The following is a 111,620-nucleotide window of genomic DNA, read 5'->3' on the forward strand; positions in this document are numbered from 1 at the left end:
GTGGTGAGACGCTCGACGGCGCGGGGGCTGAGGATCAGGACGCCGTGCGCGCCCTCGCCGCCCAGCACCTTCTGCCAGGAGAAGGTGACCACATCGAGCTTGTCGTAGGGCAGGTCCTGCGCGAAGGCCGCCGAGGTGGCGTCGCAGATCGTCAGGCCCTCGCGATCGGCGGGGATCGCATCGCCGTTCGGCACGCGTACGCCCGAGGTCGTGCCGTTCCAGGTGAACACCACGTCGTGGTCGAAATCGATCTCGGCGAAATCCACGATCTCGCCATAAGGAGCTTCGAGGACGCGCGCGTCGGCGAGCTTCAGCTGCTTGACCGCATCCGTCACCCAGCCGGAGCCGAAGCTCTCCCAGGCGACCATGTCGACCGGGCGCGCGCCGAGCAGCGACCACATGGCCATCTCGACCGCGCCGGTATCGGACGCCGGCACGATGCCGATTCGGTAGTCGGCGGGAACGCCGAGTACGGCGCGGGTGTCGTCGATCGCCTGCGCGAGCTTGGTCTTGCCGATCTTGGCGCGGTGCGAGCGGCCGAGCGGCGCATCGCCGAGCGCATCCAGCGTCCAGCCGGGACGCTTGGCACAAGGACCAGAGGAAAAACGGGGATTGGCCGGACGAGCGGCCGGCGGTGCGATAGTCGCCATCAAAAGCTATCCTTACAGATAGAAGCGCCTCGTTGGGGAGGCGTGTCCCAAGTCTGCGGATATGCCCGTCCTGGCCGACGGTCAAGTGACAATCGGGCGACGTTCATGCGACGCTCACGCGTAATCTATGAAACGCAGGTCCTTCCCGAGCGATTTCTTCCCCATCGACAAACGGAACGGAGGATCACCATGGCGGCTGGAAGAAGCCTGGAGCGTCAGGTTCTGGACAAGGACGAACTCGATCTCGTCGCGAAGACGCATCACCCGGCCATCCGCGAACTGGAACAGGCCGATCTCGACGCCCTCACCCGGCGGCTGCGCGAGAGACGCGACCGAGCCCAGGCGATCGCCCATCGCCGACGGGGCGCCGCGCGTCGGGGCCAGGGACCGGGGGAGCCGGAGAATTCCGGCGTGCGGCAGAAGGCCGGCGTGCTGGCCGAGGCCCTGTCGCGCGTGAACAAGGAGCGCACGCGCCGCGAGCACGAGGGTGCGGCGGAGGCCCTGCAGGCGAACGCCCGCCGGGCCCTCAAGCTGAAGCGCGCCAACGCCTGGCGCAGCGCACGCCGGCCCGGCGCCGGTCGCACCGCGCGTGACGGCATGACGCCGGTGGAAAGCGGGAAGGCCCGGCGCATCGGCAGTCCGATGGAAGCGGGACGCGTCTCGCAGTTCGTGCGCGACGCCCAGGCCGCGCGCGACAACCGCGGCTGATCGCGCCGCGCTCTACCAGAGCTTGAAGCGAAGGCCGGCGCGGATCGTGTGCCGGTCGAAGCCGTCGTCCTCGGCCACAAGCCGGGCGCCGGACGCGGCATCGAAGCGGTAGGCGTCGCCGTCCTGAACGTTGAGGTAGCGATAGCCGGTGTCGATCGAGAGGTTGTCTGTGACGTCGTAGGAGACGCCGGCCGACACCGCGTAGGCGAAGCGCCAGGAGGCATCGCCATCGTAGGCGGCCGACGATCCGGCGACGGAACATGCCGCCGCGCCGGTGCAGATCACGGTGCCCGCGACGTCGCCGTAGTCGACATGGACCGCGCCGAGGCCGGCACCGACGTAAGGGGTGAAGCCCGCCACCGTGCCAAGATCGACATAGGCGTTGCCCATCACCTCGAGCGCCCGGATCGACCCGCCCTCGCGCGAAGCGCAGGAGCGGTCGAAGCCGCAGAACCAGCCGGCGCCGTTTCCGCCCGAGACATCCTGCTTCCAGGAGTCCACCGTCGCGTCGAAGCGCAGCCAGTCGCTCGCCTTGTAGCCGATGCCGCCGCCGACGCCGAAGCCGTCGTCGAGGCGCCAGTCGCCCATACGGTTCGTCGCGGTGCCGCCCGTGCCGACGAGGGACTGCGTGCCGCCGAAGGTCGTGTCGAATCCGTAGGTCGCATCGGCGCGTAGATAGAGGCCGGTTTCGGCGACGGGAATGGCGATCTCGGGCGCGGCGAGAATGTCGATATCGGCCGCAACCGCGGGTGTCGCGAGCGTCAGGAGGCTTGCGGCAAGGAGATGACGGGCGACGGACATGGCGAGGCTTCCTGCTGGGCGGACCGGCAAGCCCATCGGCGGCACGTGCCCCGGAGCTTCCGTCCGCACCATCGCCGCCAAAGCGTTAATCCGCGGTTAACCATGTCGCTTAACCTTTGCCGAACCTTTCGCCCTCCCCGCCGGCCCGGCCGAACGCAAGAAGGGCCGCCCCGGAGGGCGGCCCTTCTCGTCGTGTTGATGGCGGGTCGGATCAGAAGAAGCTGTAGCGCAGACCGGCGCGGATCGTGTGGATGTCGAAGCCGTCGTCGCGCGTCTGGACGCCCTTCGCACCATACTGCTTGTCGGCGCTGTCGAACGACCAGGCGTCGCCTTCCCAGACCTTGGTGAAGCGGTAGCCGATGTCGAGCGCGAGCTGGCTCGTCAGGTCGACGCTGGCGCCGGCCATCAGCGCGGTCGCCAGGCGCCAGTCGTCGAGGCCCTCGTGGGTGCCGGAATAGGGCGTGTAGCTCGGGCTGCAGGGCGGGCAGACCTCGTTCGACTTCACGTCGTCGTACTTGACGTAGGCCGTGCCGACGCCGGCGCCGAGGTAGGGCGTGACGACGCCGAAGCTCGGCAGGTCGACATAGGCGTTCGCCATGATCGTCCAGACGTCGGCCTTCGAGCGGTCGTTGTAGTTGCACTCCTCGAAGGGCCCGAGGCCGTGCGCCGGATCGGTGATGATCATCAGCGGGCACTTGGTCTTGCCGTTCACGTCGGAGCGGAAGTAGTCGACCGTCGCGTCCATGCGGAACGTGTCGGTGAAGCGGTAGCCGGCACCGACGCCGAAGGTCGCCGCGTCCGACAGGCGCAGGTCGTCGTAGCGGTAATGGTCGTCGATGCCCTCGACGCCCGGGAAGATGTTGTAGAAGGCCCACTTGCCTTCGGTGTCGGACTTGAAGTTGTAGCCGACGTCGCCGCGAATGTACCAACCGCTGAACGGGATCTCCTCGACGACCGGGATCGGCTCGATGATATCGGCCGCCTGGGCGAGGGTGGGAAGAAGAGCGGCAGAGGCCAGAAGGCCAAGCGCGAGCCGTAGCATATCATTGTCTCCAGATTGAACGACAGTCGCGGCTTGGGTTCCGCAATGATCGCAAATCTAAAGATTAATGATTAATAGAGCGTTTACCGTGCCGGAACCTGTCCGGCACGGGTGCTTAGGTGCCGAACGACCGCGTTCAGGCGGCTTCCCGCTTCAGCGCGCCGATGATGTCGTCAACCACTTCGTTGACGAGCGTCGGGTCGTCGCCTTCCGCCATGACGCGGATCAGGGGCTCGGTCCCGGACGGGCGGATGACGAGGCGCCCGCCCTCGCCGAGACGGTCGCGGCCGGCGTTGATCGCCGTCTGGACGCGCTCCTTCTCGAGCGGCGCGCCGCCGGCAAAGCGCACGTTCTTCAGGACCTGCGGAACCGGCGTGAACTTGCGGCAGACCTCGGACACCGTGCCGCCGGCCGCGCGAACCACCGCCAGCACCTGCAGCGCCGACACGAGCCCGTCGCCGGTCGTGCCGAAGTCCGAGAGGACGATGTGGCCGGACTGCTCGCCGCCGACATTGTAGCCGTGCTCGCGCATGTGCTCGACCACATAGCGGTCGCCGACCTTGGTGCGCGCGAGCTGGATCTGGCGATCGTTGAGATAGCGTTCGAGGCCGAGGTTCGACATGATCGTCGCGACGATACCGCCGGCGGCGAGCCGGCCGTCCTGCGCCCACGCCTCGCCGATGACGGCCATAATCTGGTCGCCGTCCACCACCTCGCCGTGCTCGTCGACGATCAGCACCCGGTCCGCGTCGCCGTCGAGCGCGATGCCGATGTCGGCGCGCACCTCGCGTACCTTCGCCTTGAGGGCGGCCGGGCTCGTCGATCCGCAGTTCAGGTTGATGTTGGTGCCGTTCGGATCGACGCCGATCTTCACGACCTCGGCGCCGAGTTCCCAGAGGACGTCGGGCGCCACGCGATAGGCCGCGCCGTTGGCGCAGTCGATGGCCACGCGTACGCCGTCGAGCGACAGGTCGCGCGGGAGCGTGCGCTTGGCGAACTCGACATAACGGTCGCGGCCGCCGTCGTCGTAGCGCTTGGCACGGCCGAGATGGGCGCCGACCGAAAGGCGCGGGGTGAGGTCCTCGTCGATCAGCCGGTTGATCTCGGCTTCCAGCTCGTCCGACAGCTTGTAGCCGTCGGGGCCGAAGAGCTTGATGCCGTTGTCCTCGAACGGATTGTGCGAGGCGGAGATCATCACGCCGATGTCGGCACGCATCGAGCGCGTCAGCATCGCGACGGCCGGCGTCGGCATCGGGCCGAGCATCAGGACGTCGACGCCGACGGCAGTGAAGCCGGCGCAAAGGGCAGGCTCCAGCATGTAGCCGGACAGGCGCGTGTCCTTGCCGATCACGACGCGGTGGCGGTAGTTGCCGCGCTTGAAGGCGAGACCCGCCGCCATGCCGACCTTCATCGCGATCTCGGGCGTCATCGGATGCCGGTTGGCGAGGCCGCGGATTCCGTCCGTCCCGAAATAGGATTTCGTCATGGCGTCTCGTCTCCGCTGGCAATCGGCTTGGGGGCTGTAAGCCCGCAAGCATGACGCCAAAAGTAAAAAAGAATGTCAGCAGGCAGATGAGAGCGGCCGGATCGTTATGCCAACCCCCACCTCGAAACGAAAAAGGCGGGCTTGAAAGCCCGCCTCTACTTGATCCGAAGGGGTAGTCCTCAGGCCGTCGGCTGAGGTTCCAGCCCGCCTTCCTTGTCGTCGCGCGGGCCGGACGGCTTGATCGAGCCGGCCTTGGGCACCGCCGAGCCGCGCGAGGGCGGCGTGTCGTCGCCCATGTCGCGGGCGAGCGTCTTGCCGGCGAGGAGATCGCGGACCTCGTCGCCCGACAGCGTCTCGAACTCGAGCAGGCCGTTGGCGATCGTGTGCAGGTCGTCGATGTGATCGCGCAGGACCTGACGCGCCCGGTTCTCGGCGACCTCGACGATGCCGCGGACCTCGGAATCGATAAGCTTGGCCGTCTCTTCCGACATGTTCTGCTGCTGCGAGACCGAGTGGCCGAGGAACACCTCTTCCTGGTTCTGGCGGTAGCGCAGTCGGCCGAGCTTGTCGCTCATGCCATATTCCATGACCATCGCGCGGGACATGTTGGTGGCCTGCTGGATGTCGTTGGAGGCACCGGTCGTGACATTGTCCAGACCGTAGATCAGCTCCTCGGCGGCCCGACCGCCGAAGATCATCGCAAGGCGGGCTTCCATCTCGATCTTGCGCATGCCGTAGCGGTCCCGCTCCGGCAGATTCATGGTGACGCCGAGCGCACGGCCGCGCGGGATGATCGTCACCTTGTGCAGGGGATCGTTGTGCGGAACGTAAAGGCCGACGAGCGCGTGGCCGGCCTCGTGGTAGGCGGTCAGCTTCTTCTCGTCCTCGGTCATGGCCATCGAGCGGCGCTCGGCGCCCATCATGACCTTGTCCTTGGCGTCCTCGAACTCGAGCATCGTGACGAGGCGCTTGGAGCGACGCGCCGCCATCAGAGCCGCCTCGTTCACGAGGTTCGCGAGATCGGCGCCCGAAAAGCCGGGCGTGCCGCGCGAGATCGTGCGCAGGTCGACATTGGGCGCAAGCGGCACGTTGCGCACATGCACCTTGAGGATCTTCTCGCGACCGCCGACGTCCGGATTGGGCACCATGACCTGACGGTCGAAGCGGCCGGGGCGCAGGAGGGCGGGGTCCAGGACGTCGGGACGGTTGGTCGCGGCGATGAGGATGATCCCCTCGTTCGCCTCGAAGCCGTCCATCTCGACGAGGAGCTGGTTCAACGTCTGCTCGCGCTCGTCGTTGCCCCCCCCGAGCCCCGCGCCGCGATGACGACCCACCGCGTCGATCTCGTCGATGAAGATGATGCAGGGCGCGTTCTTCTTGGCCTGCTCGAACATGTCGCGCACGCGGGATGCGCCGACGCCGACGAACATCTCGACGAAGTCCGAACCCGAGATGGTGAAGAAGGGCACGTTGGCCTCGCCCGCGACGGCGCGCGCCGTAAGCGTCTTGCCGGTGCCCGGAGGGCCGACGAGCAGCACGCCGCGCGGGATCTTGCCGCCGAGGCGCTGGAACTTCTGCGGCTCGCGCAGGAACTCGACGATCTCCTCGAGGTCCTGCTTGGCCTCGTCGACGCCGGCGACGTCCGCGAAAGTGACACGGCCGTGCGCTTCGGTGAGGAGCTTGGCCTTGGACTTGCCGAAGCCCATGGCCTTGCCGCCCGCCCCGCCCTGCATCTGGCGCATCAGGAAGATCCAGACGCCGAGGATGAGCAGGATCGGTCCGAACGACAGCAGCATCGACCAGATCGGATTGGTGTTGTCCGACGGCGGGCTGGCGTTGATCGTGACGTTCTTGCCCTCGAGACGGGACACGAGCTGGGGGTCGCCGGGCGAATAGGTCTGGAACGGGCTCGACCCGTCCGTATAGCTGCCGGAAATCCGCTGCCCCTGGATGGTCACCGAGCGCACGCGGCCCGAGTCGACGTCCGACAGGAACTGGGAATAGGGAACCTCCCGCGTGTTCGCGTTCTGCGAGCCGTTCGAAAACAGCTGGAACAGCGCGATGAGCAGAAGCGCGATGATCGCCCAGAGGGCGAAATTCCGGAAGTTCTGGTTCATTATCCGTCCTGGGATGAGGCCCCGATCCCCGATCCCCGAAGGGTGCGCGAACCTTGACACGTCATCGAAGATAGGTGGCCGCCAAATCCTTGCCAACAGCCTTCGCAGGATTTGCGGCATTTTGGGGTTCGGCGGTTAATCGATCCCCCGTCCCGCCCGGCAGATCGGCAGTGATGCGCCATGCGACACATGGTCTTGGCTCGAGGAGCGGCACGTGGGGAAACCGCTGGGCGAGCCGGGGATGGACTGCGCAAACGCGCCCCTCGCGGTCGAGGCCGACCGGGAGCGTGCGGATCGCGGGGCCGCCGAGGCCGAGGCGGCCGAGCGGCTCCAGGCGCACCGCGCCGGCTTCCCATGAACCCGAAATCGTGAACCGCCGATCGAACAGGATCCGCCCGTCGTTCGCGACTTCGACGCTCGGCGGGCCGATTCTGCCGTACTCGCGACGAACCGTCAGCCGCCCGCCCGCCGGCTCCACCCGGCTGCCACTGAGCGTCGCCGCGCGTCCGCCCCGAACCAAGGCTTCGCGCAGCCGCTCCACCGCGGCGCGCTCCGGGGGATGCAGCGCGCCGCCCGCCGCGGTCAGGATGCGAGGCCAGAGCGCCTCGTCGCCGGGCGCCGGCTCGAAGACGACGACGCCCACGTCGTCCACGCGAAGCCTTCCCTCCCCTCCAGCCCGCCGGATCGCCGCCGTGGTCACGGCATCCTCCGCGGTACGCAGTCCCGCTGCGCGAGCGATGGCAGCTCGAAGCTCGGCGGCTTGATGCCGGTCGCCGGCCAGTTCGGCACGCACACGGGCGCGCCGATAGTGCATGTCGGCGTTCGTCGGGTCCTCGACCGGCGACAGTCCGGCCCGCGCCACGGCCTCCACAAGCGCGCGCTTCGAGAGGTCGAGAAACGGACGGATGAGGACAAGTCCCGGCTCGAGGTCGCGCCAGGCGCGCATGCCGGCCAGCGCCGCACCGAGGGCGCCGCGCTCGCGCGCCAGGAGATGGGTCTCGATCTGGTCGTCGGCGTGGTGCGCCACGAGGATCGCATCGGCGCCCGTCCGGATCGCTTCCGTTCCCAAGAGGCCGTATCGCGCCTCGCGCGCGGCGGCCATCAGGTTGCCCCACGGCGTCTCGCTCGGTCGCCACACAAGGGTCCGGTGCGGCAGACCGAGATCACGGCAGACCGCTGCCACGAACCGCGCCTCGCCCGCCGCCTCCGCCCGCAGCCCGTGATCGACCGTCGCGACGGAGACGTCCAGCGGCAGCGCGGCGGCGGCGAGGAGCAGCGCGAGCGAATCCGGCCCGCCGGAGACGCCGAGGAGCAGCCGCCTCGCTGCAGGCCGTTCCAACGCAAAACGGCCGAGCGCGGTCTCGACCGCCTCGACCGTCTCGTCCGTCACCGCCGACGCGCCCGGATCAGGCGCAGCTGGCGGACTTCGTCTCGGTCTGCAGCTTGCGCTTCACGTTGGCGCTCATGTCGGGATAGCGCTTGCCGACCTCGGCATAGGTGACGCAGGCCGTCTCGCGATTGTTGAGGCGGGCGRGCGACATACCGAGCTTCAGCATCATCTCCGGCGCCTTGGCGCTCTTCGGAAACGCCTTCTGGGCGTTCAGGAACACCTCGGCGGCGTCGCGATACTTGTTCTGCGCATAGAGCGCCTCGCCGAGCCAGTACTGCGCGTCGGCCGCGTCCTGCGAACTCGGATAGGCCTGCGTATACTGGCGGAACGTGTTCTCGGCGAGCTGGTAGTCGCCCGCGAGCATGTAGTTGTAGYCGAGCGAATACATCTCGACAGGGCCGTTGGTCGCGATCGAGGCGACCTTGTTGGAGCCTGCGCTCGGCGGCGGCGTCGGCTCGTTGAGGCTGGTGTCGCCGCTACCGAGCAGCGCGCCGATCTCGTCGGCCTGCGGTGCGGCGGCGGGGGGCGCGACGCGGCTCGCATCGTTGACGCTCGGCGGCGCGGCGGAGGCCATGCGCTCGTTGCCGACGGGGGCGGGCGCCGCTTCGGTGCGGCGCTCGGCCGGCTTGGCGGCGGCGCCGGACCCCTTGCCCTCGAGATCCTGGAAGCGGAACTCGTTGTCCTCCTGCGTCTTGCGCAGCTGCTCCTGCAGCTGGAGCACGAGGAAGGACAGCTCCTCGACCTTGCCGGTCAGGCGCCGCATCTCCTCTTCCATCTGGGAGATGCGCACGCCGCCGTCGCCGACCTGCGCCATGAGGACGGGCGCCGGTGCGCGCGCCACGACCGGCGCGCGGTCGCCGCCGCCGCCGAGGCCGAACGGCAGGTCGAGCGCGGATGCGGGCCCCGCCAGCGCGGCGAGAACGAGAACGGAAACGGTTGCGAGCTTCATCATGGCCATGCGGGACATCCCCTCGGGATCGCTGGAGGCCCCTCGCCCGCAAGCTGTTCGAAGCCATTCGGGCGACGACCTGTCGACCCGTCAGCTTGGACCGGCGGAAGGCGTCCAAAGTTTGGCCGGTGCTAGCACAGACAAGGACGCCCTCACGCAAAACGGCCCCGAAGGGCCGTTTCGAAACGCTCGATGTTGCAGAAATGCCGCAGATCAGCTGCCGGCGCCGTTGAGCACCGTGACGGCGCGACGGTTCTGCGACCAGCAGGAGATGTCGTCGCAGACGGCCACTGGGCGCTCCTTGCCGTAGGAGATGGTGCGCATGCGATTCGGCGACACGCCCTGGCTGGCGAGGTAGTCGCGCGTGGCGGCGGCGCGGCGGGCGCCGAGCGCGAGGTTGTACTCGCGCGTGCCGCGCTCGTCGGCGTGGCCTTCAACCGTGATCGAGTAGTTGCGGTACTGGTTCAGCCACTGCGCCTGGCGGGCCAGCGTCTGCTGCGCGTCGGCGCGGATCGAGGTCGAGTCGGTGTCGAAGAAGATGCGGTCGCCGACGTTGACGGTGAAGTCCTGGCTGGTGCCCGGAGCGGCCGAGCCCGCGCCGCCGGCACCGCCGGCTCCACCGAGGCCGCCCGCGCCGCCGAGGCCGAGCCCGGCCGCGTTGTCCGGCAGTCCGTTGTTCTTCTTGGCGCAAGCCGAGAGCGCCAGCGCCGCGACCAGCGCGAGGGCGATACGACCATGGACCCCAGTAGCGATGCGGCGCATGGCCGTCTCCTTAACTCTGTGATTTCCGTATGGGCCCGTTTACCATGATCGCGGTTAACGAGTGGTCAACAGGCGATTGAAAGCGCTGGAGAATCCTACTCCAGCGCCGGCGACCAGGCGGGGTCCGACGCGTAGTTCGGCGTCGCAACCTTCTGCTCGTTCCGGCCAGTCAGGTCGATCGAGTAGAGCTGCGGACCGCCGCCCTGGTCGCGAAAGAACATGATCACGCGCCCGTTCGGGGCCCAGGTCGGACCCTCGGCATGGAACGACGAGGTGAGGATGCGCTCGCCCGACCCGTCCGGCTTCATCACGCCGATCTGGAACTGGCCGCCGGTCTGCTTGGTGAAGGCGATGAGGTCGCCGCGCGGGCTCCAGACCGGGGTGTTGTAGGTGCCCTGCCCGAAGGAGATGCGAGTCTGGCCCGAGCCGTCCGCGCCCATCACGTAGATCTGCGAACGTCCGCCGCGGTCGCTCTCGAACACGACCTTCGATCCGTCCGGCGAATAGGAGGGCGAGGTGTCGATCGCGTTGGTCGAGGTCAGGCGCGTCGTGGCGCGCGAGCGCAGGTCCATCGCGTAGATGTTGGAATTGCCGTCCTGCTGGAGGCTCATGATGACCTTCTGCCCGTCCGGCGAGAAGCGCGGCGAGAAGGTCATGCCGGGGAAGTTGCCGACGACCTCGCGCTGCCCGGTCTCGAGTTGCAGGAGATAGACGCGCGGATCACCTTGCCCAAAGGACATGTAGGTGATTTCCTGGCGGCTCGGCGAGAAGCGCGGGGTCAGCACGAGGTCGCCGCCCTGGCTGAGATAGCGCACGTTGGCGCCGTCCTGATCCATGATCGCGAGGCGCTTCTTGCGGTCGGTCTTGGCTCCGCTCTCGTCGACGAACACGACGCGCGTGTCGAAGTAGCCCTTCTCGCCGGTCAGGCGCTCGTAGATCGCGTCGGCGATGATGTGGGCGATGCGGCGCCAGTTGTCGGGGCTGGCGTAGAACTGCTGGCCGTCCAACTGCTGGCCGGCATAGGTGTCCCACAGGCGGAACTCGACGCGCAGGCGCCCGTCGGCCTCGGGCGTGACGCGTCCGGTCACGAGGGCCTGTGCGTTGATCACGGTCCAGTCCTGGAAGCGCGGCGTCGCGTCCGGCGTCACGTCCTTCTGGATGAAGGCGGCCGGGTTGATCGGGGCGAAGAGGCCGGACCGCTTGAGGTCGGCGGCGACCACCTCGATCAGCTTGGCGCCCAGCGCGTCGCGCGACTGGAAGTTGGGCAGGGCGATCGGCAGAGGCTGGACGTTGCCTTGCGTCACGTCGATCTCGACCGCCGCGTGCGCACCGGATGCCAGGGCGAGACCGGCGGTGGCCGTGGCGAGGGCAAGAGCCAAGGAGCGGATGAAGCGCGTCATGTGCGGGACCTTCCCGTTTGGGCATCGGGTTCGAAGCCGTCGATCGGGACGGCGACCCGGGCTTCGCATGAGAAAAGGACGAGGCGGCGGCAGCGCGCCGCCGCGAGAGGCGAAAGGGTCAGAACATCTGGCTCGGGTCGAAATTGACGGTGACCTGAGCCCAGGTGTCGTACTTCTCGGCCGGCAGGTTGTACGGCGCGCAGCGGCGCACGGCGCGCACCGCGGCCTCGCTCGCCACCCGCTCGGCCATCGACGAGCCGCCGCCGGAGAGGATCTCGGGCAAGCCCTCCAGCTCGCCCGTGGGCCCGAGCTGCATGGAGATCTTCACCCGGAAGTTGCCGGCTTCGACGCTCCCGGCCGGCGGGTTCCAGCAGCGCATGATCTGGCCGCGCAGCGCGTCCATCTCGCTCTGCGACAGCGAACCGCCGGTCTGGCGCGTGGCGCCGAGCGCCGCTTGTTGCGTCGAGCGCTTGGCGCCGCCGCCGGACGAATCCTGCTTGTTCAGGAGTGCGGCGATCTGGTCGGCGTCGAACTGCTTCTCGGTCGAGGTCTGGGTCGCCGGCTTCTTGGTGTCCTTCGGCTTTTCCTTCGACTTCGACGTGTCCTTCGCCGGTTCCTTGGCAGGCTCCTTCACCGGCTCGGCCTTCTTCGCCTCCGCGACCTTCACGGGCTCGGCGGGCTTGGGCTCGGGCGGCTTCGGCTTCACCTGCGGCAGGGGCACGTTGCGCGGGGGCGCGGGCGTCTGCGCCTCCGCCTTGGCGATCTCGGCGGCGAGTGGGTCGATCTCGGGCGCGACCTCGGCCGGCGTCGGCTCGGGCTTCTGTTCCGCGACCTCGGCCGGCGGCTCGGGCGGAGGCGTCGGCTCGGGCGGCGCGGGCTGCGGCGGCTCGGGGCGCGTCTGCGGGGTCACCGCCGGCGGCGGCGGCGGCGGGGGCGCTTCGGCGGTCGAGACGTTCTCGTGCGACGAGGGCTTGGGCGCCGGCGGCGTCTTGAGGTCGACTTCGTTGTCGCCGACGTTCTCGGCCGGCATCGGCAGCTTCTCGGGCGTCTTCGTCGGCGTCGGCGCGGACTTCTCGGCCTCGGGCGCGTCCTGTTCCCCGAGCGTCGCCTGGCTGACGTCGGTCACCAGCGTCACGGGCAGCGCTTCGCCGCCCATGTCGAGCTTTTCCGGTGTCCCGAAATGCCAAAGCCCCCAGGTGAGGATGGCCGTGTGCAGGATCGTGGAGGTGGCAAGGGGTTTCATCGGCCGCGCGTCAGCTTCCCGCGGTTTCCTGCGTGGTCACGAGACCGATGTTCTTGAAGCCCGCCGCCGAGATGCGCGACATGACCTTCATGACCGTGCCGTAGTCGGCGGAGCCGTCGGCGCGCAGGAAGATGCGCTCCTCGTAGCCCGCCTCGGCGATCGCCTTCAGCTGCTCGACGATGGCGTCGGGCGCGACCGGCGTTTCCTGCAGGAAAATCTCGCCGCCCTTCTGGACCGAGATGGTGATCGGCTGCTTGTCGGCCGACAGCGCCTTGGCGTTGGTCTTGGGCAGTTCGAGCGGCACGCCGACCGTCATCAGGGGCGCCGCCACCATGAAGATGATGAGGAGCACGAGCATGACGTCGACCATCGGCGTCATGTTGATCTCGGCCATGGGCGCCTTGCGCGCGCGACGCCCGCGGCGCGATCCGCCCCCAGACGAAGCTCCCGTCGACATGCCCATGGAAACGACCCCTCAAGTGGAATGGAACGAGCCGGCCGGCGCTCAGCGCGCGGCCGAACGCTCGTCGATCTGGCGCGACAGGATGGAGGAGAACTCGTCGGCGAAGGCCTCGAGGCGCGAGCCGAGCTTGCCGGCGTCGGCCGACAGCTTGTTGTAGGCGACGACCGCCGGGATGGCCGCGACGAGGCCGATCGCGGTGGCGAGCAGCGCCTCGGCGATGCCCGGCGCCACGACCGCAAGGCTCGTCTGCTCGGAGGCGGCAATCGACTGGAACGCCGTCATGATGCCGACCACGGTGCCGAAGAGGCCGACGAACGGCGCGGCCGAGCCGACCGTGGCGAGGAAGCCGAGGCGGGACTCGAGGCCCTCCATCTCGCGCGCCATCGTCACGTCCATCGCCTTCTCGATGCGGGTCTGGAGGCCGATCGGCGAACGCGCGCCCTTCTCGAAGCTCTTCTTCCACTCGCGCATGGCGGCCACGAACAGCGCGCCCATGCCGCTGGTCTTGCGGTCGGACAGCGTGTGATACAGCTCTTCCAGCGACTGGCCTGACCAGAAGTTGTTCTCGAACTGGTTGAGCTGCCGGCGGAAGCTGGCGTAGCGCGTCCACTTGTCGAAGATGATCGCCCAGGTCCAGACGGACGCGGCGAGCAGGCCGATCATGACGAACTTGACGATGAAGCCCGCCTGCCAGAAAAGACCCAGGAGCGACATGTCATGGGCCGGCGCGGCCAGCGCAGTCTGAGCGACCTCGTTCATTCCTTTTGCGTCCCTCGAATCCGTCGGATCGTCCCGGTGGCTTTGGAAGCGTCTCGCTTCCGGCGGACCGACCGCCCCTGCCACGACCAGAACCACGCCCATGCCGGAACGCCGGCGTGGAACGTCGTCCATGGCGCCCTTTGACCGGTTGATTCCGGTGAAAGAATGGCATGGCGGGGGGTGAGCCCTCCGAGCCCATCAAGCATCGTTAGGGTTAACAAATCGTTTGCGAACGGCAATTTACCGCGGTGCGGCATGCGGTCGGAGGCGGATGGATCGGGTCTAGCCCTCCCCGCCCCCCAGCCTCTCGGCCACCGCGGCCGGCATGCGGCGCGGCCGCCCGTCCGGCGAGATCACGGCGACCTTCACCTTGGCCTCGATCAGCACCTCGTCGCCCCGCAGGATGCGCTGGTCGAGAACGACGCGCGCACCGCCAAGGAGCGCGGTGCGCGTCTCGACCGACAGGATGTCGTCGATCCGGGCGGGGCGCAGGAACTCGATCTCCATGCGCCGCACGGCGAACGCCATCGGCTCGCCGAAGGCGCCGTCCATCAGCTCGCGGTGTCCGATCCCGTGCAGGCGCAGGTAGTCCGTACGGCCCCTCTCCAGAAAGTGAAGGTACCGTGCGTGGTAGACGACGCCGGAAAAGTCGGTGTCCTCGAAATAGACGCGCACGTCGAGGCGGTGTCCGCCATCCACGAGGCGGCCTGCAAGCTGATCGGTCATGCGCCCTCTTAGCGCCCGTCGCGCCCGCGTTCCAGCGCCGCCCACGACCCGAACCGTCATCGATCCGTCATCGGATCGTCATCGCGTGGTGACGTCGGGCTGGTTGGAGGGCGCGTCCGCTCATCTTCCGGAAGGTCCGCCATGCGTTCGATCCGCCTCCCCGCCGCACTTGCGCTGCTTGCGTCCACCGCCCTGCCCGCCGCGGCCGAACCGGTCTTCAACCGGATCGCCTCCTTCCCGGTCGCGCTGAACCTTCCCGCGGGGACCGACGCCAAGGCGCCGACCTCGGCCGAGATCGTCACGGCGTCCGGCGACGGCAACACGCTGGTCTACTCGGACAGCCCGCACGGCGGCATCGGCTTCATCGACATCACCGACGCCCGCGCGCCCAGGAGCGCCGGCTATGTCGCCTTCGAGGGTGGCGAGCCGACGTCGGTGGCAGCCAGCGGCGCCCATGTCCTGGCGGCGGTCAATACGTCGAAGAGCTTCACCGAACCGTCGGGCTTCCTCGCCACCGTCTCGATGTCGGATCGCACGGTCACCGCGCGCTGCGATCTTGGCGGCCAGCCGGACTCCGTCGCCGTGTCGCCGGACGGCACGCTCGCTGCCGTCGCGATCGAGAACGAGCGCGACGAGGACGTGCAGGACGGTGCCCTGCCGCAGATGCCGGCGGGCTACGTCGTGCTCGTGCCCCTGAAGGACGGCGCGCCGGACTGCGCGGGCCTGCGCCGCGTCGAGCTGACGGGCATTCCAGCCATCGCGGCTGAGGACCCCGAGCCCGAGTTCGTGTCCTTCAACGCGAACAACGAATTGGCGGTCACGCTTCAGGAGAACAATCACATCGTCCTGATCGACGGGAAGACGGCCGAGGTGACCGGCCACTTCACCGCCGGAACCGTCGCGCTCGAAGGCGTGGATGCGAAGGACGACGGCCAGATCGCCTTCACCGACACGATCGAGGCGCGCCCGCGCGAGCCGGACGCCGTGAAGTGGCTCGGGACCGACCGTCTCGTCGTCGCCAACGAGGGCGACTGGAAGGGCGGCACGCGCGGCTTCACGATCTTCAACCGCGACGGGTCGGTGGCCTTCGAGTCAGGCCCCGCGTTCGAGCGCGAGGTCGCCAAGGCCGGCCACTATCCCGACAAGCGGTCCGACGCCAAGGGCGTCGAGCCGGAAGGCCTCGAGGTCGCCGAGTTCGGCGGCGAGCGCTTCATCTTCGTCCTGTCCGAGCGGGGCTCCGTGGTCGGCGTCTACCGCGACACGGGCGCCGAGCCGGAGTTCGTGCAGCTCCTGCCGTCCGGCATCTCGCCGGAGGGCGCCGTCGCCATTCCCGGCCGCAACCTTCTCGCCACCGCCAACGAGGCCGATCTCGTCGAAGACGGCGCGGCGCGCAGCCACGTGATGCTCTACGAGCGCGCCGAGGGCACGCCCGCCTATCCGCAGATGGTGTCGGTCGAGCGGGACGGCGTGCCGATCGGCTGGGGCGCGCTCGGCGCGCTGGCCGCCGACGCGAACGAGCCGAAGCGCCTGTTCGCCGCGAGCGACAGCGTCTACGGCAAGGCCCCGACGATCTACACGATCAATGTCACCACCAAGCCCGCCCGCATCACCGACGCGATGGTGGTCACCGAGAAGGGCGAAGCCGCCAAGAAGCTCGACATCGAAGGCCTCGCGCTCGACGGCGCCGGCGGCTTCTGGCTGGCGAGCGAGGGCAACCCGGAGAAGGAGGTGCCGCACCAGCTTCTCCATGTCGACGGCAAGGGCGCGGTGGTCGAGACGGTGGCCTTCCCGGCCGAGCTTCTGGCGCACCAGACCCGCTTCGGCGCGGAGGGCATCGCCAAGGTCGGCAACACGCTCTGGGTCGCGGTGCAGCGCCCCTGGAAGGACGACCCGAAGAACACGACCAAGCTGCTCGCCTACGATCTCGACGCCAAGACCTGGGGCGCGGTGCGCTATCCGCTGGAGGCACCGCCGGCCGAGGGCGCCTGGGTTGGCCTGTCCGAGATCGCGGTCTCGGGCGACGCCGCCTATCTCATCGAGCGCGACAACCTGATCGGCGACGCCGCGCGGCTGAAGCAGATCACCCGCGTCGCGCTCGACCAGTTGAAGCCGGCCCCGCTCGGCGGCGACCTGCCGACGGTCGAGAAGAGCGTGGTGCGCGACCTCCTGCCGGACCTGAAAGCGCAGACCGCAGGTTACGTCGTCGATAAGGTCGAGGGCCTGGCGGTCGACAAGGACGGCACCGCCTTCGTCGTGAGCGACAATGACGGCGTCGACGACTCGTCCGGCGAAACGCTGTTCTTCGAGATCGGCAAGCTGAAAGAACAGTCGGCGGCCGTGCGCAACTGAGGCTTACGCATCGGATGAACGAAGGGGCGGAGCCGCAAGGCCCCGCCCCTTTTCGTGAGCTCTACTCCTCGTCGCCCTCGAACAGGCTCGACTGGATGCCTTGGTAGGTCGAGGGCACGGCGAGGCCGAGGTGCTTGAACGCGTGCTGGGTCAGGAGGCGGCCGCGCGGCGTGCGCTGGATAAACCCCTGCTGGAGCAGGTAGGGCTCGACGATGTCCTCGATCGCGTCGCGCGGCTCCGACAGGGCGGCGGCGATGGTCTCGATGCCGACCGGGCCGCCGCCGAAGTTGAGGGCGATGAGGTCGAGATAGCGCCGGTCGAGCTGGTCGAGGCCGAGGCTGTCGACGTCGAGCCGCGTCAGCGCCTCGTCGGCGATGCGCCGGTCGACCGTCTCGGAACCGGCCATGGTCGCGAAGTCGCGCACGCGGCGCAGGAGGCGGCCGGCAATGCGCGGCGTGCCGCGGGCGCGTCGGGCGATCTCGCGCGCGCCGTCGTCGCCCATCGGCAGGCTCATCAGCCGCGCCCCGCGCTTCACGATGTGTTCGAGTTCGGGGATCGTGTAGAAATTCAGGCGGACCGGGATGCCGAAGCGGTCGCGCAGCGGCGTCGTCAGAAGGCCGATGCGGGTCGTCGCGGCGACCAGCGTGAACTTCGCCAGATCGATCTTCACCGAACGCGCCGCCGGTCCCTCGCCGATGATGAGGTCGAGCTGGAAATCCTCCATCGCGGGATAGAGGATTTCCTCGACCGCCGGCGAGAGGCGATGGATCTCGTCGATGAAGAGGACATCCCGCTCCTCGAGATTGGTGAGGAGCGCGGCGAGATCGCCGGCCTTGGCGATCACCGGGCCGGAGGTCGAGCGGAAGTTGACGCCGAGTTCCTTCGCCATGATCTGCGCCAGCGTCGTCTTGCCGAGACCCGGCGGGCCGACGAAGAGAACGTGGTCAAGGGCTTCGCCGCGCGTCTTGGCAGCCTCGATGAAGATCTTGAGATTGGCGCGCGCCGCCGCCTGGCCGACGAAATCATCGAGCCGCTGCGGCCGCAACGACGCGTCGACGTCCTCGCCGCGCTTCTCGGGGGTGATGAGGCGTGTGTTGCTCATGGGTCCGTTCGCTTCAGCGGCTCAGCGCCTTGAGGCCGAGGCGGATCAGGGTCGTGGACGGCGCCTCCTCGCCCGCCTCCTTCACCGCGACGGCCACCGCGCCGGCCGCCTGCTCTCGCGAATAGCCGAGATTGACCAACGCCGACACGGCGTCGGCGATCGGCGCCGGCGCCACGCCCTCACCGAGGTCGCGCTTGAGGCCGAAACTTTCGACCGCGGCCGCGCCGGAGAAGGCCGGCGCCTTGTCCTTCAACTCGGCGACGATGCGCGCGGCGACCTTCGGCCCGACACCCGGCGCGCGGGCGACCATGGTGCGGTCCTGCAGCGCGATCGCATTGGCGAGGTCCCCGGTCGACAGCGTGCCGACGACGGCGAGCGCCACCTTGGCACCCACGCCCTGCACGCTCTGGAGGAGGCGGAACCAGTCGCGCTCGACGGCGGACGCGAAGCCGTAGAGGCGGATCATGTCCTCGCGCACATAGGTCTCGATGAAGAGCGAGGCCGCCTCGCCCGCGCCCGGCAGACCCGCCAGCGTGCGCGCGCCGCAAAAGGCGACGTAGCCGACGCCGTGAACGTCGAGCGTCACGCAGTCCTCCTCGACCGTATCAACGGTGCCTTTCAGCTTGCCGATCAAGGATGCTTCTCCGGGCACAGGATGTCGAGGTCGGGGAAGTAGTCGCGATAGCGCGAGGCGTCGCGGGTGAGAAGGCGGTGGCCGGCGACCATGGCATGGGCGCCGATCAGGAAGTCGGGAAGCGTCCGGTCGCGCCGCCCGCCGCGCGTCCGGTAGCGGCGATGGGCCTGACCGGCGGGGTAGGCGGCCTCAAATGGAAACGCCTCTCGTCTCGGGGAAAGCCAAGAGATCGACCGATAGAGAAGCGACTCCGTCATGGGCGAGAAGGCGAGTTCCGCCCAGACGATCGGGGAAAGTACGATAACGCCTTCGTCGGCCGCCCCTGTCAAAGCGTCCAGCGCACTCTCCCTCAGGGGGCCCGTCCCAAGGACGTCGATGAAGATATTCGAGTCAACGAGGGTCGAGGTCGTCACGCGGTCCCCTCAGCCAGTCAATGAACTCCTTGCCGTCCATGCCATGCGTGTCGATCGTCCCACGCAGCGCATCGAGACGACGCCGGATCTCCTCACGCCGAAGCTTTGGATCGCTCGGCAGCTCCTCCCGCACGAGTTCGACGTGATCGCCCCGATCCACGAACTCGACCTCGCTTCCCGGCCCGATCCCGAGCTTGTCGCGGATCGGCTTCGGGATCGTCACCTGCCCCTTCTCGGTCACCCGCATGGTTCGGCCTCACCTAGTAATACCTGCCCGGTATTACCTATCGAGCGAACGGGAACAAGTCAAGAACATCAGAGGTTGGCGTAGGCCGCGCGTGCCTGCGCCGACTGTCGGTGATGGGTATGGCAGATGGCGATGGCGAGGGCATCGGCCGCGTCGTCGGTGTCGAAGGTGGCTTTGGGCATCAGCACCTTCACCATCATATGGATCTGCGCCTTCTCGCCGTGCCCGACCCCGATCACCGCCTTCTTCACCGCGTTCGGCGCATACTCGGCGACCGGCAGCCCGGCCAGCGAGGGCACCAGCATGGCGATGCCGCGCGCCTGACCGAGCTTCAGGGTCGCGACCGCGTCCTTGTTGACGAAGGTCTGCTCCACCGCCGCCTCGTCCGGTTCGAAGCCGCGCAGGACGTCGGTCAGCCCGTCGTGGAGCTGGCGCAAACGCGTCGCGAGGTCGAGCTTGTTGTCGGACGTGACGGTGCCGCTCGCCACGAAGCGCAGCGAATTGCCGACCGTCTCCACCACGCCCCAGCCCGTGCGCCGAAGGCCCGGGTCGATGCCGATGATGCGAATGGTGCGCTCCTGAAGCATGCTCGTTCCACTTCCGTTCTTCTAACGCATCGCTACGCCGGAGTGGTGAACAAAATCGAAACGAGACCGCGCGGGCGATCGGCCATATCGAACCGCGTCACCACCCCACGCAAATTGATATGGCAAAATCGTTTATCGTCGTATATAACTTGGGCGATCAAAGGGAGGGATGGAAATGGACGAGATGAAGCCGATGACCGGCCTGATGAACGGCCTGCTTTTCAGCGCGGTCGTCTGGCTTGCGGCCATCGACATGGTTCTCTGGCGGACGATCTGACGAAGTCCATCTGCGGCGCGATCGGGGTTTCGTCCTTGCACCCGGCGGTGAAGTCTCGCGGATTCGGGTCGTCTCCGGGCGTCTGAACTTCGGCCGCACGTTTCGGTGAATCGTCTGGAGCCGGTGCGTCCCCGCCCCCATTTCCCGGCGCATGACCTCCCGCCACGTCCTTCCGCGCCTCGTCGTCGCAGCAACCCTCTCGCCTCTCCTGATGCCCGCTGGCCCGGCATGGGCACAGCAGGGTGCTCCCGCAGTTCCCGGTGACGCCCGAACACCGACGGCCGAGGCTCCCATCGCGCTGAACGGTTTCGGCGCGGCGATCGAGCGGGCACGTTCCTTTGCGCCGATCGAGACGCTGCAGATCGCGCAAGACGGCGAGACGCTGGTGGACGAAGGCTTTCGCGGCAATCGAACCGACCGGGCCGCAAACATCAAGTCGGCCTCGAAATCTGTGGTCTCGGCGCTCGTCGGCATCGCGATCGACAAGGGACTGATCCGGGGTCCCGGCCAGCCGATCGCGGACTTCCTTCGCGCGGACTTTCCCGAGAACCCCGATCCGCGCCTGACCCAAGTGACGATCGGTCATCTCCTGTCGATGCAGGCGGGGCTGGATCGCACGTCGGGGGGCAACTACGGCGCGTGGATTTCCTCGCGCAACTGGGTGCGCGATGCGCTCCGCCGCCCGTTCGTGACCGATCCCGGCGGATCGATGCTCTACTCCACGGGCTCGACGCACCTCCTCTCGGCGATCCTGACGAAGGCGAGCGGCCGGTCGACGCTGGCACTTGCGCGCGAGTGGCTGGGTCCGGCCGGGGTGCGCGTTACCGACTGGGAGCGCGACCCGCAGGGCATCTATCTCGGCGGCAACCAGATGGCGATGACGCCGCGTTCGCTGCTCGCGTTCGGCGAGCTCTACCGTCGCGGCGGCTTGGGCCCCGACGGCACGCGCATCCTCTCCGAAGACTGGATCGCCCAGTCCTGGACGCCGCGCACCACCTCGCGCTTCCACGACGGGCGCTACGGCTACGGCTGGTTCATCGACACCTTCGCCGGCCACGAGGGGCGCTATGGCTGGGGCTATGGCGGGCAGATGATCTACATCATCCCCGATCTCGCCCTCACCGTCGCCATCACCTCGGCCGAGGACCAGCCCTCCGCCCGCTCCGGCTACGTGCAGGACCTGCACCGGCTGGTGTCGGAGACGATCATCCCGGCGGCCGAGGCGCGACGGGCGGGCGCGCAGAAGAGCTGACGCGGCCCGTCCGAGCCGGCATCTCGCGGTCGGCCGGCAGGCGCCCTGAGAAACGAAAGGGGCGCACGGATTGCCTCCGTGCGCCCATCCCAATCCTGCGTTGCCTGACGCCGGTCAGGCGGCCGAGAGCTTGGCCATCGTCTCCTCGTCGACCTCGAAGTTGGCGTAGACGTTCTGCACGTCGTCGTCGTCCTCGAGGTTGGCGATGAGGCGGAGCACGCTCTGGGCCTTTTCCTCGTCGACCGGGGTCGTGGTCTGCGGGCGCCAGATGATCTTGACGCTCTCGGCCTCGCCGAGGCTCTTCTCCAGCGCGGCGGCGACATCGTTCATGTCGCCGAAGGCGGTGATGATGCGATGGCCGTCGTCATCAGACTGGACGTCGTCGGCCCCGGCCTCGATCGCGGCCTCCATCACCTTGTCGGCGTCGCCCACTTTCGCGGAATAGACGATCTCGCCGACGCGATCCCAGAGGAACGACACCGAGTTGGTTTCGCCGAGCGCCCCGCCGGATTTCGTGAAGTAGGAGCGCACGTTGGACGCCGTGCGGTTGCGGTTGTCGGTGAGCGCCTCGACGATCACGGCGACGCCGCCGGGCCCGTAGCCCTCGTAGCGCACCTCGTCGTAGTTCTCGGTGTCGGCGCCCGAGCCCTTCGAGATCGCGCGGCTGATGTTGTCCTTGGGCATGGACTGCGCCTTGGCGTTGTTGATCGCCAAGCGCAGGCGCGGGTTCATGTCCGGGTCGGGCGTGCCGCTTTTCGCCGCGACCGTGATCTCGCGCGCGAGCTTGGAGAACATCTTGGAGCGCACGGCGTCCTGCCGGCCCTTGCGGTGCATGATGTTCTTGAATTGGGAATGACCGGCCATCGCGGCACCTGTTCTCTTGTCTGACGGGATCGCTTTGCGGGATCGTATAAATTCCATGCGGGCCCGCGTCCAGACGACGCGCCGCCCGGCAGATGACGCGAGTGTGACTTGGGCACCGGCCGCAACGGGCGCAGGCTCGCCATCCGATCCCGCACGAACCCACGAGGTCCACGCGATGCGACGGATGACCCTGACCCTTCTCATCGCCCTCGGTGGCGCGGCTCCCGTGCTGGCACAGGATGCGCCGGTCAGCACCTGCCTCGCGATCGCTGACCGCCTGCCGGGCGTCCGCTACGCCTCGCTCGACGCGCCCGAAGGCCCGGTGCGGCTGGCGCAGAACGGGCGGGACGAGGTGACGATCACCTACGTCCACCATGCCACCTACCTGATCGAGAGCGCCGACGGCGTGCGCATCGCCACCGACTATTCCGGCTATCACGGCGGCGGCGAGCCGCCCGATGTGGTAACCATGAACAAGGCGCACTCCACCCACTACACCGACGTTCCCGATCCCGGCATCTCGACGGTGCTGCGTGGCTGGAACCCCGAGGGCGGGCCCGCGAAGCACGCGGTGACGGTCGGCGACGTCCTGATCCGCAACGTGCCGACCGACATCAACCGCTACGGCACGTTCGAGGCGGACGGGAACTCGATCTTCATCGTCGAAGCGTCGGGCCTCTGCATCGGCCATCTCGGCCATCTCCACCACCAACTGACCGAGGACGACTACGCGGCGATCGGGCGGCTCGACGTCCTCATGGTGCCGGTGGACGGGTCCTGGACGATGAGCCAGGCGGGCATGGGCGAGATCGCCCAGCGGCTCCATTCCTCGGTGGTGCTGCCGATGCATCGCTTCCGCACGCCGATCGAGCGCTTCCTCGCGCAGATCCCGGACTTCGCGGTAGAGCGCCGCGGGGAGGCGTCGATCACGCTCTCGGCCCGCAACCTGCCGCGCCAGCCGACGGTCGTGCTGCTCAGCGGGGTCTGAAGCTCAGGTCCGGCGGCGGCGGTCGCCCGACGTCATGGTGCCCCCTCCCGCATTCTCCTCCTCAAGGATCGCGGCCTCGTCGTCGCGGTCGTCATCGTCGTCGTCGAGTTGCACCTGCGCGGGGTTGCGCAGCGCATGCCCGTGATGGCGCGCCGGCGGCTGCGGCATCGACGTGACGACGCCGATCAACGCCATGAGGACGCCGAGGAGATGAAGTCGGATGGTCCGCACACGTTCAGGCCCCCTGCCGCACGCTTTGGATGCCGGGACTTGATCGGTCGATTGCGGCGGTTCTCCGGTCTCACCAGAAATTCGGGACGGAGCCTTCCAGCCGGGGGCCGATGCGCACCGTGCCGACCTTCTCGGCCAGCCCCGTGCGGTCGGAAATCTCCACCGCCAGCCCGCAGATCGTCGCCGGACCCGATGCCGCTTCGAAACGGCCGCGCGGTACCTTGGTGACGAAGCGGTTGATCGGCTCCTCCTTGTCCATGCCGAGCGAGGAGTCGTAGTCGCCGCACATGCCGGCGTCCGACTGGTAGGCGGTGCCGTGCGGCAGGATCTGATGATCGGCGGTCGGCACATGCGTGTGGGTGCCGACGACGACCGAAGCGCGCCCGTCGAGGAAGTGTCCGAAGCACTGCTTCTCGCTCGTCGCCTCGGCGTGGAAATCGAAGATCACGGCGTCGGCCTGCTCGCCGAGCGGGCACGCGGCGAGAATGTCCTCGGCGGCGCGGAACGGATCGTCGAGTTCGGGATGCATGAAGACGCGGCCCATGACGTTGGCGACGAGCACCCGCGCGCCGTTCCGCGCCTCGACGAGGCAGGAGCCGCGGCCGGGCGTGCCCTTCGGGTAGTTGGCCGGGCGTAGGAACCGGTCGTGGCGCGAGGCGAAGGTGAGCGCCTCGCGCTGGTCGAAGACGTGATTGCCGGTCGTCACGACATCGGCGCCCGCCGCCACCGTCTCCTCGAAAATGTCCTCGGTGATGCCGAAGCCGCCGGCCGCGTTCTCGCCGTTGACGACGACGAAATCGAGCCGCCAGTCCGCGACGAGGCCCGGCAGCCGATCGCGCACCGCCACACGCCCGCTTCGCCCCACCATGTCGCCGAGGAACAGGAACCTCATGACGCCAGTGCTTCCTTGGCGGCCTTCAGCTTAGCGAGCGCCCTTGCCACCGCCGGTCGCTCGTCGACGCGGCGAACCCAGGCGGCGAGCGATGGAAACTTTTCATGCGCGTCGAGGTCCTTGAGGCCGCTTCGGGCCCACGAGACGTTCATCACGTCGGCCACCGAGAACTCGCCCGCGAGGTATTCGACCTCGCCGAGCCGCTTGTCGAGAACGCCGAGCAGCCGGTCGGACTCCTTCTCGAAGCGGCGGATGGCGAAGTCGCTGCGCTCGTCCGCATTCTTGAAATAGTGGATCTGGCCGATCATCGGCCCGGTACCTCCGGCTTGGAAGAACATCCAGCCGAGCGCCTCAGCCCGCGCCGCGCCGGCGGGCGCGAGCAGTCGCCCGGTCTTCTCGGCGAGATGGAGGAGGATCGCGCCGGACTCGAAGACGCGCACGCCGTCGTCGGTCAGCGCGGGGATGCGACCGTTCGGGTTGATCGCAAGAAAGTCCGATTCCTTCTGTTTGCCGGTCGAGATGTCGATCAGGCGCAACGCGTAGTCGAGCCCGAGTTCCTCCAGCATGATCACCGGCTTCTCGCCGTTCGGTGTGGTCCAAGTATAGAGCTCGATCATGGGGCGAATCTCCGACAGGCAAGTTTGAAACCACGTAGCGCGGGCAGGCTCGCGTTGCGAGGGTGAACGGCAGGCAGGACGACCGGACGAATGAAGACGAGCATGAACACGGCGACCGCGCTCCTTGCGGTTTCGCTGCTGGCGGGATGCGCCTCGACGGGGACGACCTCGTCGTCCGTCGCCGATCTGTCGATCGATCGGGGCCGCGGCCTTGCGGCGGTCAACGCGTTCCGCGCCGAGAATGGCCTGAAGCCGCTGACGGTGGACGAGCGGCTGATGGCGGCGGCCGCCGCACAGAGCGAAGCGATGGCGCGGCGCGACAAGATGGACCATGCGGTCGACGGCGCCCTGCCCGGCCGGGTCGAGCGGGTGGGCTACCGCTGGGGCACGACGGCCGAGAACATCGCCCGCGGCTACAAGGACTACGACGAGGCCATGGTGGGCTGGATCCATTCGCCCGACCACCGGAAGAACCTCCTCAACCCCAATGTTACGCAAATCGGCTTCGCGGGCGCGCAGATGCCGGGAAACCCCCGCCCCTATTGGGCGCAGGTCCTCGCCAGCCCGTCGAAGTATCCGGCCAAGCCTAGCGCGGAGAAGCCGTTGCGCTGGGGACCCGAACTCCGCTTTCCGTGAGGATGCGGTCGAGGAAGCGGTCGTGCGGCTCGACTGGCACCTCGGCCACCTCCTGCGCGTCGAAGGCGAGGCCGATGGTGACGAGCCCCGGCTTGACTGCGAGAAGACGGGCGATCGCGCGGTCGTAGAAACCGCGCCCGTAGCCGATGCGCGCGCCGCGCCGGTCGAAGGCGAGAAGCGGCACCAGAAGAACGTCGGGGTCGAGCACCCGCGCGGCCGCGCCCGGCGCGACGGTGCCGTGCCCCTGCGCGACCAGTTCGCCGTCGCGCAGCAGTTCGCGGAACTCGAGGTCGCCGTTCACGATCGCGGGCGCGGCCAGCCGCAGCCGGCGGTCGGCGAGCGCCATCATCGCCGGGCGCGGGTCGATCTCGGAACCGATGGGAAGATAGGCGCCGACGGCGTCGACCGTCTCGAACAGGGTGTCGCGGGCGACGTGCTCGGCCAGCGCGAAGGCCGCCTCGATCCGTGCGGCCGGCGCCAGCGCCTCGCGCCGGGCGCGGGCCATGCGGCGAAGGTCGGCCTTGTCGGCTGCGATGTCGGACATGGCTTCCTCGGTGCGAAACGCGGGAAGCCTCGAATAGCGAATGACGGAGGGAGTGGCGAGCCACCTCGGCCGATGAGAAGATCGATCCCGGGAACCTACAGAGTAGGTGGGCGCCGTATGCCCCAGCCCACGGGCCGAGGCAGGAACAGCTCCCTTAGGGATGCGTAAGGCCCCGGGGAATAAGTTATCCCTGTCGAACCGCGCAGCCCGCCGACACGGGATATAGCACGCCCGCCCCGGCCTTTCCATGGCCGCGGCGCGAGCATTTTCGTCAGCGGCGGCCGTTTTCGAGTTTGGCGGCGATGCGCTCGACGATCTCGGACACGCCGAGGAGATGCTCGGTGAGACGCGCGTCGCCCGCCCGCGCGCCGCCGGCGGCCTGTGCCTCGCGCTCCTGCAGCGCGGTGATCTCGCCATTCGCCGCGGCCAGCTTCCCCTTCGCCTCGTCGAGTTCGTCCGCCACCATCAGGGCGGCCATGACCATCAGCCGCAGGTCGCCGATCTCGCCGAAGCTGCCGCGCAACTGCGAGACGCGGGCGTCGAGCCCGGCGCCGAGCCCCAGGAGATGCGCCTCCTCGCCTTCGGCGCAGGCCATGCGGTAGGTCTTGCCGTCGATGGTGACTGCGATCTGGGGCATGGGGATCGGTTTCCTGGAGGGGCGCGGGTCAGGCGCGTCGTTCGGCGAGGACGTCGCGGATGGATTCCATCGCGGTGACGAGGCGGCGCGAGACCTCGCGGTTGGCGGCCTCCAAGCGCTGGGCCCGCGTCAGCGCGGTGTCGAGCTCGCTCGCCAGCCGGGAGCGGTCGGCCGTCATGCGCTGCACCTCCTCCTCGACCGACAGAACCACGTGGTCGCGCGACATGCGCGCGTCCACCGCATCCTCGAGCCGTTCGAGGGCCTTCTGCAGGCGAAGCGTCGCCTGGCCGAGCGGACTGGCCGCATCCATCATCCTGCCTCCTTCGAAGGAATCGCACCCGCGCCCCGATCCGCCGGGCACTTCGTTCAAGGCTGCCCTGCTTTATCGCGCCCCCGACCGATTTGAAAAGCGAAAGGCGCGCACGGATCGGCCGCGATTGACAGGCGCTCGGGACCTATGATGTGTGCGTGCCGAACGATGTAGCCTCTTCCCGCGGCCCGAATCCCGGAGGAAAGCGGTCCAGATACCGTGCCGGCATGCCCTTTGTGCCCCGCGCGCCCGACGCGCACGTCCTGCCGCCCGTCGTCTCCCGTTTCCCGCGCTGCGGCTGACAATGTCCTGCGCCGGCCCTATGTCGGGCCGGGCGAGAAGCATTCGCCGTCCCGATCTCGCGGACGGCATCCGACGGGCCATCCCGGCCTCGCCGCCTGAGGAGAAGTATGACCATGGCAGTCCGCGTCGCCATCAACGGTTTCGGTCGCATCGGGCGCAACGTCCTGCGCGCCATCATCGAGTCCGGCCGTACCGACATCGAGGTGGTCGGCATCAACGATCTCGGCCCGGTGGAGACCAACGCCCACCTGATCCGCTACGACTCGGTCCATGGCCGCTTCCCCGGCGTGGTGAAGGTCGCGGGCGATACGATCGACGTCGGCCGCGGCCCGATCAAGGTCAGCGCCGAGCGTGACCCGAAGAACCTTCCGTGGAAGGAACTGAACGTCGACATCGCGTTCGAGTGCACCGGCATCTTCACCGATCCGGCCAAGGCCTCGGCGCATCTGGAAGCCGGCGCCAAGAAGGTGCTGATCTCCGGCCCCCTGACCAACGCGGCCGACGAGAAGACCGTCGTCTTCGGCGTGAACCACGACACCCTGAAGGCGAGCGACAGGATCGTGTCAAACGCCTCCTGCACCACCAACTGCCTCGCGCCCGTCGCCAAGGTGCTCGACGAAGCCATCGGCATCGAGACCGGCTTCATGACCACGATCCACTCCTACACGGGTGATCAGCCGACTCTCGACACGATGCACAAGGATCTCTACCGGGCGCGCGCCGCCGCCCTGTCGATGATCCCGACCTCGACGGGCGCCGCCAAGGCCCTCGGTCTCGTGCTGCCGCAGCTCAAGGGCAAGCTCGACGGCTCGTCGATCCGCGTGCCGACGCCGAACGTCTCGGTGGTGGACTTCAAGTTCACCGCCAAGCGCGCCACGTCGGTGGAGGAAGTGCAGAACGCCATCCGCGCCGCCGCCGAAGGCCCGCTGAAGGGCATCCTCGGCTACACGCTCGACCCGAACGTGTCGGTGGACTTCAACCACGACCCGCACTCCTCGATCTTCGCGATGGATCAGGTGAAGGTCCTCGGCGGCACCTTCGTGCGCATCCTGTCCTGGTACGACAACGAGTGGGGTTTCTCCAACCGCATGTCGGACACCGCGATCGCCATGCACAACGCCGGCTGATCCCAGCCGATGCCGTTCCGGCCCCTGTCCTCACGCGATGTCCGTTGGGCTCACGCCGAGGGCGAGGGGCTGGAGCACCTCCATCTTGCGGCGACGCCCACCGGCGTCGTCGCCCGCTCCGCCCTGATCGGTGGCCAGGGCGATCGCCCCTACGGCGTCTTCTACGAGATCGAACTCGACACCGCGTGGCGCGTGACGCGCTTTGGCATAGAGACCGCGCTTGGGCAGCGCCTCGCTCTCAAGCAGGAGGCCTCCGGCCGGTGGACGGGCGAGGACGGCACGCACCGTGCCGATCTCGACGGCTGCATCGACATCGACCTCGCCGGCACGCCCTTCACCAACACCCTGCCCATCCGGCGGCTCGACGGCCGGCTTGACGAGCCGACCGAACTGCGCATGCTCTACGTGCCGTTCGACACGTTCGAGCCGCTGGTGGACGAACAGCGCTACACAGAGCTTGCGCCCGGCCTCTACCGCTACGAGGCCGTCGACGGCGGCTTCTCGGCCGATCTCCCCGTCGATCGGGACGGGCTGGTGATCGACTACCCCACCCTTTTCCGACGCGTCTGAGCGCGACATCCTCACCCTTTTCCTGACGGAGCCCCAGCGATGACCCTGTTCAAGACGCTCGACGATGCCGCCCTCCAGGGCAAGCGCGTCCTGGTGCGCGTCGATCTCAACGTGCCGATGAAGGACGGCGTCGTGACCGACACGACGCGCATCGAGCGTATCCTGCCGACGATCCGCGAGATCACCGAGAAGGGCGGCCGCGCGATCCTGCTCGCCCATTTCGGGCGTCCGAAGGGCAAGGTGGACCCGTCGCAGTCGCTCGGCCCCATCGCGCCGGTTCTCGCCGAGAAGCTCGGCCAGCCCGTCGGCTTCGCCGAGGATTGCGTCGGCCCGGTCGCCGACGGCATCGTCGCCAACATGAAGGACGGCGACGTTCTCCTTCTCGAGAACACCCGCTTCCACGACGGCGAGGAGAAGAACGACGAGTCCTTCGTCTCCGGTCTGGCCGCGCTCGGCGACGTCTACGTCAACGACGCCTTCTCGGCGGCACACCGCGCCCACGCCTCCACGGAGGGCCTCGCCCACCACCTGCCGTCCTATGCCGGCCGCACCATGCAGGCCGAGCTCGAGGCGCTGGAGAAGGGTCTCGGCCAGCCCGAGAAGCCGGTGATCGCGATCGTCGGCGGCGCGAAGGTCTCGACCAAGATCGACCTCCTGCAGAACATCGTCACCAAGGTCGACTGCCTCGTGATCGGCGGCGGCATGGCGAACACGTTCCTCGCCGCACAGGGCAAGGACGTCGGCAAGTCGCTCTGTGAGCACGATCTCGCCGACACCGCCAAGGCGATCCTCGCCGCGGCCGAGACGAGCGGCTGCACCATCCTCCTGCCGGTCGACGCCGTGGTCGCGCGCGAGTTCAAGGCGAATGCCGAGAACGAGACCGTGCCGGTGGACCGCGTGCCGTCCGACGCCATGATCCTCGACGTCGGCCCCGCCTCGGTCGGCGCGATCACCGAGTGGATCGACAAGTCGAAGACGCTGGTCTGGAACGGGCCGCTCGGCGCGTTCGAGCTGCAGCCCTTCGACAAGGCGACGATGGCCGCCGCGCGCCATGCCGCCAGCCGCACCGAGGCCGGCCAGCTCGTCTCGGTCGCCGGCGGCGGCGATACGGTGGCGGCGCTCAATCAGGCCGGTGTGTCGGAGCGCTTCTCCTACGTGTCGACGGCGGGCGGCGCCTTCCTCGAATGGATGGAAGGCAAGCCGCTGCCGGGCGTCGACGCACTGAAGGCCTGACGCGTCCACGGATCGGATCCATGCGCCCCGCCCTCCTCTCCTGGCTGATGTTCCCGGTCTACATCTGGCAGGGCATCGGTATCCGGCGCTCGATCGAGCGCATGCTGCCGCCGGCCGGGCCGTTCCACGGGATGGCCGGAGGGCCGGGTGACGAGGCGCCGATCCGCCTTCTGGTGCTTGGCGATTCGTCGGCCGCCGGTGTCGGTGTCGACCGGGCGGAGGACGGGCTGGCCGCCCGCCTCGCCGAACGACTGCATGCGCTGACCGGCGAGGCCGTGCGCTGGCGCGCGATCGGCTCCAATTCCGCCGTCTCGGCCGATGTGCGCGACTACATCGTGCCGAACGTCGCGCCGGAGGGTTTCACCCACATCCTCCTGTCGATCGGCACCAACGACGTGAAGAACTTCCACACCGCGCGCCGGTTCAAGCGCGGCTTCGGCGGTCTTCTCTATGCCCTGCGCGCCCGTTGGCCGGACGCGCGCATCGTCTGGTCGCCGCCGGTGGACATGCTGCGCGTGCCCGCGCTGCCGCGCGGTCTCGCCAAAGTGCTGTCCTTGCGCGAGCGCGTCCTCGCCCGCCTCGGCGCGCGCCTCTGCCTCGAGCGCGGCGTCGTGCCGGCGACCACCCTGCCCCGCGTCGAGCCGGCCGGATTCTCACGCGACGGCTTCCACGCCTCGGCCGACGGCGCGGTCTACACCGCGGGCCACCTGGCACCGTATCTTCTGGGCGATCGCACGAAGGCGGCCTGACGGCGCGTCCATTTCGCCGCAAGGCTTGCGTGAAAGTCTCGCGTAGCGCAGCAAATCCACGCTTCAAGGGGCACTTGCCCCAATTCGGACGGAAAAGCGAAGGAAAGGCGCGCGCCGACTTCATCGCATGCGATCCGACGGCCGGGTCGCGCTCTTGGATGCCCCGCCCATGCCCGCCGCTTCCCAATCCTTCCAAGCTTATGCGCGGGCGATCGCGCTCCTGCGCCCGGAGGCCGGCCGTGTCGCCGGCATCGTCCTCGCCGGCATGGCCGTCGCCGGCATCCAGGTGGCCGAGCCGGTGCTGTTCGGCCATGCCGTGAACGCGCTTCTGTCGGGCGGAAACGCGCTCTCGCTCGTGCTTCTCTGGGGTGCCGCGAGCTTCGTCTCGTTCCTGTCGGCGATGACGATCTCGCTTCTTGCCGACCGGCTGATGCACCGCCGGCGCCTCGCCGCGATGGCCACCTTCCTGGAGCACGTTCTCGCGCTGCCGGCCTCGTTCCACTCGCGTTCGCAATCGGGCGGGCTGATGCGGGTGATGATCTCGGGCGTCGACACCCTGTTCTCGTTCTGGCTGCCGCTGTTTCGCGAGCAGATCGGCAACGTCGTGGCGCTCGCCGTGCTGCTGCCCGTCGCATTCTGGATGAACTGGCGCCTCGCCTCGCTGCTCGGCGTCCTCATCGTCGTCTACACGCTGGTGAACCTCGCCGTCGTGCGCCGCACGTCCGGCGGCCAGGCCCAGATCGAAGGCCACTTCACCCGCGTCTCGGGCACCGTCGGCGAGCTGTTTGGCAACGTGCCGATGCTCCAGAGCTTCCTCGCCGTCCCTCGCGAGATCGGCTCCGTCCGCTCGGCGCTCGACCGCATCCTCGCCGCGCAGTACCCGGTCCTCAACTGGTGGGCGGTGATGGCGGTGCTGACGCGAGGTGCCTCGTCCATCTCGATCGTTTCGATCTTCGCCTACGGCGCGTTCCTTGCTTCGCGCGGGCAGACCAGCGTCGGCGAGATCGTGTCGTTCGTCGGCTTCGCGACGCTGCTGATCGGCCGCCTCGACCAGCTGACCGGCTTCCTGATGGGCCTCTTCTCGCGCGCGCCGATGCTGGTGCAGTTCTTCGCCATCCTTGGCGAGCGCACCGACGTGGTGGAGCGCGCGGACGCGCAGCCGCTGAACGTGACCGAAGGGCGCGTACGCTTCGAGAACGTCACCTTCCGCTACCCTCAGGGGTCCGGCGCGGTTCGCAGCCTCGACTTCGAGGCCCAGCCGGGCGAGACGATCGCGATCGTCGGGCCGACGGGTTCGGGCAAGTCCACCGCCCTGTCGCTTCTCCAGCGCGCCTACGATCCCGAATGCGGGCGCATCACCATCGACGGGCAGGACATCCGCGACGTGACGCTGACCTCGCTGCGCGGGTCGATCGGTGTCGTCTTCCAAGAAGCGGGTCTCTTTAGCCGCACCATCCGCGAGAACATCGCGATCGGCCGGCCGGAGGCCACGATGGCCGAAATCGAGGAGGCCGCGCGGCTTGCCGGTGCCGCCGACTTCATCGGCCGCAAGGCGGACGGCTTCGAGGCGATGGTGGGCGAGCGCGGGCTGGGCCTGTCCGGCGGCGAGCGCCAGCGCCTCGCGATCGCCCGCGCGCTCCTGAAGGACGCGCCGATCCTGATCCTCGACGAGGCGACCTCGGCGCTCGACACGGCGACCGAGACACGCCTCCAGGGCGCGCTTGAGCGACTGCGCAAGGGCCGCACGACCTTCGTCATCGCGCACCGGCTGTCGACCATCCGCTCGGCGGACCGCATCATCGTGCTGGACGGAGGCCATATCGCGGAGACCGGCACCTTCGACGAGCTCGTGGCGCAGGGCGGCATCTTCGCCGGGCTGGCGCGCGACGCCGGCGTCTCGTCGCTGCGCAGGCTTCCCGAGCCGCTGGCGCCGACGGCGTTTCTGGAAGCGGCCGAATAGCTCTCAGCCGGCCGGCAGGGGCGCCTTTTCCGGCAACGGGAAAAAGGTCGTGAAACGGCGGGCGGTCTCGCGATCGCCTTCCACCGCCAGCACGCCGGCCGCTTCCAGCGTCTCGAGGCTCTGGCCGCCGTAGATCGTGGCGGCGACCGCGCGGGGCTCGCCGATCAACACGGCATCCGCGCCCTCCACCGACCCTGCGGCGACCTCGATCCCACCCTCGGCGACGACGGCGAGCAGCGCCTCGCGCCCGAGGCGAAAGCCGATCCGCCCTGCAAAGCCGTCCGCCCGCTCGGGCTCGAACATCGTCCGTAGCGACAGCATCAGCGATGCCGTCGAGAAGCTGGCCGTCGGATCATGGAAGGGCGAGCGCGAACCCCAGCGGCCGACCACGCGAAAGATCGGCTCGGCCTCCCGACCCCATTCCGTCAGCTCGTAGACTCGCGCGCCGGATGGCGGCGCCAGTTCGCGGCGGACGATCACGCCCGCCTCCTCCAGCCAGTCCAGCCGCTGCGTCAGGACATTGGCGCTGATGCCCGGCAGGCCGGCGCGCAGGTCGCTGAAGCGGCGCGGTCCCGGCATCAGCTCGCGCATCACGAGCAGCGTCCATCGCTCGCCGAGAAGCTCCAGCGCATGGGCGGCCGCGCATGCGTCGCGATAGGGCCAGCGCCGCTCCGTGCTGGTCGGATCCGCACCATTGGTTATTTTTTCTGACTTCATGGTTGCAATTGATAACCGATACGGTCAGTCTTGTCCAATCGAGGGCGCGCTGTCGGGTGCGCCGATGCTGGAGGGGTCCATGTCCAGGCTGATCTTCGTCAATCTTCCCGTTCGCGATCTCGAACGCTCGGTCGCCTTCTACGAAGCGCTCGGCCACGCGAAGAACCCGCAGTTCTCCGACGACACGGCCGCCTGCATCGTCGTGTCGGAGACGATCCACGTGATGCTGCTGACGCACGAGAAGTTCATGCAGTTCTCGCCGCGACCGATCGCCGACGCCAAGGCCGGGGCGCAGGTTCTCCTGTGCCTGTCCGCGACGAGCCGCGAGGCGGTGGACGCCGAGGTCGGCAAGGCGGTCGGCGCGGGCGGGATCGCCGATCCGACGCCCACGCAGGACTACGGCTTCATGTACGGGCGCTCCTACGAGGACCCGGACGGGCATATCTGGGAGGTGATGTGGATGGATCTCGCCGCGATGCCAAAGGCGCCCGCCGCAAACTGCTGAGGCGAGCCGACAAAGGGAGGATCACATGGCCTATGTCGAGGGCTTTCTCGTGCCGGTGCCCGTGGCCAACCGGGACGCCTATCTGGAACTCGCGGCCCGCGCCGCGCCGCTGTTTCGCGAATACGGCGCGCTCGAGGTCGTCGAATGCTGGGGCTCCGACCTGCCCGATGGCAAGGTGACGGACTTCCGCATGGCGGTGAAGGCGGAAGCCGGCGAGACCGTCGTGTTCTCCTGGATCGTCTACCCGTCCAAGGCGGTGCGGGACGAGGCCGTCCAGAAGGTCTTCGCCGATCCACGGATGGAGATGGAGGGGATGGAGATGCCGTTCTCCGGCCAGCGCATGGTCTTCGGCGGCTTCGACATGATCCTGAAGGACGCGGGCTGACGGTCAGTCGCCCTCGTCCTCGTAGCCGACAAGGTGGAGCGGGCGGGCGCGCACACCCTTGAGCGCGCACCAGCGCACCAGCGCCTCCTCGCGGCCGTGCGTGACCCAGACCTCCTGCGGCGCGATCTCGGCGATGGTCTCGACGAGTTCGTCCCAGTCGCAATGGTCCGACAGGATCAGCGGCAGCTCGACGCCGCGCTGGCGCGCTCGGCCCCGTACGCGCATCCAGCCGGACGCGAAGCACGAGACCGGATCGGGAAAGCGCCGCGCCCACTTGTCGGCGAAGGCCGACGGCGGGCCGACGATGATCGCGCCAGCGAACTCGGCCTTCGCCGCGCCCTCGGCGTCCTTGCCGCGCGCGATCGTCGCAGGGCGCAACTCGCTGAGGTCGATCCCCTCGTCCTGATAGAACTCGCACAGCCGCTTCAGCGCCCCGTGGATGTAGATCGGCTCGTCGTAGCCTTCCTCGCGCAGCATGCGAATGACCCGCTGCGCCTTGCCCAGCGCATAGGCGCCGACGAGATGGGCGCGCTCGGGAAACTGCAGCGTCGAGGCGATCAGCTTGCGCATCTCGCCCCGCGATTCCGGGTGGCGGAAGACCGGCAGCGCGAAGGTCGCTTCGGTGATGAAGACGTCGCAGGGCACCGGCTCGAAGGGTTCGGCGGTGGGATCCTCGCGGCGCTTGTAGTCGCCCGACGCGACGATCCGCATCCCGCCCCACTCGACGAGGATCTGCGCCGAGCCGAGCACGTGTCCCGCGGGGTGGAACGAGACGGTGACGCCGTTGATCTCGATCGGCCGGCCCCAGTCGGCCACCTGCCGCGTCGCGCAGAACTCCTCGCCGTAGCGCAGCGCCATGATCGCGAGCGTCCGGCGCGTCGCCAGAACCTTCTCGTTGCCGGGGCGCGCGTGGTCGGCATGCCCGTGGGTGACGAGCGCCCGTTCGACCGGCTTCACCGGGTCGATGTAGAAATCGCCGGGCGGGCAGTAGAGGCCCTTGGGGGTCGGTCGGAGGAGGTCTTCGAAGCGCGCCATCGCCCTGGGAGATAGGGCCGGCCAGCACCAGCGAAAGCCCTTGCGCCGCAGGGGCCCGCCGCCGCATATGCCGACGATCCCTCTCGGAACCCACAGCCCTTGCGCCCCAGCCTTCACCGATCCGGCGACGACCTCGCCGACCGCCGCGCCGAATATGCCGAAGCCTACGCCAAGGCGGGGGACAATGCGGCCGCCGCCGACCTGATGGCACAGGCCGTGGAGCGCGCGCCGGACTGGCTCCTTGGGCGGGTGCGCTGGGGCGAGTTCCTGGCGGAAGCCGGCGAGGCCGAGGCGGCCAGCGCGGTGTTCCGGCAGGCGCTCGCGCAGGACGAGGCCGATCCCTACGGCATCAGCCTGAAGCTCGCGCGGCTCGGGGCCGAGCCCGTGCCCGACGCGCCCTCGCCCTCCTTCGTCGCCGGGCTGTTCGACCAGTATGCGGACGGGTTCGAGGACGCGCTGGTGCGCCGGCTGGAATATCGCGTGCCCGACCTCCTCGCCGCTCTTATCGCCCGCAGTGCGCCCGGCGCCCGCTTCGCCGCAGCGCTGGATCTTGGCTGCGGCACCGGGCTGATGGGCGAGCGGTTGAGGCCGCTCTGCGCGCGGCTCGACGGCATCGACCTGTCCGCCGGCATGCTGGAGAAGGCGCGCCGCAAGCGGCTCTACGACACGCTGCTCGAAGGCGACATCCTCGCCGCGCCGCGCTTGGATAACAGCGCTTACGACCTCGTCACCGCCGCCGACGTCCTCACCTATCTCGGCGACCTCCGGCCGGTCTTCGCCCACACGGCCGATCTTCAGGACGCCGGCGGCTGGCTGGCCTTTTCGACCGAGCGCGCCGAGGACGGGGCGGGCTTCGTGCTGCGGCCTTCGCTGCGCTACGCGCACTCGGTCGACGATCTCCGCGCCGCGCTGGACGATGCCGGCTACGCCGTCGTGAGCGAAAGCGCCGAGACGCTGCGGCGCGACCGGGGCGAGGCGATCGCGGGCACGCTCACGCTCGCCCGCAAGCGCTGACATGGCACCCATGCGCAGTCAGCGCTGGTCGGCGCGCGGGGGCCGACTACTCTCCCGGCTTCGACGCGAACGGGGCGGGTCCATGAGCGCTGCAGAACTTTCCGACGATCGCCTCGAGCGCGAGACCACGCGCCGCGCCCATCGCTTCGGCTCCTGGGCCTCGACGGCCACGCGCCACAGCCCGTGGGAGGACGCGCTCGGCGTCATCGCCGGCGTGACGCTGACGGCCGTCGGCATCTCGATCCTCGGCTCGCTCGGCTTTCTCACCGGCGGCATGGCGGGCCTCGCCTTCGTGGTCCACTACCTCACGGGTTGGAACTTCGGCCTCGTCTTCTTCGTCGCCAACCTGCCCTTCTATGCGCTGGCGATCGGCCGGATGGGGCGCGCCTTCACCATCAAGACAGCCTTCGCCGTCGCGCTCCTGTCGCTGATGACGGCCTTCAGCCCTGATGTCCTGCGTTTTGCCTATGTGGACCCGCTGCTCGGCGCCTGCCTCGGCGGGCTGATGCTCGGCTTCGGCCTCCTGGCCCTCTTCCGCCACCGCTCCTCGGCGGGCGGCATCGGCATTCTGGCCGTCTATCTGCAGGATCGGTTCGGCTGGCGCGCGGGGCTGACGCAGCTCTGCGTCGATCTCGTGGTGCTGGTCACGGCGTTTGCGGCCGTCTCGCCCGCCGCCGTCGCCTATTCGGTCCTTGGCGCGCTGGTGCTGAACCTCTTCCTTGCCATCAACCACCGCACGGACCGCTATCTCGCGGTCTGACGCCTTGGCGAAAGCCGGTGGGGGCCTTACCTCCCAAAGGTGACAGCGCCGCTCTCCACACCGCCCCGCGACTTGCCCGGCTTCGACCTGCCGGAGGCGTTCCTGCGTTGGTTCGCGCAAAAGGGCTGGTCGCCGCGCCCGCACCAGCTCGACCTCCTCCAGCGCGCCGAGAACGGCGCCTCGGTCCTCCTGATCGCGCCGACGGGTGCCGGCAAGACGCTGGCGGGCTTCCTGCCGGCGCTGGTCGATCTCTCGCGGCGGCGCAAGCGCCGACCGGGCACGCGGCCGCCAGGCATCCACACGCTCTACATCTCGCCGCTGAAGGCGCTCGCCACCGACATCCGGCGCAACCTCGAAAAGCCGGTCGACGAGATCGGCCTCTCGATTTCACTCGAGGCGCGCACCGGCGACACCTCGCAGGCCAAGCGCCAGCGCCAGAAGCTGAAGCCGCCCGACATCATGCTGACGACGCCCGAGCAGCTGGCGCTGCTGATCTCGGCGCCGGACGCGGACAGCTTCTTCTCCGATCTTCGCTACGTGATCTTCGACGAGCTGCATTCGCTCGTCGCCTCCAAGCGCGGCCATCTTCTGGCGCTCGGCCTTGCGCGTCTCCGACGCCTGCGCCCCGCGATCCAGACGATCGGCCTGTCCGCGACCGTCACCGATCCGGACGAGCTGCGCGAATGGCTGGTGGCGCAAGGGCCGGCGGCCGCGCCGATGGCCGATCTCATCGTCGTCGACGGCGGCGCCAAGCCTGAGATCACCATCCTGAAATCGCGCGAGCGCGTGCCCTGGCAGGGGCACATGGCGCGCTACGCGATGCCGGAGATCTACGAGGCGATCAGGCAGCACAAGACGACGTTGCTCTTCGTCAACACGCGCTCGCAGGCAGAGCTCCTGTTCCAGGAGCTCTGGCGCATCAACGAGGAGACGCTGCCGATCGCGCTTCACCACGGCTCGCTCGATGTCGCACAGCGCCGCCGCGTCGAGGCGGCGATGGCGGCCAACGAGCTGCGCGCCGTGGTCGCGACCTCGACGCTCGATCTCGGCATCGACTGGGGCGACGTCGATCTCGTCGTCCATGTCGGCGCGCCGAAGGGCGCCTCGCGCCTCGCCCAGCGGATCGGCCGCGCCAACCACCGGATGGACGAACCGTCGCGCGCCATTCTTGTGCCGGCCAACCGCTTCGAGGTGATGGAGTGCCAGGCGGCGCTCGATGCCAACTATCTCGGGAGCCAGGACTCGCCGCCGATGCGCGAGGGCTGCCTCGACGTCCTCGCCCAGCACGTCCTCGGCATGGCCTGCGCTGCCCCTTTCCGCTCCGAGGACCTCTACGCCGAGGTCGTCACCGCCTCGCCCTATCGCGATCTCGACCGCGACACGTTCGACCGCGTCGTCGATTTCGTCGCGACCGGCGGCTATTCGCTCCGCGTCTACGACCGCTACGCCAAGATCCGCCTGACCGAGGACGGCACGTGGCGCGTGACCCACCCGTCCGTGGTGCAGGGCTACCGGATGAACGCCGGCACGATCATCGAGTCGGAGTCGCTCCTCGTGCGCCTCATTCGCGCCAAGACGAAGAGCGGCATGGCACGCGGCGGGCCGGTGCTCGGCAAGATCGAGGAGAACTTCCTCGAGACGCTTAGCCTCGGGGACACGTTCCTGTTCTCCGGCCAGGTGCTGAAGTTCGAGGGCATCCACGAGATGGAATGCCTCGTCACCAAGACGCGGGACGACGAGGCGAAGGTCCCCTATTACGGCGGCCAGAAGTTTCCACTGACCACCTTCCTCGCGGCCAAGGTGCGCGAGATGCTGGCCGACCCGACGCAGTGGGGCGCCCTGCCCTCCCAGGTCGGCGAGTGGCTGGCGATCCAGAAGCGCAAGTCCGCGATCCCCGGACCGAACGATCTCCTGATCGAGACCTTTCCGAACGGCAACCGCTTCTTCATGGTCGCCTATCCGTTCGAGGGCCGCCTCGCGCACCAGACGCTCGGCATGCTCCTGACGCGCCGGCTCGAGCGCGCACGCGCGAAGCCCTTGGGGTTCGTCGCCACCGACTACGCCCTCTCGATCTGGGGCCGCGCCGACATGGGCGAGATGATCGGCTCGGGCAAGCTGTCGCTGGAAGACCTCTTCGACGAGGACATGCTCGGCGACGACCTCGAAGCCTGGATGGCCGACAGCTGGCTCCTGAAGCGCACCTTTCGCCAGTGCGCCGTGATCGCGGGCCTCGTGATGAAGCGCCAGCCGGGACGCGAGAAGACCGGGCGGCAGATGACGGTCTCGTCGGACCTCGTCTACGACGTCCTGCGGGCGCACGAGCCCGACCACATCCTCCTGCGGGCAACCTGGGCGGACGCGGCGACCGGCCTTCTCGACGTCAAGCGCGTGTCGGACCTCCTCGCCCGCATCAAGCGCCACATCCTGCACAAGGACCTCGAGGAGATCTCGCCCCTCGCCGTGCCGATCATGCTGGAGGCCGGGCGCGAGCGCATCGAGGGCGAGGCCCGCGACGACCTCCTCGCCGAGGCGATGGAGGAAGAGCTGATCATCAAGGCGCTCGGCGAGGTGAAGGATTTCCGGTCGAACTATCTGCGGTAAGTTGTTAGGAAACGGGTGGTCACCTTCTGGTCCGGTTTTGGGTCCGAAAGCCCGGAACCGAACGGCGGCGGTCACCGCACAAGCTTCATTCACCATCACTCCCCATGTTTGCGTTAGGAGCAGCGCAGGAGGGCGTGTGAATGACCGATCGCTTCAGAGTCCTCCCGTCGCCGGCAATTACGTCTCTTGTCCGCTAGACGATGCGCTGCTCCCCACAATTGCCGCCCACTGCGGTGACAGATATTCATAGCCCATGGAGCATGTTTCCGGCGACAAGCTGCAAGAGTTACCGGACGCTGCGGGGGACCGCCCGCGTTCAACACGCAATCTCCAGTTCAACCTAGAGCAGAGCGCCATCTACGGCGGCGTATCCGGGGCGCGCTTAGGGGTCGAGCAGTTCGAGGTGGCAGACGGACTGACCATCCGTCAGACGTTCGCGCACGTGATGTGCCCTTACATTATGGCCTTTGCCCCACCAGATTCCCCATCGAAGCCGCACCCAGGCCCGTGGCGTCCGGTATCGGGTGGTGTTGGCTTCGACGTCTGTATCGAGGTGGCGCTGGGCGAAGGTGCGTCACCTGCAGGTTTTGACAGGGTAAATACTATCTGGTGGACCCTGTCCCTAATGCGCTTGGTAACCGACCTGCCGTTAGTTCTCCCGGTGCTTTCCGATACTCGGTTCGCCGAGGCTGCGCATAGCGTGCATGAACCGCGACTCTGGCCTGTTGAGGTATCCAGACCACGGCTGGGGCTAAGGGTGTCCGATGACACGATTGGCGGTGAGCACTTGGCGATCGTGGCGGCACTACTCGCGCCTGGCTCTGCGCTCATGGACATCGACCATTTCAACAGAGCCTACCAGACTTGGGATCAGGCTCCGTTCGCCCACTCCACCGGCGCGGCAATGGTGATGATATGGGCGGCTTTGGAGACAATGTTCCGACCGGGTCCGAACAACCTAACAAAGCGATTGTCCAAAGCGATAGCTACTCACCTAGAGAAACCTGGCACTACGCGTGAGGCACTCCAGCAGAAGGTTGCTGCCCTCTATGAGCTTAGAGGCAGCAGCGTGCACGACTCCCAAGAGGCAACGGGAGTAGCGCTCGCTGATAGCGCCAGCCTAGCTCGACGAGCGTTCATGGTCTGTATGAGCGAGGGAGCTGTCCCTGACTGCGAAGCTTTGCTTCAGCGATGGTCCGCCGAGCACACCCAAAACCGATGAACCACGCTAACCCCGAGCGGTAGCGGGGCAATGACCGCTTTGGAGCAAAAGCTGCCGTTAGCGGCATGCACAGCGAACGACCGCAATGGGTCGAAAGCGGCCGGCGCCCCTCAGACGGCGCGCCGGCTTCATTCGCTCAATGCCCCGCCGGCAGCTCCAAAGCGTCGGCGCGATTCTGAACCGTCAGCTTGTCGACGATCGTCTGCGAGGCCGCGTTGAGGCCGACGACCTCGACGGCAACGCCGGCCTTGCGGAACTTCAGGACCGCCTTGTCCAGGGCACCGACGCCGGTGAGGTCCCAGATGTGGGCGCGGCTGACGTCGATCGTGACATGCGACAACGGCTCGCGGAAGTCGAAGCTCTCGAGGAAGCGGCCGGCCGAGGCGAAGAAGACCTGGCCCTCGACGACGTAGGTGCGCGCCTGGCCGTCCGCCGAGACGGTGCTCGACACCGCGAAGATCTGGGCGATCTTGGAGGCGAAGAAGAGGCCCGACAGGAGCACGCCTGCGAAGACGCCGAGCGCGAGATTGTGGCTCCAGACCACGATCACGACGACGGTCAGCATGACGACGGAAGAGCGACGCGGATGCGTGACGAGGCTTTTCAGGGACGCCCAGTCGAACGTGCCGATCGAGACCATGATCATGATGGCGACGAGCGCCGGCATCGGGATCACGGCGACCCAGTCGCCGAGTACGACGATCAGGAACAGAAGCGCGACGCCGGCGAAGGCGCAGGACAGACGCCCGCGCCCGCCCGAGCGGATGTTGATGCCGGACTGTCCGATCATCGCGCAGCCCGCCATGCCGCCGAAGAAGCCGGTCACGAAGTTGGCGATGCCCTGCCCGAAGCACTCGCGGTTCTTGTCCGAGCCGGTATCGGTGAGATCGTCGACGACCTGGGCGGTCATCAGCGATTCCAGAAGCCCGACCAGCGCGATCGCCACCGAATAGGGCAGGATGATCGTCAGCGTCTCGAGATTGAAGGGAACGTCGGGCAGGAAGAAGCTCGGGAAACTCGACGGGAGCTGGCCCATGTCGCCGACCGTGCGCACGTCGATGCCGAAGGCGAGGACGACGGCCGTGATCGCGACGATCGCCACCAGCGGCGACGGGATCGCCTTCGTCACGCGGGGGAAGAGGTAGATGATGGCGAGCGCTGCGGCAACCAGCACGTAGGTCATATTGGGAACGCCGATCAGTTCCGGCATCTGCGCCAGAAAGATCAGGATCGCCAAGGCGTTGACGAAGCCGGTCATCACCGAGCGCGAGACGAAGCGCATGAGGTCGCCGAGTCGGAGAAAGCCGGCTGCCATCTGCACGACGCCCGCCAGCACCGTCGCGGCGAAGAGGTATTGCAGCCCGTGGTCGCGCACCAGCGTGACCATGAGGACGGCGGTCGCGGCGGTGGCCGCCGAGATCATGCCGGGCCGCCCGCCGAAGATGGCGGTCAGGACGGCGATGGAGAACGAGGCGTAGAGCCCCACCTGCGGGTCGACGCCCGCGATGATGGAAAAGGCGATCGCCTCGGGGATCAGCGCAAGCGCCACCACGAGGCCGGACAACAGATCGCCACGGACATTGCCGAGCCATTCGGCCCGGAGGTTATCGGTCGAAAACATGAGTGGAAACAACGAGGATCTCGGCGACGTCGGAGGCCCTGAAGGCTCGATCGCAAGGAGTCTGGACGTCGCTGGATTGGCCGAGGGATAGGCGCCCGGCATAGCCACCCGGCGCGCCGGGTCCATTGTGCGGTTTCTTAATGTCTTGCACCGGCGCGGGAATCAAGTGCCGATCGTCGCACCGCCTTGCCTTCGCCGCCATTTATCGATTCCAAGAACGCTTCGGGAACATGGACGATCCGGACACAGAACGCATGAACATGATCCACCGCCGGATGCGGCAGGGCGAAGCGCCGGGATTCGAAACGGTGCTGAACGGCGGCGACGTCGTGTGCGACCCCTCCGGCGTCCTCTTCGCGCCGGCCGAGCGGCTGATGGTCGTCTCCGACCTGCATCTTGAGAAGGGCGCGGCCTTCGCCCGGCGCGGCATGTTCCTGCCGCCCTACGACACTGAGGCGACGCTCCTGCTGCTCGAGGCCGCGCTCGACCGCTACCAGCCGCACGTGGTCGTGGCCCTCGGCGACAGCTTCCACGACCGGCACGGCGCGGGCCTGATGCCGGACGCGCCGCGCACCCGGCTGCAGGCGGCGATGGCCGGCCGCGACTGGATCTGGATCGAGGGCAACCACGATCCGGAACCGCCCGCCGGGCTCGGTGGGGTCTGCGCCGAGGAGGTCTCGATCGGCCCCTGGCATTTCCGCCACGAGCCGACGCCGGGGGCACGCGTTGGCGAGGTCGCCGGCCATCTTCATCCGTCCGCGCGCGTCAGCGGCAACGGGCGCAGCGTGCGAGGGCCCTGCTTCGCCAGCGACGGCGCGCGCATGGTGATGCCGTCCTTCGGCGTGACGACGGGCGGGCTGAACGTCCTCAGTGCGCCGTTCGCCGGCCTGTTCCGCCCGGAGACGGCGCGCGCCTACGTGATCGGCGCCGCGCGGATCTATCCGATCCCCTTCGCCTCGCTCAGCCGGGGCTGAGCCTCAGTAGGCCAGCGGCTGCGCCGAGGCATAGGCGGTGATCGCCAGTGCGACGACCGCACCGACGGTGAGCACGATGCGCAGCGGTGCGAACCATGGGGCGGTGATGCGCCCGGCGCGGATCGCCGCGACATCCCACACGCCCTGCGCCGCGAAGGCGACCGCCAGCCCGACGAACGACCATGGCGAGGGAAGCAGCGTGCAGACCCAGGCGAAGATCGCCGGCACGACGGACTGCGCGAGCGTCGTCGGGCTCTGGCGGCCCGGCTCGTTCAGCGCCGCGCCCCAGCGGATGCCGCCGAGGAAGGACAGGATCACCGCCCCGTAGGACAGGACCACGAAGGGCAGATCGGGAAGCGGGATGACCTCGGACCCCGTCACGATCATCCAGGCGCCGACGAAGAAGGGCACTAGGCCGCCGAGGCCGAGAATCCAGGCCGCGCGGACCATCTGCTCGGCCCGGCTGCGCGGCAGGGCGGAGGAAGCGTCGTCGTGCATTTTTCGATCAGTCCCGTTTGAAGACAAGCCGGCCGAACCAGCCGGTGAATACCGCCACGCCCACGGCGAGCAGCCCGTAGAAGAAGCCGTTCGTCGCGGCGAAGCGGGATATCTGGCTCTCGATGCCCGTCTTGACCACCCAGAGATCCTCCGATCTCTCTCGCACGAAAACCCCTTCGCGAAACAGGATCGCGCGCGCTACGTGGCGACCGACCGGCAGATCGGCCGGCAGCTGGAGATTGGCGCGAAACAGGGTCGCGCTGACGAACTCGATCCCGCCCGAGGTCTGGCCGTAGAGGGCCGACTGCTCGCCGAGCCGCTTCACCGCGTCGGAAAATTCCGCCTTGCGCTCGGGGCGCACGGTGCGAAGGCTCGGCGCATCGAACTCTAGGTTCTCGACGCCGATATCGAGCTGGCGCAGCGTCACCGCAGGCGCGATGTCGCGCAGCGGCCGCGTCGAGACGAGCGAGTAGGAACTTGGCACGCCGTTGAAGCGCTCGGCCGCGCGATTGATCCAGAGGCCGAGCGTGCGCTCCTTCTCGCGCACCACGATGTCGCGGCGCGGACCTTCCAGGATCACCACGATGTCGTAGCGCCCCTGGCGCACGAGGCGCTGGTCGGCATTGTCCAGCGCGCCGAAGACGACGAGGCGCGAGCCACCGAAATTGGTGCCGACCGAGATCGTCTCGGTGGAGAGGCCGATCTCGAACGTCTCGGCGAGCGGCGCCGGGCTGTCCTGACCGAGCGCCGCAGCCGGCAGGAGAATGACGAGCGCTGCGGCCAGGAGGCTCCGCCGCGCCCTCACCCGCTCTCTCCGCTCGGCAGCGTGATGGAATAGGGCTCGGACGGCGGCACGACGAGCTCGATCAGGAGACGCCCGGCCACCGCGAGGACGAGGAGCGCCAGCAGCGCGCGAAGCTGCTCGCCGCGCAGCTTGCGCCCCGCCTCCGCCCCGAACTGCGCCCCGACGACGCCGCCGAGCATCAGGAGGAAGGCGAGCACCACGTCCACCGTCTCGTTGGTGGCGGCCTGCAGGACCGTGGTGGCCGCCGCCGTCACCATGATCTGCACGAGCGAGGTGCCGATCACGACGCTCGTCGGCACGCGCAGGAGATAGATCATCGCCGGCACCATGATGAAGCCGCCGCCGACGCCCATCACCGACCCGAGAAGGCCGATGATGAAGCCAAGGCCGAGCACCGGCACCAGCGAAACGTAGAGCTTGGATCGCTTGAAGCGGGTCTTGAACGGCAGGCGGTGGACCCAGCTGTGATGGCCGGAGCGCCGCAGCACCTCGCCCGAACCGCCGCTGCGCACCCGGCGCATGGCGCGCAGGCTCTCGTTCATCATCAGAACGCCGACCGTGCCGAGCATCACGACGTAGAGCATGGAGACCGCGAGATCGAGCTGGCCGATCCGGCGCAGGAGCGTGTAGACGCCGACGCCCACCACCGATCCGACGACGCCCCCGCCGATCAGCATGGCGGCGAGCTTCAGGTCGACCGTGCCGCGCTTGTAGTGGGCGAGCGCGCCGGAGAACGATGCCGCGATCACCTGGTTGGCGCCGGTCGCGACCGCGACCGCGGGCGGAATGTTGTAGAAGATGAGGAGCGGCGTGATCAGGAAGCCGCCGCCCACCCCGAACATGCCGGACAGGAAGCCGACGGCCGCGCCCATCCCGACGATGACGAAGACGTTGACGGTGATCTCGGCGATCGGGAGATAGAATGTCACGCGCGCGGTTCCGCCAAGCCGATCCACCGGAACGGAAAAGGGGTCCGGACCTCTTGGCCCGAACCCCTCCCCCAAGTCAAACGCGAAGCGTCGTGTTTCAGGCGTCCTTGCGCTCCAGGAGCGCGCGGATCAGCGGCTCGTCGACCTTGCCGGTCGCCTCGAGGCCCGCCTTGCCCTGGAACTGGCGGATCGCCGCCTCGGTCCGCGCGCCGACCTTGCCGTCTGGCTGGCCGGGGTCGTAGCCGAGCTTGATCAGGATCGCCTGCACGTTGCGGATGGCGCGGCTCATGTCGACCGAGGCGGTGCGGCCGGCCGTCTGCGACCAGTCGTCGGGAATGTCGACCGTGTTGGCGGTCTCGACCCGCGGCTCGGCGCTCCAGCCGGCGATCTCGGCGTCGAGCGCTTGGCGCTGGCCGGCCGACATCGTCTTGCCGACCTCCTGCATCTTGGCGGCGGCGTCCTTGTCGCCGGCCGAGGCCACGATGCCGAACCAGCGATAGGACTTCGCCAGATCCTGCTCGACGCCGGCACCGCGGGCATAAAGGATGCCGAGGTTGTACTGGCTGTCGCGCATACCGTGGTCAGCGGCCTGGATGAACCACTTGGCGGCATCCTCCGGCTCCGACTTGCCGTCGATCCCGGTGGCATAGAGCACGGCGAGGTTGTGCATGGCGCGCACGTTGCCCTGGTCGGCGGCCAGAAGGTACCAGTCACGCGCCGTCGCCGCGTTGCGCTCGACGCCGTTGCCCTTCTCGTAGAGCGTGCCGAGGCTGTACTGCGCGGGCGCGAAGCCGCGGGTCGCGGACTGGGCGAACCAGGTCAGCGCCGCCGCGGGATCGCTCGGGCCGTTGCGCCCTTCCATGACGCGCAGGCCGATCTCGAAGAGCGCCTTCGGGTCCTCCGCGGCGACCGCCTTGGCGAGCGCTTCGGACGCGATCCCCTCGGGCAGCGCGGGGATCGCACCGCGTGCCGCTTCCGGCAGCTGCTCACGGACGGAGGCGAGCATCGCGCCGGGCTCGATCGCGGCAGGCGCGGCCGCCGCGGTCTCGGTCACCGGCGCAGGGGCCGGATCGGCGACCGACGTCTGCGACGGGGCGTCGACCATCGCCGGACGAACCGGGGCGGTTTCCGCAAAGCCCAGCGGGATCGGAGCCGCCGCAGGTTCGGCAACCGGCGCTTCCGGCGCGGCGACGGGGGCTTCGGCGACCACCGGCAGCACCGACGACATCACCGGCATGTCGGCCGGGACCGGCTGGCGGGCGAGCGCCGCGACATCGACAGGCTCGGCCGCGACGGCCGGAGCGTCCGGCGCCGGAGCAGGTGTTGCGACTGCCACGGCAGCGGGCTCGTCGACGCTGGCGGCGACCTCCGGCTTCGGCATCAGGCGGTCAATGCCGAACGGCACGGCCATCAGCGCGAGCAGCACCGCGCCGACACCCATGAGGATCGGCTTGCGGCGGTTGGCGGCGGGCTTGCCGGCCAGATCCTCGCCGCGCTCCTCCCGCTCGCGCAGGGCCTCGGCCTCGGCGGCGGCGGCCATGGCGGCCTTGCGGGCGGCGGCGATGAAGTCGGCCTTGGCCATCGGCTCGGCCGCCGGCTCCTCGCCGCGCTGCTGCTGGCGAACGCGCTCGATGAGGGCCGCGATGTCGGGCGCGCCGGAGCCCGGCTCCAGCGGGCGGTTGGCTTCGCGCGAGATCAGGCTGTCGGCCGGGTCGAGCTCGGGCGCCTCGAGAACCGCGGCCTTCGGCTCCTCGGCCTCGGACGACGGGACGTCGACCAGCGACGGCTCCTCGACGATCGGGGTCGGGCGGATGCGCTCGGCAAGGCTCGGCACGGCGCTGGCCTCGGCCTTCGTGCGCGCGGTCCGGCGGCCGATATGGCGCTGGAGCGCGGCGCGCAGGCCCTTGGGCTCATCCTCCGCCGCCGCGTCGGCCGCACCTGCGCGCTCGGCGAACATCGGAGCCTCGGGCGACGAGGCGATCTCGGCGGCCGGCGGCGTCACCGCCACCGGAGCCTCGGCGCTCGCCACGGGCTCGATGGTGGCAGGACGCAGCATCGGGGCCGCCGCGCGCTCGACCGGGTGGCCGCGCATTTCCTGCTCGATCAGGGTCAGGCGCTCGACGATCTTCAGAAGCGTCGCATGGACCGCATCGAACACACCGAAGGTGCGCTCGTCGCTCTCGCGGCACAGGGCCTCGAGGTTGCGCATGTCCTGCGCGAGCTCCTGGACGAAGCCGCTTTCGCGGCGCGTGTCCTCGACCTTCATGCGCCGCACGGCCTCTTCGGCCGCCGCTCGGGCCGCGGCCACGACGTTGTCGCGGTTCTCGTCGAGCTGGCGCTCGATCGCATCGAGGCGCTGGCTGACCGCGCCGGCATCCTCGACCGATGCGCCCGGCACGCCGGCGAGGATCTGCGTCATGCGGGTTATCTGCGTTTCCAGCGCGACGATGACCTCGGGATCGACGACGCGCGCCGAGGCGGAGTCCTCGAGCCGCTGCGCGATCGCCGTCAGGCGCTCCTCGAAAGCCGCCGTGTCGGCACCGCCGGTGCGGCGGAACAGGGTCTCGACGCGCTCGGCCAGCGTGTCGATGCGCTCGCCGAGATCGGACGTCGGCGCGGCCGCGCCGATGTCCTCGACGCGCTCGGCCAGCGCCGCGATCTGCGACGACAGGGCCTCGACGCCGCGATGGTCGGCCAGCTTGTCGATGCGGCCGGTGAGGTCGGCGACGCGCGCCTCGATGCGCTCCACCGGCGCCATGTCGATCTGCGCGAGCGCCGGGGCGGGCTGGCTTGCGAGCGCCGCGGCAATCTCGTCGAGGCGCTCCTCGAGAAGGGCGAAATGCGACAGGTCGGGCTCGCGCACCTCCTGCGTCAGGGTCTCGATGCTCTGAGCAAGCGCGGCGACGCGCGCCTCGAGCTGGTCGATCTGCAGGATCTCGGGCATGCGCATCAGCGCGTGCTCGATCTCGCGCATGCGCTCGCCGAGACGACCGACGCCGGCCTCCAGTTCACCGATGTCGAGGCGCTCGGCGAGCGCCTCGAAGCGGGCGTCCATCGCCTCCCGGCCGTTCTCGGCGACGATCGCGTCGAGCTTCTCGCGCAGGCCGTCGAGCTCGGTGCGCAGGACGTTGGCGACGGACTCCTCGGCCTGCACGCGGGCGGTGTCGAGATAGCGGGCCTCGAACTCCTCCCAGCGCTGCTGGACCGCAAGCACCTGATCTTCCGTGGCGAGCGAGCGCAGCGAAGTGCGCAGGCGCTCCAGCTCGACCTTGAGGTTGCGCTTGGCTTCGGCGTCGAGCGACATGTGCTCGGAGATGCGCGTCTCGAACGCATCCCAGCGGCGCTTGACGGCTTCGAGCGACTCTTCGCGGGCCATTTGGCCGACCATGAGCGCGACCGCATCGAGATCGCCGCGCAGCGCTTCCAGCGACGCCTGATCGGCGGTGCCGGCGGTCAGCTCGGTCAGCTGCTCCATGATCTCGAAGATCTCGGCGCCGATGCTCTCGGGCGCGTCGCGCTCGGAGATCATGCGCTTCAGCTCGGCGAACGACGTCTGAAGGTCGCGGATGCGCTCGTCCGTGTCGGTGCCGACGCGGCTCTGGATGTCGCCGCGCAAGAGCGTCAGCTCGGCTGCGAGATCCTTGATCAGCGCGATCGAGGCGTTCTGCATCTGCAGTTGCTCGACCTCGGCGGCGATGGTGCCGATGCGACGGCCGGCGGCGGCCCGGCGGTGCGGCTCGTCGACCTCGGAAGCCAGCACGCTCTCGACGGCGACGTTGGACACGGCGGCGGTCAGCGAGGGACGGCGGGCGCGGCGGGCCTCGGCCGCGATGCGCAGCTTTTCACCGGCCGAGCGGGTGGCCACGGTCTCGACGGCATCCTCGGCCGGCACGGCCGCGGCCGTCTTGGTGGACGACAGGCGGCTGAGCCGCTGCTCCAGATCCTGCAGCGTCTTGCTCAGCGACGAGAACGACCCATCCGACGCCGCGGGCGCATCCTCGGGATGCTGCCTCACCTTCGCTTCGTTCTGCCCCATGTCCCGCTCCTTCCGCCGCCCGCCGCCGCCTGCCTGCGGGCACGACCGCTCTGCCTGAGTTCACGACCGCGCGGCTTAACGAAGGGTTAAGCAGTGGTCCTCTGCTTAAGGATTTAAAAACCTAAGCGGGAGCGAGGCTGGATTCGAACCGCTCGCGCCTTGTCGAGCCGGCACTTGCACCGATAAATATTTTTCATGCGGCGAGCTTACGAAATCGCTGTCGCGATGAAGTACACTCGTATGTTATGGGCGGGTGATGAGTGAGACATCATGAAACATCCGAAGTCGGACGATCCGAACGACGAAACAGAAGCCGGTCTGGGCATTGAAGCCCTTCTGGGCTGCGGCTCCGAGGGATCGGGCGAGGTCGAGGACAGCTTCCGCATCGGCGACCTCGCCCGCGAGTTCGGCGTGTCGCTGCGTACCCTGAGGTTCTACGAGGACCGGGGCCTCCTCCAGCCCGAGCGACAGGGCACCACGCGAATCTATTCCCGCCGCGACCGCATGCGCCTGCGGCTCGTTCTGACGGCCAAGCTTCTCGGCTTCTCGCTGACCGAGGCCAAGCAGATCATCGACGTCTACCACCAGCCGAACGGGGCGCGGAAGCAGCTCGAGGTCGCGCTCCAGCGCATGGCCGAGCAGAAGGTCGTGCTCCAGGACCAGAAGCGCGAGATCGACGAGTCGCTGCAGGCGATGGAGGTCGCCTTGGACTTCGTCAGCGAGCGGCTCCAGAAGCAGCTGGACGAGAAGTAGACAGGCTTCGCGAAACCGAAGGTCCGGGCGTTCGTGAAGGAATGATGAAGATTTTGCACGAATTGCCGTGCAACTTCGATGGGGGACCTATGCGTCGGGAGGGGTAGCTGCTCATATCGCGATGCAGCATATACGTCTCAGGGAGCCCGAGAAAGCAGTCCCGAGAGGTTAGCATGTTGAACGTCCGCACCGAACGTACCGGGTCCTTCCCGACGCAGATCGGCGCCACCGCCCGCCGCCCGGGAGCCGATCGCGCCCGTCCGTCCAGCCGCTTCGCCCATGGCACCGCCCGTCCGATGTATCTGGAGTCCGAGCCGACGATCCACATGATCTCGCGCCGCGGCTCGATGTTCGAGGCGAGCGCACCGCAGCGCCCCTGATCGGTGACGCGAGGCCTGCCTCGCTTTGCCATGCGAATTTGGAAGGGCTCGGCGGATCGCCGGGCCCTTCGTCGTTCGGGGGCCCGCCGCGATCCCTGCCCGGTTCGATCAGAGCGCCCCGGCGCGATTGCGGCACAGGTGCAGCGTGACCCATTCGCCGCGGCGCAGCGTCTGGCGGTGGAACAGGCCCTGGATGCGATAGGCGGACAGGACCGCGTCGCGCTGCCGGTCGAGGATCCCGGACAGGACGACGTCGCCGTCGTCGGAAAGATGGCGCGCCACCTGCGGGGCCAGCTGCGTCAGCGGCCCGGCGAGGATGTTGGCGATCACGAGGTCGAAAGGCGCCGAACGCCGGAAGGCCGGCGAGCCGAAGCCGGTCGCCGTCGCCGTCTCCACGTAGCGCGCGACGCCGTTGGCCCGCACGTTCTCGCGCGCGACCGCGATCGCGACCGGATCGATGTCGGTCGCCAGCACCGGACGGCGCGCGAGCTTGGCGAAGGCGATCGCCAGCACCGCGCTGCCCGTTCCAAGGTCCAGCGCGTTGCGCGGCCGGCGGCGCCGCACCACGGTCTCGATCATCGTCAGGCAGCCGGCCGTGGTGCCGTGATGGCCGGTGCCGAAGGCCTGTCCCGCCTCGATCTCGATCGCGAGGTCGTTGGGCAGCACCCTGTTGCGATCATGCGCCCCATGTACCAGGAAGCGCCCGGCGCGCACCGGCTTGAGCCCGGCCAGCACCTCGGCCATCCAGTCGATGTCCGGCAGGTCCTCGCGCTCCGGCTCGAGGTCGGCGAACGCCTCCCGCACGGCGTCGAGATCGACGGCGTCGGCGTCCTCGAAATAGACGGACACTTCGAAGATCTGGGCGGCCTCGTCGATCTCGGTCAGCGCGACGGGCGAGCCCTCTTCGCCGAACCGCTGGTCGAGCCGGTCGTAGAGCGCCACGGCGGGCGCGCGCTCTGAGCGCGCATGAAAACGGACCTGACCCAAGACGACCTCACCTCTCGAACATCAACCAACCGGCGGCGGGGCCGCCCCGCCCGTCACAGCGTGACGAGCCGCTCCAGCTTGCCCCGTGCGGTGTCGGGGTTCTCGCCATAGGCGATGGTGCCGACGAAGCGCCCCGCCTTGTCGAGAAGGATCACCGATGCGGTGTGATCCATCGTGTAGTCGTCGCCTTGCGGCACCTTCCTGGAATAGGCGCCGTAGCCCTTCAGCATCGCCGCGACGTCGTCCGGCTTGCCGGTGACGGCGGTGATGTCCGGCGACAAGGCGCCGACATAGGTCTTCAGGATCTCCGGCGTGTCGCGCTCGGGGTCGACCGTCACGAACACGATGCCGAGATCCTCGCCCTTCTCCTTCAGCGCCTTCTGGTAGCCCGCCAGCTCGTAGAGCGTCGTCGGGCAGACGTCGGGACAGTGGGTGAAGCCGAAGAACAGCGCGGTCGGACGACTGCGCAGCGCCGCCTCGGTGACCGGCGCGCCGTTCTGGTCGACCAGCGAGAAGCTCGTGCCGAAGGGCGCGGCGTCCGAGACCTCCTGCATCTCGGCCCGGCCGAAGGCCCAGACCAGAACGAGGAGCGCCAGCACCGCCGCCACGAGAAACCACAGCGCGTAGCGCAGCACCGGCAGTCGGCGTCGGCTGGGGCCGGGGGTCGGATCGGTCATCGCATTGCTCCTTCGATGCGGTCTCGGATACAGGAATGATCCGCCGCCTCCAAGACCGCGGCAGAACATGGGTCGAGGGCGGCATGAAGGACGGCGAGCCGGCAAGCGACGATCTGCGGTTTCGGCCGGACGAGCCGCGCATCCATCCGAGCGCGGAGCTGAAGCAGACCCGCCTCGGCCGCCACTGCGACATCGGCCCGCGCGTCGTGCTGCGCGACGTCGTGGTCGGCGACTACACCTATTTCGAGCGCGGCGGCGAAGCGACGCACGCCACGCTCGGCAAGTTCTGCTCGGTGGCGGCGCATGTGCGCGTCAACGCGCTGGAACACCCGGTCGAGCGCGTCACCACCCACAAGATCAGCTACCGGCCGAACGAGTATTTCCGCTGGCAGGGCGTCGACGAGGCGTTCCGCGAGCGTCGCCTCGCGCGCCGCGTGGAGATCGGCCACGACGTCTGGATCGGCCACGGGGCGGTGATCCTGCCCGGCGTCTCGATCGGCACCGGCGCGGTGATCGGCGCTTCGGCGGTGGTCAGCCGCGACGTCGCCCCTTACACGATCGTCGCGGGCGTTCCCGCCCGGGTCCTGCGTCCGCGCTTCGCACCCGCCATCGCGGCCGGTTTCCTGGCGCTCGCCTGGTGGGACTGGCCGAAGGAGAAGCTGTTCGAGGCCGTGGCGGACATGCAGGCGCTCTCGCCCGAGGCTTTCCTCGAACGGTGGAACTCGACCCAAAGTTGAGTTCCAACCCCTCCTCCCCCTTGCCATTCGCCCCCTTGCGATGACAAGGACACGGCATACTGCAACTTTAGGTTGGTATGGCGCGTGCCGAAGGACAGCAACGAGATCGATCTGGAGACCTGGGCAGAGCCGGACCTATCGTCGGCGCCCCTCGTGTCGCTCGTGGTCCCCTGCTTCAACGAGGCGGAGGTGCTGCCGATCTTCCTTGCGAGGATGAGGCCGATCCTGCGGGACCTGTCCGGGCTCCGCCACGAGATCGTGTTCGTCAACGACGGCAGCACCGACGGGACACTGCCCTTCCTGATCGCCGAAACAGTCCTCGATCCGGCGATCCGGGTCGTCGACCTGTCCCGTAATTTCGGCAAGGAGGCGGCGCTCTCCGCCGGGCTCGCGGAAGCCCGCGGCGACGCCGTCATTCCGTTCGACGCCGACCTGCAGGACCCGCCGGACCTCATCCCGCGCCTCGTCGAGCGGTGGCGCGAAGGGTTCGAGGTGGTGATCGCGCGGCGCGTCGACCGGTCCTGCGACGGCTTCCTGAAGCGCGAGACCGCGAACGCCTTCTATCGCCTTCACGGCCGGATGACCGACATCGACCTGCCGGAAAACGCCGGCGACTTCCGCCTGATGGACCGCCGCGTCGTCGATGCGCTGAACGCGATGCCGGAAAGCTGCCGCTTCATGAAGGGCCTCTTCGCCTGGGCCGGCTTCCGCACGGCCTCGGTCGACTATGTCCGCCAGCCGCGCGCGGCGGGGCGCAGCAAGTTCTCCGGCTGGAAGCTCTGGAATTTCGCGCTCGAGGGCATCACCAGTTTCTCGACGCTGCCTTTGCGGATCTGGACCTACGCCGGCTTCCTCGTCGCGGCCGGTGCGCTCGTCTACGCGCTCGCCGTCGCCGTGCGCACGCTGGCCTTCGGGGTCGACGTGCCGGGCTACGCGTCGCTCGCCGTCCTGATCCTCCTCTTCGGCGGCCTGCAGATGATCGGCATGGGCATGATCGGCGAGTATGTCGGCCGCATCTACATGGAATCGAAGCGACGCCCACTCTACTTCGTGCGCGCGCGCTTCGGCGGCGAGCCGACGGGCGAGCGCTCGTGACGACGATCGACCGATCGCTCCGGCGCTTTTTCGCATATGCGCTCGTCGGGGGTGCGGGCACGGCCGCGCATTACGGCCTCTTCCTCGGCCTCCTGTCGCTCCGCGCGCCCGTCCTCTTCGCCTCCTGCGCCGGCTACGTCGTCGGAGCGCTCGTGAACTACTGGCTGAACCACGCCGTCACCTTCGCATCCGAGCGTCCGCACCGCGAGGCGGCGCCCCGCTTCTTCGCCGTGGCGGCGCTCGGCCTCCTCCTCAACCTTTCGATCGTCGCGATCGCCGTCGGCTGGGCGAACTGGCCGCCTCTGCTGGCCCAGATCGCCGCCACCGCCCTCTGCCTCCTCGCCACCTACGCCCTCAACGCCCGCTGGTCGTTCGCGACGGCGATCGGCCAACCCAAGACCTGAAGGCTCATCTTGTCCGCCCTCTCCGATCCCGTCGCAAACGATCAGCGACCAGCAGAGAGCCATCCGCGCAGCGCGATCGTTCTGATGCTGGCAATGGCGCTTCCCATCGCCCTCGTTCTGGCGATGCTCGCGCTCACGCCGCTCGGCCATTGGCAGATGGATGAGCTTCTCATGATGAGGGCTTTCCGCAATCAGGGATTGCCCGCGCTCTTCAGTCGGATCACGAGTTGGAGCCCCCGCCCGCTCTCGGAGACGCTGCTCTACGCTTATTCCTCCGTCGTCCACGCGACCGGGCGGCAGTTGACGGGCACCTTTCTCCTCGGCCTTTGGAGCCTGCTGATCCTCGCCTGTCTCGCGCCGGCCGCAGTCGTCAAGACGGATGATCCCGGCGTGCGCCGCGCAGCGCTGCTGGTCGCCTTGACGGTTCTCGCCCTTTTCGTGTCCGGGCACCCGGTCGCGGAGGTCTTCTACTGGTCGCAGGCGGCTGCGGCATACATCCCTTCCATCGCGCTGATCACGGCCCCCCTGCTCTTCCTGTTGCTTGGCGGGCGTCGAAGCGATCGCATCGATGCGCTGGTCGGAGGCTGCGTCTCGCTGGCGGCGATGGCCTCGGAGGTCGGTGCTTTCTTCGCGGTCGCCTTCGGCGGGGCAGGCCTCCTGCTCTCTGTCGCCGGTCGCTGGCGCGACACAGGCGCGCCGGCGGTGCGACGCCGGGATATGATGTATCTCGTCCCGCTGCTCGCGGGCGTGTCCATCCTTTTCATGCTGGCGAACGCAAGACTCGGAAGCCAAGCCGAGATTTTCGACGCGACCATCGCGCGCCACCTCCTCCCCAGCATCGGACGGTCGCTGTCGACTTTCCCCGCCGACGCGCTGTCGATCGACCTCGGACCGTCCACCCTGCAGGGGTTCGCGCTCGGTCTCGTGTCCAGAACAGCGCTTCTCGTGCTATGCGCCCTCGCCTTTTCACGCATGTCGTCCACGAAGCAACCTGGCCAGCGCCTGGTCGTCGGCTGTTTCGCGCTCGCGGCTCTGGCGAGTGCCTTGTTCTCGCTCTTCGCTGCCTATTTCCAGTTCGGCTTGAACTGCTGCGAGCGCCATCAGACCATCCGCTCGCAACTCGTCGTCGTGGCGCTGGTCGCCATCGGTTGGTTGCTTGCACAGTCTCCATGGGTCGCGCGGCTTCGGCGTCAAGGCGTTGCCTGGATGGCAGTCGCATCAGTCGTCGCGGTGGTGGCCAGTGCCGCCCACATGCCGGCCGCGATCGCGCATGACGTTGCTCGGTATGGCGAAATCCTGCAGGCTCGCGCAGCCAACTGGCAGGACGCGGTTTCGCCCGATCCCGAAATGAAACTGCGCCTCTCGCATCGCGGCGAAATCATCGGGAGTATTTACGCCCCCGCAGGCGACTTTCGTAACGAAGACGCTACGCCTCGGCCCCTGCGTGCGATGATGCAGTATTTCGGCAAGACCCGGATCATCGCGGAATAACCTGAACAGCTCTGGAGCTTTCGAAGTTGTGATCGCCCTGCGCCCACATCGCGGGGGCGAATCCTTTCCAGCCCACAACCCGGCCTCCTATATGAGACGGCAGGATAGACGGCAGACCGGAAGGAAACGACCCGATGGGCACTTCGGCCAAGACGCGCGGCCTCGCTCTCATGAGCGTGCTGGCGCTGACCTTTTCGCTCGCGGCAGTCGACTACGCCGAGGCGCGGCGCGGCGGCAGCTTCGGCAGCCGGGGCGCACGCACCTACCAGTCCGCGCCGGCCACCAACACGGCGCCGGCCGCGGCGCCGGTCCAGCGCTCGATGACCTCGCCCAGCACGGCCGCTCCGGCGGCCGGCGCAGCCGCCGCGGCGCGTCCCGGCGCGCGCTCGGGCCTCTTCGGCGGCGGCTTCGGCGGCGCGTTGATGCGCGGTCTCGTCATCGGCGGCCTGTTCGGGCTCCTGATGGGCACGGGCTTCGGCGGTCTCGCCGGCATGCTCGGCCTTCTGGTGCAGGCACTCCTCATCGGTCTCGCCGTGTGGTTCGTGATCCGCCTGTTCCGTCGCCGCTCGGCAGGGCAGACGGCGATGGCCGGCGGGCGTCCGAACGAGGCCGGCAACCGCTCGATGTACGAGGGCCTCGGCCAACGTTCCCCGCAGGGCGGGCAGGCCGCCGGCGCGCGCGGCTATGCCGGGGCGCAGAGCGCCGCTGCAGCCACGGGCGCGGCCGGCGTCGACCAGCTGCGCATCACGGCGGCCGATCTCGACATCTTCGAGAACCGCCTCCAGACGCTGCAGGACGCGTTCAGCCGCGAGGATTACGCCGCGCTGCGCGAGATCACGACGCCGGAAGTCGCCTCCTACCTCTCCGAGGAGCTGGCGACCAACGCCTCCAAGGGCATTCGCGTTGAGGCGCGCGACGTGACGCTGCTGCAGGGCGACGTCGCGGAAAGCTGGAAGGAAGGCTCGCGCGAATACGCGACCGTCGCGATGCGCTACTCGATGGTCGAGACGGTGCGCGACCGCGAAACGGGTGCGATCCGCGAAGGCGGCGGTGCACCGGTCGAGGCTACCGAAGTCTGGACCTTCCTGCGCGACTTCAAGGACGAGTGGAAGCTCTCGGCCATCCAGGAAGCCTGATCCGCTTCAACGCCGCATGAAAAAGGCCCGCCGGTTCCCAGGAGCCGGCGGGCCTTTTTGTTCCGGTCGGCCGTCGCTCAGGCGGCGCCGCGCATCCGCGGGGTGAGAAAGGCGGCCAGCACGCGCTCGATATCCGGCGTCAGCCCGACGACGGCGGAGAGGTCGCCGAGCCGCAATGCCGCGCGGTGCTTGCAGTCGGCGCGAAAGCGCGAGGCCGGGCAGGTGCAGGCGAGGCGCACCTGTCCTCGCGCGTTCGGTATCGCCTCGATCTCGTAGGGGGTGCCGCGGCTTCCGGCGACGCGGAAGCGAAGCTGCCCGGGCGTGGTCACGCCACGCGCCGCCATGGCCCGCGCGGCGACCCCGCCCGTGCGCGGCGCGGCATCCGCCGTCACCGGGCGCGCGAGCCCCATCGTGGCGGCGAGGTCCCTGACGTCCGACGCGCCGGCCTCGCGCACGCCTTCGAGCGCGATCGCCGCGCAGGCGTAAGCGTCCTCCCCCGCGTCGTGGTGGCGGAACCCGATGCCGAATTTCGTCGCCAGCGCCGAGAGCTTGCGGCTCGGCTCGTCCGGCCAGAGCCTGCGCGCCATGGAGACCGTGCAGAACGAGCGGAACGCCGGCAGGCCGAGCTCGAACCGCGCGGCGGACCGCTTCAGGACGTTCATGTCGAACGAGGCGTTGTGCGCCAGCACCAGCGCGCCGTCGAAGACGTCGGAGATTTCGTCCCACACGTCAGGGAAGCTCGGCGCATCCATCACGTCCTCCGGCCGGATGCCGTGGACGCGGATGTTGCCCCAGTCGAAGCGCATCTCCGGCGGCCGGATCAGCGTGTGGAAGCGCCGCGTGATCCGGTCACCCTCCACGAAGGCGAGGCCGATCGCACAGGCGCTGTCGGGGCTCTGGTTGGCGGTCTCGAAATCGAGGGCGACGACGGTCATGGCATTCCGGGCGGCAAGGGATGCCCGGTTGAATCAGGCTTCCCCGATCAGCGCAAGCCAGTCGTCCTCGGAGATCACCTTGACGCCGTGCTTCTGGGCGTCGGTCAATTTGGAGCCGGCACCGGGTCCGGCGACCACGAGGTCGGTCTTCTTCGACACCGAACCGGACACCTTCGCCCCCAGCATCTCCGCCCGCTCCTTGGCCTCGGCGCGTGTCATCTTCTCCAAGGTGCCGGTGAAAACCACCGTCTTGCCGTTGACGGGCGAGGACGCCGGCGGCGGCGCCGCCCGCTCGTTGGTGGTCGAGACGCCGGCCTTCAGAAGCGCCTCGACCGCCTCTCGGTTGTGCGGCTCGGAGAAGAAATGGATCAGCGACAGGGTCGCAACCGTTCCGATGTCGCTGTCGCGCGTCAGCCGGAGGAACGCCTCGCCCGGACCGCCCGCCTTGGCACGGCGGAGCGCCTGTGCGAACCCGTTGCCGTCCTCGCCGTAGCGCTCGCGCAAGACGACGCGCTGGTTCGCCTTGAGGCCGAGATCCGCGTCGCGCAGTGGCTTCCAGTCGGGATCGGCGAGCCTGGCGTCGTCGACAGCCATCAATCGTTCGAACGTCGTGCCGCCGATGGTGCGCAGCGCGCTGAGTTCGGCCCAGTCCTCGCCCGGCTGCCCGTCGCGCGCGGCGTCGATGCCCGCGATCAGCGCGGGCACATCGTCGAAATGCCGAGCCAGCGCCTTGGCGGAGCTTTCTCCGATCTCCGGGATGCCGAGCGCGAAGATGAAGCGGTCGAGCGACACGGTCTTCCGGGCCTCGATCGCGGCGAGGAGATTGTCGATCGCCTTGGAGGTTTCGGCTTTCTTCGCGGGTTTGGCCGGTTCGGCCTTTCCCTCCGCCTGCCGGCGGGCCTCGGAGAGCGCCCGTCGCCGCGCCTCGATCGCCTCGCGCAACGGCTCGAACTCGAGCCGGAAGATGTCCGCCGGCTGGCGCAGGAGGCCGGCGTCGAACAGCTCCTCGACGAAGGTCTCGCCTAGCCCCTCGATATCGAAGGCGTTGCGCGAGACGAAATGCTTCAGCCCCTCCTTGGCTTGGGCGGGACACGTCATCGCCGCCGTGCAACGACGCACGGAGTCCAGCCGCCCCGTGCGCGGGTTGATCTCGCGCTCGGCCTTCGAGCCGCAGATCGGGCAATGGTCGGGATAGCGGAAGGGCTCCGCACTCGCCGGCCGCTTCTCGATCACGACGTCGACCACCTGCGGGATCACGTCGCCCGCGCGCTGGATCACCACCGTGTCGCCGATGCGCACATCGCGCCCGCCGCGGATCGGCTGGCCGTCGGCATCGCGCCCGGCGACGTAATCCTCGTTGTGCAGCGTCACGTTGGAGACGACGACGCCGCCGACCGTCACCGGCGTCAGCTTGGCGAGCGGGGCGAGCTTGCCGGTGCGCCCGACATTGATGACGATCTCCTCGACCGTCGTCGTCGCCTGCTCGGCCGAGAACTTGTGCGCGATGGCCCAGCGCGGCGCGCGCGAGACGAAGCCGAGCTCGCGCTGCTGGTCGAGGTCGTCCACCTTGTAGACCACGCCGTCGATGTCGTAGCCGAGCCCCGCGCGCGCCGCCTCGATGCGCCGGTAATGCTCGATGAGGCCGTCAACCGTGTCGAGCCGCCGCATTAGCGGTTCGCCCTGCCCGAACTGCGGCACGGTGTTGGTCTGGAAGCCCATCTCCTGAAGTGCCGCGACGACGGCGCTCTGCGTCTCGCCCGGCAGCTCGCTCGTCTCGCCCCACGCATAGGCGAAGAAGCGCAGCGGCCGCGATTTCGTGACCTTGGGGTCCTTCTGGCGCAGCGACCCGGCCGCGGCGTTGCGCGGGTTGGCGAACTGGCGCGCGGCCTTCGCCCCTTCCCCCTCGCCCGCCTCGGCGACGAGCCGGGCATTGAGGGCGGCGAAGTCGGCATGGGTCATGTAGACCTCGCCGCGCACCTCGAAGACGTCGGGCGCAAAGCCCTTCAGCCGATCCGGGATGTCGTCCAGCGTGCGCGCGTTGGCGGTCACGTCCTCGCCCACCTGCCCATCGCCGCGCGTCGCGGCCGAGACGAGCCGGCCCTTCTCGTAGCGCAGCGACAGCGACAGTCCGTCGATCTTGGGCTCGGCGGTGATGGCGAGCCGGGCGTCGTCGCCGAGCCCCAGAAACCGCCGCACGCGCCGCGCGAAGTCGGCGACGTCCTCGTCGGAGAAGGCGTTGTCGAGCGAGAGCATCGGCACGGCGTGCCGGATCTTGGCGAACTTTGCCGAGGGCGCGGCGCCGACTTTTCGCGCGGGCGAGTCGCTACGCACGAGATCGGGGAAACGCGCCTCGAGTGCGGCATTGCGCTTGCGCAGGGCGTCGTACTCGGCGTCGGTGACGGTCGGCGCGTCGTCCTCGTAGTATCGCCGGTCATGCTCGGCCATTTCCCGCGCCAGCTGCTCGAGCTCGGCCGCGGCCTCATCGGGGGTCATCGCATCGAGGGCGGGACGGTCGGACATGGGCGGGCTCGACTGGAACGGGGACGCTGAGGCGGGTACACCGATTCTGGGGCGGTCCGCGCGAAAATCCCGTATCCGCAGCCGGCTGTCAGCCGGGATGCCCGATCAACCGAGCCGCCGCCGCGCGGGCCTCGTCGGTCACGATATCGCCGGCCAGCATCCGCGCGATCTCCTCGCGCCGCGCCGAGACGTCGATCGTCGCGACCCGCGTCGAGAGGCGCTCGTCGCCCGGCACGGTCTCCGCCTTCGAGATCAGGAGATGCGTCGTCGCCCGCGCCGCGACCTGCGGCGCATGGGTCACCGACAGGACCTGCACGCGCGAGGCGAGGCGCGCGAGGCGCCGACCGATCGCATCCGCCACCGCGCCGCCGACACCCGTGTCGATCTCGTCGAACACCAGCGTCGGCGCCGAGCCGCGATCGGCGAGCACGACCTTCAGGGCCAGGAGAAAGCGCGACAGCTCGCCGCCGGAGGCGACCTTCATCATCGGGCCGGCGCGCGTGCCGGGATTGGTGCGCACCCAGAACTCGGCCGTGTCGATGCCGGCGCCGGTGCGGGCCGAGGGGTCGGTCGCGATCTCGACGATGAAGGCGGCGCGTTCGAGCTTCATGTCGGGCAACTCGCCCATCACGGCCTCTTCCAGATGCCGCTTGGTCTCGTGGCGCTTGACCGAAAGATCGGCCGCGAGTCGGTCGAAGGTGTCGCGACGCGCGACGACGTCCGCCTCCAGATGGCCGAGCCGCTCCTCGCCGGCATCGAGCTCGGCGAGATCGCCCACCATCTTCGCCGTCAGGTCGGCGAGATCGTCCACCGGCACGTTGTACTTGCGGCCCGCCGCGCGCAGCGCGAAGAGGCGCTCCTCGCATTTCTCCAGCGCGCGCGGGTCGAACTCCAGCGTGCGCAGCGCGCCCTGCAGGCTCATCTGCGCATCCGACAGAGCGTCGAGCCCGGCCTCCAGCCGCTCGATCGCCTCGTCGAGCAGGCCCGGTAGCTCGTCCTTCTTGCGATCCAGCCGCCGCAGGAGGCTGCCGAGGCCCGGGATCGGCGACGCCGGACCCGACAGTTCCTCGTGCGCGTCGTTGACGTCGGTCGCGATCTTCTCGGAGCGCATCATCCGTTGGCGCTCTTCGGCGAGTTGCTCCTCCTCGCCGGCGATCGGCGACAGTTCGGACAGTTCCTCCACCGAGGCGCGGAGATAGTCGGCCTCGCGGGCGGCGGCCTCGACGCGGGCGCGGTGCCGGTTGAGTTCGCCTTCGGCCTTGCGCCAGTCGTCGAAGGCGCGCGCGACGGCCATCGCCTCCAGCGTCAGGCCGCCATACTCGTCGAGAAGCAGCCGGTGCGCTTCCGGGTCGACCAGCGCGCGGTCGTCGTGCTGGCCATGGATCTCGACCAGCGTCGCGCCCACCTCCTTCATCAGCCCGACGCTCGACGGCCGATCGTTGATGAAGACGCGCGTGCGCCCGTCGGCGCTCTGGACACGGCGCAGGATCAGGTCGCCGTCGTCGTCGAAGCCGTTGTCGGTGAGGAGGCGCCGGGCCGGATGGGCGGCCGGCAGGTCGAAGACGGCCGAGACCTCGCCCTGTTTCGAGCCGTGCCGCACCAGCCCGCCGTCGCCGCGCCCGCCGAGCGCGAGCGACAGGGCGTCGAGCAGGATCGACTTGCCGGCGCCGGTCTCGCCGGTGAGCACGGACAGACCGTCGTTCAACGCGAGGTCGAGCCGGTCGATGAGGACGATATCGCGGATCGAAAGGTGAACAAGCATGCGCGAGAAGGGCTAGACCGGCTGGGGAAGAATGGCAATCGGCAGCGCCGAAGATATGAAGGCACGCCGCTGAAGAGAAGGGCGGACGGCCCGCACGGCGCACGCCGGAAACGAAAAAAGGCCGGGCGAAGCCGGCCTTTCCTCGCATCATGCATCGGCGATCAGCTGCGCGCGGGCGGCGGCAGCACGGTCGCGTCGGCCTGCGCCCGCGTCGTCGAGGGCGTGCGGTCCGCACCGGTGATAAGACGCGTCGCGTTGGAGAACCACGAGGTCGCGCCGCCGCTGCGCGGCTCCAAACCCTTGCTCTGAAGCAGAGCGTAGGAGTCGCGATACCACTCGGATTCGGGGAAGTTCTGCCCGAGCACGGAGGCCGACGCCTGCGCTTCCTGGGTCAGGCCCATCGCGTAGTAGGTTTCGGTCAGGCGCGCGAGCGCCTCCTCGACGTGGCGGGTGCCCGGATAGGTGTCGACGACGTTCTTGAAGCGGTTGATTGCGGCGATGTATTCGCGGCGCTCCTGATAGTAGCGCCCGACCTGCATCTCCTTGCCGGCGAGCTGGTCGCGGGCGATGCGCAGCTTGGTGCGGGCGTCCTCGGCATATTCCGAGTCGGGATAGCGGTCGACGACCTCCTGCATCGCCTGTACGGCGCGCGCGGTGTCGGTCTGGTCGCGCGTCACGTCCGGCATTTGGCGGTAGTAGGACAGGCCGATGATGTACTGCGCGTAGGCCGCGTCCTGCGATCCCGGATAGAGCGACAGGTAACGGCGCGACGAGGCGATCGCCTCGTCGTAGTCGCCGGTGCGGTAGCTCGCGAAGGCGCGCATCACCAGCGCCTTGCGGGCGAATTCCGAATAGGGATGCTGGCGGTCGATCGCCTCGAACTTGGCGGCGGCTTCCTTCAGCCGGCCGTTCTCGAGATTGGCGAGGCCTTGATTGTAGAGCGCATCGGCTGGCTCGGTCTGCGACGCGAGCGCCAGTGCGTCTATATCGTTGTCCTTCGAGGACATGCACCCCGAGAGAAGAAGGCCCGACGCGGCGACGGCCAGTGCCATCGGCACGACCGGAAAGCGGCCGGACAGCGGCATCTTGATTCCCATCGAACTGGTTCCCCCTGGCTTCCCCGGACCGGCATGAACGGACCGGGCGGGACATCTTCCTAGCCAACGTCCCGCATCGCGACAACGCTTCACGACAGGCCAAGGCGCCTTTTTTAAGACTTTCGGGACGTTTCGGACGTTTCCGCCCTCCCCCTCGGCGCGAGGCGTGCCGGCCGTGGCCACGGCGCCGCACTCACGCGGGGAAGGCTCCCCTTGCCCGCGGCCGTCCCCAGCGCCGACAGGCACCCTCGCCTCGATCAGAGGATCTGGGGCCCCAGCGCCGGCACGGCGATCGCAGCCATACCCGCCTGGCGCAGCGGCTCGACGCGGCGGCCGCTGCCCTCGACGAAGGCATGCGCGGTCGGATCGGCCAGCAGCGCCTGGAGCGCCATGGCGTTGAGGCGGTGGCCGCCCTTGTAGGAGCGGTAGCAGCCGAGGACGCGCGCCCCGGCCAGCGCCTGGTCGCCCACGGCGTCGAGCGTCTTGTGACGGACGAACTCGTCGGGATAGCGCAGGCCGGCCGGGTTGATCACACGGTCGTCGTCGCCGATCACGACGGAGTTCTCGAGCGAGGAGCCGAGCGCGTGGCCCGACGCCCAGAGTCGCTCGACGTCCTTCATGAAGCCGAAGGTGCGGGCGCGGGCGAGCTCGTCGCGGAAGAGGCTCGGGCTGAGATCGGCGCCGAAGCGCTGGCGGCCGATCGCGGCGGTCGAAAAGTCGATCTCGACCTCGAAGCGCGTGCCCTCGTGCGGGTGATACTCGGCAAATCCGCCGTTCAGCTCGACGCGGACGGACTTCAAGACCTTGATGAAGCGGCGCGGCGCACGCTGGGCCACGAGACCCGCCGCCTCGATGGCGCGCACGAACATGTCGGAGCCGCCGTCCATGATCGGGATCTCGTTGCCGTCGATCTGGACCACGACATTGTCGACGTCCATGGCATAGAGCGCGGCCATGATGTGTTCGATCGTCGCCACATGCGCGCCACGACGATCGCCCACGATCGTCGACAGGTCGGTGGACGTTACGTTGCCGGAGACGGCGCGGATTTCGTGAACGAGGCCGGACGCCTCGAAGACGTGGAACACGATGCCGGTGTCGGGCTCGGCCGGGTGCAGGGACAGTTCGACCAGCGTACCGCTGTGAACGCCCACGCCCTCGAAACCGATGCGCGCTCCGATCGTGTGCTGACTGACCACGTGTTACTCTTCCTTATACCGGCCTGCCGCGCGCCAGATGATCGCGTCGGCGGCAGGAGAACTCTTCCCGGCTTCCGGAAGATCCGAGGTCGGAATCCGTCGGCGAACGCGAAGTGTCTGAAACTGTCACAAAATTTAGGTCTCGGACGAATTGAGGCCAAATCACGCTTTCTTACCCAGTGTTACCGGAAAGCGCCTTAAGGTTTCATTTAGGATAACGAAATCAGTAGTTTAAACGACACGACCCGCCCTCTTGCGAAGGCGGGTCGTGCCAAAAGGCGGAGAGTTTGTGACCGTCAGTTGGACTGACGGCGCAGGAACGCCGGGATTTCCAGCTGATCTTCCTCGCTCGGCTGGCGAACCTGGCTCTGCGGACGCGCCGCGGAGTCGGCCGCCTGGCGGCGCGGCGCATAGGGGCTGGCCTCGGCCGGACGGCGCGGAGCGACCGGGCGGACCGGGTCGGCAAGCACCGCCTCGTCTTCCTCGCGGCGCGACAGGCCGGTCGTCAGGCGACGCAGGAGACCCATCGGGCCCCGCTCGTCACCCGTGGCGTCGACGGCACCGGCGCGGCGCTCGATCTCGGCCTGAACCACCGGCGGGAAGTCCTCGACCCGGGGCATGCGGGCCTGCGCGGGCTGCTGGACCGGCTGGCGCGGCGCCGGGGCGCGCGGGGCGACCTGGGCGATCTCGGCCTCGAGGGCGGCGGTGAAGTCGTCCTCGATGTCGGCCATCGCGGGTGCCGGCTGGTAGGCGGCGGGCGCCGCGACCGGCGCCTGGGCGACCGGCGCGGGCGCCTGCATCACCGGGGCGGCGTGAGCGACCTGCACCGGGGCCGGCGCCGGCTGGAAGGCCGGGCGGGCGGCGAGAGCGGCGGCGGCGCGCGCCTCGGCGGCGTGGCCGTAGACCTCCATCGCGGCCTTGTCGATGCCGGTGGCGACGACCGACACGCGGATCACGCCTTCCAGGCTCTCGTCGAAGGTCGCGCCGAGGATGATGTTGGCATCCTGGTCGACTTCCTCGCGGATGCGGGTCGCCGCCTCGTCCACCTCGAAGAGCGTGAGGTCACGCCCGCCGGTGATGGAGATGAGAAGGCCCTTGGCGCCCTTCATCGAGGTCTCGTCGAGAAGCGGGTTGGCGATCGCAGCCTCGGCGGCGGCCATCGCGCGGCCCTCGCCGGACGCCTCGCCCGTGCCCATCATGGCCTTGCCCATCTCGCGCATCACCGAACGCACGTCGGCGAAGTCGAGGTTGATCAGACCTTCCTTGACCATCAGGTCGGTGATGCAGGCGACGCCCGAGTAGAGCACCTGGTCGGCCATGCCGAAGGCATCGGCGAAGGTGGTCTTGTCGTTGGCGATGCGGAAGAGGTTCTGGTTCGGAATGACGATCAGCGTATCGACGTTCTTCTGCAGCTCCTCGATACCCTGCTCGGCGATGCGCAGGCGGCGCTGGCCCTCGAAGTGGAACGGCTTGGTGACGACGCCGACCGTCAGGATGCCCTTCTCGCGCGCCGCACGGGCGACGACCGGGGCCGCGCCGGTGCCGGTGCCGCCGCCCATGCCGGCGGTGACGAAGCACATGTGCGAGCCGAGGAGGTGATCGCAGATCTCGTCGAGCGACTCTTCGGCGGCCGCGCGGCCGACCTCGGGCTGCGAGCCGGCGCCCAGACCCTCGGTCACGGCGACGCCCATCTGGATCACGCGCTCGGCGCGCGAGGAGCGGAGCGCCTGCGCATCGGTGTTGGCGATCACGAACTCGACGCCTTCGAGGCCGGCGTTGATCATGTTGTTGACGGCGTTGCAGCCGCCGCCGCCCACACCGAACACGGTGATCCGCGGCTTCAGCTCGGTGATGTCCGGCTTCTGAAGGGTGATGCTCATCGTGGTTTCCCTTTGTGTCTGGGCCGGTTCGCCGCGCGGCCTGGGGTCTCAAGAACCAGTGCGCGGCGCGCACCGATGGGGTATTCGGATGGACGAGCTTCGCACGCGAAGCTTGTCAGAAACTCTGCCGGAGCCACGAACCGAAACGGCCGACGCGCGTGCGCGGGTCGAGCGCGAAGTCGATCATCGACTGCTCGGGCACGTGCTCCAGGGCCGCGACCTGCGGGTAGATCAGCAATCCGACCGCCGTCGCGAAGGCCGGGCTCTTGTTCGAGGCCGAAAGCCCTGCGACGCCGACCGGGCGACCGAGGCGCACGTTTCGGTTCAGGAGCGAGCGACCGGCTTCCGAGAGACCGGCGAGCTGGCTGGCGCCGCCGGTCAACACCACGCGCTTGCCGATCACATGACCGAGGTTCGAGGCGGACAGCCGGTCGCGGATCAGTTCCAGCGTCTCCTCGACGCGCGGACGGATGATCCGGGCGATCAGGGAACGCGAGACCTGCACCGGCTGCTCGTGCGCCTCGTCGCCGAGCGGGGCGACCGACACGGTCTCGCCGTCGGCCATCATGCTCGGCAGGGCGTTGCCGTGCATCACCTTCAGCCGCTCGGCCTGCTCGGGGCGGATCGACAGGCCGCGCGCGAGATCCATGGTGATGTGATGGCCGCCGAGCGCCACGGCGTCGGCGTAGGCGAAGTGGCCGTTCTGGAAGATCGAGATCGTGGTCGAGCCGGCCCCCATGTCGATGCAGGCCGAACCCATCAGCGCCTCGTCGTCGACCAGCGTCGACAGGCCGCTCGCGTAGGGCGTCGCCACGAAGGCCTCGACCACGAGATGCGCGCGGTTGATCGCGGCTTCGAGGTTGCGCAGCGGGGTTTCCTCCGCCGAAAGGATGTGGAGATCGGCGCCGAGCTCCGAGCCCGTCATGCCGACCGGGTTCTCGAGGCTCCCTTCGCCGTCCAGCGACAGGTCGAACGGCACGCGATGCAGCGCGACGCGGCCGTCGCGAAGCGGCAGACGCGCGGCCTGGTTGAGGACACGCTTGAGATCGAGGTCGCCGACCTCGGCGCCCTCGACATCGACCCGCGCCATGCCGCGCAGGCTCTTCAGCCGGCCGGCGCAGACCGACACGATCAGCGACTCGATGGTCAGTCCGGCCATGCGCTCGGCGGCGTCGACGCAGAAGCGGATCGACTTCTCCGCCGCCTCGAGATCCACCACCACGCCGGATTTCACGCCGCGCGAGCGCTGGTGGCCGATGCCGATAACCTCGACCACGTGCGTGCGGCCCGGCAGGACCTCGCTTTCCGGGCGCGGCTTCAGCTTGGCGATCAGGCAGGTGACCTTCGAGGAGCCGACGTCGAGCACCGAGATGGTGCGAACGCGCTTGTCCGAGGGCTTCTTGATCCGGGGCAGTTCGTCGGTCGTTTTGGTGAAGAAGCTCATACCGGCTTTTCCTTCTGAGCCTGCTTCCAGAGCTTGTCGCGCTCTTTGAGAACCTTGTCCCAGCGCTCCTTGGCGGCGGGGGTGAGCTTGACGACCATCCGGTCGGCGAGGCGCATGTCGACCGAGACGATGTCCCGGGCGAGGAGCCCCTCGTTGCGATCGACGCGCATCACGGTCGCGGCCGCCTCGATCGGGTCGAGTTCCGGCAGGCGGATCACGACGCCGTTGTCGAGGCGCAGGTCCCAGCGCCGGTCACCGACGCGCACATAGGCCTTGATCCGCTGGTCGAGCTCGGGGACGAGCGCCATCTTGTCGAGGATGTCGACCGCCTCGCGCGCCGCGCCGGGGCCCACCACGAAGGGCAGGTCGGTGAAGCGGGTCGTCGCGTAGGGCACGATCTCCCGGCCGTCGTGGTCGACGATCCAGAGATCCTTGTCCCGCTGCCAGAGTGCGAAGGGCTTCTTCTCCACCAGCGCGATCTTCACGCGGTTCGGATATTCCTTCTCGACCGTCGCGCTCTCAATCCAGGGCATCGCCTCGATCGCCTCGCGCGCGGCCGTCACGTCCAGCGCCGGCAGCGTCTGCGCGCCGGCCATCCAGAGCGTCTGGAGAACGTCGATCTCGCTCGTCTCGGCGTATCCGGTGACGTCCACGGTCTCGATCGACAGGCCGAGCGGCTCGGCCACCGCGTCGATCACGGCCGTCGTGTGGCTGCCCAGGACCATGCCGTAGATCGCGGTCGAGCCGAGCAGGCCGGCGGCGATCGTGCGGAAACGCGGCAGCGGCAGGTCGCGCGCGTTCTTGATCCAGACCACGGTCTTGCGACCCAGGCGCTGCAGGCGCAGCACGATCGGGTTGACGCGCTGGAACATCGGAGCGTCGTTCAGCGACCGCATGAGGCGTCCCTCACCATCCACGAGAGCAGCTCGCCGAAGGAGTGGCCGGCGACCTTCGCGATGTCGGGCACCAGCGAGGTCGGCGTCATGCCCGGCTGGGTATTGACCTCGAGCCAGACCAGTTCGCCCTTCTCGCCGAAGCGGTCGTCGTAGCGAAAGTCGGAGCGCGACACGCCGCGGCAGCCGACGGCGCGATGGGCGGCCAGCGCCGCCTCCTGCACGCGCTTGGCGATGGCGGGCGGAATCTGCGCCGGAATCACGTGCTGCGAGCCGCCCGGCAGGTACTTCGAATCGTAGTCGTAGAAGGCGTGGCCTTCGGTCGTGATCTCGCAGACCGGCAGGGCCACGTCGCCCATCACGGCGCAGGTGAGTTCACGGCCGGGCACGAAACGCTCGACCATGACCTCTTCGCCGAAGGTCCACTCGGCGCCGTGCAGCTGCTGGGGCGGATGCTCCTGGTCGGCGCGCACGATGAGCACGCCGAAGGACGACCCTTCCGCGATCGGCTTGACCACGTAGGGCGGCGCCATGACGTGGGATTTGGCGACCGCACGACGGTCGAGGATCTTGTGGTCGGCCACGGGGACGCCCGCGGCCTTGGCGATGGTCTTCGCCTTCACCTTGTTCATCGCCAGCGCCGAGGCGAGGACGCCCGAATGCGTATAGGGGATCTGCAGGAACTCGAGGACGCCCTGGATCGTCCCGTCCTCGCCGAAGGGCCCGTGCAGCGCGTTGAAGGCGACGTCGGGCGCGAGGTCTTTCAGCACCGCCGCGACGTCGCGGCCGACATCGACGCGCGTGACGCGGAAGCCTTCCGCTTCGAGCGCGTCGGCACAGGCCTTGCCCGACGACAGGCTCACCGGCCTTTCGGACGAGAAGCCACCGAACAGCACTGCGACATGCGAGGTCATCGACCGGGATTCCATGCATTGAAGGTCAGGAACCATTCATCGCCCGCAGATGGTTAAGCAGGGGTTAACCGAGTGCGGTGATTGCAAGAAAATCGTAAGGCCGTTTGGTGAGGCGCCGTTAAGGGTTGGCCGACCGACGGGCGCGCGGCAGCGCCCGCAGATCCCGCGAAGTCTTGATGGATGTTGCGGCGCGATAACTCCTGTCGAAAACTCACGTCTTCTTCAGGACCTCGCGTTACCGTCCGGTCATCCCCCAAGGGAAAGGCCGAATCGTGAACCGCAGAACTCTTCTGATGGGAATGGGCGCGCTCGCGTTGTCGGGATGGATCGTCCCCGCCTCTGCGGGGGAGCCGATCCTGACGCTGCGCGGCGAATTCGCGCGTGCGGGAGCCGACGGGTCGGCCATGCTCACCCTTGCAGACCTCGACGCCCTGCCGCAAACGCGCTTCCGCACCGCGACGCCTTGGCACAGCGGTCCGGTCGAATTCTCCGGCGTCTCCGTCTCCGACTTCCTGGCGGCGATGGGCGTGCCCTCGACCGAAGGCTCGATGCAGCTGGTGGCCCTGAACGACTACGTGGTCGACACGAAGGCCGGCGATCTCGTCTCCGGCGATGCACTTCTCGCCACGCGCATGAACGGCGAGCCCATGACGGTGCAGGACAAGGGCCCGGTCTTCGTCGTCTTCCCGTTCGACAGCCGGACGGAACTCCAGCACCAGTCCTACTACAGCCGCGCCGTGTGGCAGCTCGCCGAGATCGACCTCGCTCCATGATCGCAGGCGTCGGCACGCGGCCCTTCCCCTTGAGCGTCCGCAAGGTCAGCTATGGTCTGACCTGCGTCACCGCGGTCCTCGCGCTGCTCGTCGTCGTGTCGTCGATCCTCGTGGTGCGCTACCAGCGCCAGATCAGCGAGGCGTCGCAATACAACGTCACGTTCGACTACTCGCAGACCGCCGCCGAGATCCTGCGCCTCCAGGTCGCCCTCAAGGACGTGATCGCAGGCGCCGACCCCGCGCAGATCAAGCTTCGGCACGACATTCTGGTGAACCGGCTCGGGATCATCCGCGACAACGCCTTCGCGACGCGCCACCAGCTGACCGAGACGGGCGACCGCCTCGCCGACGTGCTCAGACGGCTCGAACCCCTCCTCGCCGATCCGGCCGATACCGCCAATCTCGAGGCGGCCTACGAGCTTCTCGGGCCCCTCACCACGCCCATTCTGCGGCTGGCCTCGCGCGCCCATGGCGAGGCCGGCGACATCGTCCTCGGCAACCAGACGACGCTGCGCCAGATCATGGCGATCGTCACGGCCGTCACGATCGTCCTCGTTCTCGTCGGCATGGTGCTGGTCGGCTTCGTCCTCCACCAGAACCGGCGGCTCGACAGCATCTCGCGCACCGACGGGCTGACGGGCCTCGCCAACCGCCTCGGCTTCGACGCGGACCTGCGCAAGGTCGACGGCAAGCCGGCCGCCGTCGTCCTCGTCGACGTCGATCATTTCAAGACCATCAACGACACGCTCGGCCACAGCGTCGGCGACGGCGTGATCGTCGAGCTCGCGACGCGACTGCGCACCGCCGGGGCCGACGCGGACACGATCGCCCGGATCGGCGGCGACGAGTTCGCCATCGTCTTCTCGGGCGAGGCGGCCGAAGCGCGAAGCCTGTCATGCGCCGACGCGGTGCTCGCCAGCATGGACGAGCCCTGCCGCGTCGCGGGCACCGAGGTGCAGGCCAACGTGACGATCGGCATCGGCGCGCAGGAGGCGAGCCAAGGCGCGATGCTCCTCAACGATGCCGACATCGCCCTCTACGCCGCCAAGGGCGAGGGCCGCGGCCGCTATCGCCGCTTCCGGCCCGAGATGAAGCAGGCGTTCCTGCGCGAGCAGGCGATCGAGGACGCGCTGCGCCGCGCGGCCGCAGCCGGCGACTTCTCGCTCGTCTACCAGCCGATCGTCGATCTCTCCGACGATCGCACGGTCGGTTTCGAGGCGCTCCTGCGCTGGCAGCACCCCGAACTCGGATCGATCTCGCCCACCGAATTCATTCCGATCGCCGAGCGCAGCGGCCAGATCGAGGCGATCGGGCGCTGGGTGATCGAGGAGGCCTGCCGCGAGGCGAGCCGCTGGCCGTCCGACGTCTATGTCGCCGTCAACGTGTCGGCGCGGCAGCTTCTCGACCAGAGCTTCATCGCCCAGTCGCGCGCGGCGCTCGAGGAGAACGGTCTGGAGCCCTGCCGCCTCGAGATCGAGATCACGGAAAGCACGCTGATCGTCGACGACGCGACCGTCCTGGAACTCGTGCACCAGTTGCGCGCGCTCGGCTGCCGCGTCTCGCTCGACGACTTCGGAACCGGCTACGCCTCCTTGAGCTACCTCCAGCGCTTCCCCTTCGACAAGATCAAGATCGACCAGTGCTTCCTGCGCGGCGAAGGGGTCGGCGTCGGCGGGCACGCGATCATCGCCACCGTCTGCTCGCTCGCCGAAGTGCTCGACCTTCGCATCGTCACCGAAGGAGTCGAGACTCCGGACGAGCTGGCGACCGTGCGCCGGGCGGGCAGCCACTACGGGCAGGGCTACCACTTCGACCGGCCGCTCCGCCCGGACGACGTCCTGAAGCGCATCGCACGCGAAAGCCTCGACCGGGTCCCCCTCGTCGTCGCCAACGTCTCGGCCGCCTGAACGCCCGGCGTCAGTCCACCCATTTCGGGTCGGCGGTGAAGGCCACCGTCAGCCAGCGATCGCGCGGATCGCCGCCGATCGCTTCGGCGACCTCCTCGCGCACGCGGTCGAAGTCGGCGAGCGACTGGCGCGGGTGGTCGTGCGGCACGACGAAATGGAATTCCAGCGTGCGCGAGCGCCCGACCTTGGCGACATAGGTGCGCACCTCGCGAAAGCCGTGACGCGTCACGATATCGGCGGCGACAGCGCGGGCCTTGGCATCGAGCTCCGGCGGCGCGACGAGGAAGATGTCCTTCAAGGCGTCGAAGACGGTGCGCAGCGGCACCGGGATGAGGCAGAGCGTCAGGATCGCCAGCACCGCCGGGTCGACATAGGGCGTCCAGCGTTCGTAGGCGCTGCCCTGCAGAAGCGCCGCGATCACGAAGGCGACGAGAAGCGCCGCGGTGATCGACCCCGCCATCGCCCAGCCCTTCACGTCGAGCGCGAGGAGCTCGGACCGGATCTCGCGGTTCTGACGGCGCCCGATCACGAACATCGCGAGGCAGATCGCCACGATCACGGCGGCATAGGCGATCGCCCATCCGAACTCCAGCGGACGCCCGCCCGACAGCAGCGTCCCCGCCGCGTTGACGAACGCATAGAGCGACAGAAGCGACAGAAGCCCGCCGTTGAACAGGAGCACGATCGGCTCGAGGTGCCAGAAGCCGAGCTGGAACCGGCCGCTCGTCTGCCGGGCGATGAGTCGCGAGACGAGGAGCGCCATGCCCGTCATCGACGCGTCCACCACCGAGAACATGCCGTCGAAGGCGATCGACAGCGATCCCGACAGGACGCCGAACACGACGCCCGACGCCCCGACCACGAGGGTCGCGGCGATCGATCGCTTCAAGGCGGCTTGTTCTCGCGTCGCGGCAGTCATCGTCACACTCGCATATCGGGTCGGCGGATCGTCGATCCCCTATCGCCTTCGCGTCCCTGAAAACAGGCCGCGAAGGCGTTGCTCCGGAACCTAACGTAGCGTCAGCGGTTCGGCAGCCGGACGCGATCACGCGTTGGTGAAAACGGGGATCGGCGATGATCACTTGGCTGCAGTTCGGCGACCTGCATGTCTGCGAGCAGGACGGCTGGGCAAGCCTCGACGTCTTCCGGCAGCTCGTGTCGTCCGCTCGCGAGAACCTTGTCGGGCAGGTCGATCTGGCGGTGCTGCCCGGCGACAACGCCAACCATGCGACCGAGGAGCAGTTCCAGCGGATCGCAGAAGCCGTGGCACCGCTCGGCATTCCGCTGCATGCGATCCCCGGCGACCATGATTTCGAGGCCGGCGACCTCGACGGTTTCTACCGCCACCTCGCGCGCCAACCCCTCCCCTACGCGATCACGGCCGGCGAGACGCGCGTCCTCTTTCTCGACATCGTCTCGGCAGGAAGCGGCGGCCCGGACTTCCGCCTCGGCCCGAAGCAGACCCTCTGGCTGCGCCGCGAACTCGACGCCGCCGACGCGGCCGGGCACGCCGTCGTCGTCTTCATGCACGCCTATCCCGGCGACCTGCGCGCCGGCACCGAGGAGGTCGCCTCGCTCCTCGCATCGGGGAACGTGCGCTTCGTCGGCACCGGCCACACGCACTACAACGAACTCCTCAACGACGGGCGCGTCGTCTACGCGGCGACGCGGTCCACCGGCGAGATCGAGGAGGCCGGCGGTCCCGGCTTCTCGATCGGCGCGGTGGATGGCGATGCTGTCAGCTGGCGCTTCAAGCCGCTCGACGCGCCCTGGCCCTTCGTGCTGGTCACCTCGCCCTCCGATCTCCGGCTGATGACCGATCCGCAGTCCCGCGATCAGGTGCCGGAGGGCGAGTTCACGATCCGCGCCCGCGTGTTCGGCTCCGACGTCGCGTCCGTGTCGGCGCGCCTCGGCGAGCGCGAGATCGCGCTGTCGCACGAAGGCGCCGCCTGGGTCGCGCCGTCCGGCGCGGTCGAGCCGGGGCTGCATCGCCTGAGCGTCACCGCGCGATCCTCGAGCGGCACCGAGGACACCGACCATGTCGACATCCTCGTCCGCCCGCCGCGCGAGCGTCCGCGCCGGAGCGATGCCTTCGCGCTCGGCCGCGACATCCATTCGGTCGGGCCGTGGCCGGGCCGCGGGATCCCCGGCGGCCAGCTCGGACCCAACAAGAACGGCCTGAAATGGTAGGCCCGGCCTCTACGGGCTGAAGGGCCGGACCTCGGCGCCCTCAGCAAAACGGCCGAGGCGCTTGATCTCCCATTCGAGGAGAATGCCGCTCGTTTGAAAGACCCGCTCGCGCACCGTCTCGCCGAGAAGCTCGAGATCGTGCCCCGTCGCGTCGCCGACGTTCAGCATGAAGTTGCAGTGGAGCGCCGACATCTCGGCGCCGCCGATCCGAAGGCCGCGGCAGCCCGCACGATCGACCTCCTTCCAGGCCGAGATGCTCGGCGGGTTCTTGAAGGTCGAGCCGCCCGTCTTCTCGCGCACCGGCTGCACGGTCTCGCGGTGATGCTGCACCTCGTCCATCGCGCGGCGGATCTCGTCCTTGGGGCTCTCCGGCCCCTCGAAGACCGCCGAGACGAAGATCAGGTCCTCGGGCGCGTCGGCGTGGCGATAGGAGAAGCCCATCTCGGATCTGGTGAGGATGTGCATTCGGCCTTGCCGGTCGAGCGCGCGCGCCTCCACGAGGCGATCGGCCGTCTCGACCCCGTTGGCGCCGCCGTTCATGCGGATCGCGCCGCCGATCGAGCCGGGAATGCCGTGCAGGAAGTGGAAGCCGCCGATCCCCGCGTCGAGCGCCACCGCCGCCACGCGCTTGTCGCTCGCCGCCGCGCCCGCCCGGATGCGCCCCTCGCCGATCGCCTCGACCTCGCCGAAGCCCTTGGCCGGCAGCCGCAGCACGACGCCGCCGATGCCGCCGTCGCGGATCAGGAGATTGGAGCCGATGCCGACGACGGTCAGCGGCACCTCGGCCGGCAGCGCCGCCAGGAAGCGTGCGAGGTCCGCCTCGTCGGCCGGCTGGAACATCAGGTCCGCCGGGCCGCCGGTGCGAAACCAGGTGATCTTGGAGAGGTCCGCCCCGGCCTGCAGCTTGCCGCGCAGGCCGAGGGCGGGATCGGAGAGCGCGGCGAAGAGCTCGCTCAAGCCCCCCGCCCCAGCGCCTCGAGTTCCTTCGGCAGCGCGTAGGCCCAGGCCGTAATGTTGCCGGCGCCGAGGCACACGACCATGTCGCCGGCCTCCGCCACGCGATGGACGAGCGGCGCGAGCTCTGCAGGGCCGTCGATCAGCCGCGCGTCGCGATGGCCGCCGAGGCGCAGGCGCTCGGCCAGCATCACGGAATCGACGCCGTCGATCGGTTCCTCGCCGGCCGAGTAGACCGGCGCGAGGATCACCGTGTCGGCGTCGTTGAAGCAGGCGGCGAAATCAGCGAACAGCGACTGGAGGCGCGTGTAGCGGTGCGGCTGCACCACGGCGACGACGCGGCCCGAGGCGGCCGAGCGCGCGGCCGACAGCACGGCGCGGATCTCGACCGGATGGTGACCGTAGTCGTCGTAGATGTCGATGCCGAGCGCCGTTCCGGTGTGGGTGAAGCGGCGCTTGACGCCGCCGAAGCCGCCGAGCCCCTTGCGGATCGCCTCCTCGGTGATCCCGATGCGGTGGGCGACGGCGACGGCGGCCGTCGCGTTCGACACGTTGTGCCGGCCGGGCATCGGCAGGACGAGGTCCTTCATCGCCGTGGTCGCGCCGGTGATGCGGTCGCGGATCGTCACGTCGAAGGTCGAGCGCGGCCCTTCGGCGCGCACGTTCTGGAAGCGGGCGTCGGCCTGCAGGTTCTCGCCATAGGTGATGATGCGCCGGTCCTCGATCTCCGAGACCAGCGTCTGCACCTCCGGGTGGTCGAGGCACATAACGGCGAAGCCGTAGAAGGGCACGTTCTCGACGAAGGCGCGGAAGGCCGCGCGCACCTTGTCGAAGGTGCCGTAGTGGTCGAGGTGCTCGGGATCGATGTTGGTGACGACCGCGACGTCGGCGGGCAGCTTCAGGAAGGTGCCGTCGCTCTCGTCGGCCTCGACCACCATCCACTCGCCCTCGCCCATGCGGGCGTTGGTGCCGTAGGCGTTGATGATGCCGCCGTTGACGACGGTCGGGTCCATGCCACCGGCGTCGAGCAGCGTCGCCACCATCGAGGTCGTCGTGGTCTTGCCGTGCGTGCCGCCGATGGCGATCGCCTGCCGGAAGCGCATGAGCTCGGCCAGCATCTCGGCGCGGCGCACGATCGGCAGCAGCCGCTCGCGCGCGGCCGACAGCTCGGGGTTGGAACGCTTGATCGCCGTGGAGACGACGACGACCTCGGCCAACCCCAGGTTCTCGGCGGCGTGGCCGATATGGACGGTCACGCCCTTCTCGCGCAGGCGCTGCACGTTGGCGTTCTCCGAGGCGTCGGAGCCCTGCACGGTGTAGCCGAGGTTGACCAGCACCTCGGCGATGCCGCTCATGCCGATGCCGCCGATGCCGATGAAATGCACCGGGCCGATATTGGGCGGCATCTTCATGGCCGGCTCCTCTGGTCTTTTCGTTGAACGATCAGCGCCTTGCGGCGGCGTCCGGCATAGACGCGACGAGATCGGCAAGCAACCGCGCGGCTTCCGGAATGCCCTCGCCCCTGGCGGCTTGCGCCATGACCTCGGCCTTGTCGGCATCGTTGGCGATCATGGTGGTGAGGCCGGCAAGGCGCTCGGGCGTGAGGTCCGTCTGCTTCGAGACGATGGTCCCGTGCGCCGACTGGAGACGCGCCGCATTGGCCGCCTGGTCGTGGTCGAGCGCATACGGGTATGGCACGAGGATCGAGGGACGCCCGATCACCGACAGTTCGGAAACCGTCGACGCGCCGGCGCGGCTGACCACGAGATGCGCCTTGGCAATGCGGGCCGCCATATCCTTGAAGAAGGGCGAGACGTCGGCGGGGATGCCGATCTCGCGATAGGCGGCGACGACCTTCGCCTCGTCCTCGGCGCGGGCCTGCTGCGTCACGCGCAGCCGGGCGCGGAGGCCGGCCGGCATCAGCTTCACGGCCGCCGGCACCGCATCGGAGAAATAGCTCGCGCCCTGGCTGCCGCCGAAGACGACGAGCTCGAACGGCTCGCCCTCGCGGCTCGGCCGATAGGGCGTGGCGGCGGCATCGAGCACAGCGGGGCGCACCGGATTGCCGGTGACGGTGATCTTGGCCGCGACCGCGCCCTCGGCCTCGGACTGTGGGATGCCGGCCGCGATCCGGCGCACCCGTGTCGACAGGAACCTGTTGGCGCGCCCCATCACGGCGTTCTGCTCGTGGATCGCGGTCGGAAGCCCGAGCTGCACCGCCGCCATCATCGGCGGGATGGTCGGATAGCCGCCGAAGCCGACGACGGCCGCCGGCCGCAGCCGCTTCATCAGCGCGATCGCGCCGCGATAGCCGCTCCAGAGCTTCAACCCCGAGCGCAGGACGGCGGCCGGGTTCTTCGAGCCGAAGGTGGCGGAGGGCACGACATGCGTCTCGTCGGCCGGGAAGCTGCCGGCATAGCGCCCGGCCCGCTCGTCGGTCACGAGGTGCACGGTGTGGCCGCGCGCGTGCAGCTCGTGCGCCAGCGCCTCGGCGGGAAACAGGTGGCCGCCGGTCCCGCCGGCGCACAGGAAGATGGGTTGGGTCATGTCGACGTTCTAGCGCGCGGGATAAGGCGCCTGGAAGGCAAGCGTGCGCTCCAACAGCCGATCGGTCTGCGATACGTTCTCGGCGCGCTTGCGCGTCAGCGCCAGCACGAAGCCGGCCGAGATCGCGACCGCCATCATCGACGAACCGCCGTAGGAGATGAACGGCAGCGTCATGCCCTTGGCGGGCATGAGGTGGAGGTTGACCGCCATGTTGATGATCGACTGCAGGCCGAAGAGCATCACGAGGCCCGAGATGGCGAGGCGGTTGAAGGTGTCGCGCTGGTTGAAGGCGATCGACAGGCCGCGGATGACGACGAAGCAGAACACCGCCGAGAGCGCCATGCAGGAGACGATGCCAAACTCCTCGGCGATCACCGAATAGGCGAAATCGGTGTGGCTGTCGGGCAGCATGCGCTTGATCGTGCCCTCGCCCGGCCCCTGGCCGAACCAGCCGCCCGACAGGATCGCCTCGCGCGCCGTGTCGGTCTGGTATGTGTCGCCCTCGCCTGTGAGGAAGCGGTCGATACGCGAGGCGACGTGCGGGAAGACCGTATAGGCGCCGAGGAAGCCGACGACGCCGACGCCGCCGAGCAGCGCGATCCACACCCACGACAGGCCGGCCATGAAGAACATGCAGCTCCAGGTGGCCGAGGTCAGGATCGTCTGGCCGAGGTCCGGCTGCGCGACGAGAAGGGCCGTGACCACGAGCAGCAGCATGATCGAGAAGAGATTGCCCGGCACGTCGGGGCGGCGCGAGCGCTCGGCGAAGAGCCAGGCGCAGGTGACGACGAAGGCCGGCTTCATGAACTCCGACGGCTGCACGCTGAGGGGCCCGAAGTCCATCCAGCGCCGCGCGCCCTTCACTTCCATGCCGAAGAACAGCGCCATGACCATGACGACCAGCGAGCCGGCCAGCATGATGATCGACATGCGGCGCACGCCCCGCGGCGTCAGCAGCGAGGTCGCCAGCATCACGGCGATCGAGGGGAACAGGAACAGCGCGTGCCGCTTCACGAAGTGGAACGGCTCAAGCCCGATCTTCTCGGCCACCGGCGGGCTCGCCGCGAAGGAGAGCACCATGCCGCCGATCATCAGGATCAGGAAGGCGGCGAGGAACCAGCGATCGATGGACCACCACCAGTCCGTGATCAGGCCCTTCTTGGCGCGGCTCGACATGGCTCATCCCTTCGAAGACGGTTCGGTCGCGGGCAGCGCGGCCACAAGCTGGCGGAACGTGTCGCCACGCACCTCGAAATTGCGGAACTGGTCGAAACTCGCGCAGGCCGGCGACAGGAGGACGACCTCGTTCTCGCCCGTGCGGCCCGCGTCGCGCGCCGCATCCTCGACCGCAACCTCCAGCGTACCGGAAATTTCGTAAGGAATTCGTTCACCAAGAGCGGCGGCGAAGGACGGGGCCGCTTCGCCGATGAGGTAGGCCTTCGCGACCCGCGGAAAGAGCGGCTCCAGCGAGGCGATGCCACCGTCCTTCGGCAGGCCGCCGGCGATCCAGTGAATGCGCTCGAAGCTGCCGAGCGCGGGCGCGGCGGCATCGGCGTTGGTCGCCTTGGAATCGTTGACGAACAGCACCTTGGCGCGTCGCCCGACCTCTTCCATGCGATGGGCAAGGCCCGGAAAGGACCGAAGGCCTTCCATGATCTCGTCGTCCGACAGGCCGAGCGCCGTCAGCGTCGCGACGGCGGCGGCGGCGTTCTGCCCGTTGTGACGCCCGCGCAGCGAGCCGATCCCGGCGAGCGGAAAGCGCGCCTTGACCGCTCCCCCTTCCGAGACACGCACCTCGCCGTCCGCGAAATAGACGCCGTCGTCGAGCGCCCGCTCCTTGGAGATGCGCACCACGACGTTGCCTTCGCTCTCGTGCCAGTCGGCAATGCCGGTGCAGTAGTCGTCGTCGACGCCGATGACCGCGGTGCCCGCTTCCTGCAGCAGGCGCGCCTTGATCGCGGCGTAGTTCTCCATCGTGCCATGGCGGTCGAGATGGTCGGGCGTCAGGTTCAGGAGGATGCCGACCGTCGGGGCGATCGAGGGTGCGAGGTCGATCTGGTAGGACGAGCATTCGACCACGTAGAAGCGGTCGGGCCGGGGCGGCTCCAGCGTCAGCACGGCGACGCCGATATTGCCACCGAGCTGCGTGTCGCGGCCCGACGCCTTGAGACAATGCGCGATCAGGGCCGTGGTGGTCGATTTGCCGTTGGTGCCGGTGATGGCGACGAAGGGCGCGCGCGGCGTCGACGTCTGGCGCTCGCGCACGAAGATTTCGATGTCGCCGATCACCGGCACGCCGGCGGCATTGGCGAGATCGGCGGCCCAGTGGGGCTTGGGGTGCGTCAGCGGCACGCCGGGCGACAGGACCAGCGCCTCGACGCCCGCCCAGTCGAGATCGTGCAGGTCGCCGGTCGGGATGCCCTCGGCCCGCGCGGCCTCGACGCTCTTCGGATTGTCGTCGAACGCGGTGAGACGCGCGCCGCCGGCCTGCAGCGAACGGGCCGTCGCCAGCCCCGATCCGCCGAGACCGAACAGGGCGACGTTGCGATCCTTGAACGTGTGGGCGGCGATCATCCCGAGCCTCAGCGCAGCTTGAGCGTGGACAGGCCGACGAAGGCCAGGAGGAGGGCGATGATCCAGAAGCGGACGACGACCTGGCTCTCGGTCCAGCCGAGCTTCTCGAAATGGTGGTGGATCGGCGCCATCAGGAAGACGCGGCGGCCCGTCATCTTGAACCAGCTGACCTGGATGATGACCGACAGGGCCTCGATCACGAAGAGGCCGCCGATCACGACGAGCACCAGCTCGTGCTTGGTGGCGACCGCGATGGCGCCGACGAGGCCGCCGAGCGCGAGCGACCCGGTGTCGCCCATGAAGATCGCGGCGGGCGGCGCGTTGAACCACAGGAAGCCGAGGCCCGCGCCGATCACCGCACCGCAGACGACCGCGAGTTCGCCGGTGCCGGCGACGTAGTGGATCTGCAGGTAGTTGGCGAAGTTGGTATTACCAGCGAGATAGGCGATCAGGCCGAAGGCGGCCGCCGCGATCATGATCGGCATGATCGCCAGACCGTCGAGCCCGTCCGTCAGGTTGACGGCATTGCCGGCTCCGACGATCACGAAGGCGGCGAAGGCGGCATAGAACCAGCCGAGGTCGATCAGGAGCGACTTGAAGAAGGGGATCGAGAGCGAGCTCGCGAACGACCCCTGCTGCGCCAAGATCACCATGACGCCGGCGGCGAGGGCGATCAGGAATTCCAGCCCGAGGCGCGACTTGCCGGAGAAACCCTTGTGGCTCTGCTTCGTCACCTTGAGATAGTCGTCGTAGAAGCCGATCGAGCCAAAGCCGATCGTGACCAGCAGCACCATCCAGACGTAGAGGTTGGTGAGCTCGGCCCAGAGGAGCGTCGCGACGAGGAAGCCCGAGAGGATCATCAGGCCGCCCATCGTGGGCGTGCCGGCCTTCTTGAAATGCGTCTGCGGACCGTCAGCGCGGATCGGCTGTCCCCGCCCCTGCCGCAGGCGCAGGTTCGCGATGATTGCCGGGCCGAACAGGAACACCACGATGAACGAGGTGATCATCGCCCCGCCGGTGCGGAAGGTGATGTAGCGGAAGACGTTGAAGAGCTGCGCGTCGTCGGCGAGCGTGGCGAGATAGGACAGCATGGATCAGGCTCCCTGGCCGAGATCGGAAGGGGCGGACATGCCGGACGCCGCCTCGGCGGACGGGGTGTGGATGCGGATCAGATCGTCCACGATCTTGGAAAAACCGATACTTTTCGAGGCCTTCGCCATCACGACGTCGCCCTGGCGAAGATGCCGGACGAGGCTTTCGCGAAGCTCGTCGGGCGAGGCGAACCACTCGTGGCGCACGAGGCGCTCCAGCGCCCCGTCGAGCCCCTTCATCTCGGGGCCGCAAAGGAGCACGAGATCGGGATGGGCGTCGAGGATCGGGCCGGCGAGCTCGGCATGGAGATCGCTCGAGAACTCGCCGAGCTCCAGCATGTCTCCGAGAACGGCGATACGCCGGCCGCTCGGACCCGGCGCGCCCTGCGCCAGGAGCGCGAGCGCCGCGCGCATCGAGGCGGGGTTGGCGTTGTAGCTCTCGTCGATCAGCGTCCACTCGCCGCTGCCGCCCAGAAGCGGCAGGACGTGGCGCTCGCCGCGCCCCTTGCCAGCGCGCCAGGAGCTGAGGGACTTCGCCGCCTGCTCGACATCGGCGCCCAGAAGATCGGCCGCGCCAAGCACCGCCAGCGCGTTCTGAACGAGGTGACGGCCGCCCGAGCCGAGTTGGACCTCGACCTGCGTCCCGTCGATGCGCGCCACGATGCGCGAGCCGGACGCCGAAGGCCGGAAGCCGGCTAGTCGATAATCCGCGGTCTCCTCCTCGCCGAAGGTCGTGATGCGCGTGACGCCAGCCGCCTGCGCGGCCTGGATGAGATAGGCCGTCATCGGATCGTCGGCATTGAGGACCGCGGTGCCGCCGGGCACGACGCCTTCGAAAATCTCGGCCTTGGCCTCGGCAATGTGCTCGAGGCTCTTGAAGAAGCCGAGATGGGCGGCGGCGATCAGCGTGATGACCGCGACGTGCGGGCGCACGAGCTTCACCAGAGGCCGGATCTCGTCCGGGTGGTTCATGCCGATCTCGAACACGGCGAAGCGCGCGTCGGCGGGAAGGCGCGCCAGCGTCAGCGGCACGCCCCAGTGGTTGTTGAACGATGCGGCCGAGGCGTGCACCGTGCCCTGATCGCCGAGCACGTGGCGCAGGGCGTCCTTGGTCGTGGTCTTGCCGACGCTGCCGGTGACCGCGACGATGCGGGCCGCGGAGCGGTCGCGCGCCGCCGAGCCGAGGCGCTCCAGCGCCTTCAACACGTCGTCGACGACGACGATCGGCAGGCCGATCGCGCCGAGTGCCGGCAGCTTCTTCTCGGCCACCACCAGCATCGAGGCGCCCGCCGCTGCGGCCTGACGCAGGAACGCGTGGCCGTCGAAGGCGTCGCCCTTGATGGCGAAGAACGCCTCGCCCGGCTGGAGCGTGCGGGTGTCGATCGACACGCCCGTGACCGCCGCCGGCATCGCACCGATGGGCCGCCCGCCGGTCGCGGCGGCCAGCGCCTCGCCGGTCCAGAGCGGCGCGCTCATCGGGCCGCCTCCGCGATCGCGGCGCGCACTTCCTCATGGTCCGAGAAGGGCAGCGTGTCCGCGCCGACCGTCTGGCCGTTTTCGTGGCCCTTGCCGGCGATGATCACCGTGTCCCCCGCCCGCGCCTGCTCCACCGCACGGCGGATCGCGGCGCGGCGGTCGCCGATCTCCTCGGCCTCCGGCACGGCGGCCAGAATCTGCGCGCGGATCGCGGCCGGCACCTCGGAGCGCGGGTTGTCGTCGGTGACGATCACCACGTCGGCAAGCCGTTGGGCGATCTCGCCCATGATCGGGCGCTTGCCGCGATCGCGATCGCCGCCGCAGCCGAACACGAGGATGACGCGGCCCGTGGTGAAGGGGCGAACGGACGACAGGACGTTTTCCAGCGCCTCGGGCTTGTGGGCGTAGTCGACGAAGACCGGCGCCCCGTCGGCCGTCGTGCCGGCGAGATCGAGGCGACCCGGCGCACCCTTCAGGTGCTCCAGCGCCGGCAGGACGTCGTCGACGTTGCGGCCCGTTGCGATCGCAAGGCCCGCCGCGACCAGCGCGTTCGCCATCTGGAACTCGCCGGCGAGCGGCAGCACGATGCGGTAGAGCTTGCCCGCCGCCTCGATTTCGGCGACCTGCCGATGACGCTCGTGCTCCAGCCGCTTCAGTTTCAGAAAGCCGCCGTTGCTGCCGACCGTCATCACGGTGGCGCCGGCCCGCTGCGCAGCCTCCGTGGCGGCGGCCGACCAGCGGTCGTCGGCGTAGATCACGGCCGGCGCGCCCTTCGGCAGCAGCGTATCGAAAAGGCGCATCTTGGCGCGGAAGTAGTCGTCCACCGTCGGGTGGTAGTCCATGTGGTCGCGGCCGAGATTGCTGAAGCCAGCAGCCCTCAGTTCCACGCCGTCGAGCCGGCGCTGGTCGAGGCCGTGGCTCGACGCCTCCATCGACGCATGGGTCACGCCCTCGTCGGCGAGTTCCGCCATCAGCCGAGCGAGCGCCACCGGCTCGGGCGTCGTCAGCGAGCCGTACTCGTCGCGCGTCGGCGAGACGACGCCGGTCGTGCCGATCGAAGCGGCCTTTAGGCCGCACATCGTCCAGATCTGGCGCGTGAAGGCGGCGATCGAGGTCTTGCCGCTGGTGCCGGTCACCGCCACGACATGGTCGGGCTGGCGGCCGTAGAAGCGGGCGGCCATGCGGGCGAGCGAGCGGCGTGCGTCGCCGCTGCGAAGGACGGGAACCGCCGGCGCGGCATCGACGCCGACCGGCAGGAGGACGGCCGCCGCGCCGCGCGAGACCGCATCCCCGACGAAGGCCGCGCCGTCGCCCTTGGTGCCGGCGAGCGCGGCGAACAGCATGCCGGGCCGCACCTCCCGCGAGTCCGACGTCAGGCCGGTGATGTCGACCGTTTCATCGCTAGGCCCCGTGGCGAGGTCCTCGGCCAGATCGCAAAGCTTCATTCACCATCTTCCGCATCGCATGGAAAAGCCGGCGGATGGCCCGCCGGCTTGCCCGGGTTCGTCTCGTGGGCTCGTCCTGTAGAACACGGAGCGAGCCTGTTGAAGCATTTTGACGTCAGTACGACACGAGGAGCGACTTGCCCGTTTCCCCGAAGTCCGGCTTCACGTCGAGGAAGGTGGCGGCGCGGCGCACGATGTTGCCGACCATCGGCGCGGCATTGTAGCCGGCGGTCGCCGCGTACTTGCCCTCTTCCTTCTTCGGCTCGTCGATGATCGAGAGCACAAGATAGCGCGGCTTCTCGATCGGGAAGGCGCCGACATAGGCGTTGAAGCGCATGTCCTTGGAGTAGCGCCCGGCGACGACCTTTTCCGCCGTGCCCGTCTTGCCGCCGACATGGTAGCCCGGCGGGTTGGCGCTCTTGCCCGAGCCCGACACGCCGTTCAGCTTGAAGATCTCGCGCATCTCGGCCGAGGTCTGGTCCTTGAGGACCTTCACCTTGATCTTGTCCGCCTCTTCCTTCGTGCGCGGCAGGAAGGTCGGCGGCACGTACCAGCCGTCGTTGACGATCGCGGCCGCGGCCACCGCCGTCTGCAGCGGCGTCGTCGAGACGCCGTGCCCGAAGGCGATCGTCATCGAGTTGATCTTCTTCCACTGCTTGGGCTGCGTCGGCATCGCCGTCTCGGGCAGTTCGGTCTTGATGCGCGACAGGAGGCCCATGCGCGTCAGGAACTCCTTGTGCCCCTCGATGCCGACGAGGTCCGCCTCGCGGGCCGAACCGACGTTCGAGGAGTACTCGAAGATCTCGGGCACCGAGAGCGGGCGGCCCTTGCCGTGGAACTCCTTGATCGTGAAGCCGGCGACGCGGAAGGGCGTCGTCGAGAACACGTCGTTGTAGCGCACGAGCCCGGAATCCAGCGCCATCGCGGTCGTGAAGATCTTGAAGGTGGAGCCCATCTCGAACGTGCCGGCCGAGATACGGTTGAGGTTTTCCTTCTTCAGCGCGTCGCCCGGAAAGTTCGGGTCGTAGTCCGGCAGCGAGGCCATGGCGATGATCTCGCCGGTCTGGATGTCCATGACGAGGCCGCCGGCCGCGATCGCCTTGTACTTGGCCATGGCGGCGACGAGCTCGTCGCGCACGATGTGCTGGACGCGCAGGTCGATCGACAGCTTGACCGGCTCCAGCTTGTCGTTGCCGGCGAAGCCGAGCTGCTGGAGATCGCGGAAGCCCGCGTCGTCGACATACTTCTCCATGCCGGCGATGCCCTGGTTGTCGACGTTGGTCACGCCGACGATGTGGGCTGCGGTCGGGCCGCCGGGGTAGAAGCGCTTCTTCTCGGTCCGGAAGCCGATGCCGGGAATGCCGAGCGCCATGATCTCCTGCTGCTGGCGTGGCGTCAGCTCGCGCTTCAGCCACGCGAAGCCGGCCTTGGAGGACAGGCGCGCGTGCAGGATCTTCGGATTGAGGTCCGGCAGGACGGTGAGGAGCGACTCCGTCGCCTCGTCCGCGTCGACGATGCGCTTGGGCTCGGCGAAGAGCGAGGCGGTCTTGATGTCGGTCGCCAGCACCTCGCCGTTGCGGTCGAGAAGGTCGGGGCGCGTCACCGGCCCCTGCCCCGCGGCCGAGCGGTAGGTGTCGTTCGGGTCGGACTGGGTGCCGAGATAGACGAGGCGGCCGCCGATCACGAGGTAGATCGCGCAGAAGAGGCCCGTCGCGATGACGAAGCGCGGCTTGTTGCGCGGCGCCTCGACGCGGCGGCGACGAAGGCCCGTTGCGGTCGTGGCGGGCGCGGCGGCAGCGGTCAGCCCGAGGCCGGAGAAAAGCTTGCGCAAGGCTTTCATCGAATGCGGCCCTGGCTGGCGGATGCGATCTTGGAGCTGTGCGCGGCCTCCTCGGGAGCCGGGGGCGCGGGCACGGCGGGAAGCTGGTTCGGCTCGACGATCTGCTGCGGCTCGACCGGCTTCAGCTGCAGGACGGCGTCGAAGTTGCGCGCCAGCGCCTCGAGGCGGAACGGCTGGTTGAGGAGGCTCCAGTCGGCTTCGAGCAGCTGCATGGTCTCGCGCTCCTGCGCGATCTTTCGGTCGAGCAGCATCACCTCGTGCTCGAGCGATTCGGCCTGATACTTCTGGCCGAAGGTCCACGTCGCGACGACGAGGACGATGGCGACGAGAAGGACGTCGAGCGTCTTCAGCATGGGTCAGGCAGCTCCGGACGGCGGCAGGTCCGCAAGGGATGGCAGATCGACGAAGGCCGTCGCCTCCGCATCCCGCCGGGGCGGAAGCGCGGTTCGGATGGCGGCCCGCAACTTGGCCGATCGTGCGCGAGGATTGAGAGCGATCTCCCGCTCGTCGCCCGTCACGGCCTTGTTGCGAGCCTCGAATGTGACGTCCTTATGCTGAACATCCGGTAAATGGCGCGAACCTGACGCCGCCTCCGAGCGGTCGCGGAGAAAGCGTTTCACGATGCGATCCTCCAGCGAATGGAAGGTCACCACGACGAGCCGGCCGCCCGGCTTCAGCACATGCTCGGCGGCCACCAGCGCGCGCACGAGCTCGCCGAGCTCGTCGTTCACGAAGATGCGCAGGGCCTGGAAGGTGCGCGTCGCCGGGTCGATCCGGTCCTTGTGCGAGCGGCCGACCACCTTGCCGACGAGACCGGCGAGATCGAGCGTGCGCTCGAACGGGCGCTCGGCGCGGCGCGCCTCGATGGCGCGTGCGATCCGGCCCGCCTGCCGCTCCTCGCCGAGGAAGTTCAGGATGCGCGCGAGATCGCCCACCTTGAAGCGATTGACAACGTCGGCAGCGCTCGGGCCGGAGCGACTCATGCGCATGTCGAGCGGCCCGTCCTTCTGGAACGAGAAGCCCCTCTCGGCATCATCGATCTGCATGGAGGAGACGCCGATGTCGAGCACCACGCCGTCGAACGGCGCCTCGCCGCGCTCGGCCGCGATCGCCCTGAGGTCGCCGAAGCGGCCGGGATGGAGCGACAGGCCGGGGTAGCGCTCGAGAAGCGGCTTCGCCCCCTCGATCGCCGTCGGATCGCGGTCGATGCCGAGAACGCTGGCGCCGCGGTCGAGGATCGCCGCGGAATAGCCGCCCGCGCCGAACGTGCCGTCGACGAAGCGCTCGCCCAGCTTGGGGTCGAGCGCCTGAAGAACGGGGTCGAGAAGCACCGGAACGTGGCGGACCGGTCCGCCACCGGCCGGCACGAGGGCCGAGCCGTGGTCCGCCATCATTCCGGTGTACTCTCGAACGCGCCTCGGCCCTGGCGGCGCGCGGTGAGCCGCGCCCTCGCTTCAGCCCGATAGGCTTCGAACTGGGATGGCTCCCAGAGTTGGAAGAAGTGGTTGCGCCCGACGAAGGCGACGCGGTCGCTGATGCCCGTGTGCGAGCGGATGAAATCGGTCACCATGATCCTCCCCTCGCCATCGAACTTCAGGAACGCCCCGTCGCCATAGGCGAAGAGCGACATGTCGGCGTAGTCCTCGCCGAAGGGATCCTCGGCGGCCATGCGGGCTTCGTAGCGCTCCAGGAGATCGACGCCGCCGACGTCGATCGCCGGATGCCCGATCGCCTGGAGGGCGTAGAGTTCCCGCACCCCGCGGCCGGCAAGGACCTGACGGAAGTGAGCCGGAACCGACACGCGACCCTTGGCGTCGATGTTGTTGATCGCATTGGAAAGAAACCGCTCCACCAACTGCGAACCCCACACCCCGCCCGGCACCAGCCCTTCCACCACACCCGCCCCGCCGAAACGGGCACGACAAGGCCCATCCAAGCAACCTATGGTTGCGCGGTTGATCCGATCTCAAGCGATCGAACGAGGCCCTGGCATGCTCGGAATCGGCCCTGAACGGGCCTTCGAATGTGAATTTTGGGATAACATGGGCTCGTATGGGGGTCAATGGGATCACCCCACTCGACACCGGCTCCGGACCCCTTGCGCGCCGGGGCCGCAGAGACATTAAGTCAGCAAAAACAATCGCTTAAAAAACCGAAAACTGGCGCGACGCAGCCTGCCGCGTTGCAGCAAAGTCGCGCTCGAAATGTTTGCGAAGGGAACGGTTGCCGTCTCGGGGCGCTACGCTATCGGCTGCCTGGACGAGCCGCAGATGGGTGCGCGGACGCCGGCAACCCGAGGGCGCCCTCGGCATCCCGAGGTTGCGGTGGGGGCTCATCCCATGAGCCGGGAGGTCGAAGAGCCAGCCGGCCTGTAAGCCGGGTTCTGTGCGACGGCCGAAGCCGTGCGGCGACCATTCCTCTGGGACGCCGCTCGCGCGGCGCCTCGTGCAACCTACCCGGACGACTGGCCCGGAGCGGGCCGGCGGTTACCCGCCACGTCGTCCCTATTCGGTCTTGCTCCCGGTGGGGTTTACCATGCCGCGACCGTTGCCGGCCGCGCGGTGGGCTCTTACCCCACCCTTTCACCCTTACCTCGCGACCCGAAGGCGGCGAGGCGGTCTGCTCTCTGTGGCACTGTCCCTGGGGTCACCCCCGCCGGGCGTTACCCGGCACCGTTCCTCCTTGGAGCCCGGACTTTCCTCCCCCGCCGTCTTTCGACGATTGCGGCAGCGGTCGCCCGGCCGGCTGGCTGCGGGCGGTGTCGCCCGGCGGCCGGGCGCTGTCAAGCGCCGACGGCCCGATCGCGAGGACGGATCAGAGCGAGGCGAGAACCGTCTTGACCTTCTGGCAGTAGCGCGCCGAGGTCGGGTTCATGCGCTTGGAATAGTGCCCGGCATTGTACTTGAGGATCGTGCCGCAAAGCGTCCCGCCGCCACGCCGTTCGGCGCCCGCCAGATACTTCATGCCGTACTTGATGTTGACCGCGGGGTTGTAGAGATCGCTCGAGTCCCCCTCGAAGCCCATGTCCCGCGCGGTCGCGGGCTTGATCTGCATCAGGCCGATCTCGCCGGCCCGGCCGGTCACCTCGACCTTGTAGTTGCTCTCCACCGAGACGATCGCATGGGCGAGCTCGACGGGGATATCGTTGGCCTTCGCCTCGCGGGCGATGATGTCGGCGAACGGGCGCGAGCCCAGCGTGTCGTTCGTGTCCTCGACCGGATCGGTCGGCTTCTGCTCGGAGATGGACGGTTCGGCGACGGGCGCCAGGGACGTGGATGAAGCGGTATCGGCTTGAGCGGCAGAAATCTGGGCAAGCAGAAGCGTCGCGGCGCAGGCCGCGGCAGGCAGTCGGTTCATTTTGGTTCCGTGGATTGTCGGCGCGCGTCGAACGGACGAGCAACCGGCCCCCTCAAAAGCCGCCCGAATACGCGGCGGCGATGACGAGGGAGGTTCTGCCGGAGGAATCCACCGCCAATGTGTCGCGGCGATCACGGAACATGTCAGGCTGAAATAATTCGAGACGGCCGTAAGCCGGCCATACATTCTCTAGAGGATCGACGGCAGGCTCGTCAGCAACCGGTGAAGGGTCGTGATCGTCCCCATGTCGGCGATCCCGTCGACCCGGCCGGGCCGGAAGTGCCTCTGAAAGGCAAACGTGTTGAAACGCGTTGCTTCGTCGAAGGTTCCGGTGATGTCCTGAAAATATCCGTAAGCTGCGAGCAGCCCCTGATAGGCCTCGACGGGTTGCCCGCTGTCCCCCATCGCCAGGAAGCGACCGCCGGTCGCCCTAGCGGGCTCGGTCCAGTGGCCAACCCCCGCCGCAAAAAGTTGATCCCACGGAAAGAGTTCGCCGGGATCCTCCTTGCGGGTGGGTGCGACGTCGGAGTGTGCGAGCACACTTTGTGGCGCGATCGACCAGCGCGCGACGCAATCGCGACACAATTCAATCACCGCCGCCACCTGCGCGGGTGGAAAGGCGCGGTAGCCGTGTTCATGTCCGGGGTTCACGATCTCGATGCCGATCGACCGGGAGTTGACGTCGTCGCGGCCGCGCCACCAGGAAACCCCCGCGTGCCAGGCGCGCCGGCTTTCCGGCACCAGCTGGAAGACGCACCCATCCTCCTCGACAAGGTAGTGGGACGACACCTCGCCGTCCACGCCGGACAGGCGACGCAGCGCCGCCTCGCCGCTGACCATACCCGTATAGTGCAGGAGGAGGATATCCGGCGACGCGCCGTTGCGCCGTGCGTCATGATGGGGCGAGGCGACGACCTGGTCGACGAGCGTGCTGTCCGGCGTCATGTCATCGCGACCCGGCCCACCAGCGACCACGCGGCGTTGATCGCCTTCATCCGCTCGGTCGCGATCGCCATGAACTCGTCCGGCACGCCGCGCGCGGCCAGCCGGTCGGGGTGGTTCTCCTTGACGAGCTCGAGATAACGCCGCCGGATCACCTCCGGCGGGTCGGTCGGCCGCACGCCGAGGACCGCGAAGGCCCCCTCCGGGCCGGACTGGACGTGCCGCGCCTTCACGCGCTCGAACTCCGTCTCGGTCATCCCGAAGATTTCGGCGACTCGCGCGAGGAACTCCAGCTCCCGCTCGTGGATGGTGTCGTCGGCGCCCGCGATGTGAAAGAGGCCGTCGAGGACGTCGCCAAGAAGCGCGCAGTTGCCCGGCCCCCCGTCGCACAGTCCCCGCATCTTGGCGGCATAGATCTCGAAGCCGGCCGTGTCGCGGCGCGCCAGATCGTAGAGTCGGAAGACATTGCCGACCTCCTCCGGCGGGATCTTGAAGATCTCCTGAAAGGCACGGATTTCGCGCTGGCTGACGACACCGTCGGCCTTCGCCATCTTCGCCGAGAGCGCGATCATCGCAACCGAGAAGGCCACGCGCCGGCGCGTCTCGCGATCACCGGAATAGGCCGAGCGCACGCGCTCGACGATGGCTTCGATCGCCTCCGCACCGGTGGCGGCGAAATCACGGAAAAGCTGAGCGAGCGTCGAGAAGATGGACATGAAAGCCGGGTCCTGCCGCCGGTTGGGCGAGTCCCCGCCGTTCTATCCGATCGCGGCGGGCGGCTCAAAGATCCTGTCGCACTCTGCCGGACGAACGCATGAAAAGGCCCGCGCTGCGCGGCGCGGGCCCTGTCGATCGCGCGGAAAGACGCGAATTACTGCGTGGTCGTGGTTCCCGTGGTGCCGGTCGCGGGCGTCGTCGCGGTGCCGGTTGCGGGTGCCATTGAGCTGCCGGTCGCCGGCGTCGTCGCCGTGCCCGTGGCAGGCGTCGTCGTGGTGGTCGTCGCGGCCGGGGTGGTGGTGGACGAGCTCTTGTTGTCCGAGCACGCGCCCAGCGCGAGCATGGACAGGGCGCCGATGGCGAGGGTCAGGGAACGCATGGATCGTCTCCGTTGGTTGTCACTGCCGGCATAACGAGCCAATCCCCGATGGGTTCAATTTCATCAGTTCACGCCGCAAGACGTGATGAAACATACGTTGCGGCCGCATGCTGTCCGTGGTCGGTGACAGGCTGGCGCAAGGCTGCAACGGGAAGGTCCCGCCGGGCTCCGGCCACTTCGACGCCAACGGGAAGACGCATGCGCGCGATACAACGCCTTCTGTCGCGGGCCGCCTTCGGCTCGCGCGTCCTCCTCGTCGTCGGAGCGGCGCTCGCCGTTGCCGGATGCCGAAGCGCCTCCCTGGATCCCGTCGACCTCGGCCTGACCGGCGTCGCCGGCACGCAGCCGCACCACTATCCCGTCCACGGCATCGACGTGTCGAAGTACCAGGGCAAGATCGCCTGGGACACGGTGCGCGCGGGCGGCGTCGCCTTCGCCTACATCAAGTCGACCGAGGGGGGCGACCGGGTGGATTCCGCCTTCCGCCGCAACTGGGACGCGGCGGGCGCGGCGGGCGTGCCGCGCGGCGCCTACCACTTCTTCTACTGGTGTCGGTCGGGCGCGGAACAGGCCCGCTGGTTCATCGAGAACGTGCCGCGCGACCCGGCCGCCCTGCCTCCGGTCCTCGACGTCGAATGGACGCCGGATTCGCCGACCTGCACGCGCCGCCCGCCGCGCGAGGAGATGGTGCGCGAGATGACCGCCTTCATGGACACGCTCGAGAAGCACTACGGCGTGCGCCCCATCATCTATGCCCCGATCGACATCCACCGCGACCGCCTTATCGGCACCTTCCCGAAGCATCAGTTCTGGCTGCGCGGCGTGAAGGACCATCCGAGCGTCAACTACGCCGGGCGCGAGGACTGGCGTTTCTGGCAGTGGACCGCGACCGGCACGGTGCCGGGGGTCTCCGGCGAGGTGGACCGTAACGCCTTCTCCGGCACCAAGGCCGACTGGGAGACCTGGCTGCGGGCGCACCGCCCGGCCGCCTGACTTCCTCAAACCGCCCCATTTGGCCCGTCAAAGGCGGCGAACCCGAACAACCGAGGAGCAACCGAACCGCCATGGCCCCTTCCTTCACATCGCTGGCACTCGCCTCGACCCTCCTCGTCGCGGGCGTTTCGGGTGCGGCCGCGCAGGGCGCGCAGTGCGGCGGCAACTGGAACCAGTTCATGGACGGCGTCCGGGCCGAGGCGCTGGCCAAGGGCCTGTCGACGGCCGGCGTCGACCGGGCGCTCGCCAATGTGCGCCAGGACGAGAAGGTGCTCTCGCGCGACCGCGGCCAGGCGGTGTTCCAGCAGGAATGGAGCCGCTTCCAAGGCCGCATGGTCAACAAGGACCGGCTGGCCCGCGGACAGGCGCAGCTGAAGAAATACGCCTCGACCTTCCGCGAGGTGGAAGCGGCGACCGGCGTGCCCGGCCCGGTGATCGCGAGCTTCTGGGGCCTCGAGACCGATTTCGGCGCCGTGCTCGGCGACTTCGACACCCTCTCCGCGCTCGCCACCCTCGCGCACGACTGCCGCCGGCCCGAGATCTTCCGCCCGCACCTGATCTCCGCGATCGAACTCGTCGATAAGGGGTATCTCCGCCCCGACCAGATGCGCGGCGCCTGGGCCGGCGAACTCGGCCAAACCCAGATGCTGCCCGAGGACTACATCGCCTTCGGCACCGACCAGGACGGCAACGGCCAGATCAACCTCCTGACCGACGTGCCGGACGTCCTGATGACGACGGGCAAGTTCATTCAGTCGATGGGCTGGCAGCGCGGCCAGCCGTGGCTGGAGGCGATCCGCGTGCCGGCCGACTTCCCGTTCGATCGCGCCGCCCTCGTCAACAAGGAGCCGCGTCGCGCCTTCGCGGAACTCGGCGTCACCAAGTCCGACGGCAAGCCGCTGGAGCGCGACGACGTGCCCGCCTCGATCATCCTGCCGCAGGGCAAGGGCGGGCCGGCCTTCCTCGCCTTCCCGAACTTCGACATCTACCTGCAGTGGAACAACTCGCTGACCTACTCGCTCACCGCCGCCTATTTCGGCACGCGGCTGGCCGGCGAGCCGGTGGTCGATATGGGCAATCCGCAGCCCGGCCTCGACGGCGACCAGATGAAGGTGCTGCAGAACAAGCTCGTCGCGCTCGGCTACGATGTCGGCAAGGTGGACGGCATCCTCGGCGCCAACACGCGCGCGGCGGTGGCGACCGAGCAGGGCAAGCGCGGCTTCGCGCCGGACGGCTGGCCGACCGCGCCCTTCCTCGCCGCCCTCAACTGACCCTGGGAGCTGGCGGGCCGCGAAGGGCCGCCCGCCTCGATTCAGGGCTTCACCAGCACCTTGCCGACCTTGCCGGGCGCGAGCGACACCTCGACCGCGCGGCCGATCTCGGCGAGCGGCACGACCTCCTCGGCCACGAGCGTCAGCTCGCCCTTGGCGACGCGCGTCACGAGTTCGCCCATCAGCCGCCTGCGGTCGTCCGGCGACACGGCGGGACCGACCTTGGCGCCCCAGAACCCCTTCACCGTCAACTGCTTGAAGATCACCGCGCCCGACGGGATCTGCATCGGCTCGCCGGTCATCGAGCCGAAGCACACGAGCGTGCCGTTCTCGCCGATGACGTCGGCAAGGTCCGCCGCCGCCTTGCCGCCGACGGATTCGACGCCGGCCTTGATCGGCGCTCCCTTCGTCAGGGCTCGCACCTTGTCCTTCCAGCCTTCGCCCGACGTCGAGACGGCGTTGCGGATGCCGGCGACTTCGAGCTCGGCGACGCCCTCGTCGCGGCGCACGAGACTGACCACGTGGGTGCCCCGCGCCTCGGCAAGCTTGGCCAGCATCCGCCCGACCGCGCCGTTGGCGGCGTTTTGGACGATCCACTCGCCCGGTTCGGCGCCGAGCGACTCCAGAAGCGTGATGGCGCTGAACGGCATGGCGATCAGCTGCGCGGCCGCCTCGTCCGGGATCTCGTCCGGCACCGGCATGACGCCCGCCGCCTTGGCGATGAAGCTCTCGGCCCAGGTGCCGTGGACGCCGGCCGCGCTGACGCGCCGGCCGACCATGGCGGCATCCACCCCCTCGCCCACCGCCTCGATCGTGCCGACGGCCTCCGAGCCGCCGATCGCGGGCAGCGGCGGCTTGTAGCCGTAGGTGCCGCGCACGGTCCAAAGGTCGTGGTTGTGGATCGGCGACAGGAGCGTGCGGATGCGCACCTCGCCGGGGCCGGGCTCCGGCGTCGGACGATCGGCCTGATGCAGGACGGTGGCGGGATCGCCGAACGTGTCGTGAACAGCGCTTTTCATGGGGCCGGCCTCCGGCATAGTGAGTTGCAGGAAGCCACAGATGGAGCCGCCGCGCTGCGCGCCAAGGGAGCGCCGGACGCGCGAACGCGCCCGCGCCGCTCGATCGCGGCCGGGATGCTGGGACACGTCACTGAGTGCCGCCGTTCGAGGAACAGGCGACGGGCCGCCGGAGGCGAACCTCCGTGGGGTAGAGTGTATGAGTGGTCCGCCTCCGGCGACCCGCGCGGTGTTTGCGGTTCGGCAGGGTGTGCGAGACCCCGCCATGGAGCTTCTCCGGTTGCCGCTCGCCTCGGCCCTCTTGCCAGAACCGTCCGGGCCACGGTCCCCTCCGGCAGGGGGCGTGTCGCGGACACCGCCCGCCACCCCTCCGAACGATCCCGGTGATCATTCGCGCCTGTTCGATGGGGCGGCGATGGGAGGAGACTAGCGACGGTTCGGCTTCAAGAGGAAAACTGGTGGGAAATCTTGGGCGGCGCAAAGAGCAATGCGCCTGGGTGGAGGGCCTCGCGATGGTCTGTCGAGGCCCGCGCAGACCTCGTGCCGAGTGATGGCCTACATAGCTAGATCGCGGAGTAGAGCCCCATTTCGCTGAGGCTGACGATCTGGTTTCGGCCGACGATCAAGTGATCGATCAGACGGATGTCGAGAGGCTTCAGGACATCGCGAACATCGCTGGTCCGCGCGATGTCTTCCTTCGTCGGGTCCGCACACCCCGAGGGATGGTTGTGAACGAGGATCACGCCGCGGGCTCCGAGGTTGAGCGCGCGTTGGGCGATTTCCCGGAGGTGAACCGGGACGTGACCGACGGTGCCGACCTGCTGCAGTTCGTCGGAGATGAGGTGAAAACGACTGTCCAGATGCAGGACGCGGAGGATTTCGACCGGCTGCGCTGCCATCGTCACGCGCAGATACTGCCTGACATCGTCGATGGAGTTGAGGACGTTGCGTTCGCGGAATCGCCCGAACGACACACGCCCGACCAGATGCCATGCGGACTGGATCTGATGGATGACGGACGGTTCCAGCCCCGCTTCCAACAGCTTGAACGCCGGGGCGCTGAGACAGTCCGGGAGACTGCCGAAATGGTCGAGAAGGTCTTCGGCGACGGATCGAGACCGCTCCACCGAACCCATATCCCGTAGAATCCACTGGAGAACGGCAAGGTCTTCCTCGCGCCAGAGGACTTTCCGGTTCTCGACCGTCGCGCGAGCACGGGACGGAAAGGGTGCCGCCAACTCCGCCAAGCTATGCATAAATCCGCCCTCTCGGTTGCATCCTTATCTTTTATACAACCTATGGGAGCGCGTCTACGCCTGACCGCTTGCGCCAGCGCCTTTGGTCTTTCGGATGGATAGACCGGCGTGATGGTGCCGCAGGATTGGCAAGTCTCAGTGCAATCCTCTGCTCACTGGAAGACCTTCGGGGATGCGACCTGGGCCACGTGTGGCGTGGATTAATTCTAGCCTAAAATTGCACGTGTACGTCGTTCCCGAGACCCTTGAATACACGCAAAGGTTCTATAACGTTCCTCTGCAATTTAATAGGAGGAGAAGCTTTTCATGCGCGATGGTTTCGAGCTCAGGGTCGATGTCGAACGGTTCGACGGAGGTTTGACATGGACACCAGCGACCGACATCTTTCATCTCGACGCCAATCTCGCGCAGAACCTCGGTCTCTCGGACAACAGCATCGCCGTGGACGGAGTGACGTTCCGAGCCTGTATTCACCCGACCGATCGCGCGCGGCTTCGTGAAATCGGCAAGGAGGGATTGGCCCTTCAGCAGCCCGTGAAGGTGACATACTCCCTGCGAAATCGACATGGCGAGTATCGCGACGTCCGCTCGGAGGGATTCTGGATCTCGAACGAGGCCGGTGAGGTCATAGCCACCTGCCAACGCATCGTGGAGGTCGACTACGAAAGCGACGCGAGGGCAGACCGTGTCGCCGATCTAGCGTTGCAGATCGTGAGATTGGTCGCAGGGGCGGAAGGACAGACTGCCCAAGCCGTCGCTGAACAGATTCAGGTTCACCTCCTGCGGCAGGATGTGGAGATGCAATCCCAAAAGCGAACGATCACCAACTAGCAAAGAACGGTTCGAGTTCTGCTGTCGGGAACGGGGAGACGGCCGCTCACTCCGTTCCCGTCGGGCCGTTGGCTTGACGAGCCCTCATCTGGCCGCCTGGGACATCGGCCGGAGGCGACGGCCGTCATGCCCCACGGTGGAAGGGACTGACCGGGCCAACATGCCCCGCCGCATGGCGCTCTTCTACAAACCTACGCCGCCGCGCTCCACCCTGCCCCGCCTGCTTCCGTCAGGAGGAAGGCCTCGCCGCAGGCTTTGGCGAGGGTGCGCACGCGCAGGATGTAGCTCTGGCGCTCGGTGACGGAGATGACGCCGCGGGCGTCGAGGAGGTTGAAGGCGTGCGAGGCCTTGATGGCCTGGTCGTAGGCCGGCAGGACGCAGCGGTGGAGAGCGCCCGCCGCGTCCGGCGCGCCGGCCTTCAGGATCGCGGCGCATTCGCGTTCCGCGTCGTCGAAGTGCTGGAGCAGCATCTTCGTGTCGGCGATCTCGAAATTGAAGCGGGAATATTCGCGCTCGGCCTGGAGGAAGACGTCGCCGTAGGTGACCTTCTCGGCGCCCTCGCGGCCGTTGAAGTTCAGGTCATAGACGTTGTCGACGTTCTGGACGTACATGGCGAGGCGCTCGAGCCCGTAGGTCAGTTCGCCCGCGACCGGCGCGCATTCGATGCCGCAGACCTGCTGGAAGTAGGTGAACTGCGAGACCTCCATCCCGTCGCACCAGCACTCCCAGCCGAGGCCCCAGGCGCCGAGCGTCGGCGACTCCCAGTCGTCCTCGACGAAGCGGATGTCGTGCAGCGCCATGTCGACGCCGATCGCCTTGAGGGAGCCGAGATAGAGCTCCTGCAGGTTGGGCGGGTTGGGCTTCAGGATGACCTGATACTGGTAGTAGTGCTGCAGCCGGTTGGGATTCTCGCCGTAACGCCCGTCCTTCGGCCGACGCGACGGCTGAACATAGGCCGCGTTCCACGGCCGGGGCCCGAGCGCGCGCAAGGTCGTCGCGGGGTGGAAGGTGCCGGCGCCCACTTCCATGTCGTAGGGCTGGAGCACGACGCAGCCGTAATCGGCCCAGTAGCGATGGAGCGCGAGGATCAGCCCCTGGAAGGAGCGTTCGGGCCGCATGTGATCGGCAAGTTCGGACATGGCAGCGGACCCTGGATGTTCTCGACGCGGCGTTCTTGTGACGCGCGAGTTGCCATGCCCGCTTTGCCGGGGTCAAGCCTCGGGCGCGTGGCGCAGGGCTTCAGTCGCGGCGCAGCCGGTAGACGCCGTCCGCCCCGCGCTCCAGCGTGCCGTGCGCGCCGGTGCGATGCTCGGCCTCGGAGCGGCGGTTGCGCTCGATCACCCGCGCGGTTTCCTGCTGAAGCTGGCGGTAGCCGTAGTAGGCGGCGGCCCCGACGAGGCCGAAGAGGAAGATGGGCATCGGATCGACCATGATTCACACGGGTCCCAGTATTTGCGGGCTTTCGGGCGAAGGCAAGGCGCCGCGGGTCGTCAGAGGCCGTAGCGCGCCCAGAGCGCACGCTCCTCGGCGGCCGTGAAGGCGGCATCGACGGCGGCGTTGGCGAGCGAGGCGGCGGCGCCCCCGCCGCGGCCGATGCCGAAGAGTCCGCGCTTCTGCTGGACGACGGCGAGCTTCACCTTCGGTCCATAGGTCTCGCGCAGCACCGTGCGCAGATCGCCGAGCCGGTCGACGAGGCCGAGTTCGAGGCCGCGCGTGCCGGACCAGAAAAGACCGGAGAACAGATCGGGATGGTCGGCGAGACGGTCGGCACGGCGCGAGCGCACGAGGTCGATGAAGGTCTGGTGCACGTCGAGCTGGAGGGCCTTCAGGTGCTCGACGTCCTCGGGGCGTTCGGGCCGGAAGGGGTCGAGCGTCGCCTTGTTCTGGCCGGCGGTGTGGACGCGGCGCTCGATGCCGAGCCTGGCGATGAGGTCGACGAAGCCGAAGCCGCCGGACACGACGCCGATCGAGCCGACGACCGAGGACGGGTCGGCGACGATCTCGTCGCCCGCGCAGGCGATCATGTAGCCGCCGGACGCCGCGAGGTCCTCGCAGGCGACGACGACGCGCTTGTTCTTCTCCTCCGCCAGATCCCGGATACGCTGGAACACGAGGCGCGACTGGACGGGCGAGCCGCCCGGCGAGTTCACCGAGATCGCGACGGCCGGCGAGTCCTTCATGGCGAAGGCCTTATCGAGCAGCGGGGCGACGGAGGCGAGGTTGATCGAGGAGCGCAGCGGCGAGCCGCCAGCCATGATCACGCCGTTCAGCCGCACCACGGGAATGACGGTCTCCGTCTTGCGGAAACGCTTCGGGATCAGCTTGGCGATCGGGTTCGGCACGGGGCTTGGCTCTCGTGGAATGTCGGACGCTCGCCATGTAGGCATCCAACCCGACTGGCGCCAATGCGCCTCACGTCATCGCGACGGTGAACCGTCCCTGCCCCAGCGCCTCGCGCGTCGCCGCGTCGAGCACGACCGGCGGCAGGAGGCGAAGCGGCGCACGCGAGCCGCGGGTCGCCGCGCACAGGATCCGCACGGCCGGGGCGTCCGCCTTCGCATGCACGGGGCGGATGGTGAGACCGCCGAGCCGGTTGCCGCAGGCGGCCGCGATCGTCGCGATCTGGTCGGGCCGGCCGATCATGTGGAAGCGCCCAGCATGGCGCAGAAGCGCGGCGGCGACGGCGATCCAGCGCGCGGTGAAGGCGGCGTCGGGCTCGGCCTTGGCGGCGGCGCGCGCGGCATCCGGCGAGGCCCGGCCGCCTGCGGGATGAAAGGGCGGGTTGGTGAGGACGAGATCGAAGGCGCCGTCCGCGAGGCCGGCCGCCTCGCGGCCCAAGCGCGGCAGGAGGAGGTCGAGCTCGACGAGGCGCAGGCGACCGGAGAGATCGGCGTTCTGCGGCAGCGCGAGGGTCCGGCGGGCGAGATCGGCCATCGCCGGATCGCGCTCGGCCAGCGTCACCGCGAGGGCCGGCGCGCGGATCGCGGCGGCGAGCGCGACGGCGCCCGACCCGGACCCGAGATCGGCCGCAATGCCCCCCTGACCCGGCTCCACGGTGGCAGCCAGAAGCAGCGCGTCGTCGCCGGAACGGAGGCCACCCCTCGCCGGCTGGAGGAGATGGAACGCGCCGCCGAAGAACGCGTCCTTCGTGACGGTCTCGGCGGACGAGGGTTCAGGCACGGTCGGAGAGTTCGTGAGCCAGCCCCGCATCGCTGAGGAGGCGCCGGGCCTGATCGATCTCCTCGTCGTCCACGAGGAGGCGACGCGGCAGAATGCCGATCGAGCCGTCGAGGACGCTCATGTGGCTGTCGGCGAGGAGATGCCCGATCTCCGCATCGCGCAGGAGCGCCTGCACGAAGGACAGAAGGACGGGATCGTTGGAGCGCAGGAGTTCGATCATGGCCGGGTTCAGTGGCCCCAAAAGCACGCCGGACGCAAGCCGCGACGTGCCCGAGGTCGCCCGATGCCGGCGGCGCGCCACTTTACGCACTTGCCGCCTCACGCCCGCCCGGCTATTGCGCGCGCAGCGATACGGAGAAGACCAGTGACCCTTGCCCGCCCCCTGGATCAGACGAGAGAGATCGCCTCGATCGACCCGATCCTCGGCCTGACGCGCGCGGACATGGATCGCGTCAACGCGCTGATCCTGTCCATGGCCGGGTCCAACGTCGAGCTCATCCCCGAAATCGCCGAGCACCTGATCTCGTCGGGCGGCAAGCGGCTGCGCCCGATCCTCACCCTCGCCTCGGCGCTCGCCTTCGGATACCGCGGCGAAAACCACGTGAAGCTCGCGGCCAGCGTCGAGTTCCTGCACACCGCGACGCTCCTCCACGACGACGTGGTGGACGAGAGCGACCTGCGCCGCGGCCGCAAGACCGCCCGCACGATCTGGGGCAACCAGGCGAGCGTTCTCGTCGGCGACTACCTCCTCGGCCAGGCCTTCAAGATGATGGTCGAGGTCGGCTCGATGCGCGCGCTGGCGATCCTCTCCAACGCGTCCGCCGTGATCGCCGAGGGCGAGGTCTGGCAGCTCTCGGCCGCCAAGCAGATGTCGACCACCGAGGCCGACTACATGGCGGTGATCGGCGCCAAGACGGCCGCCCTCTTCGCCGCCGCGGCCGAGGTCGGCCCGGTGATCGCCGGCGCGGGCGCCGACTTCGAGGCGGCGATGCGCGACTACGGCCTGCACCTCGGTCTCGCGTTTCAGCTCGTTGACGACGTCCTCGACTACGGCGGTTCGGCCGACGACCTCGGCAAGAACGTCGGCGACGACTTCCGCGAGGGCAAGATCACGCTCCCCGTCATCCTGTCCTATGCCGCCGGCAACGAGGACGAGCGCGCCTTCTGGCGCGAGGCGATGGAGAACGGGCACAACGACGACGCGGCGCTGGCGCGCGCACGCGACCTCCTGGCGCGGCACGGGGCGCTGGAGGCGACGAAGGCGCGGGCGCGCGAGCACGGGCGCCTCGCCTCGCAGGCCCTGTCGGTCCTGCCCGCCGGCCCCCACCGCGAGGCGCTCGACGCCGTGGTGGCGTTTTCGATCGAGCGGATCCGATAGTTCGTGCCGACGGCTGGCGTCGTTCGCCGTCGCAAAATAAACATTCTGGAAGCGGACACGGGTGAACGCGCCCCGCGCTGCCAAGGCGGCGGGCGGGCACGAGCGCCGCGGCCGACGCCCAGGCGCCGGCGGGTCGGGAAAAAGGAAGTTCGACGTGGATAGAACGCGTATCTCGCGGATCGCTTTGGCCGCCGCTCTCGCCGCCGCCGTTTTGGCCGGCCCCGCTGCGGCGCAGACCACCGAGCCCGCCGCGCAGGACACGCCCGCCACCGGCACCGAGCGCGCGACCGTCGACGTCCAGTCGCTGTCGGGCGCCTATCTCGCCGCCAAGCTGGCGCGCGAGAACCGCCAGCCCGGCATCGCCGCCGACTATTACGACGAAGCGCTGCGCCTCGATCCGACCTCCGACGTCCTGCAGCAGGAGGCGATGTTCGCCTATCTGGCGGACGGCCGCTTCAAGGACGGCGTCGATCTCGCCGCCAAGCTCGTCGACGACGATACGGTGGGCAAGGTCGCCCAGATCGCGGTCGCGCTCGACGCCCTGCACGACGGCCGCTTCGACGCGGCGATCGAAGCCCTCAAGCTGCGCGACACGAGCGATCTCGACACGCTCCTCGTCGGCCACCTTTCCGCCTGGGCCGATGTCGGCGCCGGTCGAGGCCAGGACGCCATCCGCCGCGTCGAGGCGCTTCGCGGCGCCTCGTGGTTCGAGGCCTTCAACCAGTACGAGATCGGGCTGATCGCCGGGCTCACCGGCGATGTCGAGCGCGCACGCACCGCGCTCGGTGCCCTGATTTCGGACCAGAGCACCGCGCAGACCTCGGTCGACGCCTATCTCGCGGGCGCCGAGGCGCTGGCGCGCATCGAGGCGCGCTCGGGCCGCAAGCAGCAGGCGCTCGACGCCGTGGCGCGCGGTCTCGAACTCGCGCCCGCCTACGAGCCGCTGACGCAGCTCGAAGCCGCGATCCGCGACGGCAAGGAGATCGCCCCGCCGATCCGCGATGCGCAAGGGGGCGCTGCCGAGACGCTCTACATCCTCGGGCAGGCGATCAATCGCGGCGACGGACAGGACGTCGCGCTCCTCTACTTCCAGTTCGCCAAGGCGGTCGCCAACACGGCCGATCCCAAGCTCCTGACGGCGCTCGCCGGCGTCGCCGACCGGTCGAAGCAGATCGATCTTGCGATCTCCTACTACGAGCAGATTCCGGAAGGCTCGCCCTACCGGCGCACCGCCGAGCTGCAGATGGGCCTCGACCTCTGGCAGGCCGATCGCAAGGACGAGGCCAAGGTCCACCTGCGCAAGGCGGTCGAGAGCTACCCGGACGACCTGCAGGCGCATCTGGCGCTCGCCGACGTGCTGGCGGCCGACAAGGACTACGCGGGCGCCGTGACGATGCTCGACAAGGCGCTGACGCTCGCGCCCACCGACGCGCCCAACGTCTGGAACATCTACTACCAGCGGGGCATCGCGCTCGAGCGGCAGAAGCAGTGGGACAAGGCCGAGCCGGACTTCCGCAAGGCGCTGGAGCTCGAGCCGAACCAGCCGCAGGTCCTGAACTATCTCGGCTACTCCTGGGTCGACATGAACCGCAATCTCGACGAGGGGCTGAACATGATTCGCACCGCCGTCGAGCTGCGGCCGAACGACGGCTACATCATCGACTCGCTCGGCTGGGCCTACTACCGCCTCGGCCGCTTCGACGAGGCCGTCGAGCAGCTGGAGCGCGCGGTCCTGATCATGCCCGCCGACCCGACGCTGAACGACCATCTCGGCGACGCCTACTGGCGCGTCGGGCGCACCCGCGAGGCGCGCTTCCAGTGGAACCGCGCGCTGGTCGGCGATCCCGCGCCGGAGGCCGCCGAGGTCGAGAAGATCAAGAAGAAGCTCGCCGAGGGTCTGGCGCCGGTGGCCGATACCGCGACGATCGCGCCGCCGCCCGCCGCCGGCGGCGGAACCGAGGCCCCCAAGGTCTCGAACTGACGGTCGCGATGGACGCCTTCGTCCACGTTCCCTGGGTCACCACCGTCACCGCGCGCGCCAAGATCAACCTGGCGCTCCATGTCGTCGGCCGACGCGCCGACGGCTACCACGAGCTGGAAAGCCTCGTCGCCTTCGCCGACTTCGGCGACCGGCTGGAGATCGCTCCCGGCCCGCGCGACGCGCTCAGCGTCGACGGGCCGCTCGGCGCGGGCGTGCCGACCGACGGCGGCAATCTCGTCATGAAGGCGCTGGCGCTGGCGCAGGAGCTCGCGCCGGCCGGCGGCGTGCGCCTGTCGCCGCTCGCCATCCGCCTCTCCAAGCACCTGCCGCACGCCGCCGGCATCGGCGGCGGCTCGGCGGATGCCGGCGCCCTGCTCGCCTGGATCGGGGCGCGGCATCCCGCGCTTCGGCCTTCGCTTGCCGAGCGCTGCGTAAAGCTCGGCGCCGACGTGCCGATGTGCCTGTCCGGCGAGGCGGCGGTGGTGCGCGGGATCGGCGAGCGCGCCGAGCGGCTGGCCGCCCTGCCCGCGATCCCCGTCCTCCTCGTCAATCCCGGCGTGCCGGTGGCGACGCCCGCCGTTTTCGCCGGTCTCGCGCGACGCGACAACGCGCCCCTCCTGGCTCTGCCGGCCGAGGGCTTTTCGGACCTCGAGACGCTGGCGCGCTACCTCGAGGCCGCGCGCAACGATCTGGAGCCCCCGGCGCTCGGGCTCGCGCCCGCGATCGGCGACGCCGTCGAGGCCGTGTCCAAGGCCGGCGCGCGCTTTGCCCGGATGTCGGGTTCGGGCGCGACGGTGTTCGGCCTCTTCGCCAGCGACGCCGCCTGCCGCGAGGCGGAGCGCGCGATCGCCGCGGCGCGGCCCGGCTGGTGGGTCAAGGCGACGCAACTGACGGGGCAGACGCGATGAGCGAGCGCGAATTCATTCCCCTGTCGATCGCCGTCCTCACGGTCTCGGACACGCGCACCCCGGACGACGATCGATCCGGCGATACGCTGGTCGAGCGGCTGGAGGGCGCGGGTCATCGGCTCGGCGACCGCCGCATCGTGCCCGACGACGTCGAGGCGATCCGCGCCGCCGTCCTCGGCTGGTCGCGCGATCCCGGCATCGACGTCGTCATCACCACCGGCGGCACCGGCTTCACCGGCCGCGACGTGACGCCGGAAGCACTGGAGCCGATCTTCGACAAGCGGATGGACGGGTTCTCGATCGTCTTCCACCGGATCTCGTTCGAGAAGATCGGCGTCTCGACGATCCAGTCCCGGGCGACCGCAGGGGTCGTCAACGCGACCTTCGTCTTCGCGCTGCCGGGCTCGCCCGGCGCCTGCCGCGACGGCTGGGACGGCATTCTCGCCGCACAGCTCGACTATCGCCACCGTCCCTGCAACTTCGTCGAGATCATGCCGCGGCTCGACGAACACCTGCGCCGCGGCGGCCTTTCGGCCTGACGCATCAGGCGCCGCGCCGCATCCGGCGGGGTTTCAAGGCACCCACGAGACGATCGATCCGCCCGCCGCTGGCGGGGGCGGCCGCCACCAGCGCCGCGCGCGAGGCGAGGACGCCGCCGCGCGAGCGCCCGAACAGGCGGTCGAAAATGCCGGGCTCGGGCTCCGGCAACCGCGCCGCGGCGACCGCCGACCGACCGCCGGCATAACGCACCACCCGGTCGATCCAGTTCTCCGGCAGACGCTCGCCCGAGCGCAGGATCAGGACCCACTCGCCCTTCAGAGACGCCGGGGCCGCCAGCACCTCGGCCATCGATGCCAGGCGGCAGCCCGCGTGATCGGCGACGCGCCGCACGTCGTCCCCTGCAACATCCAGAACCACGACGTCGCGCAGGATGCCCTCCACTGCGCCCGAAACGAGCGGCGAGAGGGTCTGGGCGAAGGCGGGCGCATCGTCGGCGCCGTGGATCAGGACGGTCAGCATCGCGTCCCGCGTTATCGCAAAGCGGCGTCGCCCGCCAGCGTCCGCTTTCGTTCCCTTTTGTTCTTGTATTGTTCTCTCTTGATGACTAGGATCAGGGTCTTAACGGGATCGTATCCGAGGGAACCCAATCCCATGTCCGAGATCCGAAGCATCGACCGCGCCGCGCACGGCCCGGTCCGCGGCGTCGACATCGCGAACCACATGCTGAACCAGTCGGGCCTGCGCGTCGGGTTCGACCGGCGGCGCGGTCGCGGCGCGGGGATGAACCCGTCCGGCCGCTTCGAGCCCTTCGCGCGGACCGCCTTCGACGACGGCTGGGCGACGATCGACGAGCTGCCGCCGTTCCGCACCGAGGTACAGAACGAGGCGGCGCGCACGATCATCACGCGTAACCAGTCGCCCGACATTTCCTTCGACCGCTCGGTGAACCCCTATCGCGGCTGCGAGCACGGCTGCGTATACTGCTTCGCGCGGCCGAGCCACGCCTATATGGGCCTGTCGCCCGGCCTCGACTTCGAATCCAAGCTCTTCGCCAAGCCGAACGCCGCCGAGCTTCTGGAAGACGAGCTCTCCAAGCCCGGCTACGAGCCGCGCTCGATCGCGATCGGCACCAACACCGACCCCTACCAGCCGATCGAGAAGACGCGGGGGATCATGCGCGAGATCCTCGAGGTGCTGGAGCGGGCGAACCACCCGGTTGGCATCGTGACGAAGTCGGCGCTGGTGACGCGCGACATCGACATTCTCCAGCGCATGGCGGCCAAGGGGCTCGCGCGGGTCGCCATGTCCGTCACGACGATGGACCGCCAGCTGGCGCGCCTGATGGAGCCGCGGGCGGCCACCCCGCCCAAGCGCTTCGACGCGGTGCGCCAGCTGACCGAGGCGGGCATCCCGACCATGGTGATGACCGCGCCGATCATTCCCGGCCTGACGGACTCGGAGATCGAGCGGCTTCTGGAGGCGGCGGCCGAAGCCGGCGCGAAGGAGGTCGGCTACGTGCTCCTGCGCCTGCCGCTCGAAGTGTCGCCGCTCTTCAAGGACTGGCTGCTGCGCCACTATCCCAACCGCTACCGTCACGTGATGGCGCTCCTGCGCTCGATGCGCGACGGCAAGGACTACGATCCCGAATGGGGCCAGCGGATGACCGGCAAGGGGCCTTACGCGCAGCAGATCAAGCGCCGCTTCGAACTGGCCGCCAAGCGTCTTTCGTTGAACCTCGAGCGCTCGACGCTGCGCAGCGACCTCTTTCGCGCGCCGAAAGGCGGCGGCGTGCAGCTCTCGCTGCTCTGAACGTGACGAGCCGTCCGGGCGCTTGCGCCGGACGCTGACAGCACCGGGAGGCTTGCGGGCCTTCCCATCGATCGTCCGGGGCCGCATCCGGACGACCGACGTCGGCGGCCTCCCCGGTCCGCCGCCGTCACAGAAGAGCCCGGCGGTCCGCCAACCCGCCGCCGGGCTTGAGAAGGATCGGAGAATGCGCGAGGTTCGCCGCACGATGACTCGCCGTTCCTCCGATCCTTCGCTCCCCACCCTCTTCGCCCCCGGCCTCGTGCTGCCCCGCTCGGATGAGCCGGGGCCGAACGACGCGATCGAGCGGCATCTCATGACGCTCGGGCACGGGCGGGTCGCCGGCATCGACGAAGCGGGACGCGGGCCGCTGGCCGGTCCGGTGGTCGCGGCGGCCGTGATCCTCGATTTCAGGCGATTGCCGCAAGGTCTCGACGATTCCAAGAAGCTGAAGCCCGTCGAGCGCGAACGGCTCTACGAGGCGATCCTCCAGACCGCCGAGGTCGGTGTCGGCACGGCCGGCGCGCCGGAGATCGACCGGGTCAACATCCGGCAGGCGACGCTGAACGCCATGCGCCGGGCGCTGGCGGGCCTTGCCGTTCCGCCGGCGCATGCGCTCGTCGACGGGCGCGATGTGCCGCCGCGCCTTGCCTGCCCGGCGACGGCCGTCATCGGCGGCGACGCGCGCTCGCTTTCGATCGCTGCCGCTTCGATCATCGCCAAGGTGACGCGCGACCGGATGATGTCGGCACTCTGCGACGTCCATCCGGCCTACGGTTTCGGCCGGCACATGGGCTACGGGACGGCCGCGCATCTTGCGGCTATCGAGGTGGCCGGCCCCTGCATCCACCACCGCCGCAGCTTCGCACCGATCGCGGCCCGCCTGGCGCGCGCTGGCTAAGGTCGGCGGTCGTAGGCGGATCGAACGCGCGGCGGGACGCCATCGACCTCGACTAGCCGAGGACGGCGGCCTGTTCGCTGCGACGTCGCAGTGTGACTGCTGCGCGACCGCTTCCGTTGTCATCCTTCGGAAAGATGCACTCGCAACACTGCGCGGAGGCGGTCGTGTCATTTCAGCGAGCGAAGCGAACGGACATCAAGGCGGTTGGCCCCTGCATCCACCATCGCCGCAGCTTCGCTCCGCTTGCGGGGAGACTGGTGCACGCCGACTGAGGCCGGCGGTCGCGAGCGGGTCGACCGCCTGGCGTGACGCCATGGTGCTGGACTTGCCGACGACGGCGGTCTCGCTGCAGCGTTGCTCAGAGGCTCCCGCGTCACGGCGTCGGCTATCGGTTCTCCATAGAATGCACCGACAACACTGAGTGGCAGCGGATCACGTCGTTTCGGCGAGCCAAACGAATGTCCACTTCCGGGCACGACAAGGCCGCAGTGGGAGGCGGTTCGTGCCGTTCAGGCTGCGGTGTCGCTCAGGAGGATCTGGTCTACAACCCGACAGGCCTCAAAACGCAAAAAAGCCGCCCCGGAGGGCGGCTTGTTCTGCTCGGTCCTACGCGGCGCTCAGTTGAGGCGGCGGCGCACTTCCTCGATGGAGCGCTCGGTCATCTGGCCGTCGGTGCCGAGGTGACGCTCGGCGATGACGCGGGTGGCGGCATCGATCGCGATGTTGACGGCGGAGGCGCGGACCTCGGCGATCGCGTCGGCTTCGGCCTGGGCGATCTTCTGCTCGGCGACCTGCGTGCGGCGAGCGACGTATTCCTCGCTCTTGATGCGGGCTTCCTCGACGAGGCCGGCGGCCTCGCGCTGCGCGCTGGCGACGATCTCGCGGGCTTCGGCCTCCGCCTCGCGGCGGCGGCGCTGGTAGTCGGCCAGCTGGCGCTTGGCCTCTTCCTTCAGCTCGCGGGCCTCCTCCATCTCGTTCTCGATCCGCTTGGCGCGGCTGTCGAGCGAGCGGGCGGCCATCGCCGGCGCCTTGAAGTACATCACGACGGCGAGGAAGAGGATGAGGCCGATCAGCGCCCAGAATGTTGCGTCGAATGCCATGGTTCAGCTCCTCAGGCGCGAACGGCGCGAACGGCGTTGGCGACCTCGTCGTGCGAGACGCTGGCACCGGTCAGTTCGGTCAGGATGGCCTCGGCCGCATCGGTCGCGATCGTGTCGACGTCGGCGAGCGCGCGGGCCTTGATCTCGGCGATGCGGGCCTGCGCCGTCTCGAGCTTGGCGTCGAGTTCGCCCTCGATGCGCTTGCGCTCGGTGTCGGCGCTGGAGCGGGCCGAATCGCGCGCCTCGCCGGCGATCTTCTGCGAGTTGGCGCGGGCGCTGGCGAGCTCCTGCTCGTAGGCGGCCTGGGCCTCGTCGGCATCGGCGCGCATGCGCTCGGCCGCCTCGAGATCGGCGGCGATGCGCTCGCGGCGGTTCTCGAGAACCGAGGCGATGCGCGGGATGATCGTCTTCGACAGGACGTAGTAGAAGACGCCGAAACTGATCGCCAGCCACAGGATCTGCGAGGCGAAGAATTCGGGGTTCAGCGGCGGGAAGGTACCGCCCGCTTCGTGCGCGCCCTCGGGCACGCCGATGGCTTCCGCGGTCTGGGGAGCGGGAGCGGTGGTCAACGGCGTTCCATGCCCATCAGGCGCACCCTCTGTCTGCGCGAAAGCTTCGGTGACGAACATGTCCTACTCCGATGATACGGGTCCGGCCGCCCCGTCCGGGGCGGCCGGCTGCACAATCCCAAGAACTTGAGATTAGACGAAGAGCAGCAGCAGCGCGATGAGCAGCGAGAAGATGCCCAGAGCTTCCGTGACGGCGAAGCCGAAGATCAGGCGGCCGAACTGGCCGTCGGCAGCCGACGGGTTGCGCAGCGCGCCGGTGAGGAAGCTCGAGAAGATGTTGCCGAGCGCGAGGGCCGTGCCGGCCATGCCGAAGCAAGCCAGACCAGCGCCGATGTAACGTGCAGCTTCCGCGTCCATGAGAAACTCCTTTAGTGGATCGTGCGGGGGATTGAGGCCCGCGACCGAGACGGCCGCGCGACGAGGGGATGCGGTCAGTGGTGAACGTGGACCGCGTCGTTGAGGTACATGCAGGTCAGGACCGCGAAGACGTAGGCCTGCAGGAACGCCACGAGGAATTCGAGCGCCGTGATGCCGACGGTCATGAGCAGCGGCAGGATCGCGCCGCCCACGCCCACCGCGCCGAGCGCGCCGAGCGAGGTCACGAAGCCCGCGAAGACCTTGAGCGTGATGTGGCCCGCCAGCATGTTGGCGAAGAGACGAACCGAGAGCGAGACCGGGCGCGACAGGAACGAGATGATCTCGATCAGCACCACGAAGGGCACGACGGCCGCCGGAACGCCGGAGGGGACGAAGACCTTGAACCAGCCGAGGCCATGGCCCTTGATGCCGGCGACGACCACCGTGCCGATCACGAGCAGCGCCAGCGCGAAGGTGACGATCAGGTGGCTGGTCACGGTGAAGAAATACGGGAACATCCCGAGGAGGTTCGCCACCAGGATGAACATGAAGAGCGAGAACACGAGGGGGAAGAACTTCATCCCCTTCGATCCCGCCGCGTCGCGCAGCATGCTGGCGATGAATTCGTAGGAGAGTTCCGAGACCGACTGCGAGCGGCTCGGCACCAGTCCGCGCCCGCGGGTCGACCAATACAGGAAGCCCGTGGCGACCGCGACAGTCGCGACCATGAACAACGAAGAATTGGTGAACGAGAAATCGACCCCGCCGATTTCGATCGGAACCAGCCGAGAAATCTGAAACTGATGAAGGGGATCGTTCGCCAAACGCTTGGTCCTCTTATGCTCGCCCTCTCGGAGCGAGACTGCCATAGCGTCCTGAACCGCGCTTCGCAACACCCTCCGGGGCGAAATGCCTGCTCTGTCCCCGTGCGATCCACTTATCGTGAAGGGGGATCG

108 protein-coding genes, 2 other RNA genes and 1 other annotated feature (2 of these 111 cut by a window edge) are annotated in these 111,620 nt (G+C 68.7%); of the genes, 35 read left to right on the top strand and 75 right to left on the bottom strand.

The annotated features are described in order from the left end of the window. Window positions 1–650, bottom strand: the 5' portion of a protein-coding gene (locus tag ASF65_RS09720) for a phosphoserine transaminase (RefSeq protein WP_055888368.1). Its footprint begins 526 nt before the window's first position; only the first 650 of its 1,176 coding nucleotides appear in the window; its start codon is at window positions 648–650; its stop codon lies beyond the left edge, outside the window. Window positions 651–839: 189 nt separating this feature from the next. Here ASF65_RS09720 and ASF65_RS09725 point away from each other — a divergent pair, with 189 nt between their 5' ends. Beyond that, a complete protein-coding gene (locus ASF65_RS09725; RefSeq protein WP_055888370.1) occupies window positions 840–1,358 on the top strand; it encodes a hypothetical protein in 519 nt (172 codons plus the stop codon). A 12-nt stretch (window positions 1,359–1,370) separates the two neighbouring features. Here ASF65_RS09725 and ASF65_RS09730 read toward each other — a convergent pair whose 3' ends face one another. The 12 genes from ASF65_RS09730 to ybgC all read right to left on the bottom strand — a co-directional run bounded on the left by ASF65_RS09730 (window position 1,371) and on the right by ybgC (window position 14,496). Then, entirely contained in the window at window positions 1,371–2,159 is a 789-nt protein-coding gene (locus ASF65_RS09730) for an outer membrane beta-barrel protein (RefSeq protein ID WP_055888373.1), read from the bottom strand. Window positions 2,160–2,370: 211 nt separating this feature from the next. Next, window positions 2,371–3,201 (bottom strand): outer membrane beta-barrel protein, encoded by an 831-nt coding sequence (locus tag ASF65_RS09735; RefSeq protein WP_055888375.1) that lies wholly within the window; start codon window positions 3,199–3,201, stop codon window positions 2,371–2,373. Between the two features lie 136 nt (window positions 3,202–3,337). Beyond that, window positions 3,338–4,687, bottom strand: a complete 1,350-nt coding sequence (gene glmM, locus ASF65_RS09740) for a phosphoglucosamine mutase (protein ID WP_055888377.1) — start codon at window positions 4,685–4,687, stop codon at window positions 3,338–3,340. A gap of 179 nt (window positions 4,688–4,866) precedes the next feature. Next, on the bottom strand, window positions 4,867–6,804 hold the full coding sequence (ftsH, locus tag ASF65_RS09745; protein WP_055888379.1) for an ATP-dependent zinc metalloprotease FtsH: 1,938 nt from the start codon (window positions 6,802–6,804) through the stop codon (window positions 4,867–4,869). A gap of 61 nt (window positions 6,805–6,865) precedes the next feature. Continuing rightward, on the bottom strand, window positions 6,866–8,194 hold the full coding sequence (tilS, locus tag ASF65_RS09750) for a tRNA lysidine(34) synthetase TilS (protein ID WP_055888381.1): 1,329 nt from the start codon (window positions 8,192–8,194) through the stop codon (window positions 6,866–6,868). A 16-nt stretch (window positions 8,195–8,210) separates the two neighbouring features. Next, entirely contained in the window at window positions 8,211–9,152 is a 942-nt protein-coding gene (gene ybgF / locus ASF65_RS09755; RefSeq protein ID WP_055888383.1) for a tol-pal system protein YbgF, read from the bottom strand. A 204-nt stretch (window positions 9,153–9,356) separates the two neighbouring features. Then, a complete protein-coding gene (pal, locus tag ASF65_RS09760; RefSeq protein WP_055888385.1) occupies window positions 9,357–9,905 on the bottom strand; it encodes a peptidoglycan-associated lipoprotein Pal in 549 nt (182 codons plus the stop codon). 95 nt (window positions 9,906–10,000) lie between these two features. After that, window positions 10,001–11,305, bottom strand: a complete 1,305-nt coding sequence (gene tolB, locus ASF65_RS09765; protein WP_055888387.1) for a Tol-Pal system beta propeller repeat protein TolB — start codon at window positions 11,303–11,305, stop codon at window positions 10,001–10,003. Window positions 11,306–11,423: 118 nt separating this feature from the next. Continuing rightward, window positions 11,424–12,548 (bottom strand): hypothetical protein, encoded by a 1,125-nt coding sequence (locus tag ASF65_RS09770; protein ID WP_055888389.1) that lies wholly within the window; start codon window positions 12,546–12,548, stop codon window positions 11,424–11,426. A gap of 10 nt (window positions 12,549–12,558) precedes the next feature. After that, the gene (tolR, locus tag ASF65_RS09775) at window positions 12,559–13,011 is read right to left on the bottom strand and encodes a protein TolR (RefSeq protein ID WP_055888391.1); all 453 of its coding nucleotides are present in this window, start codon (window positions 13,009–13,011) and stop codon (window positions 12,559–12,561) included. A 42-nt stretch (window positions 13,012–13,053) separates the two neighbouring features. Continuing rightward, a complete protein-coding gene (tolQ, locus tag ASF65_RS09780) occupies window positions 13,054–13,770 on the bottom strand; it encodes a protein TolQ (protein WP_055888393.1) in 717 nt (238 codons plus the stop codon). Between the two features lie 282 nt (window positions 13,771–14,052). Beyond that, window positions 14,053–14,496, bottom strand: a complete 444-nt coding sequence (gene ybgC / locus ASF65_RS09785; protein WP_055888395.1) for a tol-pal system-associated acyl-CoA thioesterase — start codon at window positions 14,494–14,496, stop codon at window positions 14,053–14,055. Window positions 14,497–14,637: 141 nt separating this feature from the next. Between ybgC and ASF65_RS09790 the strand changes: the two genes are divergently transcribed. Continuing rightward, complete coding sequence (locus ASF65_RS09790) at window positions 14,638–16,845, top strand: esterase-like activity of phytase family protein (protein WP_055888397.1); 2,208 nt, start codon at window positions 14,638–14,640, stop codon at window positions 16,843–16,845. Between the two features lie 61 nt (window positions 16,846–16,906). On the opposite strand, the gene ruvB is transcribed toward ASF65_RS09790, so the two are convergent. The 5 genes from ruvB to ruvC all read right to left on the bottom strand — a co-directional run bounded on the left by ruvB (window position 16,907) and on the right by ruvC (window position 19,828). Further along, the gene (gene ruvB, locus ASF65_RS09795; protein WP_055888399.1) at window positions 16,907–17,947 is read right to left on the bottom strand and encodes a Holliday junction branch migration DNA helicase RuvB; all 1,041 of its coding nucleotides are present in this window, start codon (window positions 17,945–17,947) and stop codon (window positions 16,907–16,909) included. A 13-nt stretch (window positions 17,948–17,960) separates the two neighbouring features. Continuing rightward, the gene (ruvA, locus tag ASF65_RS09800; protein ID WP_055888401.1) at window positions 17,961–18,581 is read right to left on the bottom strand and encodes a Holliday junction branch migration protein RuvA; all 621 of its coding nucleotides are present in this window, start codon (window positions 18,579–18,581) and stop codon (window positions 17,961–17,963) included. After that, window positions 18,578–18,994, bottom strand: a complete 417-nt coding sequence (locus ASF65_RS09805; RefSeq protein ID WP_055888403.1) for a type II toxin-antitoxin system VapC family toxin — start codon at window positions 18,992–18,994, stop codon at window positions 18,578–18,580. Before ASF65_RS09805 ends, ruvA begins: the two co-directional genes overlap by 4 nt. Next, on the bottom strand, window positions 18,972–19,241 hold the full coding sequence (locus ASF65_RS09810; RefSeq protein WP_055888405.1) for an AbrB/MazE/SpoVT family DNA-binding domain-containing protein: 270 nt from the start codon (window positions 19,239–19,241) through the stop codon (window positions 18,972–18,974). The genes ASF65_RS09805 and ASF65_RS09810 overlap by 23 nt, the downstream gene beginning before the upstream one ends. 68 nt (window positions 19,242–19,309) lie before the next feature. Further along, window positions 19,310–19,828, bottom strand: coding sequence for a crossover junction endodeoxyribonuclease RuvC (gene ruvC / locus ASF65_RS09815; protein ID WP_055888407.1), 519 nt, complete (start codon window positions 19,826–19,828; stop codon window positions 19,310–19,312). A 428-nt stretch (window positions 19,829–20,256) separates the two neighbouring features. Between ruvC and ASF65_RS09820 the strand changes: the two genes are divergently transcribed. Beyond that, window positions 20,257–21,357 carry a serine hydrolase gene (locus tag ASF65_RS09820; RefSeq protein WP_055888409.1) on the top strand — a complete coding sequence of 367 codons (1,101 nt, stop codon included), beginning with the start codon at window positions 20,257–20,259 and terminating at the stop codon, window positions 21,355–21,357. Between the two features lie 114 nt (window positions 21,358–21,471). Here the strand turns inward: ASF65_RS09820 and ASF65_RS09825 are convergent, their stop codons facing one another. After that, entirely contained in the window at window positions 21,472–22,221 is a 750-nt protein-coding gene (locus ASF65_RS09825; protein ID WP_055888412.1) for a YebC/PmpR family DNA-binding transcriptional regulator, read from the bottom strand. Between the two features lie 175 nt (window positions 22,222–22,396). Here ASF65_RS09825 and ASF65_RS09830 point away from each other — a divergent pair, with 175 nt between their 5' ends. Further along, on the top strand, window positions 22,397–23,209 hold the full coding sequence (locus tag ASF65_RS09830; RefSeq protein WP_055888413.1) for an MBL fold metallo-hydrolase: 813 nt from the start codon (window positions 22,397–22,399) through the stop codon (window positions 23,207–23,209). Between the two features lie 3 nt (window positions 23,210–23,212). On the opposite strand, the gene ASF65_RS09835 is transcribed toward ASF65_RS09830, so the two are convergent. The 3 genes from ASF65_RS09835 to ASF65_RS09845 all read right to left on the bottom strand — a co-directional run bounded on the left by ASF65_RS09835 (window position 23,213) and on the right by ASF65_RS09845 (window position 24,949). Beyond that, window positions 23,213–23,404 carry a hypothetical protein gene (locus tag ASF65_RS09835; RefSeq protein WP_156369239.1) on the bottom strand — a complete coding sequence of 64 codons (192 nt, stop codon included), beginning with the start codon at window positions 23,402–23,404 and terminating at the stop codon, window positions 23,213–23,215. A 106-nt stretch (window positions 23,405–23,510) separates the two neighbouring features. Then, complete coding sequence (locus ASF65_RS09840) at window positions 23,511–24,332, bottom strand: TIGR00282 family metallophosphoesterase (protein ID WP_055888417.1); 822 nt, start codon at window positions 24,330–24,332, stop codon at window positions 23,511–23,513. Continuing rightward, entirely contained in the window at window positions 24,329–24,949 is a 621-nt protein-coding gene (locus ASF65_RS09845; protein ID WP_055888419.1) for a glutathione S-transferase N-terminal domain-containing protein, read from the bottom strand. Before ASF65_RS09845 ends, ASF65_RS09840 begins: the two co-directional genes overlap by 4 nt. Window positions 24,950–25,051: 102 nt before the next feature. Between ASF65_RS09845 and ASF65_RS09850 the strand changes: the two genes are divergently transcribed. Continuing rightward, a complete protein-coding gene (locus ASF65_RS09850) occupies window positions 25,052–25,585 on the top strand; it encodes a CAP domain-containing protein (RefSeq protein ID WP_210166639.1) in 534 nt (177 codons plus the stop codon). Here the strand turns inward: ASF65_RS09850 and ASF65_RS09855 are convergent. From ASF65_RS09855 to ASF65_RS09865, 4 genes are all read right to left on the bottom strand, one after another. Further along, a complete protein-coding gene (locus ASF65_RS09855) occupies window positions 25,536–26,129 on the bottom strand; it encodes a 5-formyltetrahydrofolate cyclo-ligase (RefSeq protein WP_055888421.1) in 594 nt (197 codons plus the stop codon). The two genes, ASF65_RS09850 and ASF65_RS09855, sit on opposite strands and share 50 nt — an antisense overlap. Window positions 26,130–26,182: 53 nt before the next feature. Next, window positions 26,183–26,341: non-coding RNA, 6S RNA (gene ssrS / locus ASF65_RS20820), on the bottom strand. 59 nt (window positions 26,342–26,400) lie between these two features. After that, window positions 26,401–26,766, bottom strand: a complete 366-nt coding sequence (gene zapA / locus ASF65_RS09860) for a cell division protein ZapA (RefSeq protein WP_055888422.1) — start codon at window positions 26,764–26,766, stop codon at window positions 26,401–26,403. Between the two features lie 28 nt (window positions 26,767–26,794). Then, window positions 26,795–27,076 carry a DUF4164 domain-containing protein gene (locus ASF65_RS09865; protein ID WP_055889073.1) on the bottom strand — a complete coding sequence of 94 codons (282 nt, stop codon included), beginning with the start codon at window positions 27,074–27,076 and terminating at the stop codon, window positions 26,795–26,797. Window positions 27,077–27,492: 416 nt separating this feature from the next. On the opposite strand from ASF65_RS09865, the gene gap reads away from it, so the two are divergent. The 5 genes from gap (at window position 27,493) to ASF65_RS09890 (ending at window position 33,018) form a co-directional block, all read left to right on the top strand. Further along, on the top strand, window positions 27,493–28,506 hold the full coding sequence (gene gap, locus ASF65_RS09870; protein ID WP_055889076.1) for a type I glyceraldehyde-3-phosphate dehydrogenase: 1,014 nt from the start codon (window positions 27,493–27,495) through the stop codon (window positions 28,504–28,506). 9 nt (window positions 28,507–28,515) lie between these two features. Continuing rightward, complete coding sequence (locus ASF65_RS09875; protein ID WP_055888423.1) at window positions 28,516–29,076, top strand: putative glycolipid-binding domain-containing protein; 561 nt, start codon at window positions 28,516–28,518, stop codon at window positions 29,074–29,076. A gap of 39 nt (window positions 29,077–29,115) precedes the next feature. Beyond that, the gene (locus ASF65_RS09880) at window positions 29,116–30,309 is read left to right on the top strand and encodes a phosphoglycerate kinase (RefSeq protein WP_055888425.1); all 1,194 of its coding nucleotides are present in this window, start codon (window positions 29,116–29,118) and stop codon (window positions 30,307–30,309) included. A gap of 20 nt (window positions 30,310–30,329) precedes the next feature. After that, window positions 30,330–31,058, top strand: a complete 729-nt coding sequence (locus ASF65_RS09885) for an SGNH/GDSL hydrolase family protein (RefSeq protein WP_055888427.1) — start codon at window positions 30,330–30,332, stop codon at window positions 31,056–31,058. A gap of 169 nt (window positions 31,059–31,227) precedes the next feature. Next, entirely contained in the window at window positions 31,228–33,018 is a 1,791-nt protein-coding gene (locus tag ASF65_RS09890) for a glucan ABC transporter ATP-binding protein/ permease (RefSeq protein ID WP_055889079.1), read from the top strand. 3 nt (window positions 33,019–33,021) lie between these two features. On the opposite strand, the gene ASF65_RS09895 is transcribed toward ASF65_RS09890, so the two are convergent. Further along, on the bottom strand, window positions 33,022–33,735 hold the full coding sequence (locus ASF65_RS09895; RefSeq protein ID WP_055888429.1) for a winged helix-turn-helix transcriptional regulator: 714 nt from the start codon (window positions 33,733–33,735) through the stop codon (window positions 33,022–33,024). 79 nt (window positions 33,736–33,814) lie between these two features. Between ASF65_RS09895 and ASF65_RS09900 the strand changes: the two genes are divergently transcribed. Then, complete coding sequence (locus ASF65_RS09900) at window positions 33,815–34,240, top strand: VOC family protein (RefSeq protein WP_055889082.1); 426 nt, start codon at window positions 33,815–33,817, stop codon at window positions 34,238–34,240. Window positions 34,241–34,265: 25 nt separating this feature from the next. Then, entirely contained in the window at window positions 34,266–34,625 is a 360-nt protein-coding gene (locus ASF65_RS09905; RefSeq protein WP_055888431.1) for a DUF1428 domain-containing protein, read from the top strand. A 3-nt stretch (window positions 34,626–34,628) separates the two neighbouring features. On the opposite strand, the gene ASF65_RS09910 is transcribed toward ASF65_RS09905, so the two are convergent. Then, the gene (locus ASF65_RS09910; RefSeq protein ID WP_055888433.1) at window positions 34,629–35,660 is read right to left on the bottom strand and encodes a ligase-associated DNA damage response exonuclease; all 1,032 of its coding nucleotides are present in this window, start codon (window positions 35,658–35,660) and stop codon (window positions 34,629–34,631) included. Between the two features lie 99 nt (window positions 35,661–35,759). Between ASF65_RS09910 and ASF65_RS09915 the strand changes: the two genes are divergently transcribed. From ASF65_RS09915 to ASF65_RS09925, 3 genes are all read left to right on the top strand, one after another. Then, complete coding sequence (locus ASF65_RS09915; RefSeq protein WP_055888435.1) at window positions 35,760–36,674, top strand: methyltransferase; 915 nt, start codon at window positions 35,760–35,762, stop codon at window positions 36,672–36,674. Window positions 36,675–36,756: 82 nt separating this feature from the next. Continuing rightward, window positions 36,757–37,434, top strand: coding sequence for a YitT family protein (locus ASF65_RS09920; protein WP_055888436.1), 678 nt, complete (start codon window positions 36,757–36,759; stop codon window positions 37,432–37,434). 72 nt (window positions 37,435–37,506) lie between these two features. Further along, on the top strand, window positions 37,507–40,035 hold the full coding sequence (locus ASF65_RS09925) for a ligase-associated DNA damage response DEXH box helicase (protein ID WP_055888438.1): 2,529 nt from the start codon (window positions 37,507–37,509) through the stop codon (window positions 40,033–40,035). 1,358 nt (window positions 40,036–41,393) lie between these two features. On the opposite strand, the gene ASF65_RS09930 is transcribed toward ASF65_RS09925, so the two are convergent. Further along, complete coding sequence (locus ASF65_RS09930; RefSeq protein ID WP_055888439.1) at window positions 41,394–42,878, bottom strand: SulP family inorganic anion transporter; 1,485 nt, start codon at window positions 42,876–42,878, stop codon at window positions 41,394–41,396. Window positions 42,879–42,952: 74 nt separating this feature from the next. Beyond that, window positions 42,953–43,005 (bottom strand) — a sequence feature (sul1 is cis-regulatory element that is thought to sense ions involved in sulfur or methionine metabolism; They are found in Alphaproteobacteria). 127 nt (window positions 43,006–43,132) lie between these two features. Between ASF65_RS09930 and pdeM the strand changes: the two genes are divergently transcribed. Then, window positions 43,133–43,852: a ligase-associated DNA damage response endonuclease PdeM gene (pdeM, locus tag ASF65_RS09935; RefSeq protein ID WP_055889085.1), complete on the top strand. Its 720-nt coding sequence runs from the start codon at window positions 43,133–43,135 to the stop codon at window positions 43,850–43,852. Between the two features lie 3 nt (window positions 43,853–43,855). On the opposite strand, the gene ASF65_RS09940 is transcribed toward pdeM, so the two are convergent. The 4 genes from ASF65_RS09940 to ASF65_RS09955 all read right to left on the bottom strand — a co-directional run bounded on the left by ASF65_RS09940 (window position 43,856) and on the right by ASF65_RS09955 (window position 50,120). Then, window positions 43,856–44,350 carry a DUF3429 domain-containing protein gene (locus ASF65_RS09940; protein WP_055888440.1) on the bottom strand — a complete coding sequence of 165 codons (495 nt, stop codon included), beginning with the start codon at window positions 44,348–44,350 and terminating at the stop codon, window positions 43,856–43,858. Window positions 44,351–44,357: 7 nt separating this feature from the next. Beyond that, complete coding sequence (locus ASF65_RS09945; RefSeq protein ID WP_055888441.1) at window positions 44,358–45,155, bottom strand: TIGR02186 family protein; 798 nt, start codon at window positions 45,153–45,155, stop codon at window positions 44,358–44,360. Then, entirely contained in the window at window positions 45,152–46,084 is a 933-nt protein-coding gene (locus tag ASF65_RS09950; RefSeq protein ID WP_156369240.1) for a sulfite exporter TauE/SafE family protein, read from the bottom strand. The genes ASF65_RS09945 and ASF65_RS09950 overlap by 4 nt, the downstream gene beginning before the upstream one ends. Before the next feature lie 97 nt (window positions 46,085–46,181). Further along, window positions 46,182–50,120, bottom strand: a complete 3,939-nt coding sequence (locus ASF65_RS09955; protein ID WP_055888442.1) for a peptidoglycan-binding protein — start codon at window positions 50,118–50,120, stop codon at window positions 46,182–46,184. Between the two features lie 270 nt (window positions 50,121–50,390). Here ASF65_RS09955 and ASF65_RS09960 point away from each other — a divergent pair, with 270 nt between their 5' ends. Together ASF65_RS09960 and ASF65_RS09965 are read left to right on the top strand one after the other, a co-directional pair. Beyond that, window positions 50,391–50,873, top strand: a complete 483-nt coding sequence (locus ASF65_RS09960) for a MerR family DNA-binding transcriptional regulator (RefSeq protein WP_082505382.1) — start codon at window positions 50,391–50,393, stop codon at window positions 50,871–50,873. A gap of 173 nt (window positions 50,874–51,046) precedes the next feature. Then, window positions 51,047–51,253, top strand: a complete 207-nt coding sequence (locus tag ASF65_RS09965; protein ID WP_055888443.1) for a hypothetical protein — start codon at window positions 51,047–51,049, stop codon at window positions 51,251–51,253. Between the two features lie 108 nt (window positions 51,254–51,361). On the opposite strand, the gene ASF65_RS09970 is transcribed toward ASF65_RS09965, so the two are convergent. Both ASF65_RS09970 and ASF65_RS09975 read right to left on the bottom strand, forming a co-directional pair. Continuing rightward, a complete protein-coding gene (locus ASF65_RS09970) occupies window positions 51,362–52,240 on the bottom strand; it encodes a 50S ribosomal protein L11 methyltransferase (RefSeq protein ID WP_055888445.1) in 879 nt (292 codons plus the stop codon). A 53-nt stretch (window positions 52,241–52,293) separates the two neighbouring features. Beyond that, window positions 52,294–52,917, bottom strand: coding sequence for an SCO family protein (locus tag ASF65_RS09975; protein ID WP_055888447.1), 624 nt, complete (start codon window positions 52,915–52,917; stop codon window positions 52,294–52,296). 83 nt (window positions 52,918–53,000) lie between these two features. On the opposite strand from ASF65_RS09975, the gene ASF65_RS09980 reads away from it, so the two are divergent. The 5 genes from ASF65_RS09980 (at window position 53,001) to ASF65_RS10000 (ending at window position 57,780) form a co-directional block, all read left to right on the top strand. Beyond that, on the top strand, window positions 53,001–53,654 hold the full coding sequence (locus ASF65_RS09980; RefSeq protein ID WP_156369266.1) for an antibiotic acetyltransferase: 654 nt from the start codon (window positions 53,001–53,003) through the stop codon (window positions 53,652–53,654). Window positions 53,655–53,738: 84 nt separating this feature from the next. Continuing rightward, on the top strand, window positions 53,739–54,749 hold the full coding sequence (locus ASF65_RS09985) for a glycosyltransferase family 2 protein (protein WP_055888451.1): 1,011 nt from the start codon (window positions 53,739–53,741) through the stop codon (window positions 54,747–54,749). Next, window positions 54,746–55,153: a GtrA family protein gene (locus ASF65_RS09990; RefSeq protein WP_055888453.1), complete on the top strand. Its 408-nt coding sequence runs from the start codon at window positions 54,746–54,748 to the stop codon at window positions 55,151–55,153. Before ASF65_RS09985 ends, ASF65_RS09990 begins: the two co-directional genes overlap by 4 nt. 9 nt (window positions 55,154–55,162) lie before the next feature. Further along, the gene (locus ASF65_RS09995) at window positions 55,163–56,644 is read left to right on the top strand and encodes a hypothetical protein (protein ID WP_156369241.1); all 1,482 of its coding nucleotides are present in this window, start codon (window positions 55,163–55,165) and stop codon (window positions 56,642–56,644) included. Between the two features lie 134 nt (window positions 56,645–56,778). Beyond that, window positions 56,779–57,780, top strand: a complete 1,002-nt coding sequence (locus ASF65_RS10000) for a TIM44-like domain-containing protein (RefSeq protein ID WP_055888457.1) — start codon at window positions 56,779–56,781, stop codon at window positions 57,778–57,780. Window positions 57,781–57,857: 77 nt separating this feature from the next. On the opposite strand, the gene ASF65_RS10005 is transcribed toward ASF65_RS10000, so the two are convergent. The 9 genes from ASF65_RS10005 to ASF65_RS10045 form a co-directional block, all read right to left on the bottom strand. Continuing rightward, window positions 57,858–58,715 carry a 3'-5' exonuclease gene (locus tag ASF65_RS10005; RefSeq protein ID WP_055888459.1) on the bottom strand — a complete coding sequence of 286 codons (858 nt, stop codon included), beginning with the start codon at window positions 58,713–58,715 and terminating at the stop codon, window positions 57,858–57,860. Between the two features lie 33 nt (window positions 58,716–58,748). Next, entirely contained in the window at window positions 58,749–61,235 is a 2,487-nt protein-coding gene (ligA, locus tag ASF65_RS10010) for an NAD-dependent DNA ligase LigA (protein ID WP_055888461.1), read from the bottom strand. 88 nt (window positions 61,236–61,323) lie between these two features. Beyond that, the gene (gene recN, locus ASF65_RS10015) at window positions 61,324–62,997 is read right to left on the bottom strand and encodes a DNA repair protein RecN (RefSeq protein WP_055888463.1); all 1,674 of its coding nucleotides are present in this window, start codon (window positions 62,995–62,997) and stop codon (window positions 61,324–61,326) included. Window positions 62,998–63,158: 161 nt separating this feature from the next. Beyond that, window positions 63,159–64,094 carry an outer membrane protein assembly factor BamD gene (locus ASF65_RS10020; protein ID WP_055888464.1) on the bottom strand — a complete coding sequence of 312 codons (936 nt, stop codon included), beginning with the start codon at window positions 64,092–64,094 and terminating at the stop codon, window positions 63,159–63,161. A gap of 257 nt (window positions 64,095–64,351) precedes the next feature. Continuing rightward, on the bottom strand, window positions 64,352–65,293 hold the full coding sequence (gene lpxC / locus ASF65_RS10025) for a UDP-3-O-acyl-N-acetylglucosamine deacetylase (RefSeq protein ID WP_055888466.1): 942 nt from the start codon (window positions 65,291–65,293) through the stop codon (window positions 64,352–64,354). Window positions 65,294–65,589: 296 nt separating this feature from the next. Beyond that, window positions 65,590–67,173, bottom strand: a complete 1,584-nt coding sequence (gene ftsZ / locus ASF65_RS10030) for a cell division protein FtsZ (RefSeq protein WP_055888468.1) — start codon at window positions 67,171–67,173, stop codon at window positions 65,590–65,592. 115 nt (window positions 67,174–67,288) lie between these two features. Beyond that, complete coding sequence (gene ftsA, locus ASF65_RS10035) at window positions 67,289–68,617, bottom strand: cell division protein FtsA (RefSeq protein WP_055888470.1); 1,329 nt, start codon at window positions 68,615–68,617, stop codon at window positions 67,289–67,291. Beyond that, a complete protein-coding gene (locus ASF65_RS10040; RefSeq protein WP_055888472.1) occupies window positions 68,614–69,513 on the bottom strand; it encodes a cell division protein FtsQ/DivIB in 900 nt (299 codons plus the stop codon). Before ASF65_RS10040 ends, ftsA begins: the two co-directional genes overlap by 4 nt. Next, window positions 69,501–70,424 (bottom strand): D-alanine--D-alanine ligase, encoded by a 924-nt coding sequence (locus ASF65_RS10045; protein WP_156369242.1) that lies wholly within the window; start codon window positions 70,422–70,424, stop codon window positions 69,501–69,503. Before ASF65_RS10045 ends, ASF65_RS10040 begins: the two co-directional genes overlap by 13 nt. 272 nt (window positions 70,425–70,696) lie before the next feature. Here ASF65_RS10045 and ASF65_RS10050 point away from each other — a divergent pair, with 272 nt between their 5' ends. Beyond that, the gene (locus ASF65_RS10050) at window positions 70,697–71,197 is read left to right on the top strand and encodes a molybdopterin-dependent oxidoreductase (protein ID WP_156369243.1); all 501 of its coding nucleotides are present in this window, start codon (window positions 70,697–70,699) and stop codon (window positions 71,195–71,197) included. Then, window positions 71,194–73,104 carry an EAL domain-containing protein gene (locus ASF65_RS10055; protein WP_055888478.1) on the top strand — a complete coding sequence of 637 codons (1,911 nt, stop codon included), beginning with the start codon at window positions 71,194–71,196 and terminating at the stop codon, window positions 73,102–73,104. Before ASF65_RS10050 ends, ASF65_RS10055 begins: the two co-directional genes overlap by 4 nt. 10 nt (window positions 73,105–73,114) lie before the next feature. On the opposite strand, the gene ASF65_RS10060 is transcribed toward ASF65_RS10055, so the two are convergent. Further along, window positions 73,115–73,993, bottom strand: a complete 879-nt coding sequence (locus tag ASF65_RS10060) for a cation transporter (RefSeq protein ID WP_244486609.1) — start codon at window positions 73,991–73,993, stop codon at window positions 73,115–73,117. A 185-nt stretch (window positions 73,994–74,178) separates the two neighbouring features. Between ASF65_RS10060 and ASF65_RS10065 the strand changes: the two genes are divergently transcribed. After that, the gene (locus ASF65_RS10065; RefSeq protein WP_055888480.1) at window positions 74,179–75,294 is read left to right on the top strand and encodes a metallophosphoesterase; all 1,116 of its coding nucleotides are present in this window, start codon (window positions 74,179–74,181) and stop codon (window positions 75,292–75,294) included. A 9-nt stretch (window positions 75,295–75,303) separates the two neighbouring features. Here the strand turns inward: ASF65_RS10065 and murB are convergent, their stop codons facing one another. The 17 genes from murB to ASF65_RS20825 all read right to left on the bottom strand — a co-directional run bounded on the left by murB (window position 75,304) and on the right by ASF65_RS20825 (window position 92,616). Next, window positions 75,304–76,251, bottom strand: coding sequence for a UDP-N-acetylmuramate dehydrogenase (murB, locus tag ASF65_RS10070; RefSeq protein ID WP_055888482.1), 948 nt, complete (start codon window positions 76,249–76,251; stop codon window positions 75,304–75,306). Next, window positions 76,248–77,660 (bottom strand): UDP-N-acetylmuramate--L-alanine ligase, encoded by a 1,413-nt coding sequence (gene murC, locus ASF65_RS10075; RefSeq protein WP_055888484.1) that lies wholly within the window; start codon window positions 77,658–77,660, stop codon window positions 76,248–76,250. Before murC ends, murB begins: the two co-directional genes overlap by 4 nt. A 31-nt stretch (window positions 77,661–77,691) precedes the next feature. Further along, window positions 77,692–78,795 (bottom strand): undecaprenyldiphospho-muramoylpentapeptide beta-N-acetylglucosaminyltransferase, encoded by a 1,104-nt coding sequence (murG, locus tag ASF65_RS10080; RefSeq protein WP_055888486.1) that lies wholly within the window; start codon window positions 78,793–78,795, stop codon window positions 77,692–77,694. Between the two features lie 9 nt (window positions 78,796–78,804). After that, window positions 78,805–79,971 carry a putative lipid II flippase FtsW gene (gene ftsW, locus ASF65_RS10085; RefSeq protein WP_055888488.1) on the bottom strand — a complete coding sequence of 389 codons (1,167 nt, stop codon included), beginning with the start codon at window positions 79,969–79,971 and terminating at the stop codon, window positions 78,805–78,807. Between the two features lie 3 nt (window positions 79,972–79,974). Next, complete coding sequence (gene murD, locus ASF65_RS10090; protein ID WP_055888490.1) at window positions 79,975–81,369, bottom strand: UDP-N-acetylmuramoyl-L-alanine--D-glutamate ligase; 1,395 nt, start codon at window positions 81,367–81,369, stop codon at window positions 79,975–79,977. Window positions 81,370–81,377: 8 nt separating this feature from the next. Further along, window positions 81,378–82,460 (bottom strand): phospho-N-acetylmuramoyl-pentapeptide-transferase, encoded by a 1,083-nt coding sequence (gene mraY / locus ASF65_RS10095; RefSeq protein ID WP_055888497.1) that lies wholly within the window; start codon window positions 82,458–82,460, stop codon window positions 81,378–81,380. Window positions 82,461–82,463: 3 nt separating this feature from the next. Beyond that, window positions 82,464–83,936 carry a UDP-N-acetylmuramoylalanyl-D-glutamyl-2,6-diaminopimelate--D-alanyl-D-alanine ligase gene (locus tag ASF65_RS10100; protein ID WP_055888498.1) on the bottom strand — a complete coding sequence of 491 codons (1,473 nt, stop codon included), beginning with the start codon at window positions 83,934–83,936 and terminating at the stop codon, window positions 82,464–82,466. Then, entirely contained in the window at window positions 83,933–85,381 is a 1,449-nt protein-coding gene (locus tag ASF65_RS10105; RefSeq protein WP_055888499.1) for a UDP-N-acetylmuramoyl-L-alanyl-D-glutamate--2,6-diaminopimelate ligase, read from the bottom strand. Before ASF65_RS10105 ends, ASF65_RS10100 begins: the two co-directional genes overlap by 4 nt. 115 nt (window positions 85,382–85,496) lie before the next feature. Then, window positions 85,497–87,221 carry a penicillin-binding protein 2 gene (locus ASF65_RS10110; protein WP_055888500.1) on the bottom strand — a complete coding sequence of 575 codons (1,725 nt, stop codon included), beginning with the start codon at window positions 87,219–87,221 and terminating at the stop codon, window positions 85,497–85,499. Next, window positions 87,218–87,574, bottom strand: coding sequence for a hypothetical protein (locus ASF65_RS10115; protein WP_055888501.1), 357 nt, complete (start codon window positions 87,572–87,574; stop codon window positions 87,218–87,220). The genes ASF65_RS10110 and ASF65_RS10115 overlap by 4 nt, the downstream gene beginning before the upstream one ends. Window positions 87,575–87,577: 3 nt before the next feature. After that, window positions 87,578–88,615, bottom strand: coding sequence for a 16S rRNA (cytosine(1402)-N(4))-methyltransferase RsmH (gene rsmH, locus ASF65_RS10120; protein ID WP_055888502.1), 1,038 nt, complete (start codon window positions 88,613–88,615; stop codon window positions 87,578–87,580). Further along, window positions 88,612–89,073, bottom strand: coding sequence for a division/cell wall cluster transcriptional repressor MraZ (gene mraZ, locus ASF65_RS10125; RefSeq protein ID WP_055889096.1), 462 nt, complete (start codon window positions 89,071–89,073; stop codon window positions 88,612–88,614). The genes rsmH and mraZ overlap by 4 nt, the downstream gene beginning before the upstream one ends. A gap of 504 nt (window positions 89,074–89,577) precedes the next feature. After that, window positions 89,578–89,970: RNase P RNA component class A (rnpB, locus tag ASF65_RS11430), an RNA gene on the bottom strand. Window positions 89,971–90,035: 65 nt separating this feature from the next. Next, window positions 90,036–90,578, bottom strand: a complete 543-nt coding sequence (locus ASF65_RS10130) for a transglycosylase SLT domain-containing protein (RefSeq protein ID WP_055888504.1) — start codon at window positions 90,576–90,578, stop codon at window positions 90,036–90,038. 189 nt (window positions 90,579–90,767) lie between these two features. Then, window positions 90,768–91,523 carry an N-acetylmuramoyl-L-alanine amidase gene (locus ASF65_RS10135; protein WP_055888506.1) on the bottom strand — a complete coding sequence of 252 codons (756 nt, stop codon included), beginning with the start codon at window positions 91,521–91,523 and terminating at the stop codon, window positions 90,768–90,770. After that, window positions 91,520–92,236 carry a DnaJ family molecular chaperone gene (locus ASF65_RS10140; protein ID WP_055888508.1) on the bottom strand — a complete coding sequence of 239 codons (717 nt, stop codon included), beginning with the start codon at window positions 92,234–92,236 and terminating at the stop codon, window positions 91,520–91,522. Before ASF65_RS10140 ends, ASF65_RS10135 begins: the two co-directional genes overlap by 4 nt. Window positions 92,237–92,391: 155 nt before the next feature. After that, complete coding sequence (locus tag ASF65_RS20825) at window positions 92,392–92,616, bottom strand: hypothetical protein (protein WP_082505384.1); 225 nt, start codon at window positions 92,614–92,616, stop codon at window positions 92,392–92,394. A 198-nt stretch (window positions 92,617–92,814) separates the two neighbouring features. On the opposite strand from ASF65_RS20825, the gene ASF65_RS10150 reads away from it, so the two are divergent. Then, window positions 92,815–93,609: a GH25 family lysozyme gene (locus tag ASF65_RS10150; protein ID WP_055888512.1), complete on the top strand. Its 795-nt coding sequence runs from the start codon at window positions 92,815–92,817 to the stop codon at window positions 93,607–93,609. Window positions 93,610–93,680: 71 nt separating this feature from the next. Next, window positions 93,681–94,880, top strand: coding sequence for a lytic murein transglycosylase (locus ASF65_RS10155; protein ID WP_055888514.1), 1,200 nt, complete (start codon window positions 93,681–93,683; stop codon window positions 94,878–94,880). A 41-nt stretch (window positions 94,881–94,921) separates the two neighbouring features. Here ASF65_RS10155 and ASF65_RS10160 read toward each other — a convergent pair whose 3' ends face one another. Both ASF65_RS10160 and radC read right to left on the bottom strand, forming a co-directional pair. After that, window positions 94,922–95,899: a zinc-binding dehydrogenase gene (locus ASF65_RS10160; RefSeq protein WP_055888517.1), complete on the bottom strand. Its 978-nt coding sequence runs from the start codon at window positions 95,897–95,899 to the stop codon at window positions 94,922–94,924. Between the two features lie 560 nt (window positions 95,900–96,459). Further along, entirely contained in the window at window positions 96,460–97,032 is a 573-nt protein-coding gene (radC, locus tag ASF65_RS10165; protein ID WP_055888518.1) for a DNA repair protein RadC, read from the bottom strand. A gap of 426 nt (window positions 97,033–97,458) precedes the next feature. Here radC and ASF65_RS10170 point away from each other — a divergent pair, with 426 nt between their 5' ends. Next, window positions 97,459–97,983, top strand: coding sequence for a PAS domain-containing protein (locus ASF65_RS10170; protein WP_055888520.1), 525 nt, complete (start codon window positions 97,459–97,461; stop codon window positions 97,981–97,983). A 191-nt stretch (window positions 97,984–98,174) separates the two neighbouring features. Here ASF65_RS10170 and ASF65_RS10175 read toward each other — a convergent pair whose 3' ends face one another. From ASF65_RS10175 to ASF65_RS10195, 5 genes are all read right to left on the bottom strand, one after another. Further along, window positions 98,175–99,122 (bottom strand): glycine--tRNA ligase subunit alpha, encoded by a 948-nt coding sequence (locus tag ASF65_RS10175; RefSeq protein ID WP_055888522.1) that lies wholly within the window; start codon window positions 99,120–99,122, stop codon window positions 98,175–98,177. Between the two features lie 100 nt (window positions 99,123–99,222). After that, the gene (locus ASF65_RS10180; protein WP_244486610.1) at window positions 99,223–99,402 is read right to left on the bottom strand and encodes a hypothetical protein; all 180 of its coding nucleotides are present in this window, start codon (window positions 99,400–99,402) and stop codon (window positions 99,223–99,225) included. A gap of 71 nt (window positions 99,403–99,473) precedes the next feature. Then, entirely contained in the window at window positions 99,474–100,325 is an 852-nt protein-coding gene (locus ASF65_RS10185) for a S49 family peptidase (protein WP_156369244.1), read from the bottom strand. A 70-nt stretch (window positions 100,326–100,395) separates the two neighbouring features. After that, window positions 100,396–101,163 (bottom strand): methyltransferase, encoded by a 768-nt coding sequence (locus ASF65_RS10190; protein WP_055888528.1) that lies wholly within the window; start codon window positions 101,161–101,163, stop codon window positions 100,396–100,398. Further along, window positions 101,156–101,383, bottom strand: a complete 228-nt coding sequence (locus ASF65_RS10195) for a DUF2007 domain-containing protein (RefSeq protein ID WP_055888530.1) — start codon at window positions 101,381–101,383, stop codon at window positions 101,156–101,158. Before ASF65_RS10195 ends, ASF65_RS10190 begins: the two co-directional genes overlap by 8 nt. Before the next feature lie 144 nt (window positions 101,384–101,527). Between ASF65_RS10195 and ASF65_RS10200 the strand changes: the two genes are divergently transcribed. The 4 genes from ASF65_RS10200 (at window position 101,528) to moaB (ending at window position 105,969) form a co-directional block, all read left to right on the top strand. Then, entirely contained in the window at window positions 101,528–102,541 is a 1,014-nt protein-coding gene (locus tag ASF65_RS10200) for a polyprenyl synthetase family protein (protein WP_055888532.1), read from the top strand. A 154-nt stretch (window positions 102,542–102,695) separates the two neighbouring features. Then, a complete protein-coding gene (locus ASF65_RS10205) occupies window positions 102,696–104,522 on the top strand; it encodes a tetratricopeptide repeat protein (protein ID WP_055888534.1) in 1,827 nt (608 codons plus the stop codon). 8 nt (window positions 104,523–104,530) lie between these two features. Then, window positions 104,531–105,430 carry a 4-(cytidine 5'-diphospho)-2-C-methyl-D-erythritol kinase gene (locus tag ASF65_RS10210; protein ID WP_055888537.1) on the top strand — a complete coding sequence of 300 codons (900 nt, stop codon included), beginning with the start codon at window positions 104,531–104,533 and terminating at the stop codon, window positions 105,428–105,430. Next, on the top strand, window positions 105,427–105,969 hold the full coding sequence (gene moaB / locus ASF65_RS10215) for a molybdenum cofactor biosynthesis protein B (RefSeq protein WP_055888539.1): 543 nt from the start codon (window positions 105,427–105,429) through the stop codon (window positions 105,967–105,969). Before ASF65_RS10210 ends, moaB begins: the two co-directional genes overlap by 4 nt. Window positions 105,970–105,973: 4 nt before the next feature. On the opposite strand, the gene ASF65_RS10220 is transcribed toward moaB, so the two are convergent. Next, entirely contained in the window at window positions 105,974–106,450 is a 477-nt protein-coding gene (locus ASF65_RS10220; RefSeq protein WP_055888541.1) for a hypothetical protein, read from the bottom strand. 132 nt (window positions 106,451–106,582) lie between these two features. On the opposite strand from ASF65_RS10220, the gene ASF65_RS10225 reads away from it, so the two are divergent. Further along, window positions 106,583–107,740 carry a PA0069 family radical SAM protein gene (locus tag ASF65_RS10225; protein WP_055888543.1) on the top strand — a complete coding sequence of 386 codons (1,158 nt, stop codon included), beginning with the start codon at window positions 106,583–106,585 and terminating at the stop codon, window positions 107,738–107,740. A gap of 184 nt (window positions 107,741–107,924) precedes the next feature. Beyond that, window positions 107,925–108,638: a ribonuclease HII gene (locus tag ASF65_RS10230; RefSeq protein ID WP_055888545.1), complete on the top strand. Its 714-nt coding sequence runs from the start codon at window positions 107,925–107,927 to the stop codon at window positions 108,636–108,638. A 617-nt stretch (window positions 108,639–109,255) separates the two neighbouring features. Here the strand turns inward: ASF65_RS10230 and ASF65_RS10235 are convergent. The 5 genes from ASF65_RS10235 to ASF65_RS10255 form a co-directional block, all read right to left on the bottom strand. Further along, window positions 109,256–109,738, bottom strand: coding sequence for a F0F1 ATP synthase subunit B (locus ASF65_RS10235; protein WP_055888546.1), 483 nt, complete (start codon window positions 109,736–109,738; stop codon window positions 109,256–109,258). Between the two features lie 11 nt (window positions 109,739–109,749). Further along, window positions 109,750–110,367, bottom strand: a complete 618-nt coding sequence (locus ASF65_RS10240) for a F0F1 ATP synthase subunit B (RefSeq protein WP_055888548.1) — start codon at window positions 110,365–110,367, stop codon at window positions 109,750–109,752. 72 nt (window positions 110,368–110,439) lie between these two features. Next, on the bottom strand, window positions 110,440–110,664 hold the full coding sequence (locus ASF65_RS10245) for a F0F1 ATP synthase subunit C (RefSeq protein ID WP_055888550.1): 225 nt from the start codon (window positions 110,662–110,664) through the stop codon (window positions 110,440–110,442). Between the two features lie 74 nt (window positions 110,665–110,738). Further along, window positions 110,739–111,488, bottom strand: coding sequence for a F0F1 ATP synthase subunit A (locus ASF65_RS10250; protein ID WP_055888552.1), 750 nt, complete (start codon window positions 111,486–111,488; stop codon window positions 110,739–110,741). 113 nt (window positions 111,489–111,601) lie between these two features. Further along, a protein-coding gene (locus ASF65_RS10255) for an AtpZ/AtpI family protein (RefSeq protein WP_055888554.1) crosses the window boundary here: on the bottom strand, window positions 111,602–111,620 show its final stretch. 323 nt of this gene lie beyond the right edge of the window; 19 of the gene's 342 nt are visible here — the last part of the coding sequence; the start codon falls outside the window, past its right edge; the stop codon is at window positions 111,602–111,604.

The organism is Aureimonas sp. Leaf324 (genome assembly GCF_001423245.1).
Classification (GTDB): domain Bacteria; phylum Pseudomonadota; class Alphaproteobacteria; order Rhizobiales; family Rhizobiaceae; genus Aureimonas.

Excerpts from the sequence above, each read along its gene's own strand:
- ASF65_RS10115 (WP_055888501.1), bottom strand. The coding sequence starts at position 87,574 with ATGCTGAAGACGCTCGACGTCCTTCTCGTCGCCATCGTCCTCGTCGTC.
- ASF65_RS10150 (WP_055888512.1), top strand. The coding sequence starts at position 92,815 with ATGCGCGCGATACAACGCCTTCTGTCGCGGGCCGCCTTCGGCTCGCGC.
- ASF65_RS09730 (WP_055888373.1), bottom strand. The coding sequence starts at position 2,159 with ATGTCCGTCGCCCGTCATCTCCTTGCCGCAAGCCTCCTGACGCTCGCG.
- ASF65_RS10130 (WP_055888504.1), bottom strand. The coding sequence starts at position 90,578 with ATGAACCGACTGCCTGCCGCGGCCTGCGCCGCGACGCTTCTGCTTGCC.
- ASF65_RS10235 (WP_055888546.1), bottom strand. The coding sequence starts at position 109,738 with ATGGCATTCGACGCAACATTCTGGGCGCTGATCGGCCTCATCCTCTTC.
- ASF65_RS10220 (WP_055888541.1), bottom strand. The coding sequence starts at position 106,450 with ATGCTGACCGTCCTGATCCACGGCGCCGACGATGCGCCCGCCTTCGCC.
- ASF65_RS09880 (WP_055888425.1), top strand. The coding sequence starts at position 29,116 with ATGACCCTGTTCAAGACGCTCGACGATGCCGCCCTCCAGGGCAAGCGC.
- ASF65_RS09790 (WP_055888397.1), top strand. The coding sequence starts at position 14,638 with ATGCGTTCGATCCGCCTCCCCGCCGCACTTGCGCTGCTTGCGTCCACC.
- ASF65_RS09845 (WP_055888419.1), bottom strand. The coding sequence starts at position 24,949 with ATGATCGAGCTCTATACTTGGACCACACCGAACGGCGAGAAGCCGGTG.
- ASF65_RS10180 (WP_244486610.1), bottom strand. The coding sequence starts at position 99,402 with ATGCCCATCTTCCTCTTCGGCCTCGTCGGGGCCGCCGCCTACTACGGC.
- ASF65_RS10245 (WP_055888550.1), bottom strand. The coding sequence starts at position 110,664 with ATGGACGCGGAAGCTGCACGTTACATCGGCGCTGGTCTGGCTTGCTTC.
- ASF65_RS09850 (WP_210166639.1), top strand. The coding sequence starts at position 25,052 with ATGAACACGGCGACCGCGCTCCTTGCGGTTTCGCTGCTGGCGGGATGC.
- ASF65_RS10065 (WP_055888480.1), top strand. The coding sequence starts at position 74,179 with ATGATCACTTGGCTGCAGTTCGGCGACCTGCATGTCTGCGAGCAGGAC.
- ASF65_RS09825 (WP_055888412.1), bottom strand. The coding sequence starts at position 22,221 with ATGGCCGGTCATTCCCAATTCAAGAACATCATGCACCGCAAGGGCCGG.
- ASF65_RS10105 (WP_055888499.1), bottom strand. The coding sequence starts at position 85,381 with ATGAAGCTTTGCGATCTGGCCGAGGACCTCGCCACGGGGCCTAGCGAT.
- ASF65_RS10170 (WP_055888520.1), top strand. The coding sequence starts at position 97,459 with ATGCGCGATGGTTTCGAGCTCAGGGTCGATGTCGAACGGTTCGACGGA.
- ASF65_RS10160 (WP_055888517.1), bottom strand. The coding sequence starts at position 95,899 with ATGAAAAGCGCTGTTCACGACACGTTCGGCGATCCCGCCACCGTCCTG.
- ASF65_RS09960 (WP_082505382.1), top strand. The coding sequence starts at position 50,391 with ATGAAACATCCGAAGTCGGACGATCCGAACGACGAAACAGAAGCCGGT.
- ASF65_RS10045 (WP_156369242.1), bottom strand. The coding sequence starts at position 70,424 with ATGACCTCGCATGTCGCAGTGCTGTTCGGTGGCTTCTCGTCCGAAAGG.
- ASF65_RS09725 (WP_055888370.1), top strand. The coding sequence starts at position 840 with ATGGCGGCTGGAAGAAGCCTGGAGCGTCAGGTTCTGGACAAGGACGAA.
- ASF65_RS09975 (WP_055888447.1), bottom strand. The coding sequence starts at position 52,917 with ATGACCGATCCGACCCCCGGCCCCAGCCGACGCCGACTGCCGGTGCTG.
- ASF65_RS20825 (WP_082505384.1), bottom strand. The coding sequence starts at position 92,616 with ATGCGTTCCCTGACCCTCGCCATCGGCGCCCTGTCCATGCTCGCGCTG.
- ASF65_RS10020 (WP_055888464.1), bottom strand. The coding sequence starts at position 64,094 with ATGGGAATCAAGATGCCGCTGTCCGGCCGCTTTCCGGTCGTGCCGATG.
- ASF65_RS10005 (WP_055888459.1), bottom strand. The coding sequence starts at position 58,715 with ATGACCGTCGTCGCCCTCGATTTCGAGACCGCCAACCAGAGCCCCGAC.
- murC (WP_055888484.1), bottom strand. The coding sequence starts at position 77,660 with ATGAAGATGCCGCCCAATATCGGCCCGGTGCATTTCATCGGCATCGGC.
- murG (WP_055888486.1), bottom strand. The coding sequence starts at position 78,795 with ATGACCCAACCCATCTTCCTGTGCGCCGGCGGGACCGGCGGCCACCTG.
- ASF65_RS10225 (WP_055888543.1), top strand. The coding sequence starts at position 106,583 with ATGTCCGAGATCCGAAGCATCGACCGCGCCGCGCACGGCCCGGTCCGC.
- ASF65_RS09905 (WP_055888431.1), top strand. The coding sequence starts at position 34,266 with ATGGCCTATGTCGAGGGCTTTCTCGTGCCGGTGCCCGTGGCCAACCGG.
- ASF65_RS09955 (WP_055888442.1), bottom strand. The coding sequence starts at position 50,120 with ATGGGGCAGAACGAAGCGAAGGTGAGGCAGCATCCCGAGGATGCGCCC.
- ASF65_RS09865 (WP_055889073.1), bottom strand. The coding sequence starts at position 27,076 with ATGGATGCGGCCAGTCCGCTCGGCCAGGCGACGCTTCGCCTGCAGAAG.
- ftsH (WP_055888379.1), bottom strand. The coding sequence starts at position 6,804 with ATGAACCAGAACTTCCGGAATTTCGCCCTCTGGGCGATCATCGCGCTT.
- ruvB (WP_055888399.1), bottom strand. The coding sequence starts at position 17,947 with ATGAGCAACACACGCCTCATCACCCCCGAGAAGCGCGGCGAGGACGTC.
- ASF65_RS09890 (WP_055889079.1), top strand. The coding sequence starts at position 31,228 with ATGCCCGCCGCTTCCCAATCCTTCCAAGCTTATGCGCGGGCGATCGCG.
- ftsW (WP_055888488.1), bottom strand. The coding sequence starts at position 79,971 with ATGTCGAGCCGCGCCAAGAAGGGCCTGATCACGGACTGGTGGTGGTCC.
- moaB (WP_055888539.1), top strand. The coding sequence starts at position 105,427 with ATGAGCGAGCGCGAATTCATTCCCCTGTCGATCGCCGTCCTCACGGTC.
- ASF65_RS09835 (WP_156369239.1), bottom strand. The coding sequence starts at position 23,404 with ATGGCGTTGATCGGCGTCGTCACGTCGATGCCGCAGCCGCCGGCGCGC.
- ASF65_RS09895 (WP_055888429.1), bottom strand. The coding sequence starts at position 33,735 with ATGAAGTCAGAAAAAATAACCAATGGTGCGGATCCGACCAGCACGGAG.
- ASF65_RS09910 (WP_055888433.1), bottom strand. The coding sequence starts at position 35,660 with ATGGCGCGCTTCGAAGACCTCCTCCGACCGACCCCCAAGGGCCTCTAC.
- ASF65_RS10195 (WP_055888530.1), bottom strand. The coding sequence starts at position 101,383 with ATGATCGAACTCCTGCGCTCCAACGATCCCGTCCTTCTGTCCTTCGTG.
- ASF65_RS10055 (WP_055888478.1), top strand. The coding sequence starts at position 71,194 with ATGATCGCAGGCGTCGGCACGCGGCCCTTCCCCTTGAGCGTCCGCAAG.
- ASF65_RS09920 (WP_055888436.1), top strand. The coding sequence starts at position 36,757 with ATGAGCGCTGCAGAACTTTCCGACGATCGCCTCGAGCGCGAGACCACG.
- recN (WP_055888463.1), bottom strand. The coding sequence starts at position 62,997 with ATGCTTGTTCACCTTTCGATCCGCGATATCGTCCTCATCGACCGGCTC.
- tolB (WP_055888387.1), bottom strand. The coding sequence starts at position 11,305 with ATGACGCGCTTCATCCGCTCCTTGGCTCTTGCCCTCGCCACGGCCACC.
- ASF65_RS10210 (WP_055888537.1), top strand. The coding sequence starts at position 104,531 with ATGGACGCCTTCGTCCACGTTCCCTGGGTCACCACCGTCACCGCGCGC.
- ligA (WP_055888461.1), bottom strand. The coding sequence starts at position 61,235 with ATGTCCGACCGTCCCGCCCTCGATGCGATGACCCCCGATGAGGCCGCG.
- gap (WP_055889076.1), top strand. The coding sequence starts at position 27,493 with ATGGCAGTCCGCGTCGCCATCAACGGTTTCGGTCGCATCGGGCGCAAC.
- ASF65_RS09855 (WP_055888421.1), bottom strand. The coding sequence starts at position 26,129 with ATGTCCGACATCGCAGCCGACAAGGCCGACCTTCGCCGCATGGCCCGC.
- zapA (WP_055888422.1), bottom strand. The coding sequence starts at position 26,766 with ATGCCCCAGATCGCAGTCACCATCGACGGCAAGACCTACCGCATGGCC.
- ASF65_RS10175 (WP_055888522.1), bottom strand. The coding sequence starts at position 99,122 with ATGTCCGAACTTGCCGATCACATGCGGCCCGAACGCTCCTTCCAGGGG.
- ASF65_RS09980 (WP_156369266.1), top strand. The coding sequence starts at position 53,001 with ATGAAGGACGGCGAGCCGGCAAGCGACGATCTGCGGTTTCGGCCGGAC.
- ASF65_RS10135 (WP_055888506.1), bottom strand. The coding sequence starts at position 91,523 with ATGACGCCGGACAGCACGCTCGTCGACCAGGTCGTCGCCTCGCCCCAT.
- rsmH (WP_055888502.1), bottom strand. The coding sequence starts at position 88,615 with ATGATGGCGGACCACGGCTCGGCCCTCGTGCCGGCCGGTGGCGGACCG.
- ASF65_RS10155 (WP_055888514.1), top strand. The coding sequence starts at position 93,681 with ATGGCCCCTTCCTTCACATCGCTGGCACTCGCCTCGACCCTCCTCGTC.
- ASF65_RS09770 (WP_055888389.1), bottom strand. The coding sequence starts at position 12,548 with ATGAAACCCCTTGCCACCTCCACGATCCTGCACACGGCCATCCTCACC.
- ASF65_RS09965 (WP_055888443.1), top strand. The coding sequence starts at position 51,047 with ATGTTGAACGTCCGCACCGAACGTACCGGGTCCTTCCCGACGCAGATC.
- ASF65_RS09830 (WP_055888413.1), top strand. The coding sequence starts at position 22,397 with ATGCGACGGATGACCCTGACCCTTCTCATCGCCCTCGGTGGCGCGGCT.
- ASF65_RS10100 (WP_055888498.1), bottom strand. The coding sequence starts at position 83,936 with ATGAGCGCGCCGCTCTGGACCGGCGAGGCGCTGGCCGCCGCGACCGGC.
- ASF65_RS09810 (WP_055888405.1), bottom strand. The coding sequence starts at position 19,241 with ATGCGGGTGACCGAGAAGGGGCAGGTGACGATCCCGAAGCCGATCCGC.
- ASF65_RS10240 (WP_055888548.1), bottom strand. The coding sequence starts at position 110,367 with ATGTTCGTCACCGAAGCTTTCGCGCAGACAGAGGGTGCGCCTGATGGG.
- pdeM (WP_055889085.1), top strand. The coding sequence starts at position 43,133 with ATGAACATGATCCACCGCCGGATGCGGCAGGGCGAAGCGCCGGGATTC.
- ASF65_RS09735 (WP_055888375.1), bottom strand. The coding sequence starts at position 3,201 with ATGCTACGGCTCGCGCTTGGCCTTCTGGCCTCTGCCGCTCTTCTTCCC.
- ftsA (WP_055888470.1), bottom strand. The coding sequence starts at position 68,617 with ATGAGCTTCTTCACCAAAACGACCGACGAACTGCCCCGGATCAAGAAG.
- mraY (WP_055888497.1), bottom strand. The coding sequence starts at position 82,460 with ATGCTGTCCTATCTCGCCACGCTCGCCGACGACGCGCAGCTCTTCAAC.
- tolQ (WP_055888393.1), bottom strand. The coding sequence starts at position 13,770 with ATGAACGAGGTCGCTCAGACTGCGCTGGCCGCGCCGGCCCATGACATG.
- ASF65_RS09885 (WP_055888427.1), top strand. The coding sequence starts at position 30,330 with ATGCGCCCCGCCCTCCTCTCCTGGCTGATGTTCCCGGTCTACATCTGG.
- ASF65_RS09840 (WP_055888417.1), bottom strand. The coding sequence starts at position 24,332 with ATGAGGTTCCTGTTCCTCGGCGACATGGTGGGGCGAAGCGGGCGTGTG.
- radC (WP_055888518.1), bottom strand. The coding sequence starts at position 97,032 with ATGGGTTCGGTGGAGCGGTCTCGATCCGTCGCCGAAGACCTTCTCGAC.
- tolR (WP_055888391.1), bottom strand. The coding sequence starts at position 13,011 with ATGGGCATGTCGACGGGAGCTTCGTCTGGGGGCGGATCGCGCCGCGGG.
- glmM (WP_055888377.1), bottom strand. The coding sequence starts at position 4,687 with ATGACGAAATCCTATTTCGGGACGGACGGAATCCGCGGCCTCGCCAAC.
- ASF65_RS10000 (WP_055888457.1), top strand. The coding sequence starts at position 56,779 with ATGGGCACTTCGGCCAAGACGCGCGGCCTCGCTCTCATGAGCGTGCTG.
- ftsZ (WP_055888468.1), bottom strand. The coding sequence starts at position 67,173 with ATGAGCATCACCCTTCAGAAGCCGGACATCACCGAGCTGAAGCCGCGG.
- ASF65_RS10110 (WP_055888500.1), bottom strand. The coding sequence starts at position 87,221 with ATGAAAGCCTTGCGCAAGCTTTTCTCCGGCCTCGGGCTGACCGCTGCC.
- murD (WP_055888490.1), bottom strand. The coding sequence starts at position 81,369 with ATGATCGCCGCCCACACGTTCAAGGATCGCAACGTCGCCCTGTTCGGT.
- ASF65_RS10230 (WP_055888545.1), top strand. The coding sequence starts at position 107,925 with ATGCGCGAGGTTCGCCGCACGATGACTCGCCGTTCCTCCGATCCTTCG.
- ASF65_RS10140 (WP_055888508.1), bottom strand. The coding sequence starts at position 92,236 with ATGTCCATCTTCTCGACGCTCGCTCAGCTTTTCCGTGATTTCGCCGCC.
- pal (WP_055888385.1), bottom strand. The coding sequence starts at position 9,905 with ATGCGCCGCATCGCTACTGGGGTCCATGGTCGTATCGCCCTCGCGCTG.
- ASF65_RS09930 (WP_055888439.1), bottom strand. The coding sequence starts at position 42,878 with ATGTTTTCGACCGATAACCTCCGGGCCGAATGGCTCGGCAATGTCCGT.
- ASF65_RS09900 (WP_055889082.1), top strand. The coding sequence starts at position 33,815 with ATGTCCAGGCTGATCTTCGTCAATCTTCCCGTTCGCGATCTCGAACGC.
- ruvC (WP_055888407.1), bottom strand. The coding sequence starts at position 19,828 with ATGCTTCAGGAGCGCACCATTCGCATCATCGGCATCGACCCGGGCCTT.
- ASF65_RS09820 (WP_055888409.1), top strand. The coding sequence starts at position 20,257 with ATGACCTCCCGCCACGTCCTTCCGCGCCTCGTCGTCGCAGCAACCCTC.
- ASF65_RS09940 (WP_055888440.1), bottom strand. The coding sequence starts at position 44,350 with ATGCACGACGACGCTTCCTCCGCCCTGCCGCGCAGCCGGGCCGAGCAG.
- ybgC (WP_055888395.1), bottom strand. The coding sequence starts at position 14,496 with ATGACCGATCAGCTTGCAGGCCGCCTCGTGGATGGCGGACACCGCCTC.
- ASF65_RS10040 (WP_055888472.1), bottom strand. The coding sequence starts at position 69,513 with ATGCGGTCGCTGAACGACGCTCCGATGTTCCAGCGCGTCAACCCGATC.
- ASF65_RS09875 (WP_055888423.1), top strand. The coding sequence starts at position 28,516 with ATGCCGTTCCGGCCCCTGTCCTCACGCGATGTCCGTTGGGCTCACGCC.